At 57.7% G+C, this 115343-nt stretch carries 101 protein-coding genes, 7 tRNA genes, 3 rRNA genes and 1 riboswitch (2 of these 112 only partly in view); of the genes, 64 read left to right on the top strand and 47 right to left on the bottom strand.

What is annotated here, in order from left to right; translation table 11 throughout:
- Together J2S62_RS10185 and J2S62_RS10180 are read right to left on the bottom strand one after the other, a co-directional pair.
- Window positions 1-4296, bottom strand: the 5' portion of a protein-coding gene (locus J2S62_RS10185) for an ATP-dependent helicase (protein ID WP_310174347.1). It extends 165 nt beyond the left edge of the window; the window shows 4296 of its 4461 coding nt (coding positions 1-4296); it begins with the start codon at window positions 4294-4296; its stop codon lies off the left edge, out of view.
- 9 nt (window positions 4297-4305) lie between these two features.
- The gene (locus tag J2S62_RS10180; protein ID WP_310174344.1) at window positions 4306-4764 is read right to left on the bottom strand and encodes a 23S rRNA (pseudouridine(1915)-N(3))-methyltransferase RlmH; all 459 of its coding nucleotides are present in this window, start codon (window positions 4762-4764) and stop codon (window positions 4306-4308) included.
- A 62-nt stretch (window positions 4765-4826) separates the two neighbouring features.
- Between J2S62_RS10180 and J2S62_RS10175 the strand changes: the two genes are divergently transcribed.
- Complete coding sequence (locus tag J2S62_RS10175; protein WP_310174342.1) at window positions 4827-6170, top strand: sodium/glutamate symporter; 1344 nt, start codon at window positions 4827-4829, stop codon at window positions 6168-6170.
- Here the strand turns inward: J2S62_RS10175 and J2S62_RS10170 are convergent.
- The gene (locus tag J2S62_RS10170) at window positions 6167-7135 is read right to left on the bottom strand and encodes an NADP-dependent oxidoreductase (protein WP_310174340.1); all 969 of its coding nucleotides are present in this window, start codon (window positions 7133-7135) and stop codon (window positions 6167-6169) included. The genes J2S62_RS10175 and J2S62_RS10170 overlap by 4 nt on opposite strands.
- 170 nt (window positions 7136-7305) lie before the next feature.
- Here J2S62_RS10170 and J2S62_RS10165 point away from each other — a divergent pair, with 170 nt between their 5' ends.
- The 5 genes from J2S62_RS10165 (at window position 7306) to J2S62_RS10145 (ending at window position 12444) form a co-directional block, all read left to right on the top strand.
- The gene (locus J2S62_RS10165; RefSeq protein WP_310174339.1) at window positions 7306-7959 is read left to right on the top strand and encodes a GntR family transcriptional regulator; all 654 of its coding nucleotides are present in this window, start codon (window positions 7306-7308) and stop codon (window positions 7957-7959) included.
- Window positions 7952-9469 (top strand): MmgE/PrpD family protein, encoded by a 1518-nt coding sequence (locus J2S62_RS10160; protein WP_310174336.1) that lies wholly within the window; start codon window positions 7952-7954, stop codon window positions 9467-9469. Before J2S62_RS10165 ends, J2S62_RS10160 begins: the two co-directional genes overlap by 8 nt.
- The gene (gene prpB / locus J2S62_RS10155) at window positions 9469-10398 is read left to right on the top strand and encodes a methylisocitrate lyase (protein ID WP_310174334.1); all 930 of its coding nucleotides are present in this window, start codon (window positions 9469-9471) and stop codon (window positions 10396-10398) included. Before J2S62_RS10160 ends, prpB begins: the two co-directional genes overlap by 1 nt.
- 20 nt (window positions 10399-10418) lie before the next feature.
- Window positions 10419-11552, top strand: coding sequence for a bifunctional 2-methylcitrate synthase/citrate synthase (locus tag J2S62_RS10150; protein WP_310175850.1), 1134 nt, complete (start codon window positions 10419-10421; stop codon window positions 11550-11552).
- Between the two features lie 295 nt (window positions 11553-11847).
- Complete coding sequence (locus J2S62_RS10145) at window positions 11848-12444, top strand: metallophosphoesterase (RefSeq protein ID WP_310174332.1); 597 nt, start codon at window positions 11848-11850, stop codon at window positions 12442-12444.
- Between the two features lie 109 nt (window positions 12445-12553).
- Here J2S62_RS10145 and J2S62_RS10140 read toward each other — a convergent pair.
- Both J2S62_RS10140 and tadA read right to left on the bottom strand, forming a co-directional pair.
- Window positions 12554-12644: transfer RNA gene (locus J2S62_RS10140), tRNA-Ser, on the bottom strand.
- A 51-nt stretch (window positions 12645-12695) separates the two neighbouring features.
- On the bottom strand, window positions 12696-13187 hold the full coding sequence (gene tadA / locus J2S62_RS10135) for a tRNA adenosine(34) deaminase TadA (RefSeq protein WP_310174330.1): 492 nt from the start codon (window positions 13185-13187) through the stop codon (window positions 12696-12698).
- A 35-nt stretch (window positions 13188-13222) separates the two neighbouring features.
- On the opposite strand from tadA, the gene upp reads away from it, so the two are divergent.
- The 7 genes from upp to J2S62_RS10100 all read left to right on the top strand — a co-directional run bounded on the left by upp (window position 13223) and on the right by J2S62_RS10100 (window position 17786).
- Window positions 13223-13858, top strand: coding sequence for a uracil phosphoribosyltransferase (upp, locus tag J2S62_RS10130; RefSeq protein ID WP_310174328.1), 636 nt, complete (start codon window positions 13223-13225; stop codon window positions 13856-13858).
- Window positions 13859-14088: 230 nt separating this feature from the next.
- Window positions 14089-14853 carry a winged helix-turn-helix domain-containing protein gene (locus tag J2S62_RS10125; RefSeq protein WP_310174325.1) on the top strand — a complete coding sequence of 255 codons (765 nt, stop codon included), beginning with the start codon at window positions 14089-14091 and terminating at the stop codon, window positions 14851-14853.
- An 86-nt stretch (window positions 14854-14939) separates the two neighbouring features.
- Window positions 14940-15443, top strand: a complete 504-nt coding sequence (locus tag J2S62_RS10120; protein WP_310174323.1) for a carboxymuconolactone decarboxylase family protein — start codon at window positions 14940-14942, stop codon at window positions 15441-15443.
- Window positions 15440-16594 (top strand): pirin family protein, encoded by a 1155-nt coding sequence (locus J2S62_RS10115; RefSeq protein WP_310174321.1) that lies wholly within the window; start codon window positions 15440-15442, stop codon window positions 16592-16594. Before J2S62_RS10120 ends, J2S62_RS10115 begins: the two co-directional genes overlap by 4 nt.
- A complete protein-coding gene (locus J2S62_RS10110; RefSeq protein ID WP_310174320.1) occupies window positions 16591-16941 on the top strand; it encodes a GNAT family N-acetyltransferase in 351 nt (116 codons plus the stop codon). The genes J2S62_RS10115 and J2S62_RS10110 overlap by 4 nt, the downstream gene beginning before the upstream one ends.
- Window position 16942: 1 nt before the next feature.
- A complete protein-coding gene (locus J2S62_RS10105; protein WP_310174318.1) occupies window positions 16943-17272 on the top strand; it encodes an N-acetyltransferase in 330 nt (109 codons plus the stop codon).
- Window positions 17262-17786: a SixA phosphatase family protein gene (locus J2S62_RS10100; RefSeq protein ID WP_310174315.1), complete on the top strand. Its 525-nt coding sequence runs from the start codon at window positions 17262-17264 to the stop codon at window positions 17784-17786. Before J2S62_RS10105 ends, J2S62_RS10100 begins: the two co-directional genes overlap by 11 nt.
- Here the strand turns inward: J2S62_RS10100 and J2S62_RS10095 are convergent.
- Entirely contained in the window at window positions 17783-18055 is a 273-nt protein-coding gene (locus J2S62_RS10095) for a hypothetical protein (protein WP_310174313.1), read from the bottom strand. The genes J2S62_RS10100 and J2S62_RS10095 overlap by 4 nt on opposite strands.
- A 47-nt stretch (window positions 18056-18102) precedes the next feature.
- Window positions 18103-18176, bottom strand: a tRNA-Arg gene (locus tag J2S62_RS10090).
- A 384-nt stretch (window positions 18177-18560) separates the two neighbouring features.
- Between J2S62_RS10090 and J2S62_RS10085 the strand changes: the two genes are divergently transcribed.
- On the top strand, window positions 18561-20405 hold the full coding sequence (locus J2S62_RS10085) for a phosphoenolpyruvate carboxykinase (GTP) (RefSeq protein ID WP_310174311.1): 1845 nt from the start codon (window positions 18561-18563) through the stop codon (window positions 20403-20405).
- A gap of 61 nt (window positions 20406-20466) precedes the next feature.
- Window positions 20467-22536, top strand: a complete 2070-nt coding sequence (locus J2S62_RS10080) for a RecQ family ATP-dependent DNA helicase (protein WP_310174309.1) — start codon at window positions 20467-20469, stop codon at window positions 22534-22536.
- Here the strand turns inward: J2S62_RS10080 and J2S62_RS10075 are convergent.
- Window positions 22533-23945, bottom strand: coding sequence for a phosphomannomutase/phosphoglucomutase (locus J2S62_RS10075; protein ID WP_407650013.1), 1413 nt, complete (start codon window positions 23943-23945; stop codon window positions 22533-22535). The two genes, J2S62_RS10080 and J2S62_RS10075, sit on opposite strands and share 4 nt — an antisense overlap.
- Window positions 23946-24039: 94 nt before the next feature.
- Between J2S62_RS10075 and J2S62_RS10070 the strand changes: the two genes are divergently transcribed.
- Both J2S62_RS10070 and J2S62_RS10065 read left to right on the top strand, forming a co-directional pair.
- Window positions 24040-25308, top strand: a complete 1269-nt coding sequence (locus J2S62_RS10070) for an MFS transporter (RefSeq protein WP_310174304.1) — start codon at window positions 24040-24042, stop codon at window positions 25306-25308.
- A 21-nt stretch (window positions 25309-25329) separates the two neighbouring features.
- The gene (locus J2S62_RS10065) at window positions 25330-26025 is read left to right on the top strand and encodes a hypothetical protein (protein WP_310174301.1); all 696 of its coding nucleotides are present in this window, start codon (window positions 25330-25332) and stop codon (window positions 26023-26025) included.
- A gap of 57 nt (window positions 26026-26082) precedes the next feature.
- Here the strand turns inward: J2S62_RS10065 and J2S62_RS10060 are convergent, their stop codons facing one another.
- On the bottom strand, window positions 26083-26397 hold the full coding sequence (locus J2S62_RS10060) for an XRE family transcriptional regulator (RefSeq protein ID WP_310174299.1): 315 nt from the start codon (window positions 26395-26397) through the stop codon (window positions 26083-26085).
- 261 nt (window positions 26398-26658) lie between these two features.
- A tRNA-Ser gene (locus J2S62_RS10055) sits at window positions 26659-26746 on the bottom strand.
- Between the two features lie 199 nt (window positions 26747-26945).
- Here J2S62_RS10055 and J2S62_RS10050 point away from each other — a divergent pair.
- Window positions 26946-28859 carry an AMP-binding protein gene (locus tag J2S62_RS10050; protein WP_310174297.1) on the top strand — a complete coding sequence of 638 codons (1914 nt, stop codon included), beginning with the start codon at window positions 26946-26948 and terminating at the stop codon, window positions 28857-28859.
- Here J2S62_RS10050 and J2S62_RS10045 read toward each other — a convergent pair.
- The 15 genes from J2S62_RS10045 to J2S62_RS09970 all read right to left on the bottom strand — a co-directional run bounded on the left by J2S62_RS10045 (window position 28856) and on the right by J2S62_RS09970 (window position 45830).
- The gene (locus J2S62_RS10045) at window positions 28856-29614 is read right to left on the bottom strand and encodes an IclR family transcriptional regulator domain-containing protein (protein WP_310174295.1); all 759 of its coding nucleotides are present in this window, start codon (window positions 29612-29614) and stop codon (window positions 28856-28858) included. The genes J2S62_RS10050 and J2S62_RS10045 overlap by 4 nt on opposite strands.
- Window positions 29598-30254 carry a 3-oxoacid CoA-transferase subunit B gene (locus J2S62_RS10040; RefSeq protein WP_310174293.1) on the bottom strand — a complete coding sequence of 219 codons (657 nt, stop codon included), beginning with the start codon at window positions 30252-30254 and terminating at the stop codon, window positions 29598-29600. The genes J2S62_RS10045 and J2S62_RS10040 overlap by 17 nt, the downstream gene beginning before the upstream one ends.
- Window positions 30254-30955: a 3-oxoacid CoA-transferase subunit A gene (locus tag J2S62_RS10035; RefSeq protein ID WP_310174291.1), complete on the bottom strand. Its 702-nt coding sequence runs from the start codon at window positions 30953-30955 to the stop codon at window positions 30254-30256. The genes J2S62_RS10040 and J2S62_RS10035 overlap by 1 nt, the downstream gene beginning before the upstream one ends.
- A 10-nt stretch (window positions 30956-30965) precedes the next feature.
- The gene (locus J2S62_RS10030; RefSeq protein ID WP_310174289.1) at window positions 30966-32159 is read right to left on the bottom strand and encodes a thiolase family protein; all 1194 of its coding nucleotides are present in this window, start codon (window positions 32157-32159) and stop codon (window positions 30966-30968) included.
- Window positions 32160-32331: 172 nt separating this feature from the next.
- Window positions 32332-33531 (bottom strand): bifunctional 3-oxoadipate enol-lactonase/4-carboxymuconolactone decarboxylase PcaDC, encoded by a 1200-nt coding sequence (gene pcaDC, locus J2S62_RS13580; RefSeq protein ID WP_407649956.1) that lies wholly within the window; start codon window positions 33529-33531, stop codon window positions 32332-32334.
- Complete coding sequence (locus J2S62_RS10015) at window positions 33528-34934, bottom strand: lyase family protein (protein ID WP_310174287.1); 1407 nt, start codon at window positions 34932-34934, stop codon at window positions 33528-33530. Before J2S62_RS10015 ends, pcaDC begins: the two co-directional genes overlap by 4 nt.
- 82 nt (window positions 34935-35016) lie before the next feature.
- Window positions 35017-35610, bottom strand: a complete 594-nt coding sequence (pcaG, locus tag J2S62_RS10010) for a protocatechuate 3,4-dioxygenase subunit alpha (protein ID WP_310174284.1) — start codon at window positions 35608-35610, stop codon at window positions 35017-35019.
- Window positions 35597-36409, bottom strand: a complete 813-nt coding sequence (pcaH, locus tag J2S62_RS10005) for a protocatechuate 3,4-dioxygenase subunit beta (protein ID WP_310174283.1) — start codon at window positions 36407-36409, stop codon at window positions 35597-35599. The genes pcaG and pcaH overlap by 14 nt, the downstream gene beginning before the upstream one ends.
- Before the next feature lie 26 nt (window positions 36410-36435).
- Window positions 36436-37626 carry a 4-hydroxybenzoate 3-monooxygenase gene (locus J2S62_RS10000; RefSeq protein WP_310174281.1) on the bottom strand — a complete coding sequence of 397 codons (1191 nt, stop codon included), beginning with the start codon at window positions 37624-37626 and terminating at the stop codon, window positions 36436-36438.
- A gap of 93 nt (window positions 37627-37719) precedes the next feature.
- A complete protein-coding gene (locus tag J2S62_RS09995) occupies window positions 37720-38493 on the bottom strand; it encodes an IclR family transcriptional regulator (RefSeq protein WP_310174279.1) in 774 nt (257 codons plus the stop codon).
- 81 nt (window positions 38494-38574) lie between these two features.
- Complete coding sequence (locus J2S62_RS09990) at window positions 38575-40236, bottom strand: SLC13 family permease (protein ID WP_310174277.1); 1662 nt, start codon at window positions 40234-40236, stop codon at window positions 38575-38577.
- A gap of 241 nt (window positions 40237-40477) precedes the next feature.
- Window positions 40478-41767 (bottom strand): MFS transporter, encoded by a 1290-nt coding sequence (locus J2S62_RS09985; protein ID WP_310174274.1) that lies wholly within the window; start codon window positions 41765-41767, stop codon window positions 40478-40480.
- 1180 nt (window positions 41768-42947) lie between these two features.
- Window positions 42948-43076, bottom strand: a complete 129-nt coding sequence (locus tag J2S62_RS09980) for a putative transporter small subunit (protein ID WP_310174271.1) — start codon at window positions 43074-43076, stop codon at window positions 42948-42950.
- A gap of 1 nt (window position 43077) precedes the next feature.
- The gene (locus tag J2S62_RS09975; protein WP_310174270.1) at window positions 43078-44796 is read right to left on the bottom strand and encodes a sodium:solute symporter family protein; all 1719 of its coding nucleotides are present in this window, start codon (window positions 44794-44796) and stop codon (window positions 43078-43080) included.
- A 943-nt stretch (window positions 44797-45739) separates the two neighbouring features.
- A tRNA-Ser gene (locus J2S62_RS09970) sits at window positions 45740-45830 on the bottom strand.
- A gap of 135 nt (window positions 45831-45965) precedes the next feature.
- On the opposite strand from J2S62_RS09970, the gene J2S62_RS09965 reads away from it, so the two are divergent.
- The 5 genes from J2S62_RS09965 (at window position 45966) to J2S62_RS09945 (ending at window position 50502) form a co-directional block, all read left to right on the top strand.
- On the top strand, window positions 45966-46982 hold the full coding sequence (locus J2S62_RS09965) for an NAD(P)H-quinone oxidoreductase (RefSeq protein ID WP_310174269.1): 1017 nt from the start codon (window positions 45966-45968) through the stop codon (window positions 46980-46982).
- A 14-nt stretch (window positions 46983-46996) separates the two neighbouring features.
- The gene (locus tag J2S62_RS09960) at window positions 46997-47443 is read left to right on the top strand and encodes a hypothetical protein (protein WP_310175845.1); all 447 of its coding nucleotides are present in this window, start codon (window positions 46997-46999) and stop codon (window positions 47441-47443) included.
- Window positions 47443-48210, top strand: a complete 768-nt coding sequence (locus J2S62_RS09955; RefSeq protein ID WP_310174268.1) for a TVP38/TMEM64 family protein — start codon at window positions 47443-47445, stop codon at window positions 48208-48210. The genes J2S62_RS09960 and J2S62_RS09955 overlap by 1 nt, the downstream gene beginning before the upstream one ends.
- Before the next feature lie 92 nt (window positions 48211-48302).
- Window positions 48303-48929 carry a TetR/AcrR family transcriptional regulator gene (locus J2S62_RS09950; RefSeq protein WP_310174267.1) on the top strand — a complete coding sequence of 209 codons (627 nt, stop codon included), beginning with the start codon at window positions 48303-48305 and terminating at the stop codon, window positions 48927-48929.
- A gap of 55 nt (window positions 48930-48984) precedes the next feature.
- Window positions 48985-50502, top strand: a complete 1518-nt coding sequence (locus tag J2S62_RS09945; protein ID WP_310174265.1) for an MDR family MFS transporter — start codon at window positions 48985-48987, stop codon at window positions 50500-50502.
- Between the two features lie 89 nt (window positions 50503-50591).
- On the opposite strand, the gene J2S62_RS09940 is transcribed toward J2S62_RS09945, so the two are convergent.
- The 4 genes from J2S62_RS09940 to tmk form a co-directional block, all read right to left on the bottom strand.
- Window positions 50592-50664: transfer RNA gene (locus tag J2S62_RS09940), tRNA-Thr, on the bottom strand.
- A 76-nt stretch (window positions 50665-50740) separates the two neighbouring features.
- Window positions 50741-52279 carry an alpha/beta hydrolase gene (locus J2S62_RS09935; RefSeq protein WP_310174263.1) on the bottom strand — a complete coding sequence of 513 codons (1539 nt, stop codon included), beginning with the start codon at window positions 52277-52279 and terminating at the stop codon, window positions 50741-50743.
- A gap of 19 nt (window positions 52280-52298) precedes the next feature.
- On the bottom strand, window positions 52299-53471 hold the full coding sequence (locus tag J2S62_RS09930; RefSeq protein WP_310174261.1) for a DNA polymerase III subunit delta': 1173 nt from the start codon (window positions 53469-53471) through the stop codon (window positions 52299-52301).
- Window positions 53471-54100, bottom strand: coding sequence for a dTMP kinase (gene tmk / locus J2S62_RS09925; RefSeq protein ID WP_310174259.1), 630 nt, complete (start codon window positions 54098-54100; stop codon window positions 53471-53473). Before tmk ends, J2S62_RS09930 begins: the two co-directional genes overlap by 1 nt.
- 66 nt (window positions 54101-54166) lie before the next feature.
- Here tmk and J2S62_RS09920 point away from each other — a divergent pair, with 66 nt between their 5' ends.
- From J2S62_RS09920 to J2S62_RS09905, 4 genes are read left to right on the top strand one after another with little or no spacing between them, the layout of a single operon-like run.
- Window positions 54167-54481: a DUF2516 family protein gene (locus J2S62_RS09920; protein WP_310174257.1), complete on the top strand. Its 315-nt coding sequence runs from the start codon at window positions 54167-54169 to the stop codon at window positions 54479-54481.
- Window positions 54482-54499: 18 nt separating this feature from the next.
- Window positions 54500-55246 carry a phosphoglyceromutase gene (locus J2S62_RS09915; protein ID WP_310174255.1) on the top strand — a complete coding sequence of 249 codons (747 nt, stop codon included), beginning with the start codon at window positions 54500-54502 and terminating at the stop codon, window positions 55244-55246.
- A gap of 24 nt (window positions 55247-55270) precedes the next feature.
- Window positions 55271-57244, top strand: coding sequence for a chorismate-binding protein (locus J2S62_RS09910; RefSeq protein ID WP_310174253.1), 1974 nt, complete (start codon window positions 55271-55273; stop codon window positions 57242-57244).
- On the top strand, window positions 57241-58053 hold the full coding sequence (locus J2S62_RS09905) for an aminotransferase class IV (protein ID WP_310174251.1): 813 nt from the start codon (window positions 57241-57243) through the stop codon (window positions 58051-58053). The genes J2S62_RS09910 and J2S62_RS09905 overlap by 4 nt, the downstream gene beginning before the upstream one ends.
- Before the next feature lie 13 nt (window positions 58054-58066).
- Here the strand turns inward: J2S62_RS09905 and phoU are convergent, their stop codons facing one another.
- Window positions 58067-58723 carry a phosphate signaling complex protein PhoU gene (phoU, locus tag J2S62_RS09900; protein WP_310174249.1) on the bottom strand — a complete coding sequence of 219 codons (657 nt, stop codon included), beginning with the start codon at window positions 58721-58723 and terminating at the stop codon, window positions 58067-58069.
- Window positions 58724-58919: 196 nt separating this feature from the next.
- Here phoU and J2S62_RS09895 point away from each other — a divergent pair, with 196 nt between their 5' ends.
- Both J2S62_RS09895 and J2S62_RS09890 read left to right on the top strand, forming a co-directional pair.
- Window positions 58920-60128, top strand: a complete 1209-nt coding sequence (locus J2S62_RS09895) for a sensor histidine kinase (RefSeq protein WP_310174247.1) — start codon at window positions 58920-58922, stop codon at window positions 60126-60128.
- Window positions 60128-60811 (top strand): response regulator transcription factor, encoded by a 684-nt coding sequence (locus J2S62_RS09890; RefSeq protein WP_310174245.1) that lies wholly within the window; start codon window positions 60128-60130, stop codon window positions 60809-60811. Before J2S62_RS09895 ends, J2S62_RS09890 begins: the two co-directional genes overlap by 1 nt.
- 64 nt (window positions 60812-60875) lie before the next feature.
- Here the strand turns inward: J2S62_RS09890 and J2S62_RS09885 are convergent, their stop codons facing one another.
- Entirely contained in the window at window positions 60876-61427 is a 552-nt protein-coding gene (locus tag J2S62_RS09885) for a hypothetical protein (RefSeq protein WP_310174243.1), read from the bottom strand.
- Window positions 61428-61669: 242 nt separating this feature from the next.
- Between J2S62_RS09885 and cysS the strand changes: the two genes are divergently transcribed.
- The 10 genes from cysS to J2S62_RS09835 all read left to right on the top strand — a co-directional run bounded on the left by cysS (window position 61670) and on the right by J2S62_RS09835 (window position 75773).
- A complete protein-coding gene (gene cysS / locus J2S62_RS09880; protein WP_310174241.1) occupies window positions 61670-63112 on the top strand; it encodes a cysteine--tRNA ligase in 1443 nt (480 codons plus the stop codon).
- A gap of 34 nt (window positions 63113-63146) precedes the next feature.
- On the top strand, window positions 63147-64079 hold the full coding sequence (gene rlmB, locus J2S62_RS09875; protein WP_310174239.1) for a 23S rRNA (guanosine(2251)-2'-O)-methyltransferase RlmB: 933 nt from the start codon (window positions 63147-63149) through the stop codon (window positions 64077-64079).
- A gap of 62 nt (window positions 64080-64141) precedes the next feature.
- Entirely contained in the window at window positions 64142-65221 is a 1080-nt protein-coding gene (locus J2S62_RS09870) for an ABC transporter substrate-binding protein (RefSeq protein WP_310174237.1), read from the top strand.
- A 106-nt stretch (window positions 65222-65327) separates the two neighbouring features.
- The gene (locus tag J2S62_RS09865) at window positions 65328-66305 is read left to right on the top strand and encodes an ABC transporter permease (protein WP_310174235.1); all 978 of its coding nucleotides are present in this window, start codon (window positions 65328-65330) and stop codon (window positions 66303-66305) included.
- Window positions 66292-67083 carry an ABC transporter ATP-binding protein gene (locus tag J2S62_RS09860; protein ID WP_310174232.1) on the top strand — a complete coding sequence of 264 codons (792 nt, stop codon included), beginning with the start codon at window positions 66292-66294 and terminating at the stop codon, window positions 67081-67083. The genes J2S62_RS09865 and J2S62_RS09860 overlap by 14 nt, the downstream gene beginning before the upstream one ends.
- 915 nt (window positions 67084-67998) lie before the next feature.
- Window positions 67999-69533: ribosomal RNA gene (locus J2S62_RS09855) — 16S ribosomal RNA — on the top strand.
- A 609-nt stretch (window positions 69534-70142) separates the two neighbouring features.
- Window positions 70143-73239: ribosomal RNA gene (locus tag J2S62_RS09850) — 23S ribosomal RNA — on the top strand.
- A 288-nt stretch (window positions 73240-73527) separates the two neighbouring features.
- Window positions 73528-73644: ribosomal RNA gene (gene rrf, locus J2S62_RS09845) — 5S ribosomal RNA — on the top strand.
- The 16S, 23S and 5S rRNA genes sit together here, the layout of an rRNA operon.
- 145 nt (window positions 73645-73789) lie before the next feature.
- Window positions 73790-74395, top strand: coding sequence for a GNAT family N-acetyltransferase (locus J2S62_RS09840; RefSeq protein ID WP_310174229.1), 606 nt, complete (start codon window positions 73790-73792; stop codon window positions 74393-74395).
- A 244-nt stretch (window positions 74396-74639) separates the two neighbouring features.
- Window positions 74640-75773, top strand: coding sequence for a tyramine oxidase subunit B (locus tag J2S62_RS09835; RefSeq protein WP_310174227.1), 1134 nt, complete (start codon window positions 74640-74642; stop codon window positions 75771-75773).
- 67 nt (window positions 75774-75840) lie between these two features.
- On the opposite strand, the gene J2S62_RS09830 is transcribed toward J2S62_RS09835, so the two are convergent.
- The gene (locus J2S62_RS09830; protein ID WP_310174224.1) at window positions 75841-76470 is read right to left on the bottom strand and encodes an NADPH-dependent F420 reductase; all 630 of its coding nucleotides are present in this window, start codon (window positions 76468-76470) and stop codon (window positions 75841-75843) included.
- A complete protein-coding gene (locus J2S62_RS09825; RefSeq protein ID WP_310174222.1) occupies window positions 76457-77365 on the bottom strand; it encodes a fumarylacetoacetate hydrolase family protein in 909 nt (302 codons plus the stop codon). Before J2S62_RS09825 ends, J2S62_RS09830 begins: the two co-directional genes overlap by 14 nt.
- A 131-nt stretch (window positions 77366-77496) precedes the next feature.
- Here J2S62_RS09825 and J2S62_RS09820 point away from each other — a divergent pair, with 131 nt between their 5' ends.
- From J2S62_RS09820 to J2S62_RS09790, 7 genes are all read left to right on the top strand, one after another.
- Window positions 77497-77976: a hypothetical protein gene (locus J2S62_RS09820; protein ID WP_310174219.1), complete on the top strand. Its 480-nt coding sequence runs from the start codon at window positions 77497-77499 to the stop codon at window positions 77974-77976.
- 81 nt (window positions 77977-78057) lie between these two features.
- Window positions 78058-78894 (top strand): DsbA family protein, encoded by an 837-nt coding sequence (locus J2S62_RS09815; RefSeq protein WP_310174217.1) that lies wholly within the window; start codon window positions 78058-78060, stop codon window positions 78892-78894.
- Window positions 78895-78983: 89 nt separating this feature from the next.
- A tRNA-Thr gene (locus tag J2S62_RS09810) sits at window positions 78984-79060 on the top strand.
- 218 nt (window positions 79061-79278) lie between these two features.
- On the top strand, window positions 79279-80079 hold the full coding sequence (locus J2S62_RS09805) for an IclR family transcriptional regulator (RefSeq protein WP_310174215.1): 801 nt from the start codon (window positions 79279-79281) through the stop codon (window positions 80077-80079).
- A 147-nt stretch (window positions 80080-80226) separates the two neighbouring features.
- Window positions 80227-81531 (top strand): glycine cleavage T C-terminal barrel domain-containing protein, encoded by a 1305-nt coding sequence (locus J2S62_RS09800; protein WP_310174213.1) that lies wholly within the window; start codon window positions 80227-80229, stop codon window positions 81529-81531.
- Window positions 81532-81599: 68 nt separating this feature from the next.
- A riboswitch (TPP riboswitch) is annotated at window positions 81600-81701 on the top strand.
- Window positions 81691-82998 (top strand): NtaA/DmoA family FMN-dependent monooxygenase, encoded by a 1308-nt coding sequence (locus tag J2S62_RS09795; RefSeq protein WP_310174210.1) that lies wholly within the window; start codon window positions 81691-81693, stop codon window positions 82996-82998. It overlaps the preceding riboswitch by 11 nt.
- Before the next feature lie 3 nt (window positions 82999-83001).
- A complete protein-coding gene (locus J2S62_RS09790) occupies window positions 83002-83493 on the top strand; it encodes a hypothetical protein (protein WP_310174208.1) in 492 nt (163 codons plus the stop codon).
- Here J2S62_RS09790 and J2S62_RS09785 read toward each other — a convergent pair.
- Window positions 83490-85112: an AlbA family DNA-binding domain-containing protein gene (locus J2S62_RS09785; protein ID WP_310174206.1), complete on the bottom strand. Its 1623-nt coding sequence runs from the start codon at window positions 85110-85112 to the stop codon at window positions 83490-83492. The genes J2S62_RS09790 and J2S62_RS09785 overlap by 4 nt on opposite strands.
- A 615-nt stretch (window positions 85113-85727) precedes the next feature.
- Between J2S62_RS09785 and J2S62_RS09780 the strand changes: the two genes are divergently transcribed.
- The gene (locus J2S62_RS09780; protein ID WP_310174203.1) at window positions 85728-87539 is read left to right on the top strand and encodes a threonine/serine exporter family protein; all 1812 of its coding nucleotides are present in this window, start codon (window positions 85728-85730) and stop codon (window positions 87537-87539) included.
- On the opposite strand, the gene J2S62_RS09775 is transcribed toward J2S62_RS09780, so the two are convergent.
- A complete protein-coding gene (locus J2S62_RS09775; RefSeq protein ID WP_310174201.1) occupies window positions 87536-88252 on the bottom strand; it encodes a uracil-DNA glycosylase in 717 nt (238 codons plus the stop codon). The genes J2S62_RS09780 and J2S62_RS09775 overlap by 4 nt on opposite strands.
- 74 nt (window positions 88253-88326) lie before the next feature.
- Between J2S62_RS09775 and J2S62_RS09770 the strand changes: the two genes are divergently transcribed.
- From J2S62_RS09770 to J2S62_RS09755, 4 genes are all read left to right on the top strand, one after another.
- Window positions 88327-88566 carry a DUF3263 domain-containing protein gene (locus J2S62_RS09770; protein WP_310174199.1) on the top strand — a complete coding sequence of 80 codons (240 nt, stop codon included), beginning with the start codon at window positions 88327-88329 and terminating at the stop codon, window positions 88564-88566.
- On the top strand, window positions 88563-89231 hold the full coding sequence (locus J2S62_RS09765) for a LytR C-terminal domain-containing protein (RefSeq protein WP_310174197.1): 669 nt from the start codon (window positions 88563-88565) through the stop codon (window positions 89229-89231). The genes J2S62_RS09770 and J2S62_RS09765 overlap by 4 nt, the downstream gene beginning before the upstream one ends.
- Window positions 89232-89438: 207 nt before the next feature.
- Entirely contained in the window at window positions 89439-91076 is a 1638-nt protein-coding gene (gene groL, locus J2S62_RS09760; protein ID WP_310174195.1) for a chaperonin GroEL, read from the top strand.
- Window positions 91077-91216: 140 nt separating this feature from the next.
- On the top strand, window positions 91217-92128 hold the full coding sequence (locus J2S62_RS09755; protein WP_310174193.1) for an SDR family oxidoreductase: 912 nt from the start codon (window positions 91217-91219) through the stop codon (window positions 92126-92128).
- Here the strand turns inward: J2S62_RS09755 and J2S62_RS09750 are convergent.
- The 5 genes from J2S62_RS09750 to J2S62_RS09730 form a co-directional block, all read right to left on the bottom strand.
- Window positions 92125-93057 carry a DUF4031 domain-containing protein gene (locus J2S62_RS09750; RefSeq protein WP_310174191.1) on the bottom strand — a complete coding sequence of 311 codons (933 nt, stop codon included), beginning with the start codon at window positions 93055-93057 and terminating at the stop codon, window positions 92125-92127. The genes J2S62_RS09755 and J2S62_RS09750 overlap by 4 nt on opposite strands.
- 73 nt (window positions 93058-93130) lie before the next feature.
- Entirely contained in the window at window positions 93131-93421 is a 291-nt protein-coding gene (locus J2S62_RS09745) for a WXG100 family type VII secretion target (RefSeq protein WP_310174189.1), read from the bottom strand.
- Between the two features lie 103 nt (window positions 93422-93524).
- Window positions 93525-95072: a sensor histidine kinase gene (locus J2S62_RS09740; protein ID WP_310174187.1), complete on the bottom strand. Its 1548-nt coding sequence runs from the start codon at window positions 95070-95072 to the stop codon at window positions 93525-93527.
- Window positions 95072-95779 (bottom strand): response regulator transcription factor, encoded by a 708-nt coding sequence (locus tag J2S62_RS09735; RefSeq protein ID WP_310174185.1) that lies wholly within the window; start codon window positions 95777-95779, stop codon window positions 95072-95074. Before J2S62_RS09735 ends, J2S62_RS09740 begins: the two co-directional genes overlap by 1 nt.
- 57 nt (window positions 95780-95836) lie before the next feature.
- Complete coding sequence (locus tag J2S62_RS09730; RefSeq protein WP_310174183.1) at window positions 95837-96088, bottom strand: cytochrome c-type biogenesis protein; 252 nt, start codon at window positions 96086-96088, stop codon at window positions 95837-95839.
- Window positions 96089-96258: 170 nt separating this feature from the next.
- Between J2S62_RS09730 and J2S62_RS09725 the strand changes: the two genes are divergently transcribed.
- On the top strand, window positions 96259-96642 hold the full coding sequence (locus J2S62_RS09725) for a cold-shock protein (RefSeq protein WP_310174181.1): 384 nt from the start codon (window positions 96259-96261) through the stop codon (window positions 96640-96642).
- Window positions 96635-97246: a DUF3027 domain-containing protein gene (locus J2S62_RS09720; protein ID WP_310174179.1), complete on the top strand. Its 612-nt coding sequence runs from the start codon at window positions 96635-96637 to the stop codon at window positions 97244-97246. Before J2S62_RS09725 ends, J2S62_RS09720 begins: the two co-directional genes overlap by 8 nt.
- A 67-nt stretch (window positions 97247-97313) precedes the next feature.
- Here J2S62_RS09720 and serC read toward each other — a convergent pair whose 3' ends face one another.
- Window positions 97314-98438: a phosphoserine transaminase gene (gene serC, locus J2S62_RS09715; protein WP_310174176.1), complete on the bottom strand. Its 1125-nt coding sequence runs from the start codon at window positions 98436-98438 to the stop codon at window positions 97314-97316.
- Window positions 98439-98668: 230 nt separating this feature from the next.
- On the opposite strand from serC, the gene J2S62_RS09710 reads away from it, so the two are divergent.
- From J2S62_RS09710 to J2S62_RS09690, 5 genes are all read left to right on the top strand, one after another.
- Window positions 98669-99400 (top strand): metal-dependent transcriptional regulator, encoded by a 732-nt coding sequence (locus tag J2S62_RS09710; RefSeq protein WP_310174174.1) that lies wholly within the window; start codon window positions 98669-98671, stop codon window positions 99398-99400.
- 344 nt (window positions 99401-99744) lie between these two features.
- Window positions 99745-100581 carry a C40 family peptidase gene (locus tag J2S62_RS09705; RefSeq protein ID WP_310174172.1) on the top strand — a complete coding sequence of 279 codons (837 nt, stop codon included), beginning with the start codon at window positions 99745-99747 and terminating at the stop codon, window positions 100579-100581.
- A gap of 80 nt (window positions 100582-100661) precedes the next feature.
- Window positions 100662-100913, top strand: a complete 252-nt coding sequence (locus J2S62_RS09700) for a molybdopterin-guanine dinucleotide biosynthesis protein (protein ID WP_310174168.1) — start codon at window positions 100662-100664, stop codon at window positions 100911-100913.
- 53 nt (window positions 100914-100966) lie between these two features.
- Window positions 100967-102823, top strand: coding sequence for an ABC transporter ATP-binding protein (locus tag J2S62_RS09695; RefSeq protein ID WP_407649953.1), 1857 nt, complete (start codon window positions 100967-100969; stop codon window positions 102821-102823).
- Window positions 102824-102844: 21 nt separating this feature from the next.
- Complete coding sequence (locus J2S62_RS09690) at window positions 102845-103522, top strand: class I SAM-dependent methyltransferase (RefSeq protein ID WP_310174166.1); 678 nt, start codon at window positions 102845-102847, stop codon at window positions 103520-103522.
- Between the two features lie 72 nt (window positions 103523-103594).
- Here the strand turns inward: J2S62_RS09690 and J2S62_RS09685 are convergent, their stop codons facing one another.
- Window positions 103595-104233, bottom strand: coding sequence for an HD domain-containing protein (locus J2S62_RS09685; RefSeq protein ID WP_310174163.1), 639 nt, complete (start codon window positions 104231-104233; stop codon window positions 103595-103597).
- Between the two features lie 96 nt (window positions 104234-104329).
- Between J2S62_RS09685 and J2S62_RS09680 the strand changes: the two genes are divergently transcribed.
- On the top strand, window positions 104330-105316 hold the full coding sequence (locus J2S62_RS09680) for a GlxA family transcriptional regulator (RefSeq protein WP_310174159.1): 987 nt from the start codon (window positions 104330-104332) through the stop codon (window positions 105314-105316).
- A gap of 62 nt (window positions 105317-105378) precedes the next feature.
- Here the strand turns inward: J2S62_RS09680 and J2S62_RS09675 are convergent, their stop codons facing one another.
- From J2S62_RS09675 to J2S62_RS09660, 4 genes are all read right to left on the bottom strand, one after another.
- On the bottom strand, window positions 105379-105897 hold the full coding sequence (locus J2S62_RS09675; RefSeq protein WP_310174156.1) for a Dps family protein: 519 nt from the start codon (window positions 105895-105897) through the stop codon (window positions 105379-105381).
- A 184-nt stretch (window positions 105898-106081) separates the two neighbouring features.
- Entirely contained in the window at window positions 106082-107029 is a 948-nt protein-coding gene (locus tag J2S62_RS09670; RefSeq protein ID WP_310174153.1) for a protein kinase domain-containing protein, read from the bottom strand.
- A 244-nt stretch (window positions 107030-107273) separates the two neighbouring features.
- Window positions 107274-107347: transfer RNA gene (locus J2S62_RS09665), tRNA-Arg, on the bottom strand.
- Between the two features lie 91 nt (window positions 107348-107438).
- A complete protein-coding gene (locus tag J2S62_RS09660) occupies window positions 107439-108107 on the bottom strand; it encodes a hypothetical protein (protein WP_310174151.1) in 669 nt (222 codons plus the stop codon).
- A gap of 168 nt (window positions 108108-108275) precedes the next feature.
- On the opposite strand from J2S62_RS09660, the gene pcrA reads away from it, so the two are divergent.
- From pcrA to J2S62_RS09640, 4 genes are all read left to right on the top strand, one after another.
- Window positions 108276-110762 (top strand): DNA helicase PcrA, encoded by a 2487-nt coding sequence (pcrA, locus tag J2S62_RS09655; protein WP_310174148.1) that lies wholly within the window; start codon window positions 108276-108278, stop codon window positions 110760-110762.
- A 163-nt stretch (window positions 110763-110925) separates the two neighbouring features.
- A complete protein-coding gene (gene sucC, locus J2S62_RS09650; RefSeq protein ID WP_310174146.1) occupies window positions 110926-112089 on the top strand; it encodes an ADP-forming succinate--CoA ligase subunit beta in 1164 nt (387 codons plus the stop codon).
- A gap of 18 nt (window positions 112090-112107) precedes the next feature.
- Window positions 112108-113025 carry a succinate--CoA ligase subunit alpha gene (gene sucD, locus J2S62_RS09645; protein WP_310174144.1) on the top strand — a complete coding sequence of 306 codons (918 nt, stop codon included), beginning with the start codon at window positions 112108-112110 and terminating at the stop codon, window positions 113023-113025.
- A 126-nt stretch (window positions 113026-113151) separates the two neighbouring features.
- On the top strand, window positions 113152-114066 hold the full coding sequence (locus tag J2S62_RS09640) for a LysR family transcriptional regulator (RefSeq protein WP_310174142.1): 915 nt from the start codon (window positions 113152-113154) through the stop codon (window positions 114064-114066).
- A gap of 34 nt (window positions 114067-114100) precedes the next feature.
- On the opposite strand, the gene J2S62_RS09635 is transcribed toward J2S62_RS09640, so the two are convergent.
- On the bottom strand, window positions 114101-115231 hold the full coding sequence (locus tag J2S62_RS09635) for a VIT1/CCC1 transporter family protein (RefSeq protein ID WP_310174141.1): 1131 nt from the start codon (window positions 115229-115231) through the stop codon (window positions 114101-114103).
- A gap of 85 nt (window positions 115232-115316) precedes the next feature.
- Here J2S62_RS09635 and J2S62_RS09630 point away from each other — a divergent pair, with 85 nt between their 5' ends.
- A protein-coding gene (locus tag J2S62_RS09630) for a YidH family protein (protein ID WP_310174140.1) crosses the window boundary here: on the top strand, window positions 115317-115343 show its 5' portion. It continues 375 nt past the right edge of the window; 27 of the gene's 402 nt are visible here — the first part of the coding sequence; its start codon is at window positions 115317-115319; its stop codon lies off the right edge, out of view.

Below are 115343 nucleotides of genomic sequence, written 5' to 3'. Positions count from 1 at the left end.
CAGGTGGTCGTCGCTAAATTGCAGGAGCGTTTTGCCGCCGCGCTCAAGATAGAGCACCAGGGCACCATTGACCAGCACCACGTAGGCGCCGGCTTTGCGACCTGGCCGGTGTCCTTCGGTGTCGGGCCAGTCCAAGGTTGCGCCGTAGGGGTTCGCGGGATCGGTAGCGGCCAGGCCCACGGCTTGCGGGTGGGTGGGGTCTTGGTCGAAGGCACGCAGCGCGTCGACGGTTGCCGCGGTGGAAAATTGTGCGGCACCTAGACCGTCGATGAAATACCCGCGCCGGATGTGCCCGGATTCTTCCATTTTCGACAGTAACCGGTAGTAGGCCGAGAATCCGCCGGGCAGGGCCTCGGCGTTGACTGCGCCGCGGGTGATGACCCCGTAGCGGTCCAGTAAGTACTCGGCCTGGGCGTGCAGCGCGGTCGTGTTGTCGTCGGTGCGTTGGGGCAGCAGCGACCAGCGGCCCACTGCAGTTGGCGGGTCGACCTGGCGCGCCATATTGGTTGACGGCGCCAACCGATTCAGCCGGCGCAGGCGCGCGGCACGCCGGGGCGCGGAGCGTTGGGGTTGGCCGCGACGGGCAGCGGATTTTGAGTAGGTCGCGCGCACCGCGGTGAACGTGTCGTTGGTGACCACCCCGGCCCAGAACAGATCCCACAGCGCGGCCAGAATATCGGGGCCGCTATGGTCCAGCTGGGCATTGAGCGCCGAGTAGAACCAGCCGCCCGTGCCGGTGAGGGCTTCGACGATGTCGTCGTGGACCTCGGTCCGGTCGTCGGTGGTGCGAATGGGCAGGGTGAGGTCGACGGTGTCGACGTGGTGGAAGGCCACCGACTGGTCGGCCGCACCGGCCATCACAAACTGCCCCGTGGCTAGGAGTTCGTCGAGCATCGCCGGTTGGTAATCCACTACGCGCGCCGGCAGGATGGCTGACTCCCAGACCTGGGCGGGGGCGGCGAATCCGGTGAGCTGATCCAACACGATGGCTACCCCGTCGACGCCGCGTTCTTGCGGTGCGGGGGCCACCTGGTGTTGCTGCAGCAGGTAGCGGGCGTAGGCGGCGTGTTCGACGGGTTCGACTTCGGCGCGCAGCTGGGCCAGGGAACGGCGCCGGATGCGGGCCAGGACATCGACGTCGCACCACTCATCGGTGGCCACCGGGCCGTCGCCGGGTGGCGGGGTCGACATGTAGGCGCCAAAGGTCACGCGCTGTTGGGAGGCTAAGCGCTGGAGCACCTGGTGGGTAATGACGGGTCCGATGCCAAGCCGTTGCGCGACCTGGGGTGCGGTAAATGGGCCGTGGGTTCGAGCATAGCGCGACACCAGGTCGCCCAGTGGGTCATCCACCGACTGGGCAAATGCCGCCGGCACCCCGATGGGCAGCGGAATACCCAGTCCATCGCGCAACCGGGGGGCGTCTTCAATGGCGGACCAGTAGTGGGTCGAACCCATGCGCACCCGGATGGCACGTTTCTCGTCGACGAGCTCTTGGACCCAGGCGTGGGCGGTGTTTTCGTCGACGGGCTCATCGTTGTCGTGTAACCGCTCGGTGAGTTCGGTCGTGGTCAACGGGCCCAGGAGGCGCAATAAGTCAGCGATCCCTTCGACCCCGGTGAACCGTCGGGAGGCAGAGGTGTGCTGCAGGTCAGCCTGGACCTGGGCGATGACCTCGTCGTCGAGCAATTCGCGCAGCATGTCCTGGCCCAGCAGTTGCGATAACAGTCCGGGGTCCAGCGATAGGGCCGCGGCCCGGCGTTCGGCCAGGGGCGCGTCGGTTTCGTACATAAACTGCGCGGTATACCCGAACAATAGCGTCTGAGCAAAGGGCGAGGCCTGCGGGGTTTGGACCTCGACGACGCGCAGCACCCGAGTGCGCACCTGATCCAGGATTTCTAACAGTCCGTCGACGTCGTAGACGTCTTGGAGGACCTCGCGCACGGTTTCCAAAATGATCGGAAATTGTGGGTATTTCGAGGCGACTGCCAACAGTTGGGCCGCGCGTTGGCGTTGTTGCCAGAGCGGGGTGCGTTTGGTCGGATCGCGCCGGGGGAGCAGCAGCGCGCGGGCGGCGTTTTCGCGGAAATGCGCGGCAAACAGGGCCGAGCCGCCAACGTGTTGGCGCAGCTGATCGCGCAGGTCTTCGGGTTCGAACCAGAAGATGTCGGCGGTGGGTGGTTCCCCGTCGGTGGCCGGGATGCGCACGATGATGCCGTCGTCGCCGGCCATCGCGTTGGCGTCGAATCCGTAGGTGGCTTTGACGCGTTCCGAGATGGCCAGCGCCCAGGGTGCGTGGATGCCCTTGCCAAACGGGGAGTGGAGGATGACGCGCCAGTCGCCGAGTTCGTCTCGGAAGCGTTCGACCACAATCGTCGTGTCGGTGGGTAGATGCCCGGTCGCTTCGCGTTGCTCGTTCAGGTAGTTCAGCAGGTTGGCCCGAGCGTTGTCATCCAGTCCGGCGGCCGACAGGCGTTCGTCAATCTTGGGGTCCGCGAGCGCTTCGCGACGAAACGCCCCGGTGGCCCGACCCAGCTCTAATGGGCGGCCGGGTTGGTCACCACGCCAAAATGGCAACCGGCCGGGTTGGCCGAAGGCCGGGGTGACAAGCACGCGGTCGTGAGTGATGTCTTGGATCTGCCAGGTGGTCGCCCCCAGGATGATGGTTTCGCCCACGCGGGATTCATAGACCATCTCTTCGTCGAGTTCGCCGACCCGTTTGGCCGCGTCGGTGTCGGTGGCCAGATAGACCCCGAACAGGCCGCGGTCAGCAATCGTGCCGCCCGAGGTGACGGCCAAGCGCTGGGCCCCGGGCCGGGCCGTGATGGTCCCGGCTTCGCGATCCCACACCACCCGGGGTTTGAGCTGCGAGAATTCATCCGAAACGTATTTACCGGCCAGCAAGTCCAGCACTGAGGCGTAGACGTCCAGCGACAGGGTGGTAAACGGTGCCGCACGGCGGATCAGGTCCAACCACTGTTGGTCCACCAGCTCATCCATCGCAGCGGCTGCGATCGTGTGTTGGGCCAAAATATCCAACGGGTTAGCCGGAATCGACAGCGCCTCAATTTGGCCGGACAGCATGCGTTCGGTCACCACGGCCGCATCGACCACATCGGCCCGGTGCAGTGGGAAAAACCAGCCGACGGACACTTCGCCGACCTGGTGGCCGGCGCGGCCTACACGCTGCAGTCCGGCGGCAACCGTGGGCGCTGATTGCAGGTGCACGACCGCATCAACCACACCCATGTCGATGCCCAGTTCCAACGAGGAGGTCGCCACGACCAACCGCAGTGTGCCCGATTTCAGGCCTTCTTCGACCTCGGAGCGCGCGGTGGCCGACATCGACCCGTGGTGGGTGCGCGCAAAATCCTCGTCGGGCAACTCGTCGTCTTCTTGGCGCTGTTCCCACAGCTCGTTGAGCGCTTCGGTGAGTCGTTCGGCCGAGCGCCGCGAATTCACGAATACGATCATGGACCGGTAATCCTGAGCAAGGTCCATGATCTTGGCTTGGACGTGCGGCCACATCGAGACGTTTTCTTCCGGGGAGGCGCCGGTATCCGGTTGGGTCATATCGGTCACCGGGACCGCCACGGCAATGTCCCAGCGCTTTTGCTCGGCCCCGTCGACCGCGGTGACCGGTTGGACCCCGCCCAGGAAGCGGGCGACTTCTTCGGCTGGTCGTACGGTTGCCGACAACCCGATGCGTTGGGCAGGCTCATCCAGCAGCGCATCTAAGCGTTCCAGGGAGACCGCCAGGTGCGCGCCGCGTTTATTCCCGGCCAGTGCGTGTACCTCATCGACGATGACGGTCTCGACTCCAGAGAGGGTCTCGCGTGCCTTGGAGGTCAGCATCAGATACAGCGACTCGGGGGTCGTGATCAAAATTTCAGGCGGGTCGGTAATGAGTCGACGACGATCCCGCGCGGAGGTGTCACCCGAACGCACGCCCGTGCGAATCTCGGGCACTTCCTGGCCCTGGGCCTGGGCGGTTTGGGTGATCCCGACCAGCGGGGCCGTCAGGTTGCGTTCAACGTCGACCCCGAGTGCTTTCAGCGGCGAAATGTAGAGCACTTTGGTGCGTCGCTTCGGATCCGCCGGTTGGGTGATGAGCTTATCGATGGCCGATAAAAACGCGGCCAGCGTCTTGCCCGAACCCGTCGGCGCGATGACCAGGGCGTGTTGGCCCGAGGCGATGGTTTCCCATGCGCCAATCTGAGCTTTGGTCGGCGCATCAAACGACGTTTCGAACCACGATTTCGTGGCCGCAGAGAACGTATCCAGCACAGCGTTGGTCATGAGCTAAGACTACTGGTGATGATACGGTCGGCCCGCAGAAATCTCCTGCGCGCGATAAATCTGCTCGGTGACCATCAACCGGACCAACTGATGCGGAAATACCAGCTTCGATAACGACCACACGGTGTCGGCTCGCGCTCGCAGCCGGTCATTGACGCCGTACGCGCCCCCGATGATCAGCACCGGGTGACGCGAAGTGTCGAATAATTGCTGCAGATGCCCGGCAAGTTGGGGAGAGGTGAACTGTTTGCCGCGCTCGTCCAACAACATCACGTGATCGGCCGGACGCAGGTGCTTTTCAATCGCCGCGGACTCTTCTTCTCGGGAGCGCTGCTCCCCGGCGGTGGTGTGCGGCACGAGTTTAAACTCCACGTCGTAGGGTTTTTTCAGGCGCTTGCTGAACCGCTCGATGCCCTCGGCCACCCACGGTTCGTGGCGCTTTCCCACCGTGACAATTCGCAACGTCAAGCCACTCCTCCCGCACGTCTCCCAAGTTGTTTTCAAGCTCAACCTATTGTAGCTTGACGGCCATGGACTTTACCCCGTGGACCATTTTGGTTGATGCCGGTCTGATCGGCTTGCTCCTCATCATCGGCGCGGGATTACGCGCCGTGATTCGGCCTCTTCAACAGCTGATGATTCCGGCATCGGTGCTTGCCGGCGTCCTCGGGCTCATCCTGGGGCCACAGGTCCTCGGGTGGCTCCCATTTTCCGAACACTTATCCACGTATTCCTCGGTTCTGATTGCGGTCGTCTTCGCAGCGGTGGCCATGACGGATGACTTCGATGTTCGCAAGCTCAATCGCAACGTGGGGGGATTCGCTGCCCACGGTGTGCTGATGTACTCGCTGCAGGTCGCCATAGGGATGGCGGTCGTGCTGCTGGTGCTCCAGCCCTTATTTGATGCGCCCGATGCGCTGGGCGTCATCCTGTTTGCCGGCTGGGTCGGCGGATATGGTACCGCGGCTGCGATGGGGGATGCCTTTGCCGACACTGACCCCGAGATCGCGTCGTTGGCATTTACCTCAGCGACGGTCGGGCTGATCATCGGCATCGTCGGAGGGATTATTCAGGCGCGCATTGCTGCCAGCCGAGGTCATGTGAAGGCTTTCAGTTCGATTAGCATGCTGCCCGAAGCCGAACGCACGGGTGTCATCCGAGAAGTGAATAAGCGGCCATCGATCGGTCAGCACACCCACACGGGCTCTTCTATCGAATCCCTGGGCTTTCAGGTGTCCCTGGTCGTCATGATCGCAGCGGTGGCCTACGGGCTATCGCTGGTGATCGGGCATTTCTGGCCGACTCTGTCGGTGCCGGTATTCGTGTTGGCGTTTTTGACCGGGCTCGTCGTGCGATCCGCGATGGCCAAGGGGCGGGTGGCAAAATACGTCGATAAGCCCACCCTGCAGTCCATTTCGGGGACCGCGACGGATGTCTTAATTGTTGCCGGGATCGCCTCGATTCAGCCGCAGGTCGTGGCTGACTTCGGGATCGAATTGATTCTGCTGTTCGTCTTCGGACTGGTCATGATGCTCTTCTTGGGGCTGTGGGTCGCGCCACGGCTGATGCACGACGGTTGGTTCGAACGCTCCATTTTCACGTGGGGTTGGTCAACCGGTGCGGTAGCGACCGGTATCGCGATGCTGCGGGTGGTGGATCCCAAACTGAAATCCAATACCCTCGAGGACTTTGGACTGGCCTATATTCCCGTCACACCCGTAGAAATCACGGCCGTGACGTTTGTTCCGCCGCTCGTGGTCGCCGGAGCTGCCTGGGCTGTTGTAGGCATCTGGGGTGTCATCGCGGTGGCCGCAGTGATCGTCGGGTTGTTTATTGCCCGAGCCAATAAGCGCGAAGCCGCAGCGGTGGGCTAAGACTGCTCAATCGCCTCGGTTACCAGCACCATCTTGCCCATGGTGCGGCCCGTTTCACCGGCTTGATGTGCTTCGGCCGCTGCTTGCAACGGGTAGGTGCGGGCAATTTCGGCGCGCAGCTTGCCCTCTTCAACGAGTTTGGCCAGCGCGGCCATGCCGGCATAATCGGCCTCCACGAGGAGGAGTTCGGCGCGCACTTTGAATCGTTTGGCTTCGTCCCACAAGCCATCTGCTGCTCGAGGGATGATCGACACTAATGTCCCACCGGGACGCAGCGTCTGCAGCGAACGCAGCTGGTAGTCTCCACCAATCGGATCGAAAACCACGTCGACGTCGCGCACTACCTCGGCAAAATCTACCTGCCGATAATCGATGGCTTCATCGACGCCAAGCTCATACAGGAAATCGTGTTTAGCTTCGCTGGCAGTACCGATCACGGTCGCGCCGCGGGCTTTGGCAATTTGCACAGCCAGATGGCCGACGCCGCCAGCGGCCGCATGGATTAACACCCGGTCGCCTGATCTCAGGCGTGCGGTATCGACCAGACCCTGCCAGGCCGTCAGCCCCGCCAACGGTAACGCCCCGGCCTGCACGTGATCAGTCATCGACGGTTTCGGTACGAACGCTCGAGTCGGGCCCACCGCGTATTCAGCATGCGCGCCGACACCATGCGGGTAGGGCAGCATGCCAAAGACCTCATCGCCGGGCTTATATAGGGTCACGCCAGTGCCGACCGCTTCGACCACGCCGGACACATCCCAGCCCAACACCAGCGGCAGGGTGCGAACAAAGGCCTTTCCTGCTCGGTTCTTCCAGTCGGTCGGGTTGATCCCCGAGGCATACACGCGGACGAGGATTTCGCTGATCCCCGGTTTTGGGTTTGGCAATCGCACCGGGTGTAACACGTCGAGATCGCCGAATTGTTCTTGTTGGATGGCCAGCATGGTGGCGTCAGAAGCTGTCATAGCAGCCATCTTGGCACTGCTGTCGGCGCTCTCACAAGATCCAACGACGGGGCATCTCGCGCGTGAAACGAGCCACACCGCAACCCCGAAGTGTATACAGCGCTGGCCTGTTTTCTGATTGTTTGCCGTCACGTTAGCCAGAACTCCTAAACGATGTATACACTGAGGGTATGCGTGCCAGTGAACGAGCTTATGAAGCACTGCGCCGGGACATCCTGAATTGGGACCTGCCACCCGGCTCAGTTCTTGCCGAGGTGGAACTCTCCGAGCGTCTCGGTGTTTCCCGCACCCCGGTGCGGGAAGCGGTGGCCAAACTGGTGGCCGATGGTCTAGCGGATGCACAACGGGGCCGCGGCACCGTGGTCTCTGATGTTTCCCTTGACGACCTGGCTGACATGTTCGTGCTGCGCCGGGTGCTCGAAACCGAGTCAGCACAGTTGGCAGCCGCCAGTGACCAGACTGAAAAGTTTGTCCCACTGGCCCAGAAATTTCGGGCATACGCCGACGACTCACAAATTTTAGAGGACCCCGGACCGTACTATCAGCTCATCAACGTCATGGATGAACTCATCGATGACGCAGCTGGCAACAGCTATCTGTCCGGAGCGCTTTCAAATTTGCGAGTCCATCTGGCACGCGTTCGCCGCATGGCCAAAGACGATCCCGCTCGTCTGGCTGCCTCAGCGGTGGAACATTCCAAGATTGCCGAGGCAATCGCGAGAAAAGATCAGCTGCTGGCTCGTGCCGCGACCATCATGCACCTGCAAGCATCGCTGGACCACATATTGACCCACGCCGAAACTCCGAAGGGACCTCATGAATAACCACGAAGTACGCGTCTACCCATCGGCAGCAAACCTGCCACGCGAAGAACAACTGGCCTACAAGATTGCCAAAGTTGCTGCCGACGACGTCGAAGTGACCGACGAAGTCAAAGAAATGATTATCAACCGCATCATCGATAACGCTTCTGTTGCGGTTGCTTCCCTGAACCGCAAGCCGATCGTCTCGGCTCGGGCACAGGCCACCACGCACGCCCCAACCACCAATGGTTCCGGCGCGTCGGTGTTTGGTATCGACGAAAAGGTCTCCCCGGAATGGGCCGCCTGGGCCAACGGAGTGGCAGTTCGCGAACTCGACTACCACGACACCTTCTTGGCCGCTGACTACTCGCACCCGGGTGACAACATTCCAGCCATCATGGCTGCCGCCGAGCACGCTGGCAAATCCGGCCACGACCTGATCCGCGGTATCGCCACCGGTTACGAAATCCAGGTCAATCTGGTCAAAGCGATCTGCTTGCACGAACACAAAATCGACCATGTTGCCCACTTGGGCCCGTCGGCCGCTGCCGGTTTGGGTACGCTGTTGGGTGCCGACGTCGAAACCATCTTCCAGGCGGTCGGACAGGCGCTACACACCACGACTGCTACCCGCCAGTCACGCAAAGGCGAGATTTCCACCTGGAAGGCTCACGCACCAGCATTTGCTGCCAAGATGGCCGTTGAAGCAATCGACCGCGCCCTGCGCGGCCAGACTTCACCGGTGCCAATCTACGAAGGTGAAGACGGTTTCATCGCCTGGATGCTCGACGGCCCTGACGCCAAGTACACGGTGCCGCTGCCAGAAGAAGGCGAAGCCAAACGCGCCATCATGGACACCTACACCAAGGAACACTCGGCCGAATACCAGGCTCAAGCCTGGATCGACCTGGCGCGCAAGCTCAATAAGGAACACCCTGAAGCAACCGATCCGGCCAACGTCGAATCGATTCTGATCAAGACGTCACACCACACGCACTACGTGATTGGTACCGGGGCCAACGACCCTGAGAAGATGGATCCCAACGCCTCGCGTGAAACCTTGGACCACTCCATCATGTACATCTTCGCTGTGGCTCTGCAGGACGGCGCATGGCACCACGTGGACTCTTATGCGCCAGAACGTGCGCAGCGCCCAGATACCGTCGAACTGTGGCATAAGGTGTCGACCGTTGAAGATCCAGAATGGACCCGCCGCTACCACTCGTTGGATCTGAACGAAAAGGCCTTCGGCGGCTCCGTGGAGATCACGATGAAAGACGGCACGATCATCAAGGACGAAATCGCTGTGGCTGACGCACACCCACTGGGTGCCCGTCCGTTCGGTCGCGACGAGTACATCAACAAATTCCGTATCCTGGCAGAAGGTATCGTAGAAGAGGCAGAGATCACACGCTTCCTCGAGACCGTCGCACGACTGGACGAACTCAAGGCTGGTGAACTCGACCAGCTCAACGTCCTCGCCAAGCCGGGCTTCATTAACCCAGCTGATGCACCGAAGGGACTCTTCTAATGTTGTATTCCAAAGTCAGCCCAGCTGATAAACGTGTCGCACTGCGCGACATGCTCACACCCGGTGCTGCCCGGCAGTTCCCGGGAGCCTTCAACCCGTTATCGGCACGACTCATCGAAGAAAAAAACTTCGATGGCGTGTACATCTCCGGGGCGGTCTTGGCCAATGATCTGGGACTGCCAGACATCGGCCTGACCACCCTGCCTGAGGTGGCCAACCGTGCCGGCCAGATTGCCCGCATGACCGACCTGCCATCCCTAGTGGATGCCGATACTGGTTTTGGTGAGCCCATGAATCTGGCGCGCACCATCCAGGAGCTGGAGCACGCCGGTCTGGCTGGCATGCACATTGAAGACCAGATCCTACCGAAACGCTGCGGGCACCTCGACGGTAAAACCGTCGTCGATACCGCCACGATGACCCAGCGCATCGCCGCGGCAGCCGATGCGCGCATTGATGAGAACTTCCTGATCATGGCGCGCACCGATATCCGCGGCATCGACGGGTTGGACGCAGCCGTGGATCGCGTCAAGGCCATGGTGGATGCCGGGGCCGACGCGATTTTCCCGGAGGCCATGAAGGATCTGTCCGAATTCGAAGCGATCACCAACGCAGTCGATGTACCGGTGTTGGCCAATATGACGGAGTTTGGCAAATCTGAGCTGTTTACCCGCCAACAACTGGCAGACGTCGGCGTCGCCATGGTCATCTACCCGGTCACGCTGCTGCGCAGTGCGATGGGTGCGGCAGAACGTGTCTTGGACACGATCGCCGCCGATGGGACACAAAGCGCCTATGTCGATCAGATGCTGACTCGTGCAAGACTGTATGAACTGGTGGCCTACGAGGACTACAACGCATTTGACTCTGGAATCTTCAATTTCGAAGTGCCCGGTGTAGATGTCCAAGCCAACGCCGAAAACCTCTAAACCCGAGGAGAATCATGACTATGACAGAAGAGATTAGAAAAGGCCTAGTCGGCGTTGTCGCCGACTCCACCGCCATTTCAAAAGTTAACCCAGATACCAACTCGCTGCTGTATCGCGGCTACCCGGTACAAGACCTGGCCTCCCAGAAGTCTTTTGAAGAGGTTGCCTTGCTGCTGTGGAACGGCGAGTTGCCGTCCCAAGCCGAGCTGGATGACTTCATCAAACTGGAACGCGCCAACCGCGCACTGGCACCAGAGGTCAAGGCCGCGATCGATCTGCTGCCGAAAGACGCCCACCCGATGGACGTCTCCCGCACGGCCGTATCGGTCATTGGCGCCCGCCACGACGACGCCGAGAACTCCGATCCTTCGGTTGAACTGCGCAAAGCCAAAGAACTGTTTGCAGCGTTCCCCGCCGTGGTGGCTTATGACCAGCGCCGCCGTCGTGGGCTTGACGTCGTAGAGCCACGCGACGACCTGGATTATTCACAGAACTTCCTGTGGATGACCTTCGGCGAAGAGTATCCACCAGAAGTGGTCGACGCCTTCCGGGTTTCCATGGTGCTCTATGCTGAGCACTCCTTCAACGCCTCGACCTTCACCGCGCGGATCATCACCTCGACTGAATCAGATCTGCACTCAGCGGTCACCGGAGCCATTGGCGCACTGAAGGGTTCACTGCATGGCGGTGCAAACGAAGCCGTGATGCACACCTTCAACGAGATCGGTATCGATAAAAACGAATCTCGTCAGGAGGCAGCTGACCGTGCGAAAGCGTGGATGGAAGCCGCTCTGGCCGAGAAGAAGAAGGTCATGGGCTTTGGTCACCGCGTCTACAAGTCTGGTGACTCCCGTGTGCCATCGATGAAGGCCGCACTGGATAAGATGATCGACTACTACGATCGTCACGAACTCATTGGCCTCTACGACGGGTTGGAAAAGGCTATGGCAGAAGCTAAGAACATTCTGCCTAACCTGGACTACCCGGCCGGTCCGACCTATCACCTGATGGGCTTCGACACCGATATGTTCACCCCGCTGTTCATCGCCTCCCGCATTACGGGGTGGACGGCTCACATCATTGAACAGCGCGCCGACAACGCTCTGATTCGCCCGCTGTCTGCCTACCACGGTCCGGATCAGCGCGAACTCTAACCACCGCTGACGAGGGAAAGCCGCGATCACACAGGTGGTCGCGGCTTTTCTGATGCCGGAGGAAATTAAAAAACTAGCGGCCACCTGTGAACGAAATACTTTCCGTTCGGTGACCGCTGGCCTTGTCCCGAATGTCTCACGATTTCTCTTGAGCTATCGGTAGGGAACTATCTCACCTCCGGTGTCTAATTCCCTAGCTCTCATTTTACGCCTTGGGGTAGGGTCTTGTCTACGAAAATGCGAGGAGTTATCTAGCGGAATCAGCCCGTTTCGCTGCTTCGGATGGAGGTGCCGCATGAGTCGCATCTACTTCACCGCCGACCTACACCTCGGGCACGAGTTGGTCGCTCACCATCGCGGATTCACTACCGTAGACGACCACGATGACTGGGTTATGCAGACCTTGATCGAGACGCTGCCAGAACACTCGACGTTGTGGATCCTGGGCGATGTGATGGGCCGGGGGTCCCACCGGGATTACGCCCTCTCCCTGCTGCGCGAGGTCAAAGTGCAGACCGAAGTCACCATGCACCTGATACCGGGCAATCATGACACTTGCCACCCGCTACACCGCAATGCACAGAAAGAGCAACCAAAGTACTTGCACGTGTTTGATTCAGTGCAACCCTTTGCCAAGATCCGGCACAACCGGCGTGACATCCTGCTGTCCCACTTTCCATACCAGGGAGACCACACCGTCGAAGAGCGGTTCAACCAGTGGCGGCTCCGAAACTACGGACAGCCACTCATTCATGGGCACACTCACCAGACCTTACCCACGGACCCGACCCGAGCGCATCAGGTGTGCGTCTCCTGGGATGCCTGGGGACGGCCAGCGAAACTCCACGAAGTAGTGGCCAGACTAGAGCAGGGTGACGAACAGCGTGCGTAGCCAGCCCGGCTGCGCTTGCAGCGGCTGCTCACGACGGGGGAGCGATGTCATGTGGGGAAAGAAAAACTCCTACCTCGCGGTTTTATTCGCGAAGTAGGAGTTTTCAATCTGGCGGTAGCGGAGGGATTTGAACCCTCGGTACGGGGTTACCGTACAAAGCATTTCGAGTGCTTCACCTTCGGCCGCTCGGACACGCTACCGTGTGTTTACACCCGCTCAACTATACCTGATACATAGCCGAAACCTCAAAATCAGCGTTTATCTGCAAAGAACTCTTGCAGTAGTTGACTGCATTCCTCCTCAAGAACCCCACCGATGACTTCGGCCTGATGGTTTAACCGCGGTTCGCGCAGCACGTCCAGTACTGAACCGGCCGCACCTGTTTTGGGCTCCCACGCACCGAAGATCACACGTGGTATACGTGCGAGCACGATCGCACCGGCACACATCGAGCACGGTTCCACGGTGACCACCAGCGTGCAGTCAGCTAGCTCCCAGGTGGATGTGGTTAATGCTTCAACTCCGGAGGTGATCGCCAGCATTTCCGCGTGTCTGGTGGGATCCTGAGAGCGCCGAGTCGCGTTGACCCCGGTGGCCACGAGCTGTCCGTCGGGCGTGAAGAGGGCGGCTCCAATGGGTACGTCATCGGTAACCGCTGCAGCGCGGGCAGCTGAGAGCGCACGCTGCATCCACGAGGCGAGTTGGGCGTCATCGGGCAGCGGTGTAGCAGTCTGGTTGGGCACACGATTAGCCTAGGCGATCAGGCTAAACTGACACCATGCATGTTCATCACGTTGACCATCCGCTGCTCGCACACAAGCTGACCGTCCTGCGGAAACGCCAGACCCCGTCCATGATTTTCCGACAGGTTACTGAAGAGCTGGTCATGCTGCTGGCTTACGAAGCCACGCGAGACCTCGCGGTCGTCGACGTGGATATCGAAACTCCCGTCACCACGACGACCGGCAAAGAGATCGCTGATCCACGGCCGTTGGTGGTGCCGATACTGCGTGCCGGGTTGGGCATGCTCGATGGTATGGTGCGCATGGCTCCCACGGCGGAGGTGGGCTTCCTGGGAATGGTCCGGGACGAAGAAACGTTGAACATTGTTACCTACGCCGAACGTCTGCCAAAGGACCTCAGCGGTCGGCAGGTATTCTTACTGGATCCGATGCTCGCCACCGGCGGGACGCTGGCCGAGGCGTGCCGCTTTTTATATGAGCGCAACGCTCGACAGGTCTCTGCGATATGTCTGTTGGCCGCGCCCGAGGGCATCCAGTATTTGCAAGAAAACCTGGCCGATATTGATATGAATCTTTATGTTGCGGCCATTGATGAGCGGCTAGACGACAACGCGTATATCGTGCCGGGGCTGGGAGATGCGGGGGACCGTCTTTACGGTGTTGCGGGCTAATCCCTATACAGCTGTATGAAGTTCTTTACAGTCAAGAATTCGAATATTACGAGTGAGTTTCATCACAAAACTAGGCCGAAAGTCCACATAGTGAGATGAATGTAGGTCTCTGGTTTGCGTTACGCGATGGTTACGCGCCAATGTTGGGGTATCAGATACCGGCTTGAGTCAGGTTAGGCTCAAGCGTCATCGGTGGTCACCGCCGTTTAGTTTGTTGAAGGAATAACTCTATGACAAGCGCGCCCCAGCAAGGTTACGTCCACATCTCAGTTCGTAACGCACAACGTCGAGCCGAACGAGTTCAAGCGTATCGGGAGGCGGATCAGAAGAGGCTCAAAGCCGTTCCTTCAGAGCAGCCGACCCCTATTGAAAACGGTGTGACCCAGCCGGTCCATATGGAAACTGAAGCCCGTGGATTCGTGCTGTATGTCGGTATGGATGAGCAGGCCGCCCTGGCCGCTGGCACGTCCCTGACCCGCCTGGCGAACGAACTCCGCCACTACGTTGAAACATTGGTACCGGGTGCTGATTCTTACGCAGCTGTGGCCATGGCTCCAGCCAATGTGTCCGGAGACGACCTCGACGTCGTCCGCCAGGTCACCGCTGACCCCACCATTCAACAGGCCATCTCGCCGGAATTAGCCGCAGCACCCACGCCGGTTTCAACCCGCCAGCCTGGTGTCCTGATCGATCTGGCGCGTCGGGAAGTCCTGCTCGACGGCGAACCGTTGAACCTGACGTATAAAGAATTTGAACTGCTGAATTACCTGGTGGAGAACGGTGGTCGTACCGTCAACCGCGAGGAATTGCTCGAAACTCTGTGGGACGAGACTGAAGAAGTGCCCAATGAGCGCACCATTGACGTCCATATTCGTCGCCTGCGCGCCAAACTCGGCCGCCTCTCGGGCACCGTTCGCACCGTTCGTGGCCAAGGCTACCGGTTCTATGAACATCCAGAAGTCGTGGTCTGGGCTGCTCCAGAGTACTCCATCTAACACCAGCGCTGCCTGCGGCTAAACGGCTCCCTTCTGACTGCCGACCAAGCTAGACTTGGGGTAAGTTTTTGGAAGGAGCCGTCCGCATGGCAAGTCGCGACCCCCTACATTTCTATTTAGACAAATCGAATCCGGACGCTTGGAAAGCCGTAGCTCGATTATCCAAGGCGGTAGGGGAAGACGCGCGTGCCGCTGGCCTGACGGAACAGCTCATTGAGCTCGTCAATCTGCGGGTTTCTCAACTCAACGGGTGTGCATTCTGTTTAGACTTGCACACCCGTCTTGCCGTTAAAGTCGGTTTATCAGCACAGCGTCTCGGGGCGCTATCGGCCTGGTGGGAAGCCGAGAGCCTTTACACCCAGCAAGAGCGTGCAGCATTACAGCTGGCCGAAGCTACAACCCGGATCCGTGACATTGACAGTGTGATCGCCGCGCAGTTGCTGGCTTCCAATGCCCTCGACGACGCCCAGTATGCGGCCGTGCAGTGGCTGGCAATGACGATGAATCTGACCAACCGCATCTCGATCATGTCGCACCACCCCGTCCGACCCAACGCTGACTCACGTCCTGCACTGGAGGAAGAACTGTGACGAATCTTGATCCAAATCCAGCCCTGATCGATTACAACTCCCCGGAGAATCACAACGGGCTGGCCGCAGGGTTCACCGAGAAACACGGCACCGACTACATCGTCGAAGTGCTCGACCCCCGCGCGGTCCCGCTGGGTGGGCCCCGAGCAATGTCAGTGCAGCGCACCCTGCCCCAACGTGCCCGATCCCTGATCGGTGCCTGGTGTTTCCTGGATTACTTCGGACCGGACGACGTCGCGAAGTCCGGTGGCATGCAAGTCGCCCGGCACCCACACACCGGTTTAGCCACGGTTTCGTGGCTGTTTGAAGGCCGCGTGGACCATATCGATTCGGCAGGAAACTGGGCGGTAGTCCGGCCCGGGGAAGTCAATCTGATGAGTGCCGGCTACGGCATCACCCATTCAGAACACTCAACCGCCGATACGACACTGTTACACGGTGTGCAGCTGTGGTACGCATTCCCCAAGAAGTATCGCTTTGTAGCTCCGCACCTGGATCAACATCGGCCGGAGACGATTCACGGCCCGGGCTGGAGTGCCAAAGTCGCGATCGGGTCGCTGCTGGGCTCGACGTCGCCAATTGAAACGTATAGCCCGCTTTCTGCCGCCGAAATTTCCCTGGATCCCAACACGACACTTGAAATCGACGTCCCGCCCGAACACGAACATGGGCTCTTGGCGGTTGAATGTACCGCGCATTTCAACGGGGCAGTTATCGAACAGAACCACCTGGGCTATCTTGGCACCGGTGTGACCACATTGCAGATCCATTCCGGTGACACTCCCATCCGGGTCATGCTTATCGGTGGTGAACCACTTGAAGAAGACATCGTCATGTGGTGGAACTTTGTGGGTCGCTCCCACGAGGAAATCGCTCTGTGGCGTCAGCGGTACCAGGCCGAGATGGGCTTCGAGCCTGCCGGGGAGCATTCACCGCTGCACGATCAACGTCTCGACGGACCGATTTCAGGTCCATTACTTGATGAGCTGGTGCCAAACAGGTACCCGGACCGCACCGTTTTCCCGCAATACGGCGAATTTCCGCCGAACCAGCCTGCACCGCTGCCAGCCCCAGAACTTCCCAACGTGGCGATGAAACCGCGCCAAAACCCACCGACGGTTGCACGCCGTAAGGATCAGGAGGACGCATGACCAGCCCAACTATCGACAGCCCCCAATTCGTCGAAGAAGACGGTTTTACCGGCATGATCGTCGACGACACCGGAACGATTGCCGCCCGAGAGTATCACACCGACCATGTCACCGCAGACGGCACCAAACAACGCGCATTAACCTCCACCGTCACCGAGGAGGCCTACCGCGGCCAGGGGCTGGCCGGCAAGATCGTGCAATACACCCTAGATAAAGCGCTCGATGAGGGATACCGCATCGTGGCAGTCTGCTCGTATGTGCAATCCTGGCTCGAGAAACAAGACGACCCACGCTACGAGCAAGCCCGAGATACTGCACGGCCGGAACATTTCCCGAAGGAGGGTTAGTATGACTGCACCACGCTGGTTTCGAGACGAGAAGTCATTTGGTGTTCGTAACGACTCGGGAGAGGTTATTGCCAGCAATTTCTACCGTGACGTGGAAACCTCAGACGGCACGAAGCAGCGTGTCTTCCCGCGGATTTTTGTCGAGCCAAAACACCGGGGCGCGGGACTAGCAGGGGAGCTGACAAAACACTCTCTGGACGCATCCATTGCAGAGGGCTTTCGTATCGTGCCCGTGTGCCCGTATATCGATCAATGGATCCGCGAATACGATGGCGGAGCGTATCTGAATCACCGCGATGAACCAGGGGCGCAACACTTTTATGCTGACTGACGTATCCGATCACAAACGACTCATCGTGCTACGACACGGCAAAGCGGCATACCCGCCGGTGCCGGACCATGAGCGGCCGCTGGCCCAGCGGGGCAATACCGAAGCTCCCGCGGCAGGACGATGGTTAGTTGAACAGGGCTATTATCCTGATCTCATCATCACCTCGGATGCGGTCCGTACCCGCCAAACCACCACCTGGGTGCTGAACGAATTGGGTGACAAAGCCCCGACCCCGTACCTGGACTCGCGACTCTACATGGCGCCGGTGACCCGAGTCTTGTCGGTCATCAACGAGGTGGAAGAACAGGTGAGGACCCTGATGCTCGTCGGTCACATGCCGTGGGTCCAAGAGCTTGGGATGCGATTAGCTTCTACGGAGTCCAATGAAGACGCAGTACTCAATATGGCCGAACGATATCCAACGCTGGGCATGATGGTATTTGATGTACCGGGTGAATGGGCCAGCTTGGATGGCCGAGACGCCAACATGACGCATTTCGTGGTGCCGCGCTAACGGTTTTCCTGTAGCAGGCCCACGACCACGACGATGGCTGACACCAGGGCGAGAATAATCAGGGCGACTGCAGCCCACAGGGGCAACGGGACAAACATGGTCACCGACATGGCGATGATAGCCACAGCCAAGACGATCCGTTGCCAATACATATATGCCTCCCGGATCTCCACCATACCGTCAGGAGCATGAACCGAAAACTGACCGGTTGTAGGTCCGCGGCGATGAAACACTTCGGGAAACGAAAAACCCTTGAGATCTATCTGCAAGAGACCTCAAGGGTTCAGGATCCGCATGTCTATGCGAAATCTGTGAGCGCGCCCTAAGGGATTCGAACCCCTGACCTTCTGTTCCGTAGACAGACGCTCTATCCAGCTGAGCTAAGGGCGCTGAGCAACGAGATATAACTATACTCGCCAAATTCGAAAATGCAAAATCGAGTATCACCCCAAATGCCCGAGCTGGTGAATTGAGGGTAAAAAGTAACCTTCCGTCTGGACGATTTTCGGTTCGTTTACTTGAAAACACCCCCTAAAATCGCCAAAAAACCGCAAATATCTGCGAAATCCGGTGTCATTCGTCACTTTTGCGTAGTCAGGTGGCCGGAATGTTGTCTGTGGGCGAAGTTTTGGTGAATCATCTTGCCCAAGGCCAACAGGCAGGCTGCTAAAGTATGCGGCATAGACTCTCGTTCCGACCGGAACGGTTCGCAGCGCGACAGCGTGCTGGTCTTGTCGTCCTGCGGTTGGTAAGTCGATACGAAAAAGGATCCACATGGTTGAAAACGCCGCCTCGAATCTGGCTGCACAGATTGAGGACACCGCACCCACCAAGTACAAAGCATTATTGGACTGGGTCAGAGAAACAGCGGAGCTGACCCAACCGGACTCGGTCTATTGGGTAAACGGTTCGCAAGAAGAATATGATCGCATCGCACAAGAGATGGTCGATGCCGGTTCACTGGTTCGTCTCACGGACCCGCAGTTTCCGAATTCTTATGCGGCGTTCTCTGATCCCGCTGATGTTGCCCGCGTAGAGTCGCGGACGTTTATCTGCTCTGAAAAAGAAGAAGACGCTGGTTTTACCAATAACTGGAAAGACCCAGCAGAAATGAAAAGCATCCTCAACGACGCCTTCGACGGCGCGATGCGCGGCCGGACGATGTATGTCGTCCCATTCGTCATGGGCCCGCTGGATGCCAAAGACCCCAAATACGGGGTAGAGATCACCGACAGCCCTTATGTTGTGCTGTCTATGCGCATCATGGCTCGTGTCGGCACCGATGTGCTGGACAAGATGTCCGAAACCGAAGCGTTCTTCGTGCCAGCTCTGCACTCTGTTGGAGCGCCCCTCGAAGCTGGTCAAGAAGACGTGACGTGGCCATCCAATGACACCAAGTGGATTGTGCACTTCCCAGAAGAGCGCGCCATCGTGTCCTATGGCTCCGGTTACGGAGGTAACGCCCTGCTTGGCAAGAAGGCTTACTCGCTGCGCATTGCTTCCGCAATGGCTCGCGATGAGGGCTGGATGGCCGAGCACATGCTCATCCTGAAACTGACCAGCCCCGAAGGGAAGTCCTACACCATCACCGGTGCCTTCCCATCGGCCACCGGTAAAACTAACCTCGCGTTGATCGACCCAACGCTCGAAGGTTGGAAAGCCGAAACTCTTGGTGACGACATCGCCTGGATCACCCCGGACGACAACAACCAGCTGCGCGTCGTGAACCCAGAATACGGCTTCTTTGGCGTGGCACCCGGGACCGGTTGGCACACCAACCCCAACGCCATGCGCGCGATCGCTAAGGGCAACACCATTTTCACCAACGTTGCGCTCACTCCCGAAGGTGGCGTCTGGTGGGAAGGCCTAACTAAGGAAAAACCAGCACAACTCACCGACTGGTTGGGCAACGACTGGACCCCGGACTCCGAAACGCCAGCAGCCCACCCGAACTCCCGGTTCTGCACGCCTATCGACCAGACAGACATGCTGGCCGATGAGTACTACGACCCGGAAGGCATCAAACTCGATGCCATCCTGTTCGGCGGTCGACGTGACAACGCCATCCCGTTGGTTACCGAGGCACGTTCCTGGCAAGACGGTGTGTTCAAAGGCGCCACCTTGTCTTCAGCACAAACCGCTGCCGCCGAAGGCACCGTCGGTGTGGTCCGTCGTGACCCCATGGCCATGCTGCCGTTTATTGGGTATGCCGCCGGGGACTACATCCAGAACTGGTTGGACATGGAAGACAAGATCGGCACCGAGAATATGCCACAGATCTTTTTGGTCAACTGGTTCCGTCGCAATGACCAGGGCAAGTTCTCCTGGCCCGGCTTCGGCGAAAACTCTCGCGTGTTGAAGTGGGTCGTGGAACGGCTCGAAGGCAAGGGTGACGGCGTAGAAACCCCGATCGGCGTTGTGCCGACCGAAGACGCGCTCGATCTGACCGGTCTGGATATCTCTCAAGACAATCTGCTGAACTCGATCTCATTTCATGCCGAGGAATGGCACGACGAGATCCCGATGATCGAAGAGTGGTTCGAAAAATTCGGTGACAAGCTCCCAGCAGCTATGTCCGAAGAACTTCAAGGACTCAAAAACCGCCTGGGTCTGAAGTAGTATTTCCCCATCAAGTCAACCGGGTCTGCATTTGCGGGCCCGGTTGACTAGGTTAACAACCATGGCATTACGCGACGAAGCAACCCAGGTCCTGTCCGAACTCGTTGGCCGACCAGCTGAGTTTCACGACGGACAATACGAAGCAATCGAAGCGATCGTCGCCAATCGGCAACGCGGACTGGTGGTGCAACGGACCGGCTGGGGTAAATCAGCAGTCTACTTCGTGGCAACCGCACTGTTGCGTCGCCAAGGCCACGGTCCCACACTGATCATTTCCCCGCTGCTGGCACTGATGGCAGACCAAGTTGCGGCAGCCGAACGTGCTGGGATCCGAGCCGAGTCGATCAACTCGGCCAACGCCGCTGCGTGGGACGACATCACCCAGCGGTTAGCGGCCAATGAAATCGACGTGTTACTGATTTCGCCGGAACGCCTCAACAACCCAGCGTTTCGCCAAACCCAACTGCCCGACTTGCTCGAGCGGTTGGGGTTATTGGTTATTGATGAAGCACACTGTATCTCCGACTGGGGCCACGACTTCCGTCCCGACTATCGGCGCATCGGTGGGATCATCGAAGAGCTGACCACACCAATTCTGGCAACTACGGCCACCGCGAATCAGCGGGTGGTGGATGATGTGCTGGAACAACTCGGCGACGATGTGTTCCTCACACGCGGTCCGCTGGCGCGGTCATCCCTGCGGTTATCGGTGCTGCCCATGGCCGACTCACCGACGCGCATCGGGTGGCTGATTGACCATATAGCTGGGTTTGAGTCCTCCGGCATTATTTATACGCTGACGGTAGCCGCAGCTGAAGACATCGCAGCCGCGCTGCAGGCTGCTGGCCATAACGTCGCGGCATATACCGGCGCGACCGCCCCGGAAGAACGCACCGAGCTAGAACAAGCACTCAAAGACAACCGGGTCAAAGCCCTGGTGGCGACCTCGGCTTTGGGGATGGGGTTCGATAAACCCGACCTGGGATTTGTGGTGCACTTTGGCGCACCATCGTCCCCGGTGTCCTATTACCAGCACATCGGCCGCGCCGGTCGTGGCACCGATAATGCCGAGGCCATCTTGTTACCGGGTGCCGAAGATGAACGTATCTGGGAGTTCTTTGCTACCGCTTCGATGCCTGACGAAGCTACGGCCCACGCGGTCCTGGAAGCCGCGACCCAAGCCCTGTCGGTGCCGGCACTGGCTGCGCGTGTGGATCTGACGCCCACCAGGCTGGAACTGCTCTTGAAAATCTTGGCCGTCGACGGTGCGATGCAGCGGGTTCAGGGCGGGTGGCAGGCCACCGGGGAGCCCTGGCACTATGATGCCGAACGATACGAGCACGTGGCAGCCCAGCGCGTTGTCGAACAGCAACTCATGCTCGACTATCAGGCCACCCAGACATGTCGTATGCGGTTTCTGTCCGAGACGCTGGATGATCCGTATGCCCGGGACTGCGGTCGGTGCGATAACTGTGCGGGCCCGTGGCTGACCACGGAAATTTCCGATGCCGCGCGCAGCCAGGCACAGCGGGTGCTCGCACAGCCTGGTGTAGAGCTTGCCCCGCGACGCATGTGGCCCACCGGGTTACCCAACTTGGGTATCGAGCTCAAAGGCAAGATCAAACTCCAGGCGGAACCAGGACGCGCCTTAGCACGTCTGACAGACTTGGGGTGGGGGCCTACGCTGCGGGAACTGCAAGATCCGCAGAGACCGGACGCAGCCGTGCCAGACCGCCTGGTAAGAGCCGTAGTGGAGGTGTTGGCAGACTGGGACTGGGCACAACGCCCCGTCGCCGTCGTGGCCATGCCGTCGCCGAATCGACCCCAACTGGTCACGAGTCTGGCCCACGCCATCGCGAAGATCGGACAGATGCCCTACCTGGGTGCACTGGATTGGCGCGGCCCGGTCCCAACCCCTGCGGCCAACAGCGCCTTTCGGCTGGCCCAGGTCTGGCAACGCTACAGTGTGCCAGACCAGCTGCGACACGACATTGCCAGCGCGCCGGAGACCGGACCGGTGTTGTTAGTCGATGACTTCGCCGCGACAAAGTGGTCGCTGACCGTGGCCACCGTGAAGCTGCGCGAGGCCGGCGCCCACGGGGTTCTGCCACTGACGCTTGGCACTGTCTAAGACCGAATGATTGCCAGCACGGTATCGCGTAACCACTCCATGGTGGCGACATCGGGGGCTTCGGCGTTGAACCGCAAGAGTGGTTCAGTATTCGATGGCCGAATATTGAACCACCAGGAGCCATCTGCGGCTTCAATGGTGGTCCCGTCCATGGTTTTGAGGATGGTCTCCACCCCGGCATCGAATTCGGCCACGACTTTGGCGATGGTTGCGGCCTGGTCGTCGACGCGTGAGTTAATCTCTCCCGACGCCACATAGGGGCTGTATTCGGCGGCCAGCTCGGAGGCCGGGGCCTGCGTTGCGCCCAGCATGGCTAAAACATGCATGGCAGCCAGCATCCCGGTATCAGCGTTGAAGAAGTCACGGAAATAATAATGGGCTGAGTGTTCGCCACCGAAAATCGCGGCGTGTTCGGCCATATAGGCCTTAATGAACGAGTGGCCCACCCGAGTCTCGATCGCACGGCCACCGGCGGCCTGCACCACTTCGGGGACGACTTTGGACGTGATGAGGTTATAAATAACTACCGGGGTGGTTTCCCCGGCGTCCTGGGCTCGGGCAATTTCACGCACCGCAACCATTGCGGTAATAGCTGACGGGGAGATCGGTTCGCCGCGCTCATCAACGACGAAACACCGGTCAGCATCACCGTCAAAGGCCAGGCCTATGTCAGCGTCGTGCTCACGAACCGCGGCCTGTAAATCCACCAGGTTTGCCGGTTCGATCGGGTTGGCCGGGTGATTGGGAAACGTGCCGTCCAATTCAAAATACAGCGGAATAATATCGATGGGGAGGGCTTCGAGCACCTGATCGCCCAGCACCGCAGGGGTCGTATACCCGGCCATGCCGTTACCAGCATCGACAACGACTTTCAGCGGCCGAATGGTCGAAAGATCCACGAGCGAGCGCAAGTACTCGGCATAAGCAGCCAGGGTATCTTGCTGCTGCACTGTTCCCGGTGTCTGAACCCCGCTGATGCATCCGGCGTCCAAGTATCCCTGGGCCAGACGTTGAATATCGGCCAGACCAGTATCCGAAGAGATCGGCACCGCCCCGGCACGCGTCATCTTGATACCGTTATACCCGGCGGGGTTATGTGAGGCAGTAAACACCACACCGGGCGCATCGAAGACTCCGGAGGCGTGGTACAACATATCGGTGGAGATCAACCCCAACTGCACCACATCGGCACCGGCAGCTATGGCCCCACGGGTAAACGCGGTCACGTATTCATCCGACGAGGGACGCATGTCACCCCCGACCAACACCGTGGTCGCCTCGGTCACCTCAACAAAGGCAAACCCGATGGCCAGTGCGGCATCCGAATTTAACGTGTGGTCTTCAATACCGCGAACGTCATAAGCTTTGAAACTGTCGGACAAATTGACGGCTGGTTGATCAAAGGCAATTCTCACAATTGCTGAGTCTATCCCCAAACCGTTACCCGAACATAAACTACGCGTACCTCGCAGCGGGGCAGCGTACAGAACAGAAAGGCAGCCCATGCACCCGCCGTTTCCGGGCCCACACACCGGCCAACTGTGGCTGGGACACGCCCCCAAAACCGCCGGGTTTCGCCGCCTGATGGCCGGGCTATTCTTTGCCGGGGTCGCCACGTTTGCTCAGCTGTACTCGCCCCAGGGGCTACTCCCGTTGATCGCAGCCGATCTGGAGGTCACCCCGGATCAAGCTGCTCTGCTCATCTCAGCTTCAACCATCGGGCTGGCTTTCGCGGTCATTCCGTGGTCCTTTGTCGGCGACCGCTTGGGTAGAAAATCGGCGATGACAATTTCGATTATCGCGGCCTGCCTGTTCGGCATCGGCGCCACCCTGGCACCTACCTTCGGGAGCATCTTGGTCTTCCGAGTTTTAGAAGGAGTCGCACTAGGTGGGGTGCCGGCATTAGCCATGGCCTATCTCAACGAGGAGGTCCACCCCGCCTCGGCCGGCCAATCGGCTGGCACTTTCATCGCCGGCACAGTCATCGGTGGGCTCGTCGGCCGTGTTGTAGCCGCACCACTGGGGGAGTGGTACCACTGGCGTATCGGCATGGGGGTGGTCTTGGCGCTCGCGGTGGCCTCAGCTATTTGTTTTCTCGTCCTGACGCCTACCGCCCGGAAATTCCAACCCACTTCCACGACGGTGCGCCAAGCCATCACGTCGATCACCACGAATCTGCGCTCACCGGTATTGGTCGTGATGTACCTGCAGGGAATGCTGTTGATGGGTGGGTTCGTCGCCGTATATAACTTCCTGGGGTTCTACTTGCTGGACGACCCTTTCAATCTGCCGGTCGCGGTGGTGTCGCTGATCTTTGTGGTGTATCTCATTGGTACGGTCACCTCGCCGTGGGCGGGTCATTTGGCGTCGAAATACGGTCCCTCAAGAGTGCTCATGGCGCTGAGTGCCACGATTGTCGTCTCAGTGTTGCTAACGCTGGTGCCAAATATTTGGGTTTTGCTCATAGGCGCTGTGATCTTCACCGGAGCGTTCTTTGGGGCACATTCGGTGGCATCGGGGTGGGCCGGAGCAGCAGCGGAAGTCGGCCGAGCCCAATCCACTTCGTTATACAACCTGTTCTATTACACCGGATCTTCCGTGTTCGGTTGGCTCGGCGGCATCTTCTTAGCGCACTACGGTTGGGCAGGAACTGCCCTGATGACCGCCGGTTTGGCAGGGTTGGCCTTAGTCGCAACGGCTTTGTTGTACGCTTTTGTTGTCCAACCGCGAATTAAAGCGGCCCGAGGGCAGAACGCGTCACATGAGGTCTAACTTGACAGTACAATGGGCGGCATGGAATTTATTATCCCACTGCTGCTCCTTGTGGTTTCGGCGCTGTTGGTATGGGGCCTTGTTGCCTTTTTAGGTCGTTCATCCAAGGCCCAAAGCTCCACCGCAAGCCCTCGTGGCAAATCACCGGCCCTGTTTGACCGGATGTCCGAAGCAGGCGCGGCCGCTGCGGCTCAGCGCTTGGATGAAGACACCCATAACAAGGTCTACCGCTACTTGGCCGTGGGCCAGATGGCCCAAGCAGCAGAGATCTACCATCGGGCAACCGGTGTCGGCCGTATTGAGGCTTTTGTAGACGTTCAGGCGCTGTACCAGTTCCCGCAGGAACATGGGGCGCAAGAGCCGCCCCTAGAGGAGGTCGCCGGTACGGATCCCTTCATTCCTGAGACCGATGATCAGGACACCCAGTTGACCGATCTAACGATTCCCGATGAGTGGCTCGAACAAGTCGCCGAAACTCCGAAACCGCAGCGTTTTGAGATTCAAATTCATCGGCAGGATGAGACCGTCACCATGTCGTCTGAAGACTTGCCGCCCTGGATCCGTGACCAGATCGAAGCCATGGTCCGCGATGAGCGACTGGATGACGCAGCAGAAGCTCTCACGGAACACACTGCGCTAGAAGCCGCAGAGGCAGAAGATCTTATTAAGATCATTGCGCGGCAAATTCATGCAACGGATGATGAAGGTAAAGATTAGTTTGTGACAACAAAAAAACTCCCTGATTTTTTCAGGGAGTTTTTTATGTTGTGGCTCCTAGACGTCGTCTTCGGCGACGGGGCCGCCTTCAGCTTCCCACCGATCTATCTGTCGAGTTTTTGAGCTCGAATATTTCAAGCGGACGCCGTATCCTCCGGCGTTCGAGTCTGGCAAAAACAGGGCGCCATGTTGAATAAGTACATCTTTGATGGCCTCGCGCTGTTTCTCCGGAAGGGAGATGATCCCGCGTTCGAATTTACGAATCTTAGTTCGTTCGATACCGGTTTCATCTGCGATGTACCAGGTTGAAATGCCCACCAGCGCGCGAGCGGCTCGGGCAAGGTTTGAGTTGAAGACATGTTTCTCTTGCATCTACGTCCTCCTATAAATAACGATCGAAGTCGCCATGTGTTGCCCTCAGTTTCGCCCGCGATAGGCGGCGAACACAAGGGCCGGTCCCTTTGATCTCTCTTCCATCATAGCCCTCCGCCGTACCGCGAATCTTTGGTTGACCACGTCAGATACGGTAGCACCGGCCCAGGAAGCAAAGATGTATACAGCAAGGTGATTCATGAGGGCAACAGTAAAGAATGAAGCCCTGCAATCTCACAAGAGTTTGCAGGGCCAACACGGCGGAGGCGGGGGGATTCGAACCCCCGGTCCGCGTTACACGGACCCTTCATTAGCAGTGAAGTCCAATCGGCCTCTCTGGCACGCCTCCATGTTATTCGGCACAAGATGCACGCAAATAACCATTCCACCATACCGAACACAATCCGTTTCGGCAAAACGAGCCGTTCATCGTGTCGTAGGCACCGCGCAGTTTTGTAATGCCCATCACCACTGACTACAGTGTGAGCCACCACATGTATACACCGCCCTAGGGATTCCGCCCAGACCGTGGGAGCAGAAGGAGCATCATGGCCACAGCAAACCAACCGGGAACGACGTATCGGGCAACCTTTGAGCGTGCCTCAGACGATCCTGCTGCGTTCTGGCTCGAGCAAGCCCAAACACTGGATTGGCATACCGCACCAACGCGTGGCCTGGACTATGACGGTGCCGCATCATGGAAATGGTTCCCTGATGGCCAGTTGAACATTACCTACCAGGCATTAGACCGGTGGGTTCAGGCAGGTCGCGGTGACCAGCCAGCCCTTGTGTGGGACTCGGCAATGACGGATCAACAAGTCACCTACACCTATGCTGAGTTGCTCGACAAGGTCGCACGGTTTGCTGGGGCACTCCGCGCGAACGGTGTCACCCGCGGCGACCGGGTGTTGATCTACATGCCCATGATCCCCGAAGCGCTTATCGCGATGTTGGCGGTTGCCCGGATAGGCGCGATCCATGTGGTGACCTTCGGCGGTTTTGCACCACGCGAAGTCGCAACCCGGTTGGATGATGCCCAAGCTAAAGCGGTCATCGCGGCCAACGGCGGTATCGAACCCAGCCGGACTATCCGCTACCTACCCAATGTTGCAGAAGCCATTGAACTGGCCGAGCATAAGCCCGAGGTCGTCTTGGTGAAACAGCGGCCCGAAATTGACGACACGATCGCAGATTTTGATACCACCTGGCTCGACTTCGACGAGCAGTTAGCGGACAACGGACCGGTAGAGGCGCTCCCGGTGGCTGCCACGGACCCGCTGTACCTGCTGCACACTTCTGGCACGACTTCCAAACCAAAGGCCGTCATTCGCGATCATGGCGGCTACGCGGTAGCTGCAGCCTGGTCGGTGCCGAATATTTATAACGTGCATCCCGGTGAGGTGATGTTCGTTGCCTCCGATGTTGGGTGGGTAGTTGGCCACACCTATATCGTTTACGCGCCCCTGGTATCCGGTGCGACCACCGTGGTCTATGAAGGCAAACCGGTTGGCACACCCGATGCGGGAGCGTTTTGGCGGGTGGCCTCTGAACACGGCGCGAAAATGATCTTTTCGGCACCGACTGCCTACCGTGCGATCCGAGCCGCCGACCCTACCGGCGAGCATTGGCAGCGGTATGACATGTCGGCACTAGAAACCGTATTCTCCGCGGGGGAGCGGCTCGATGAGGATACCTACCACTGGTTAGAAAAGGTCACCGGCAAACCGGTCGTGGACCACTGGTGGCAGACTGAAACCGGTTGGCCCATCGTCGCGAACCTGCGCGGACTGGACCCCATGCCGCTGAAACCTGGCTCGCCCTCGGTTCCGGTACCGGGTTATCGAGTCTCGGTGGTCAATCCATTGGGCGAACCGGTTGCCACCGGTAGCGAAGGCAACATCGTCGTGGAGTTGCCCCTGCCACCGGGTGCGATGGTGGGGCTCTACGGTGAACCGGAACGCTTCCATTCGTCCTATATGGCGGCTTTCCCCGGATATTATGAAACCGGCGATACCGGCTACATTGACGAAGACGGTTACGTGTTTGTGCTGGGCCGTTCTGATGACGTGATCAACGTGGCCGGCCACCGGTTGTCGACGGGAACCTTAGAAGCGGTCATCGCTGAGCACCCGGCGGTGGCAGAAACCGCCGTAATTGGGGTGGCTGATGAACTCAAAGGCCAAAAACCGGTCGCGTATGTGGTGCTGACCGCCGATGCTGACCTCTCCGCCGAACAGCTGGCCAAGGAACTCGTAGCCAAAGTACGTCATGACTTTGGGCCGGTCGCGGCCTTCCAGAATGTCGATGTGGTCTCGGCGCTGCCAAAGACCCGCTCCGGGAAGATTCTGCGCCGCACCATGCGCTCGATCGTTGAAGGTGATGAGGTGGCCACTCCGGCGACAATTGACGATCCTGGGGTCTTAGATTCTTTTGCGCAACAGGCCACCCGGTGGGATAGCTAAAGTGCGTTCGAGACCTCATCGGCTGCTGCGAACAACGGTGGTAACAGATCGGTGAGGTCCTCGGGAGAGTGGCGGGTTACCGCAACCGAGGTGTTCATCGCAGCGACCGTGGTTCCGGTGCGATTACAGATCGGAACGGCCACCGAGGCCAACCCGACCTCAAGCTCTTCTTCAACCACGGCATAGCCCTGGTCGCGAACTGTAGCGAGCTCGGCTCGTAGTGCCGCCTCATCGGTGATCGTGTAATCGGTGACTTCGGTCAGATCTGCGTTCGCGAAATACTCTTCCAGTTGGCTCTCATTGAGGCCAGCCAGCAGCACACGCCCCATCGATGTCGCATAAGCGGGGAACCGGGTGCCCACGGTGATGTTGATGCGCATGATCGAGGTGGTTTCCTGCCGGGCGATATAGACCACGTCGGTCCCGTCTAACACCGAGACGGAAGTGGATTGCCCCAACTCTTTGGACAGGTTGGATAACACCGGTTCAACGAGTTCCACCAGTGGCTGGGAGGCCAAATAGGCAAACCCCAGGTTCATGATCTTTGGGGTCAGCGCGAAGTGCTTCTCGGTGGCTCGGACGTATCCGAGATTCACCAAGGTGTAGACGAACCGGCGAACCGTTGCCCGGGACAACCCGGTGGCTTCGGCCAGATCGGTTAGGGTCATCGTCGGCGTCTGCCCGAAGGCCTCGATCACTTCGAGGCCTCGGGCAAACGACTGAACGAACAGCCCGGATTTAGTTTCCGGTGGCATCGACGAATTCGATTTCGGACTTGGACTGCAGCTCATCAAAGGTCAGGCCGAACAGTCCTCTGACCGTGACCGTGCCGGAATCCGACAGCTCAAAGATCCCGTGGTCGGTGTAGACCCGGGACACGCAGCCGACACCGGTCAGCGGATAGGTCGCTTCTGGAAGCAGTTTGATCTCGCCCTCGCGGGTGAACAGGTTCATCATGACGTAAACCTGCTTGGCACCGATGGCCAGGTCCATGGCGCCACCAACGGCTGGGATGGCATCGGGTTCACCGGTGTGCCAGTTGGCCAAATCGCCGGTTGCTGAGACCTGCATGGCGCCCAAGACGCAGACGTCCAAGTGGCCACCGCGCATCAGAGCAAAGGAATCAGCCTGGTGGAAATAGGCCGCACCTGGGGTTTCGGTGACCGGGATTTTCCCGGCGTTGATCAGGTCTCCATCAATTTCATCTTCTTCAGCCGCGCGCCCCATCCCCAGCATCCCGTTTTCGGTGTGCAGGGTGACGTTGTGTTCAGCGGTCAGGTAGTTCGAGACCAGGGTGGGCTGGCCGATGCCGAGGTTGACGAATGACCCGGACTCAATGTCGCCGGCAACAATCTCGGCTAAGGTTTCGCGGTCAACTCTTTCGCTACGTAGCATTACTTCGCTCCTTGTTCACGTGCAGCCAGTTGGGTGGATTCGGTTTCAATGGCCACCATGACATCGGTATAGATCGATGGGGTCACAATGTTTTCTGGATTCAACTCACCGGTGGGCAGGATCTCTTCGACCTGCACGATGGTCTGTTTGGCTGCGGTGGCCATCATCGGACCGAAGTTGCGGGCGGTCTTGCGGTAGACCAGGTTGCCTTTTTCGTCGGCTTTGAACGCCTTAATGAGGGCGACGTCGCCGTGGATCGGGTATTCCAGCACGTAGTTGCGGCCGTTGATCTCACGGGTTTCTTTCCCCTCGGCCAGCATCGTGCCGTACCCGGTTGGGGTGAAGAACCCTCCGATGCCAGCGCCAGCAGCGCGGAGTCGTTCGGCGAGGTTGCCCTGCGGGACGAGCTCGAGTTCGATTTCTCCGGCGCGGTAGGCCTCATCGAAGTGCCAGGAGTCGGACTGGCGTGGGAACGAGCAGATGATTTTGTCCACTCGGCGTTCTTTGATCAGCAGCGCGAGGCCCTCGTCAGCCTGGCCGGCGTTGTTGTTGACGATGGTCAGGTTCTTAGCCCCGCCCTCGAGCAGGGCCCCGATGAGTTCCATCGGCTGACCGGCGTTACCGAATCCCCCGATCAGCACGGTGGAGCCGTCGTCGATATTTGCGACGGCTTCGGCAGCGGATTCTACAATGTTGGTCATATCGTTTCCTTTACTCTGTGGCGTCTTCGTTTTCAACGACCATGGCAACACCCTGACCGACACCGACACACAGTGCGGCCACGCCCCAACGGCGGTTTTCGGCTTTCAGGCGGCGGGCCAGGGTTCCTAGGACACGCGAGCCGGAGGCGCCCAGTGGGTGACCCAGAGCGATCGCACCGCCCCAGGCGTTGACGCGTTCGTCATCCAGGGCAACGCCCCAGGAGTCCAGGTTCACCAGCACCTGGGCGGCGAAGGCTTCATTGAGCTCAATCGCGCCCACCTGCTCCCAGGTGATACCGGCGCGCTCTAGGGCCAAGTTTGCGGCTGGTACTGGGGCCTCACCGAAGTACTGCGGCTCATTGGAGGCCACCCCGCGAGAGGCGATCCGAACCAGTGGGTCGGTGCCCAGCGTGCTGGAGGCCTGTTCGGAACCCAGCAGGACCGCGGCAGCACCATCGTTCATTGGCGAAGCGTTGCCTGCGGTGACGGTGCCGTTTTCTTTCCGGAACACGGTGCGCAACCCGGACAGGGTTTCCACGGTGGTTTCGGGACGGATGGTCTCGTCGCGCTGGGCATCGCCAACGGGCACGACCAGGTTGTCGAAACGGCCGGCTTCCCAGGCCGCGTGTGCGCGCTGGTGGGAAAGCACGGCGTATTCGTCTTGGCGTTCACGAGACACCTGGTATTTGTCGACCAGTTGCTCGGTTGCTTCGCCTAACGAAACGGTCCATTCCTCGGGCATCTTGGGGTTGACTAAACGCCAGCCCAGGGTGGTCGAGACCATCTGGGAGTTGCCGGCGGGGTAGGCGCGTTCGGGTTTCGGCACCACGTAGGGGGCGCGCGACATGGATTCTGTGCCACCGGTGAGCACCAGGTTGTTGTCACCGGAGCCGATCGAGTAGCTGGCATGAATTGCCGCATCCAACGAGGAGGCGCACAGGCGGTTGACGGTCAGGCCTGGGACCGTGGTGGGGAGCCCGGCCAGCAAGGAGGCCATGCGGGCGACGTTGCGGTTTTCTTCACCGGCGCCGTTGGCGTTGCCGAACACGACCTCATCGATGTTGGCTGTGTCGAGATTTGGGTAGCGCTCGACCATCGCTTTGATGACGTGGGCGGCGAGATCGTCGGGACGAACGCCGGCCAAACCGCCGCCGAGTTTGGCAAACGGCGTGCGTACTGCGTCATATACATATACCTGCTGCATGATTCCTTCCGGGTCAGCAATAAAGTTGTTCGCTGTGCGAACCTTAGTTCGCTCTGCGATACTTCAACTATAGCCTGCCGGTCGGTGCCGTGGAAGAGATTCGCGTCATAGATCGCCAACGACAAAAGTCCGGCCCACATTGCGTGGACCGGACTTTTATTCACAAGTGACTTTAGGCTTCTTCGGCGTCGTATTCGGCAAGCGCTTCTTTGGCTACCGAAAATGCCACGTTTGCGGCAGGGACCGAACAATAGATGGCAGTTTGGAGCAAGATCTCTTTGATCTCCTCAACGGTGAGTCCGTTGCGCCGGGCAGCTTTGACGTGCATGGCAAGCTCGTCCCAATACTTTCCGGCAACCATAGCGGTAATGGTGACTGCTGAGCGCATCCGACGATCCAACCCCGGGCGAGTCCAAATGGTGCCCCAGGCGTACCGGGTGATCATCTCCTGGAAGTCTTCGGTGAAGGCATCAGCGTTGTCGGTGGCCCGGTCAACGTGGGCGTCCGAGAGCACTTCGCGACGGACGACCATCCCGGCGTCGTAAACATCGGATACCGTCTGTTCGTCCGTTGGTTGTTCGACCTGTTGACCTGAGAAGAACGCGTGCAGAATGCGTGCGGTGCCCTGCGGGTCTTCGGTCGGGGCCTGGTGGGCGACATTGTCCAGCACGGCGGACTGCCCGTTTTGGACCGCAGACGCCACGGTGCGGGCGTGTTCAGGTGGGGATACCGGGTCGACAGCCCCGGCAAGTGCCAGCATAGGAACGCTGATATGAGCCAGTTCATTCGACATGTCGAATTCCGATAGGGCAAGGGATGCGTGCGCGTAACTAAACCGATCGGCGTCTTGTAACGAATGCAGCAGTGCTGTGGCCTCGGTGGGCTGCTTGTCGATGAAACCTTCCGCAAACCAGGTTTTGGCCGAGCGCTCGACCATGGCGGGCGTCCCAGCCTGAGAGACGAATTCGGCTCGTTCTTGCCAGGCCTGTTGGGTCCCGAATTTCGGCGAAGCACAGACCATGGCAATGCGAGTAAAGACGTCACTGTGTAAGACCGCCAAGCGTTGCGCTATGGCACCCGAGAGCGAGACGCCGGCAAAGTACACGGGCCGGTCTGTGTCACCCTTGGCTTGTGTGGCCAAAGCGGCTACCGAGTTGGCCAGGTCATCCAGTGCCCACTGCTGAGTCGATGGTTCAGAGCGGCCATGGCCGGGCAGATCGTAGCCGATGATTTCGTAGTCGTTGGCCAGCAGCTGGGCAGTTTTGCCCCACAGGGGCTCTACCGCGGTGCCGAGTCCGGGGCCTAATACCACAAGGGGTTTGGAGGCATCCGGTTCGGTGAATTGGATGCCGGCGATCTGTAATTGGCTCATGTACTCCACTTTCTGTAACGCGAGTTGACTTCCGCCACGATTGTGGCAGCTCCTCCCATGTAGCCGGAAGGATCTAACATCTTCTCAATAGCTTTGACGCTGACGAGGCCATCGGGCAGTCGGTCGCCCAACGTTTGGGCGAGGTCGTCCCCGGAAGCGATGGCCTCCTGACAGATGGACTCGACCAGCTGTTTGCCTTTTCCTTTTTCGACGACATCGTGGGCTTCGACCAGTGGAGCGAGCCACTGGCTGATTCGCCCCAACAGTAGGTAATTGCCGTGAATGTCCAAATTTCGGCGCATCGCTTGCGGAAACACCTCGAGCCCCGCGGTCAGTTCGCTCAAAATCTCTGCCACCGCACCGGTGACGCGCAACAGCCCACGCAGGGCGGCCCATTCGCTGTGCCAACCGCCATCGGCGCGTTCGGCAGTATTGCTAATCACCCCGGTGTGTAAGGCAGTCAGCTGCCCGGTGGCCTCTTGGGCCGCATTTTTGAGACGAATGGATAACACCGGGTTGTTTTTGTGCGGCATCGCAGAAGATCCACCACGGCCAGGCTTGTTGGGTTCAGCCAATTCGGCATGTTCGGCCTGCACTGCGGTCAGAACATCATTGGCCAGTTTGGCCGCGGCTGCCACAACCTCAAATGCTGCGTGGGCCAGTTGGGTCACGGGCATCCGGTTGGCATGCCAGACCGATGCTGAGACCAGGCCGAGTTCTTCGGCGAACATGTCGCGCTGGGCGGTGACCAGTTGCATCGGATCGTGTTCGGGCTGTTCGGCTTTGAAGTAATCGACCCACCAGGTGGAAGTCCCCACGGCACCGCCCCATTGCACCGGCAGATTGGTCAGTGTGGTTTCAAATTGCTGCCCTGCGGTAGCGATGGCCTCAAGCCACTGCGATACGCGGTAACCAAAGCTGATGGGTTGAGCGTGTTGATCCAGCGATCGACCGATCATCACGGTCTCGGCGTGCTGGTCCGCCAGCGCGCCCAGTTGTCCGACAGTGGTCTTGAGATCTGTGACGATATGTTCCCCGGTGCGAGCGGCAACCAGCATCAGCGCGGTATCGATAATGTCTTGCGACGTCGCCCCGCGATGGATGTAACCGGCAGCTTCTGGATGCTGTGCTGCGACTTTGTTGCGCAGCTCAGCCAATAAGGGGATTAGCGCATTGGCCCCGTCAGGGGTTTTGGCCGCCAGCTCGGTAAGATCATAGCTGGTAATATCGCAGGCCGTCTCGACGGCCTGGCCGATGGACTCCGGTGCGGTACCGAAACGAATCTGTGCCCGACACCAGGCGGCCTCAACATCCAGCATTGCCTGAGCGAAGGCGACATCAGAGGTCTGTTCTGCAGCGCGGGTGCCAGCCCAGACTGGGTTGAGTAATCCATAGTCATACACAGGTGGGAATCCTTTTCGCATCAGGGGTCTAAACACAACGATACCCGCCCGAGTTCACGGGCGGGTATCGCGTGGCTGAAACCTAAGCTTTCGGGTAGGTCATACCCGGAAATTGGAAGAAGACGGTTTCTTGGTCACCTTGCAGGTGAATATCGAAGAGCAACCGTTTGCCGTCGCGTTTGGCGATCAGCGTCTGGGCGCGATCTCCCAGGGCCACCAGAGTTTCGTCATGGTCGATTCCCTCGGTGTCCGGCAGGTAAACACGGGTGTGCAGTTTATTGAGCAACCCGCGGGCGAAGACGACGACGTGGATGAAGGGGGCCTTGCCGGTGTCGGTCGCACCGGGCTCTACCGTGGTGAAACGGTAGGTTCCGACGTTATCGGTGGTTGCGCGTCCCCAGCCGGTGAAAGCAAATGGGTCACGAATCAGCGAACCGTCCTGGGTGGGGATGTTGCCGTGTTCATCCGCCTGCCAGATTTCGATCATCGCATCCGGGATGGGGGTGCCTTGACCATCGTAAACGGTGCCAGTCAGCTGCACGGCCCGAGCATCACCCGGGGGCACCAGGTTGTCTCCATTTTCAAAGGGTAAATGGACGCTTTCGGCGGCGTTGAAATACCCGAAGAACGGGCCAATGGTCTGGCCGGGTGTTGGGGTGAGATCATTCGTGGTCATGGTCTTCGTCCTCCATCAAAGTGCGCTGGGAACCGGTGAGTACAATGTCCCAGTAGTACCCGGTATTCCATTCGTGGCTGGTCACCGAGTGGTCGTATGTCGCCACGAGGCGATCGCGGGCTTTTTGATCTGTAATGGACTGGTAAATCGGATCCAGCGCAAATAACGGGTCACCTGGAAAATACATTTGGGTGATCATGCGTTGGGTGAAGTCGGTACCGAACAACGAAAAGTGGATGTGTGCCGGCCGCCAGGCGTTGTGGTGATTCTTCCACGGATACGGTGCCGGTTTGATCGTGGTGAACTCATAAGAGCCGTCATCACCGGTGATGGCACGTCCCACTCCGGAGAAGTTTGGATCAATGGGGGCTGGGTGCTGATCACGCTTGTGGATGTACCGGCCAGCAGCGTTCGCCTGCCAAATTTCGATGAGTTGTCCACGCACTGGACGACCATTACCATCAAGCACGCGGCCACGGACTTTGATACGTTCCCCGATGGGCTCGCCGTTGTGCTGAACGGTCAGATCGGATTCTAGGATGTGGACGTCACGGTGCCCGAAGGCCGGCGAGGCCAGTTCGATGGTTTCAGGGTCGGTGTGGTGCAGATCCTTGGTAGGGTGACGCAGCAGCGAAGAACGGTAGGGCGCAAAGTTCAGCCTCGGTTGGGTTTCTTCTTGGGAGCTGTCGGCTTCGACCCCGGCGCGGTAGGTCGCGTGGAGGTCTTCGATTTCAGCGGTGATTGAGTCCTGAGAGTCGGCTGTGGCCAGCGGATCTAGGCGTTGGTTTTGCTCAGACACTTCACAATCCTTTCATTATTCGTAGCTTATTCATGCGGCCAGCCGCAGTACGACTCGGCAAGATATTGACGGCCATATTTTGAGCCCACCACGGTGTGGAGTTCCCCAATGGCACGTCGGGTTTCAAATGAGGAAGCGTCTTTTCGGGTGTGCAGCATGCTGGTCATCCAGTAGGAGAAGTTCTGCGCTTTCCATACCCGCCGCAACGCAGTCTCGGAGTAGTCATCAATGCCGGTGGTCTGACCGGTGGTGAAGAACTGTTCGAGCGCGGAAAAGAGCACTTTGACATCGGCAAAAGCCAGGTTGAGACCTTTGGCGCCGGTTGGTGGGACCGTGTGGCCAGCGTCGCCGGCCAAAAACAGATTGCCCCAACGCATCGGTTCTGCCACGAAAGAGCGGAATTTTAGTACCGTCTTTTCAAAAATCGGTCCGCGTTTGAGCTGGAATCCGTCGGGACCGTCCACTCGGGCTTGGAGTTCGTCCCAAATCTGATCTTCCGTCCATTCATCCGGGTTTTCGTCGGGGTCACACTGAAAATAGTGACGCTGGACCGTCTCGTTGCGCTGCGAAATCAGTGCGAAACCGCGAGGCGAGTTGGCATAAATGAGTTCCTCGGCACTTGGTGGGGCTTCGGTGAGAATGCCGAACCACGCAAAGGGGTACTCGATCTTGTGTTCTTGGCGCGTCTCCGATGGGATCGCGCGCCGGCAGAAGGATCGCGAACCATCAGTGCCGACCACAATGCGAGCTTCGATGACCCCTGGGTTGCCCTCAGCATCGGTGTAATGAATTTTCGGTGCGTCAGTTTCGACATCTGCCAATCCGGTCACGGTGTGTTCGTACCGAACATCGCCACCGTCGCGAGCGCGAGCAGCGGCCAAGTCCACGAAGACTTCGTTTTGGGGGTAGAGCCAGACCGATGCGTCAATGAGTTCTTTGAAATTGATGCGGTGGGATTGCCCGTCGAACCGGAGATCGATGCCGTGGTGTTCGTAACCGATCTCGCGAATGCGTGAGTCGACGCCGTATTCGGTCAGCATTTCCACGGCACCGGTTTCCAGGATGCCGGCGCGGTGAGTGTTCTTGATGGTTTCGTGGTCGCGGGTTTCGAGCACGATGTTGTCAATGCCCGCCCGGGAGAGCAGGTGCGACAGCATTAATCCTGCTGGACCGCCTCCAACGATTCCCACCTGTGTGGTTTCTACTTGCTTAGCCAATCGAGCTCCTGTTGGTCGCACAACGTGTAACGCTTCCTTCAAGTGTCTGCCACAAGCGGTGTCCTACGCCACCGTATTCTCATTCAGTGAGAATCACCGTGGGTCGGCGACCGGGTGCAGGGCGCGGGTGAGGCCCCGAGATGCGGCCATCAGCACAGGAATCACAGCAGAGCGCGGTTCAAAGTCGTCCGGAATCACCACTGAGATCGCAGCAATAGCGATGCGGTTGCGACCAGTGGGCTTATCAAAGACCGGAACGGCGGCACCGGTTGTGCCATCATCGAGCATGCCATCGAGCATTGCGTAACCGTCCTGTCGAATCTTCGCCAGGGTGTTAGTCATGCTGCCGGTTGCCGGATAGGAAATCTGTTTGGCTTCTGGATAGTGTTCGAAGTACTCATCAATGACGTGTTGGGGCTGGAACGCTAATTGCACCAGCCCCATAGACACGGTATGCACCGGCATGCGGGTCGCAACGGTTGCTTGGTTGACCACAGATCGGCGCGATGACAAGCGCTCCACGACCAGTAGTTCGTGGGCATCGAGGACGGACAACTGGGTGTGTTGTCGAAAAATTGACTGCACGTCATCTAAGAACGGCATGGCCGCGGTCCGCAGACTCACAGCAGGGGAGGAGCGTGCCGCTAATTCCCATAAGCGCATGCCTAACCCGATGGAACCATCGGGGTAGCGGGTCAGGATATCTTCCTCGGCGAGCTGGCCGACTAACCGATACGTGGTCGCCAGGGGAATGTCTGTCAGTCGGGATAGTTCTGCCACAGTGACCTGTCGACGCTGGGCATCAAAGGCTGCCAGGATGCGCAGCACCCGATCTAGTACGGTCTCACCGGAAGAAGAATTCGTCATGAGATGGTTAAGTTTAGCTGCTTCCTGAACTTCAAGGATGGCCACAGTGTCTGGAGCTGACCGCAGGCTCCGGTCTGGTCACTAATACGTGATGCCAAATACCCACACCAGCAGCGTCATGGCGGTGATGGTAATGAGAATAACGCCCAGCAGGTTGATCAGCGCCCCGCCTTTGACCATTTGGCCGATGGTGACATACCCGGAGGCGAAGGCGATCGCATTGGGTGGGGTAGCGACCGGCAACATGAACGCGCACGTACCGGCCAGCGCGACCGCTGCGGTGAGCATCAGAGGTTCAATACCGGTACCCATCGCGATGCCCGAGGCGACCGGCAGGAAGGTTGCTGCGGTCGCCGTATTTGAGGTCATTTCGGTCAGTAATAAAATCCCTGCGGTGGCCAAGGCAACCATGACCCACACCGGGACGCCAGCAAGAGTTTCGGCTTGAGTCCCTAGCCACTCTGACAATCCAGAATCGGAGAACTGCGATGACAGCGCCAGCCCACCGCCGAATAAGAGAAGCACACCCCAGGGCAAGCGCAGGGCGGTGTCCCAATTCAACAACCGGACCCCTCGATTCGCTCCGCCGGGCAGGATGAACAACGTGACTCCCACGATCATCGCGATGCCAGCATCTGATACCACGGGTTCTTCCAGCCCGAACACATACTCCGAGATCAGCGGCACTGAAATCCAGGATATCGCAGCTATTAGAAAGACGATCAGCACGGACCGTTCTCCGGTGGCCATTGGACCTAGCTTTTGCCACTCGTTGCGAATGAGGTCCGCGCCTCCGGGGATCTCTTTGGTTTCGGGCTTGAAGACAACTTTTGTGAGGATGAACCATGCCCCGATCATCAAAACAATGGACAGCGGGACGCCGACCATCATCCACCGACCAAAACCAAGCTCCAGATCGTGAGTAGCTGACATGTGAGCAGCAAGCAACGCGTTGGGAGGGGTCCCAATAATGGTGCCTAACGAACCGATGGAGGCTGAGTAAGCAATCGCGAGCATGAGTCCGGTGCCAAAGTTGGTTTTGGAGACCTCGGCGATCTCTTCTTCGGACGCTTCGGTTTCGGCACTGCTTTCGATTGCCTCAGCGGTATCTGCACCGTCGGTGATCTTTTTGACCAAGATCAGGACCGAAAGTCCAATAGGTATCATCATGACTGCGGTAGCGGTGTTGGAGACCCACATGGATAAAAACCCGGTGGCGATCATGAACCCGGCGATGAGCGCATTGGTGCGGGAGCCCATACTGCGCAGGACCAGCAGGGCGATGCGTCGGTGTAAGTTCCACCGTTGCATCCCTAATGCCAGCAGGAACCCGCCCATGAACAGAAAAATGATCTCGTTGCCGTAGTTCGCTCCGACCTCAGAAACGGTCACGCCACCGTCGGATTCTTCGGCGGGCACCAGGAGCGGGAAGATAATCAGCGGTAACAGGGCGGTGGCGGGGATGGGAATGGCCTCGGTCATCCACCAGATCGCCATCAGCACAGCGGTTGCCGCGGTCAATTTAGGCCACACGGCCAGATCGGCCGGCAAGACCAGATACAGCAAGACCGCAGCGACGACGCCGCCGGCCAGCCCCAGCATCTTTCGCAGCCATTCGTTGTGTTTGACCCCCGGTGCTTTCATCCCCTCGGAGAGCTCTTGTTCAGCTGAGGCGCGTTGCACGGGGTCAACGCGTTGTGGATGACTTCCGGTGGCTTTGCGTGACGAATCCTCCTGGACCATGTCATCCCTCCAGCGTTTGATGCTGCCTCAGGCTCGCATTCCGGTACATGCTGTCTCGGTAAGTTGTTGTTCGTCAGCCTATGTGAGGTGGTGCATTAGCTCAATGGCTATGGCGATATAAAAGAGCAGACTGCGTAGGAACGCTCTATGACCTACCTTCGAGTGGGGGACCGCAGGGTTTAAATACATCGAGGGCATGCCCCACAATGTGGGAGCGATGCCCTCGAATGATGAGCAGGAGTTAGGCTGTGACTTGGTTGGTCACAGCTTGTTCGTTGAGTAATTGCTCGGGACTTTTGGAAGGTGTTGGCACCCGGGATTCTTTGGCCATGCGGATACCTAAAATGCTCAGTGCGGACAACCCGGCGATGAGCCACCAACCCAGGGCGGAACTGCCCATCTCCGTGCCCAGCGTGTAGACGTACGGGAAGATAACGGCACCCATATTGCCAAGCGTCAATACCAGACCCAAAGCAGTGGCAAAGTCCTGGCTCGGTACCTCTTCAGGGTATTCGCTGGGTGACACGCTTGCTGGTGACAAGTACATCATGCCGAAGATGCCAATCAGGCTCATGATGACCCACAGCATGATGCTATTGACGAATGGGATCAGTACCAACAAGACAACGATGACCGCTGCAGGAATCCACAGCGTGGACAGGAAACGCTTGGCACGGTCTGCGAAGATACCGCCAAGGATCGAACCGGGGATACCGATCAACAGCATGACGAGTCCCAGAAGGCTCGCATTTGTCGCGCTGAAGCCGTGCTCGCTTTCTGCAAAGCCCGGGGCAAGCTGCGAAGCGGTAAAGAAGGCACCGTATGCAGCAACACTGACAATACCGATGCCCCACATGGTCTTCGACTTCAACACTTGCATCGTGCCGGACCAACTGAACTCATCACCTTCGAGTTCGTCCATGTGTTCTGGAATCTGAATGAGCGCGGCAGCGGCGAGAGCAATCACCAGACCGATGGCCGTAGCCACCCAGAGACTGGCGCGCCAGTCCATGGCTTGCATCAGATAGGTCCATACATAGAGGCCGATCGCAGAACCTGCGGTGAGGCCGAGACCGTTAAGAATACCGGCGACAAGTTTGCCATTTTCGGGTTTGGACCAGTAGTTACCGAGCGGGAAAATTGCTGCGACGACCAAAGACATTCCGACACCACCGATAAACCGAGAGGTCAGCATTAGCGCGTAGGAACCAGACATGGCGATCAGACCGCTGGAGATAGCGGTAATGAGGCCACCCCAGACTGCAACGCGCTTCAAGCCCCACGCAGCAGCCGCGAAACCCGCAGGAACGTGAGCGAGTGCGTAACCCAAGAACCAGAGAGAAACCATCAGACCAATTTGAGAGTAACTCAAGCCGAACTCAGCGGTCATGGTCGGGTATGCAGGCACAACTACGTACATCTGCAACCCGTATGAGAATGCTAGAAGCGTCGAAATCGTGATGACGATGCCTCCGGTCCGCCGGTTCTTCGGCGGATTGCCTGTCATGTTCGCTGTCGTATCAGTCTTCAAGAAATTTCCTCCATTGCTTTGGGAACGGTGTGAATGCTATGTAACGCCTAACTTGTGGCCTGTACCTCCATCGCTGGCTCGACACCGCAAAAGCTCATAACTCGTAACCGCATCAAGTTTGCGAGCTTGATGCGGTGTGAAGTCTCGGGTTGAAACTTACAAAGCGGCTTCTTCCCCCGCTGTGATGCGGGTCATCCCAGCCTTGCTCTCCGCCGCCCTCGCTCCGCTTTCTTCGGATCGCGAGGACCGCTGACCTATTTCACCATAGCTTCACAGCAAATTTTTTCGTAATTCTGCCGCCAAAAAGTGAAGATTGCTGCGTTTTCTGTAGCAAAGTGACGGGTAGGTTATTGCTCGGGGTGGCTGTATGAAAGTGCCGCTGCAATGCGCCACAAAAGCGACTCGAGGATTCCGTTCATGCCCTTGTGAATGTTGAGTAATACTGCAACCCATATTTCTAGGTTGCCACCTCGAATACGGGCCGGAATACAGCAGAAACGATGAGGTCAATCTACGCAAAGATTTCATCAATTCCTTTGGTAGCGAACCTTGTCCGTCGTACTGTCCGCAGCTCTTGCTTCGTGTCGGACCCAGGAAGATGTTTTGGGCACCACCTGGACAATGGGCGATGCTAAAAATGATGGCGCGTCTTTTGAGTGACATTTTTCCTGAAGATTTGGGGGAGATTCCCTGACCAAGACGTAGTGATAGCTTGTCTGCACGGGTACAAGCTGTCTAGTAGCTCATTAAGGGAAACAGATGTGTGCGGCTGGTCCCTCACCACTTACCCTGTTTCAGGGCACTCAGCGTAGGTCGGTCACTAGCAAGGTAACTGCATATGCTCGCGACATAGAAAACGAAGCCAAAGATCGTACCGCTAGGGCTCGCCTACACATGGAGAAGAAGGAGTGAACAGGGTAGCTCTATGGCCCTGTTAAGGTGCGTGCGGCAAAGTGAGGCTGTCAACCTGGGGGATGGGGGTGGCCAGAACCTAGTTAAACCTAGTTAAAGTGTCATGGCTGGCTGAGATCGGACCGAACCCAGCTGGCCAGCCGCGGCGGGCTTGGCCGCCCAGCGCCAATAGAATCCGAACATATACAGAGAGATTAGCCTGGTGGTCCAGTCAAAACTTCGGCGGTACTGTCGAGTTTGTGTGGACCACCAGGCTGGTGCGTGTGGGCTAGATAATCATTCGTCCTTCACGACGGGCTCGAGCCCATTCTTTGTAAAATCCGCGCCCGATGACAAACATGATGCTCGCTACTGCAAGTGGCCACATCATGAAATAAATGGTGAGTCCAGTGGTCATATTATTCTCCTTGTTTATCAGCGGCTGCATTTACCATTCGGCTGTGGTCGTTCCGGTCCTCTTCGGGGCTTTCTTCGTCGAAGTCCCCGGTGATCTTCTTGATGACCGAATAGTCGAAGCTTTCCTTGGATCGGAATGACATGAAGTAGCACACCAGGAAGCTGACTGCATAGGCCACCAGTGAACCCGTTAGAACAGAGTAGTCACGCAGAGCGTCGAAACTAAACGGTAAGACAGCGAGCATGCCGATCGTCGCGATGATCAGTGCTGGCTTCATACCAAAGAAGCCGAAGCCCATAATTCCGAGGATGACACCAACACCAACGATGGACAACAGCTCAACCACGTAACCCCAGGTACCGTCGACGGGTATCCACTCGAAGCGTACCGGCAGGAAGATGGTAAGCGCGGTGATGACTGACGTTGTAAAGGCAGCGTTCGTGATCTTTTCCCAGTAGAACGATGCAATGACCGGGAAGACTAGACAGCCCCACATAGCGCCAACAAACACCAGCAAATCCAGAATGCTAAATCGCGCGGTAGCGAAATAGAGTGCTGCCGCGGTAGCGATGATCATAGTGATCCGCCCAATGAAAAGCATGGTGCGTGGGTTGGCTTTGTTTCGGCCCTTGCTCTGACCATAAATGTCTGCCATTGCGATCGACGAGAGTGCTGAGAGGTCGGAATCAGCGGTCGAAGATAAGGATCCAATGATCATGATGAAAGCAAAGCACAGCAAAATTGGGCCGAGATAGGTTCCGGCCATCTGTGGAATGAGGCTGTTGAGGTCGCCATCAAGTGGTTCAAGACCAAGATAGAGCGCGATAACACCGAAGGTGCCAATTCCGATAATGGTAGCCCCATAACCTACGGTTGCAGTGATAAACGTGGGTTTGATGAGGTCTTGACGGACAGCAAAGAGACGCTGGGCGATGGTTTGGTTACCAATGGCGTAAGCCAGTACCGCAGCAATGTAGGGTGCGCCTTGATTCATGAAGGCATCAGATGAAAAGAAGCTCTGTTGCTGGGGTGTGACATTTCCGGCAGCTACACCAGCTTCGAATAACCCTGGGCCGCCAGCAGCGAAGAAGACTACTGGAATGAGGATGGCAGCTGCGCCGAGCATTGCCATAACCTGCATGAAGTCTGTCAAGACAGAGGCCCGGAAACCTGACCACAAGGTGTATAACAGCACGCCTGCCGCAACGACTACAATCCCGGTACCAAAATTCAATGGTGTCAAAATGGCAAAGAGCGCCCCACCGGCGATGAAGTTCGACGTCAACGAGATGGTGGACCCCAGAACATTGGATCCGGCCAGCATAAGCTGGGACGAACGGCCGTGACGTGCATACATGACCTCGGCAAGTGTGTGCGCTTTGGGCGCCACCTGCCGGATGCGTTTACCAAACGGATAGATGAAAAGAATCATCAACGCACCCCATAAGCCGTAGTGGATAGGCCCAGAGATACCGTAGTTATACCCTGCCTCTGCCGACGCATACATGGATGACGCCCAGATCCAGGTGGCTGTCATAGAGGCCGCCGAGATGCCGAAACCGATCTTGTTCCCGGCAGTCATGTAATCATCAGCGTTTTCCTTTTTTCGACCGATGAGATAAGACACGAACAGGGTTCCTCCGTAGAAGAGGACGATCAAGAAAATCACTATAGGGATCGATAATTGAAATACTTCTTGCCCTTCACTAACTGGCGGCACAGTTTTCCTTTCTATTAACGTCCAATAGCACGCACCTTGCGCCTATCCCCGGGGTCGGTCGTTAGTTCGACACGAACTGTGATGAATATTCACCACAGCTGAGGGCCAATTTCCAGACCACACCGGAGCTCACGCAGGGTTCAGACTGGCTGCACAGACCCGGATTAACATCGGCGCGCGCTCTAGTCCAACCCACTTTTCGTGAGCTACAACTCTAAGTTGAACAAGTTTTATCTTTACACAATTGGGTTGGGATCGCGAATTGGATGCGTTGAAGACGCCCTCAAAGATGGGATCGTTACTGTGTCGATGGCTACGCAATCAGTGTTCACGCTCCGTTTCTCGGGTGGGGTTTTAGGGATGTGAATCGCCGGTGAAGCGTGGCATTTGATGAGGTCTTATATATGGCTTTGCCTGAGACAAACCCGGAGATTTCAGCAGGAGGACCGCGCCTGCTTGGATAGGTGACCCCTATGTGCGCGGCTGTCTTGCGGGTAGCCGGGTCTCGGTGCCTATCTCACCCGCTGGTCTCTGGCGCTGCTCGGGCAGGGTGCTCGGTTTTGAGACCCCTCGATACCCTGCACGGGAATGAGGGGCTATCTCCAGCTCACAAAGATCCCTATTATGGCTCGCTCATCCGACAAAGAAGTCTCACGGCCTTAGAAGCTGCTGAGGAATTGAGTTGTGACGTCGCACGACGCGCCAACGGGTGCAACGCTGCCGGATCGGTGGGCTCAACGTGATTAAACCTGAGGCCCGGGCCCCGAAAGCTCGGCCCTGCATCACCACGGCGCCACCAAACTCACCAGGCGCCCACCTGGCACAAGCCCACCGACCCGTGCCCTGACGATTTACAGAGACGACAAAGCCTCAGAAAATGAATTCTGAGGCTTTGTCGTCCAAATCGCGACTCATCTGTCCACGATGTCGCGACTCAGGACAATGGCGGATGGTGGGGGATTTGAACCCCCGGGACGGGGTTGCCGCCCTCTGGTTTTCAAGACCAGTTCCTTCGGCCGCTCGGACAACCATCCAGACGAGGATTCATTGTACCTAATGCATCCCTTGAGAACATAATCGAAGGGTTTAAGGACGGACTGCAGTGTGCCTTTCCTGCTCCAAGCCGCCACAGGTTGACCCAGGAAAATTGAGTAGCCAAGATAAGAGACATGTCATTACCTGCGCGCATGCAAGCCATCCGTTTCATTCCCCAAGACGGGACCACCAAGGCCAGTAAAGAACATCCCGCTGAGATCCGTCTCACCGAGCAGGATGTGCCCAAAGTCGGCCCGGGCGAGGTGCTCATCAAAGTACATGCCGCAGGGATTAACAACGCGGATCTGCTGCAGCGTAGTGGTGGCTATAACGTGCCAGAGGGTGCCAGCGACGTCCCTGGCCTAGAGGTGGCCGGGACCATCGCGAGTATCGGCGACGGGGTACAACAGTGGCAGGTCAATGACCGTGTCGGTGCGTTGCTCGCCGGTGGGGGATACGCCGAGTACGTGGTGGTAGACGCCCGACAAGTCGTGTCGATTCCAGAGCAGCTGGACTATATTGAGGCCGCGGGCATCATCGAAACTGCGGCCACGGTGTGGTTCAACGTGTTTATGACCGGCAAGTTCCAGCCCGGTGACTGGGTACTGGTCCATGGCGGAGCGGGTGGTATTGGCACCATGGCGATCCAGATGGTCAAAGCGATGGGCGGACAGCCGATCGCGACCGCCGGATCCGCTGCCAAAGTCGAATACAGCCAGTTCCTGGGCGCTCATGGCATCAACTACCGCACAGAAGATTTCGTCGAGCGAGTACAAGACATTACCGACGGTCACGGCGTCGATATCATCTTGGATATCATCGCCGGTCAATACTCCGAAGATAATATGCGGGCGCTAGCCCACGGCGGACGCTGGGTGGTCATTGGATCACAAGGCGGCATCAAAGGCCCGATCAACTTCTTGCGACTCATGGCTAAACAGGCCGTTTTGACCGGCAACCTGCTGCGGCCCCGCACCGCCGAAGAAAAGGGTGAGATCCTGACCGGCCTGGTCGAGAACATTTGGCCTCATTTCGTCGACGGGACCATCGATCCGCTGATCGCACAGACCTTCACGCTTGAAGAGACCCAAGCGGCGTACGAGCGCTTTGCCGAACCTGACCGGGTCGGCAAAATTGTGCTCACGATGTGAGACACTAAAGGGTGATGAGACCCCGACCATTTGCGCGCCGTCGTGCCGCAAAGAAGTTAGATCAACAGCTCGGCCATCTGCTGTGGCGCCAAGCTCATGATCGTTTCGCACGCTCGCTCGACCGTTACTGGCAGATCGTTGAGCCGCAAGCATCCAGCACCATCCCACAGGAGCAACTTAACGGTCTGATCAACGCGGGCAATTTTCTCACCGATGCACTGGTGACCGTCCAGAAAATCTGTACGGTGTGTCGCGCGCGGTTTGGTGAACACGATTTGGACGTTCCAAACGGGGCCAATGACATCCACCGCTATTTGTCCCGTGCGGCCAACGACCTCGCAGCCACGGCGCAAGCAGCCGCGATGTTCAAGCGAGGCCAGGCCAGTCTAGAATCTGTTGGACGCCGAGCTGAGAAAGTTCTTGAATCAGTCCACGCCGCAGAACAGCTGTTGGATGCCTAATGTCCCATACTCCCCACGAGGGTGCGCAGCAGCGGCCCGAAGACGACACGAAACCCCTCAACGCCGGATTCGATAAGCCAGTAGAAGCCAACGGTTCCTACGCGGCGCTCGAGGACCATTTCGATTGGGCAGGTCTTATCAGAAACACCGCCCTGGTGATCGTGTTGTTGCTTATGCTGTGGTTGGCCTTCAACGTTCGCTTGCCGTCCATCGACGATCTCCACGATATTATCGCCTCCTGGGGCTGGGCCGCAGCGTTGGTATTTATCGGAGCCTACGCAGTTGTCGCGCTCACCCCCATTCCGGTCACCGTCATGGCAGTCACCGGAGGACTGTTATTTGGTTTTGTCGAAGGCACGGTCTTATCAGTGATCGGGGTGTTCCTCGGATGCTGGGGTGCCTACTGGATTGCGCGCGGTCTCGGGCGAGAATCCATCGCCAAGATGCTGGGCTCGCGCTTTCGTACCGTTGAGCGGCATCTGGATGAGGCCGGGTTCCAGGCCGTGGCGGTGCTGCGACTTCTGCCCGGTTTTCCCTACTGGCCGGTCAATTACGGTAGTGGCGCCTTCGGCGTGAGTCAGCGTGATTATGTCTTCGCCAGCATGCTGTCGGTTATACCCGGCCAGATTTCCTTGGTTGCTATCGGGAGCTTCATCTCGGACCCCACCGTGGTCAACGGCGTGATCGTCGGGATCGCATGGATCGCCGTGCTCATTTTGACTATCTGGGCGTACCGCCAGTGGAAGGCCGCCAAAGAAGACGCCTAGCCGCCAAGCCAAGCTGCGCTGTCATGCCGCCGTGAGTAGAACCGACAGCAAATACTTGCACACTGTGCAAGTTTTTCTTATGGTTGGTTTTTATGACACGCGATGATGAGGCAGTTGTAGGACGGCGAGAACAAAAGAAGCGAGAAACTCGCCGAGCGATTCGCGATGCCGCCTTAGATTTGGCGTTGCAGAACGGCGCGGAGAAACTCACCGTCGAAGCGATCGCCCAGACTGCTGGCATCTCACCACGAACGTTTTTCAATTATTTTGCTTCGAAAGAAGACGCGCTGGTGACGCAGGCAGCAGAGACCGCCGACCAGGTCACCGCCCTCTTGTTGGAGCGTCCGGCCGACGAATCACCGATGCGAGCGTTCCACAAGGCAATTCTTGCTAGTGACTATTTTGGGACCGACCCTATCGACCGAGAACGGGTGCTAGCCCGGCAGCGGTTGATCCAAGACACTCCATCGCTGATGTCACACCACCTGGGCAAAATTGCCATGGTGGAACGTAGTTTTGCCCACGCACTCGCACAGCGCATGGAGACCGATCCGGCTAACGACATGTATCCAGAGCTGTTAGCTGCCATTGCGGTCAGCGCCCTGCGTATCGCAGTGCGGCGTTGGGTCGCACAAGGAAATCAGTCGCTCTATGAGCTTTTGGACGAGGTCTTTGAGCGGTTAGAACACATGGACGCTGACGCGGTCCCCGTGGACTGACACCTCCAGCTCATTCCTCGAGACAGAAGCTCCCCGCAACGAAAGATGGCACCTATTGGCAAGTGAAATCACCGGTTCGATACCTACCGTCGAGGCACGGTACAACACGGCGCAGCACGAACAGACGAAGTACAAACAAGACCACAACGCGCGCAAAAAACCGGTGAACCGTAACGTCGTCCTGGCAGTGCTCGTGTCGGGTGCGTTTGTCGTCATCTTGAATCAGACCTTGATGAATACCGCACTGCCGGCACTCATGGATGACTTTGGTATCACCGCCAACTCCGCACAGTGGGTCACCACAATTTTCATGCTGGTCAACGGGATCATGATTCCGGTAACCGCGTTTCTGATTCAACGGTTCACCACGCGAAGTCTCTTCTTCGCTGCGATGGGCCTGTTTAGTCTCGGCACTTTACTGGCCATACTATCGCCCACGTACCCAGTATTACTTGCCGGACGGTTTATCCAAGCGGCTGGTGGCGGTATCATCATGCCGCTGATGCAGACCATTCTGTTCGCCATCTTCCCGCGGGATAAGCGCGGACAAGCGATGGGCACCTTCGGGCTGGTGATCTCCTTTGCACCCGCCATTGGTCCGAGCATGTCCGGGTGGGTCGTCGAACATTTCCCATGGCAGACCCTGTTTATGATCATGCTGCCCATTGCCATCATCGACATGATCATCGCCTACTTTATTCTCAACAACGTCACTGAACCGACGTATCCAAAACTGGATATCCTCTCCATCGTCTTGTCGACGCTGGCGTTTGGTGGCATGCTCTTTGGGTTTGGCAATGCCGGCAACGCCGGATGGGGCAGTTATACAGTCATTGTGCCACTGGTGGTGGGCTTCATCAGCCTTGGTTTTTTCATCTGGCGACAGCTCACACTCGAGGAACCGATGCTTGAGCTGCGGATCCTCAAAAACCCTATGTTTACGCTCAATACCGTGTTGGGGATGGCAGTTTTCATCACCATGATCGGTGGGATGATCATCCTTCCGCTCTACATGCAGAACATGGTGGACTTTACCGCTACGCAGTCCGGTCTGATGCTGTTGCCCGGCGCGATTCTCATGGGACTTATGTCGCCGGTGACCGGCCGCGTCTTTGACCGCTTTGGCGCCAAATGGTTGGCCGTTATGGGCTTTGCCCTGTTGACCGGGACCTCGGTGCTGTTCGCGATGCTCACCACCGAGACCTCTTTTGCTTACCTGGCCACCGTCAACGCGGTGCGCATGTTGGGTATTGCCATGGTTATCATGCCCGTAACGACGGCAGCGTTGAACCAGCTGCCGCAGCGGATGATCCCGCACGGCGCCGCGCTCAACAACACGATGCGCCAAGTGGCGGCCTCCGTTGGCACCGCAGTGCTGGTCACCGTCATGACCGGCACTGCGTTAGATCCCGAGACGCACGGTGCGGAGGGGCTCATCCATGGCGTCAATGTGGCATTCATGGTGTCGACCGTCATCGCTTTCGTTGCCCTGATTGGGGCGTTTTTCATCCGGCATTCGCGTCCGGAACCTTCCGATGAGGCGACAGACGAGAAGCAAGCAACTCAAGAATGACAGCCGCCGTTGGACGGGGACCAAGAAAAATACCCCGGAACCCGCATTATACTGCGGATTCCGGGGTGGTTACCTCTTCAAGGGGACAGAGCCGACTACCGGATTTGAACCGGTGACCTATTCTTTACGAGGGAATTGCTCTACCAGCTGAGCTAAGTCGGCACTCGGGATGATATCTAGATCATCCGATAAGCGATCATAGTCAGTTTAGGCAGCGAAGGTCAAAACGGGCGCCACGTTACTGACAGACCAACCCGTCCTCGGGCAGTTCGTCGTTCAGAATGTAACCGTCGATGGCGTCAACGATGCATTCATTTTCGGGCGAGTATGCGCCGTGGCCCTCGCCCTCAACGGTGATGTGAATGCTGTTATCCAGTTGCTCTGCCAGCTCGTGGGAGAAATGCAGCGGGGTCGCCGGGTCCGATGTCAGACTCGTCACGATGATTGGGTCGGAACCTTCGGCAGTAATCTCTCCGACGGGCTCAGCGGGTTCAAACGGCCAGCCGTTACAGCCGGAAGAATACGACATATGGGGGCCGAAGATCGGGGCGTGCTCAGCTAGCTCCTCGGCTTCGGCAGCGGCTTGTTCAAAAGTTTTCTCAGTCCCGGAGTAGTCCAGACAATTGATGGCCTGGAAGGCATCTGTGTTGTTGGTGTATTCTCCCGAAGCGTCCCGACCGTGGTAGGCGTCAGCGAAAACCAAAAACAGCGGCTGATAGTCTGAGGTTTCAAAATTGCCATCAATGCCCTGTTCGAAGGCCGTCGCCAACAGATCCCAGCTATCACGCGAGTAGAGCGGCATGACGATACCAAAAAACAGGTCCGAGACCGGTTGGCTTCGGCCGTTGGGGTAGGTCAACGGTTCGTCTTCAACTTGGGCGATAAAGTCCGTGACTGCTGTCAATACCGAGTCGGGATCACCGGGTTGGCCGACATTGCATTCGGAAGAGTCCGCGCACCACGCGGCCCACTCGTGCAGCGATTGCTCAAAACCAGCAGATTGAGCTTTGGTCACTTCAAATGTTTCTGCACTTGGGGCTAAGACCGAATCGAGCACAAATTTGCCGACATTATCCGGGAACAGCTCCGCGTAGGTAGCGCCGAGTTTCGTACCGTAGGAAAGCCCAAAATAATCCAGTTTCGGCTCATCAAGGGCGGCCCGAATGACATCCATGTCCTTGGCAGCCGAGGCCGTATCAACAAACTCTACGATCTCGCCGGACCGTTCTATACACTGTTGGCCCAGCTCTTGGGTTTCCTCAATGGATGCTTGCCACCCTTCGGGGGTGGTGGAGTCAAGACTTTCTTCACGAGATTCATCGAATTCTTCCCCGGTTACGCAGCGCACCGGCTCGGATACGCCCACGCCGCGCGGATCGAACCCGATGGCCGAGATATTTGCTGCCAGGTCTGCTGACAGCATGTGGCTCAGGGATTCTTGTACGAAATCGATGCCTGACGAGCCAGGCCCGCCCGGGTTGAAGAGCATCGGTTGTTCATCGGCCGTTCCCTGTGCCCGCGTGAGATGAATATCGATGCTGGCATCAGCTGGATTGGCATAGTCCATGGGGACCTCGACACTAGCGCACTGATAGTCGACTTGGTCCTCGCACGGTTGCCACTCAATCTGCTGATCATAGTAGCTGGCTAACTCTTCAGGCACAGCCTCGCCTTGACGTTGAATATCGGTCTCGGCGTCATTGCTACCAGTGCAAGCGGTGAGCGCCAACGCGGCGATCGCGCCCAAGGCGGCAAGCGATCGGAGAGTCTGTGCCATAAGAGTTCCTTCGTGGGGGTTAAAGCGGAGCGTGTCGTCTCGTTCGAGGAATAAATGCTAGCAGCATCGCTTCGAGCGCGAGCAGGGGCGGCACATTACCTGCCAGCCGCTTGCGGGCTAGAGTGATCGCTTCCAGCGCGTTCAAACAGTGCTCAGCGCTGATGGTTGCAGCATATTCGGTCAACTTGGTCCGCATGTGCTCGTTGATGAGTTCAGTTTCGGCCGTCACATGCAGGAGCAAGAGGTCCCGGAAGATCCCAGACAAATCAATCATGGCTCGGTCCAATGCGTCATGAATGGCGCGCCGGTTGCGAGCCGTCTGGTTGTCCTCCATCCGACGCACATGCCCCCGCAATTTCGGTGGGATCGGCTCATCCTCGGTCAAACCCAGCGAGCGCAACAAGCCGGCACGTTCCGCCGCATTCCGGTCGGCGGCCGAAGCTTCAGCCTCGTCTTGGACGAGTTTATGCAAGTCATTGGCCGCTTCCATGGCCGCTGACGCGCTCCGAATCGATAGTGGTAGATGCACGATCATGTCACGGCGCTCGCGTGCTTCTGAAGAGCGGGCCAGCCACCGTGCCACCCCGACGTGCGACTGGGAAGCCCGAGCGCAGGTTTGGGCTAATTGGGGCTCGATGCCATCGCGGTCCGTGAGCAGCTGTGCCACATCGGCGACAGCGGGAATCACGAGCTGCACGTGCCGTGTACGTGATCTGATGGTCACCAGCACATCGGCCGGAGACGGGGCCGACAACATCCAGATGGTGCGTTCCGGCGGCTCCTCGATGGCCTTCAATAAGACATTGGTGGCGCGTTCGGTCATGCGATCGGCATCTTCAATGATGATGATCCGCCAGCGCGCCGTTGAGGGCCGGTCGTGTGCATTAGCCACCAGCTCACGCACGTCCTCGATCGCATAGGTGACTTTTTCCGTCGTAACAATATTGACGTCGGCATGGGTGCCAGCGCCGATGGTCGCACAGGCTTGGCAAGCGCCACATCCACGAGCTGTCGGATCGGATTGTTCACATTGCAGGGTCTGGGCAAAAGCCCTGGCGGCAAGGGACCGTCCCGATCCCGGGGGTCCTGTGAATAACCAGGCGTGTGTGGGTGCGGTGATGGTTTGGGTGCCGGTGAGCTGATCGATGACGGCTTGCTGACCGGCTAAGGACTGCCAAACGGGATTGGCCATTACAACTGCACTCCGTGATGGGTTCGAAGGTGTTCCAGGATCTGCTGGGTAATAGTCTTGGCAGGTTGGGTGGCATCAAGAACTAAGTGCCGTTCCGGGGCCGCCTCGGCTTGTGCCAAAAAGGACGCTCGAACCGCTTGCTGGAAACCGTCTGGCGCGGCCTCCATCCGATCCACGAGCGCCCCGCGACCCTGGCGGCGTGGAGCGGCCACGGACTCATCGAGATCCAAAACCACGGTGACATCAGGTGTCACATCGCCCGTGGCGTAGCGATTGATTTCCGTTACGGTGTGCTGACTGATGCCACGACCGGCTGCCTGGTAGGCGATCGACGAGCCCACAAAACGGTCTGAAATGACGATCTTGGCCGCTCCCAAGGCTGGCCGAATCGTTTTGTGCAGATGATCGGCGCGAGCTGCGGCGAACATCAGGGTTTCGGTCATGGGATCAATATCGTGAGCGGGATCTAAGATGATGTCGCGCAGGATCTCGGCGATCGCAGAGCCACCGGGCTCACGAGTGACGACCACTTCGTGGCCGGCGGCGCATAACGCCTCGGAAACGGCTGCCACCTGGGTGGATTTGCCCGTCCCATCGGCGCCTTCAAACACCACAAATAACCCCGTCACGACACAACCTTTCAAAGTCTGCTCCCACTAGCCTAATACGCCCGCCCGAGTCGTTAGACTAGATCCATGGATTTCTTGCAGATGGTGTTACTAATCGAATATGGCCTATATGCCGCGCTGGCGCTCGTAGGTGCCGGTATGGTGATCTGGGCGATGGCTGATGCGGTACGCCGTCCGGCCTCGACCTTTGAAAACCACAGTAGACAAACGAAATCCACCTGGCTGTTGATTTTGGGCGCGGCCCTGATCTTCGGACTGGGTTCAGCCGCCTTGACCGTATTATACGGCGGGCGTATCGGGCTGTTCGGCCTGGCCGCGATCGTGGCTGCCGGAGTCTACCTGGCCGGTCCGAAACGTGAATTCCAAACGTGGTCCTACTGAACGGGTAAAGTTATCGCCATGGCTACAACATCGAAACTGGTTCTCCTGCGCCACGGACAGTCGACGTGGAATGAACTCAACCAATTCACCGGTTGGGTCGACGTTCCACTCACCGATCAAGGACGCAAAGAAGCCGCCCGTGCCGGAGAACTGCTGAAACAAGAAAATCTTCTGCCCGACGTGGTGTACACCTCGCTGTTGCGTCGCGCCATCACGACCGCAAACCTCGCGTTGGAAGCTGCTGATCGCCAGTGGATCCCAGCCCAGCGCAGCTGGCGGTTAAATGAGCGGCACTACGGGGCGCTGCAAGGCAAAAACAAAGCTCAGATCCGTGAAGAACACGGTGATGAAAAATTCATGATCTGGCGTCGGTCCTATGACACCCCGCCACCCATGCTGCCCGATGATCACGAGTATTCCCAATATCGCGACGAACGCTACGCGCTGCTGGGTGAAGATCTGCCGCGCACCGAATGCCTCAAAGACGTCGTAACCCGTCTGGTGCCCTACTGGTACGACAATATTGTGCCGGACCTTGCCCAAGGCAAGACCGTCTTAGTGGTTGCCCACGGGAACTCACTGCGTGCGCTCGTGAAACACCTCGAGGGCATTTCCGACGAGGACATCGCCGAGCTCAACCTGCCCACCGGTGTGCCATTCGTGTACGAGATCCAAGACAATATGCGTCCCACCGGCACCGCTCGCTTCCTTGACCCCGACGCAGCCGCCGCAGGTGCCGCTGCCGTCGCCGCCCAAGGTAAATAGCCCGGCCCCCGTGATAGCCATGTCATGATACTGCTCATTGACCTTCACGGGTTTACTACACATATCCTGACCCATCAGCTCGGGGCGGTGCATCGCGTCACCGCCACCGAGCTGCCTGCGTTAAACCTTGAGACGTATACGCACATTGTCATCGCCCACGGCACGGACACCGTTGATCTGACGCAACTGCTCAGCCTCCCTCAGGTACCCGTGTTGGCCCTAGGAGCCGGTTATCAACACCTCGCCGCTGCCTACGGGCACACCGCGGTCGGCCCGTCGCAGCCGGTATATGGCCAGCCCGTCGCCCACCATCACACCGCTACAGGCCTTTTCACCGGGGTAGCGCCGCAAGCGCCGTTGGTGAGCTACCACCCGCTGCGGCTTACAGCACTCGACACCCAAACGTTCACGGTCCACGCGCTCGACGATGCCAATGCTGTGCTGGCTTATCGCGTTAAAGACACGAATCATTGGGGGCTCCACGCCGACCCCGCTGCCTTGCAGTCGTCCCAAGGCAGCAGCATCATAGAAAACTTCCTCGCTTTGGCGCCAACGAGTTCCACACGTGCCGAGACATCGGTCTCAGGACCGTCAACGGGTCGCCACGTGGAGGTCTTCACACGCACCGTGGCAGGTCTGTTGAATACACCCGCGACGTTTCGGCGGCTACAAGAGCAGGCTTCAGCGTCCTTCTGGCTGGATTCAGCTGCGGCGCATCGCGGCCAAGGCGACACCACCATCATGGGCACCAACGACGGTCCGCTAGCCGAAACCATCCGATGGGATGTCGAAACCAACGAACTAGAAATCCACCAGGCCACCACAACGCACCGGGCAACCGGCGACGTGCTCGAATATCTGGAAACCCACACCTGGCAACCCATCCAGCCCGTGGACATGCCAGGATTTACCGGTGGTTGGGTAGGGTATCTCGGTTACGAAGCGAAACAGGCCACCGTGGATGAGCACACCAACCGCTGGCAGGCTCCCACCCCGGATGCGTACTGGATTCGTCCGCAAGCCTTTCTGCGCTATGACCACCACCAAGAGCTAACGACGTTGTTTGCGGTCGAAGACCGTCAGTTACTCGATGCCCTCGAGGCAGCCCTGGTTTTTGGCACGTCTTCTGACCCGGACATCCCAGACCAGCACCCACCGGCGGGGCAATGGCGGCTGAGTGCCACAGCATATGCGGACCGCGTCGCCCAGATCCAGACTCTGTTGCACGCCGGACAAGCCGCGGGCATTTGCCTGACCGACACCTTCGAAACCGGTGGGTATCGGGGTGAGGGCCTAGCGCTCTATGAGCGCTTACGCGTCCACAACCCGGCACCGTATGCGGGCTATCTTCGATTCAATACTTTTGGCGATGCCCTTGAGGTCTTATCTGCCTCACCGGAAAAGTTTCTCGGCGTCGATGCCACCGGTGCAGTCGAATCAAAACCGATCAAAGGTACCGTGGCCCGCAGCAGCGATCCCACGATGGATGCGCAAGTCGCCAACCGGATGGCAACCGATCCGAAATTCCAGTCCGAGAATCTCATGATCACCGATCTATTACGTGATGATCTGGCCAAGGTCACCGTCCCCGGATCAGTCCAGGTGCCAAAACTTATGGCGATAGAAACCTTCGCCACCGTGCATCAACTCGTCACCACGGTCACGGGCCAGCTGCGGCCTGAGATCTCTGCGGCGGCTGCGCTGCGCGCGGTCTTTCCCGGTGGCTCTATGACCGGCGCCCCGAAACTAGCCAGCCTCGATGCCCTTGAGTCTATAGAAGCCGGGCCTCGGGGGATTTACTCGGGCGCCATGGGGTGGCTGGGCGACAACAATACCGCCGAGTTCAACGTGATTATTCGCAGTATGATCCTCGCCGATGGAGTCCTGACGATCGGGGCCGGGGGAGCGGTCGTGGTGGCTTCACAACCGGTCGAAGAAGAACAGGAAAAGCGGTTAAAGGCCCAAGCGCTGCTCGACATCCTTGCGGAGGGATCATGAACGAAACATTGCCGCTGGCATTTGCATGGCACCATCCGGAGTTCACCCCCATCCAACCTGGCACCGCTGCAACGCTCTTGGTTGCTGACTCCTGGCGGGTCTGCAACGGGACGACATGGGGTCTGGAAGAGCACCTGGCGCGATTTATGGTCGGCATGGCCACCCAACATCGGAGCATCGGGACGCTTCCCAACCTTGACGTGACCGCATTCGAACAGGCCCTTGCAGGGCAACTTCAAGACCTCGCAAGGCGGTACCCTGGCACAGATTTCTTCCCCCGGATAAGCGTCGAGGCCCATCAAGGCGGCTATCGGGTGGTCTTACTGGTGCGGCGCGCACCCGAGATCCGAACCAGCACAACGCTGAATGTCCCGGATTACACCGACCCGCGCATCAGGCCTACGGTCAAAGGACCAGATATTGACCTGATGCGCGGGCTGGTGGCCGAAGCCTCCACCGACGATATCGTGTTACATGACGGCACCAACGTCATCGAAACAACCACCGGTGCACTGCTGATTTGGCGCACACCCCAAGACTTGGTGCTGTGCCAGGCGACTCAACAGTTAGCTTCGATTTCAGCGCATCGTATCGCTCACCACGCAAAGTCACTGGGTCTTTCGGTGACTACCCGGCCGGTGACCATCCACGAGATGCTCTCCGGAGAGTACCCGGTGTGGTGTACCAATACGCTGCACGGCATTTCTCCCGTCACCACTATCAGTGGTGCCAGCGGAGAAACACATCTTGTCTCCCATCCCGACACTGCCGCATGGCAAACGGCCTGGTGGAAACGCTTTGTCTCATAACCGCGAGGGCTCACTAGGGCATGGCGGGAGGCTCCCATTCACCCGTCACCAGATAGGCAATCTTGCGGCTGATGGAGACCCCATGATCGCCGAAACGTTCTAACCGCATGACCAAGAGCGTTAAATCTTGGGCTTGTGGACCAGAAAGGTTCCAGGAGCCCTCGGTGACGTTTTGCATAATCTGCGAGTGCAATATATCAATGTCGTTGTTCAGCTTGACGATCTCGCGTCCTTCAACCAGGTCATAGCTGGTCATCAGGCGCTGCAGATGCTCACCAACCGAAACCGTCAGCTCCGCCATTTCTTCGACTTCTGCGCGACTCTCATCCGGAATGACGGAATTTGGGTAGCGCAGCCGCACCAGTGCTGCCACGTGGCGAGCTAAATCACCCATGCGCTCCATAGAGGACGAGACGCGCAACGCAGCAATCAACAGGCGAAGGTCGGTGGCTACCGGGTTTTGCAACAACAGCAATTCAATGGTGCGTTCATCGAGGGTGTTTTGGAGGTAGTCGATGCGAGCGTCCTGAAGGATGACGGTCTCAGCCAGTCCGGTGTCCCGGCTCTCCAGTGCGACCCGTGCTTGCTTCATAGCCCGATTCACTAAGGTGGCCATCTCGACGAGATCGTCGCCGACGGCCTCCATCTCGGCCATAAAGAGTTTGCGCATGTGATGTGTCCTCGTAGATACGGTGATTGGTTGCAGGCCAATATACTCGGCCAACGCTGTCTACTGTTTCGGAGCAAAGTAAACGAGGAGTGAATTCTGCCAGACAAATCAGTGTATTGGGACCCAAATGATGAAAATCGGCCAACGCGTTGGCCAAAGTATGGGTACTGTTACAACTGTGGAGAGTCTAGTTTCAGTGGCAGTCTTGTTTGGACTAGCCGGTGTGATCGTCACGGTCGGCGCAATGGTTGCCTTCCGTATTTCGTCGCGCTCAAGGATCGAACGCCTGGCAGATCATGAGCAGTCCATCCCGGAAGGCGCCTTGGATGTGCTCGCGGTGGTTGGCCAAGCCTATGTGATTGTTGATGTCGCAGACACCGTGGTGCGAGCTAATCCTTCGGCATATGCATTCGGTCTGGTCCGGGGGAATCAGCTGGGGCATAAACAGTTAGCGGAACTGACCTCCCGGGTTCGAACCGCCGGCCAGCTGTATGACTACCGTTTCGAGATTCCGGCCGTATCGCCCACCCAGGGCCAATGGATAGTCCACTTGCGTGCCACCTCGATTGGCGATCAGTACATCGTCATTATGGCCGAAGACCGGTCACAACAACACCGTACCGAAGCCATCCGCCATGACTTCGTCGCAAACGTCTCGCACGAGCTCAAAACCCCGGTGGGGGCAATGAGCCTGCTTGCTGAAGCCATTGAAGACGCCGCCGACGACCCCGCGGCTGTACGCCACTTCGCCAATCGGCTGTCCATTGAATCGGTCCGACTCAGTGCGCTGGTCCAAGACGTCATTTCACTTTCACGGCTGCAAGGTCGTGACATTGTTGAAACGGCCAGGCCACTCGATATCACCAAGCTCGTGTCGGAGGCCATTGACCGGGTTCGGACCGAAGCTGCGGCCCGCGACGTGACTATTCACAGCCGTACCCCCGAGCCGCTGTCCGTTTATGGTGACTACGATCAGCTCATGGCGGCTATCCGCAACCTCATTGACAATGCTGTGACGTACTCTCCCGACGGTTCCACCGTGTGGGTAGAAGTCACCAAACACGACGATGTCGTCCATATTGCAGTCAGTGACCAGGGTGCCGGTATCGCTGAAGAAGACCGGGAACGGATTTTTGAAAGATTTTATCGCGTCGATTCGGCCCGCTCCCGTGCCACCGGTGGCACCGGGCTCGGGCTGAGCATCGTCAAACATACCGTCTCCAATCACGGCGGGGAAGTCATGGTGGAATCGGTCGTTGACGAGGGGTCAACCTTCCTCATTCGACTGCCAGCTCTAGACCCCGAAGCACACGAAGCCGCCACTGAAGGAACGGAACTGGATATGAAAACCGTGGGCCACACCTCACATTCACACAACCCTGGTGAAGGGAAAGGAAAACACTGATGACTCGGATTCTCGTCGTTGAAGACGAACCTTCGATCTCCGACCCGCTGTCGTACTTGCTACAACGGGAAGGGTATGAGGTCACCGTCGTTGAAGACGGCCTTGAAGCCGTAGAAGAATTCGACCGCAACGGCGCTGATCTAGTGCTGTTGGATCTGATGCTCCCCGGCCAGCCCGGGACCGATGTGATCCGGCAGATTCGGCAAGAGTCGCAAGTTCCGGTCATCATGCTGACCGCTAAGGACGGAGAGGTCGATAAAGTTGTCGGCTTAGAACTTGGGGCCGATGACTATGTCACGAAGCCGTATTCTGCCCGCGAGCTCATCGCCCGTATACGGGCGGTCATGCGCCGTAATGCTGAATCAGAGGAACTGATTCCTGACACTGTGGCGGCCGGTCCGGTCCGGATGGATGTGGAACGACATGTGGTCTCTGTAGAAGGCAGAGAAGTCACGATGCCGCTCAAAGAATTCGACTTGCTCGAGATGTTGTTGCGCAACGCTGGGCGAGTCATGACCCGCGGTCAGCTCATCGACCGAGTATGGGGTCCAGGCTATGTGGGCGATACGAAGACCTTGGACGTTCATATTAAACGGCTGCGTTCCAAGATCGAACCTGACCCATCGTCACCGCGTTATTTGATGACAGTGCGTGGGCTGGGCTATAAATTCGAAAACTCGTAAAACGGGTTAAAGCACTGAGGGCCGGTCCAAATGGACCGGCCCTCAGTGCTTTAAAACCTAGCGTTTACTCATCGCGGTGGTACTGACCCTGGAAGTCGTAGAGATGTTCCCGCTGCTCTTCTACGTCAACATCGCCGGGGTAGAACTCACGGTACTGCTCCAAGCGCGGTGGCAGAACCGCCGCGGTGAACTCTACGGAGTTCCCGAAAGCGCTGGCGGTGGCAGGGGCCAATCCGCCCGGCTCGGTACCGACCGTATCCAGGACGAGGTCTTCTTCTTCGAGCATCAGTGCTTCGCCGGCATCCAGGCTGAACTCGAGCGTATTGTTGTTAATCTCCAGTTCCACATCTTCGCTGCTGTCCGACTTGTTGTGGATGGTGCCAAATACGCGACCGGGCTCATTTGCGTCTGGAGTGACGACACCGATATTTACGAATTCGACAAAACCGCCGAGGTAAGTTTCCTCGTCCGCATACACGGTGGTTTGCGTTCCGTCGGAGGGTGCATACTCGAACGTCGTTGCCTGTGGGTTGATATAAGAGCAACCGGTGGTGCCCAAGATGGCAGCCAATGCCAAGCCGGCAAATGCGTTCCGGCGAGTTGTGTTGACCTTCACGATGGTTCTCCTCGTAAAAATAAGGTGCGCTAGAGGTGATGTATACCTTGCAGCGGGCGCATACGCACGGTCGATGCAAGAAGCTTCAATCACGAGGTTATCGTATTTGAAGAAATAGCGACTACTTTACGACAACATATCTCGCATTCGAACTGGGTCTCGACCGGGAGTAGGACTGACCACGCCCGTTCGGGTGGGACAGATTACCTCGAAGTCAGCCCACTGGGCTAAAATCAGGCAGCGTGGGACAACGATTTTATGATACTGCCGCCGGGGCCATCCGGGACTTTCAGCCAATCAACGACGGCGAGGTCGCCATTTATTACTGTGGCGCAACGGTACAAGGTAGGCCGCACGTGGGTCATATCCGTTCGGCCGTGGTCTTCGATATCCTCGTTCGCTGGTTAGGATACGCCGGGCACAAAGTGACACTGGTGCGTAATGTGACCGACGTCGACGATAAAATCTTGTCTCGCTCTGCCGAGTCGTTCGCGCCGGACTTTACTGCTACCGAGGACTACCCGGCTCGAGAGCAGTGGTGGGCGCTTGCCTACCGCTTCGAAAATGCATTTGCACAGGCTTACGCTGCACTCGGGGTGCGTCGTCCCACATACGAACCCCGTGCTACCGGGCATATCCCTGAAATGATCGAGCTCATTCAGCGATTGCTCGACACCGGCCACGCATATCAAGCACTTGATGGGTCTGCAGATGTCTATTTTGATGTGACCTCCTGGCCGGACTATGGCGCATTGACCCATCAATCAGCAGACAATATGCAAGATGCTGAAGATGCTCCAGTGCGCGGCAAGAAAGATCCGCGAGATTTTGCCCTGTGGAAAGCCAAACAACCGACCGATCCTGCCGGAGCGTCCTGGACAGCGCCGTGGGGCGAGGGCCGGCCAGGCTGGCACATAGAGTGTTCCGCTATGGCAACCAAATACCTGGGACGTCATTTTGATATTCATGGCGGGGGACTCGATCTACGATTCCCGCACCATGAAAATGAATTGGCTCAATCCGCTGCGGCCGGAGATAAATTCGCAAACTTTTGGATGCATAACGGACTGGTGACATCCGAAGGCGAAAAAATGTCGAAATCGGTTGGCAACACGGTCTCTCCAGAGCAAATGTTGACCATGGCCCGGCCCGGTGCGGTGCGGTATTTCCTGGGCCAAGCGCACTACCGGTCCCAACTTGATTATCATCCGGCAGCGCTCAAAGAAGCCCAAAGTGCCCTGGAGCGCATTGAAGCGTTCCAAGCTCGGGCCGCCAAGCTCGTTGCCGAACCGGACGATAGAGCAGAGGCACCAGAGGCTTTTGTCACCGCGATGGAAGATGATCTGAACGTGCCCGAAGCTCTCGCCGTGCTCCATGCCACGGTGCGCGCTGGGAACTCGGCGCTGGATGCACAAGATACTGAAAATGTCCGGCAATACCTGAGCCAAGTCAACACCATGGTCGAGATCCTGGGGCTCAACTCGGCAGACGAATCCCTCAGCAGCACAGACACCGCAACGTATCGGGCGCTGGAAGAGCTTGTCGAAGCCCAAATAGCGGCGCGTGCTCAAGCACGTAAGGATCGCGATTGGGCAACAGCCGATGCCATTCGTGACCAGCTGGCTGCGGCAGGCATCATCGTTGAAGATGGTCCCGACGGCGCGACCTGGTCGATCACCGAGTAAAACTACTAGATTTCACTATAGAAAGGACGAGCATATGAGTACTCGTCACGGCGGCTCTTCACGAAAGAAGGGCCCATCGAAAGGTTCTGGCGGTCAAGGCCGTCGAAAACTCTCAGGCAAGGGGCCAACCCCTAAGGCTTCCGAGCGGACCTGGCACAAGAACTATCGCCCCCCGGCGCAAAAACAGCGCAAATCAGACCGGACTGCCGATGCGGTCGCTGGCCGGAACCCGGTGGTAGAAGCACTTGAGGCAGAAGTCCCGGCCACCACGCTCTACGTCGCTGCCGGGGTCGAAATGGACGATCGGATCCGTAACTCGGTTCGGATGGCAGCCGACCGCGGCATTCCGGTCATTGAAGCGTCCGAAGTTCAGTTGGCGCGTTTGACTGATAATGCCCGGCACCAGGGGATCGCCCTGCAGGTGCCCCCGTACGAATACGAAAACGGCATCGACCTCGTCACCGAGTTAATGGCTGATTGGGAAAAAGGCTACCGGAAATATCCGCCCTTGGTGGTGGCTCTGGATTCCATCACGGACCCACATAATTTAGGTGCAATCCTCCGTTCGGCAGCCGCCTTCAGTGCTGATGCGGTAGTTATCCCAACGCGACGTGCCGTCGGAGTAAACGCCACCGTCTGGAAAACCTCCGCGGGTGCAGCCGCTCGAGTCCCGGTCGGACAAGTCACCAACCTCAACAACGCGCTGACCGAATATAAAAAAGCCGGAATCTTCACGATCGGTTTGGACGGTGACGGTGACCAATCACTGCCCGGTTTGCCGCTGGCGACCGAGCCGCTGTGTGTCGTCGTCGGCGCTGAGGGGGCCGGACTATCGCGCCTGATCAGCGAGACAGTAGACCAAATCGTATCGATTCCGATCTCTTCGCAGCTGGAATCTTTGAACGCATCCCTGGCCGCTGGAATTACCCTCTACGAAATTGCGCGACTTCGGCATAAGATTGACTAAGCTCACGTTTGTAACGTGGGACACAATCTATCGCTCACATCAGTCAAGAGTTGGAGTAACACATGAAGCGAACTACCCTGCTAAAAACAGTCGCGACCTCGGCGACCCTGGGCCTGCTGCTCACCGCCTGTGGCGGAGATGACGGTGGCAACGGCGGAGGCGGCGGTGAAGCAGAAGGCGAAAGCTACAAAGTTGGCATCGCCCAATATGTTTCGCACCCATCATTGGATGCCACCGCCCAAGGCATCAAAGATGTCCTCGAAGAATCTGACCACGACATAGAGGTCGAAGAGCAAAACGCTCAGGCGGACCAAGCCACCATGAACAACGTAGTCGGTGGATTTGCTGGCGACGGTGACCTGGACGCCGTGGTACCGATCGCTACCCCCGTTGCCATTGCGGCTGCTACCACCATCGAAGACACCCCGGTCGTGTTCTCCGCGGTTACTGACCCGGTCGATGCTGGCCTCGTGCCAGACTGGGACACACCCGGAGACAACATCACCGGCGTTTCGGATATGAACCCCGTCGACGAACAACTGCAGTTGATCCTTGATGTCGTCGGAGACGTCGAAGTCATCGGTATTCCATACTCGTCGGCTGAATCGAACTCGGTGGTCCAAGTTGAGGCAGCCCAAGACGCGGCCGAGGAGCTCGGGTTTGAAATCCAAGAGGTCGCGGTGACGAACACTTCCGAGGTTGCCCAGGGTGTGGAGTCCTTCAGTAACGTTGACGCGATCTACGTGCCCACGGACAACACTGTGGTCTCTGGTTTGGAAACCGTTATTTCATACGGCATCGATAACCAGATTCCAGTATTTGCTGCTGAATCCGACTCCGTAGAACGCGGCACCATCGGCACGTATGGTCTGAACTACTACGAACACGGTCGTCAAGCTGGTGAGATGGTGTTGTCTTTGATCACCGGTGAGGCTGAATTGGCGGATACGCCACCAAGCCTGGCTGATCCAGACGCACTGGAGTACACCTTCAACCTGGACGCTGCTGAACAGATGGGCGTCGAAATCCCACAGGATATGGTTGACGAAGCCAATATCGTCGGTGAAGAGGGCGACGACGCCGCTACCGAAGAAGAAACCGCCACTGAAGATGACGCCGAGACAGGCGATGATACCGAGTAGATCGCCACTGATCTCACACGGGTAACAACTTACCAAACGGGCCTGGGTCAGCGATCGTCTGCCCGGGCCCGTTCTCACTCATCACGAAAGGTGAATCCGTCCCGCTATGACCGTGACACTAGAACTCGGTCTCATATACGCCATTATGGCCCTCGGCGTGTATCTGACTTTCCGCATTTTGAATTTTCCAGACCTAACGGTTGATCAGTCTTTCACCACTGGTGCGGCAACGGCGGCGATTCTGATCGTGAATTACGATCTTGATCCTGTGCTTGCATTAGGGGCTGCATTTCTTGCCGGAGCGCTAGCCGGCGTTGTCACCGGCTTATTACACGCTAAAGGCGGCATCAATCCCTTGCTCGCCGGGATCCTGACGATGCTTGCGCTGTATTCCATCAACCTGCGGATCATGGGCAACCGCGCGAACGTCCCACTTCTTGGCAACGACACGCTGTACACCTGGTTTAGCGGCACTGGCATCACGGGATGGACCCTGATCCTCGTGCTGGCCATTATCGTGTTGGTCGTCAAACTCGTACTGGACTGGTTCCTTGGTACCGACATGGGTCTCGGCCTGCAAGCAACCGGGGACAATGAAGAGATGGTGCGCTCCTTGGGCGTTTCCACAGACACGATGAAGATCGTGGGGCTGGCCGTGTCCAACGGTTTGGTTGGCATGGCCGGTGCATTTATCGCCCAGAAACAGGGTTCAGCTGATATTTCGATGGGTATCGGTCTGATTCTGGTGGGCCTGGCTTCGGTGATTCTGGGTCAAGCGCTCTTCAACAACCGTTTCGTACATGGTTTTGCTAACACGGCTGTCGGTAAGTTCTTCTTTGGCACCCGGAACCGGGAAGTCTTGATCGCAACCACCGCGGTAATCATCGGGTCCATCATCTACCGTGCTGCAGTGCAAGGAGCGTTAGCCGTTGGGTTCAACCCGAACGATATGCGCCTCATCTCGGCAATTATTGTGGTCATTGCGCTCCTGATCCCCAAGTGGCGAATCCGAAAGCGGCCGAAGACTACAGGCGCTACCACTGCGGACCCAGCGTTTAAGGAGGCCACCAATGTTAAGGCTTAACAACGTCAATAAAACCTTTTTCCCGAATTCGATCAACGAACGAATCGCCCTAGCCGATGTGAACCTCGAGTTAGACAACGGTGACTTCGTCACGGTCATCGGTTCCAACGGTGCCGGAAAATCAACGGTGCTCAACACCATTGCTGGGAAGATTAACCCTGATACAGGAACTGTTGAGATTGCGGGTCGAAACGTGACTCGGATGAAAGACTTCAAGCGTGCCAAATACGTCGGACGCGTTTTTCAGGATCCAATGGCGGGCACTGCACCGGATCTAACTATCGAACAAAACATGGCTTTAGCAGAACGCCGGGGGATGCGTCGCGGATTGGCTTTTGGAATTACCAAGGCCAAGCGAAGAAGATTCGCTGAAGAACTCGAAGTTCTCGAACTTGGTCTCGAGCGTCGCCTGAGTGCAAAAGTCGGCTTGCTATCTGGTGGACAACGCCAGGCGCTATCGCTGTTGATGGCTACATTTTCCAAGCCAAAGATCTTGCTGCTCGACGAGCATACTGCCGCACTCGATCCCGAACGTGCCCGATTGGTTACTCACCTGACCAAGAAAGTGGTCGAAGAGCAAGAACTCACGACGTTGATGGTCACCCACAACATGGGCCAAGCACTAGAAGTCGGAAACCGCCTGATCATGATGCACGAGGGACGAATCATTCTTGATGTGTCCGGCGCCGAGAAGGAAGCGATGGGCGTTGAGGATCTCTTAGCTCAATTTTCAAGGATCAAAGACGCTGCAGTATCGGACCGAACACTGTTGCAATAACAAGACCAAAAAACCACGCGGGTGCGAGCTGATTCCAATGCGCACCCGCGTTGGTGTTTAATCCGGTCGGTTGGCACTTGCCCCGCAATTTGCACCAAATCGAGAGACCTCCCTCACACGCCCGAGGTGAACTCCAGGTATATTTACTGATAACCGACAAAAAGAATGAAACACATAACAAAACATGCCATGTTCAAAGGCTTGCAGCCGGTTTTGCGTTCCGAATTAAGGTGTGTATAGTTATCTCTCGTGCCCAGGGCAGACCGGAGACGGGAAGCGCTGAGACACCGAAGTTCTTTTAGAAAAATTTATACAGCGATTCCACGATTCAAGTCGATTTGACAAGCGCGAATGCACTTGTGATACGATAAAGTTTCGACTTGATGCCAAGTAAGAAATCACTTCGATTTCATCTTGTAGTTACTAAGTGGGTACGGTGGGCAGTGACAATCTGTTCATGTGCTTTGTGACGGTCTCGTAGCGTTTTTCGCTACTGTGATCGACACGACTTAGAGCGGAGTTGACATTCTACTCAGCTTGTCTGATAGAGTGGTTCTTTGTTGCCCAGCGCAGTTCATCTGCCGGTAACGTTGAATTTAGACTCCAGCTAGACGGATTTGACTTCGTCTTCTACGTTGTTTAGTGTTGTGTTTTGCGCCGGTTTTGGTGTGGTTCATGACGGTTTGGTTGTGGGTCGTTGGTTTGCTGCTTGGTGGCTGCTCTGCGTGTTGTGGGGTGGTTGGTGGGTGGTGGTGGTTGTTTGAGAACTCAATAGTGTGCCAAGTTTGTTTGATGCCATTTATTTTTGAATGGTTATGCCATGGCTGATCGTACCTCCGTGTGGTTGGTTGTGGTAGTGCCAGGGATTGGGCTGTTTCCGGCCTGGTCTGTTTGATTGAATGTTTTCATATGTTTTGTATGGAGAGTTTGATCCTGGCTCAGGATGAACGCTGGCGGCGTGCTTAACACATGCAAGTCGAACGCTGAAGCTCCCAGCTTGCTGGGGGTGGATGAGTGGCGAACGGGTGAGTATCACGTGAGGAACCTGCCCTGAACTCTGGGATAAGCCCGGGAAACTGGGTCTAATACCGGATAGGACTAGCCATCGCATGGTGGTTGGTGGAAAGCTTTTGCGGTTTGGGATGGTCTCGCGGCCTATCAGCTTGTTGGTGGGGTAATGGCCTACCAAGGCGTTGACGGGTAGCCGGCCTGAGAGGGTGACCGGCCACACTGGGACTGAGACACGGCCCAGACTCCTACGGGAGGCAGCAGTGGGGGATATTGCACAATGGGCGCAAGCCTGATGCAGCGACGCCGCGTGAGGGATGACGGCCTTCGGGTTGTAAACCTCTTTCAGTTGGGAAGAAGCCCCCTTTGGGGGTGACGGTACCTTCAGAAGAAGCACCGGCTAACTACGTGCCAGCAGCCGCGGTAATACGTAGGGTGCGAGCGTTATCCGGAATTATTGGGCGTAAAGAGCTCGTAGGCGGTTTGTCACGTCTGCTGTGAAAGCCCAGGGCTTAACCCTGGGTTTGCAGTGGGTACGGGCAGGCTGGAGTGCAGTAGGGGAGACTGGAATTCCTGGTGTAGCGGTGAAATGCGCAGATATCAGGAGGAACACCGATGGCGAAGGCAGGTCTCTGGGCTGTTACTGACGCTGAGGAGCGAAAGCATGGGGAGCGAACAGGATTAGATACCCTGGTAGTCCATGCCGTAAACGTTGGGCACTAGGTGTGGGGATCATTTCCACGATTTCCGCGCCGTAGCTAACGCATTAAGTGCCCCGCCTGGGGAGTACGGCCGCAAGGCTAAAACTCAAAGGAATTGACGGGGGCCCGCACAAGCGGCGGAGCATGCGGATTAATTCGATGCAACGCGAAGAACCTTACCAAGGCTTGACATACACTAGACCGCCTCAGAGATGGGGTTTCCCTTCGGGGCTGGTGTACAGGTGGTGCATGGTTGTCGTCAGCTCGTGTCGTGAGATGTTGGGTTAAGTCCCGCAACGAGCGGAACCCCTATTCTATGTTGCCAGCAATTCGGTTGGGGACTCATGGGAGACTGCCGGGGTCAACTCGGAGGAAGGTGGGGACGACGTCAAATCATCATGCCCCTTATGTCTTGGGCTTCACGCATGCTACAATGGCCGGCACAATGGGTTGCGAGATCGTGAGGTTGAGCTAATCCCATAAAACCGGTCTCAGTTCGGATTGGGGTCTGCAACTCGACCCCATGAAGTCGGAGTCGCTAGTAATCGCAGATCAGCAACGCTGCGGTGAATACGTTCCCGGGCCTTGTACACACCGCCCGTCAAGTCACGAAAGTTGGTAACACCCGAAGCCGGTGGCCCAACCACATTGTGGGGGGAGCCGTCGAAGGTGGGACCGGTGATTGGGACTAAGTCGTAACAAGGTAGCCGTACCGGAAGGTGCGGCTGGATCACCTCCTTTCTAAGGAGATAGTTGATATCTCAAGATATTAGAGAGCACAACTGTCATTGGTCTGATCGTCCCATCCTGGGATGGTCGGGATGGTTGTGCGTGGGTGGAACATCAAACAAATCATCACTGGCCCGACGTTGTCGGGGTGGTGGTGGTCCGTGCGTGGCTGGTATCAGTGAGCACAAGTACTGAGCAATCCTACCCTGTATTGGGTGGGGTTGGTCGTGGAACGTGGTCCTGGTGGTGGGCGCGTGGCGTGATTTTGGCATACTGTTGGGTTTTGGAACAACCACTAAACCCCCTGTTGAATGCATTCGTCTGTCCCTGTGTGGGGTGGATGGTGTGTGGGGGTGGTTGTTGGTCCTGCTGCTAGTGGTGCCGCACACAGGGTGTGTGGTGGCTGGTAGTGGTGGGGTGTTGTTGATTGTAACTGTATAGTGGACGCGAGCATCTTTGAGTTCAATGAGTGTCGCACACGCACCCTTTGTGGGTGGGTGTGTGGTATGTGATTGTTCTGTGTGATTGCATCATTCGTTCAGCCGTTGGCTGGGTGATGGTGTGATATTTGCGTTGTGTTGTGATTTGCGCAGCCGCGGCCCCCTTGTTGGGGTGGTGGTTGGGTAAGTTAGCAAGAGCGCACGGTGGATGCCTTGGTACTAGGAGCCGATGAAGGACGTGGGAATCTGCGATAAGCCTGGTGGAGTTGATAACCAAACGGTGAGACCAGGATGTCCGAATGGGGAAACCCCGCATGTGCGTCTTCGGGCGTGTGTGTGACCGCTGGCTGAATGTATAGGCCAGTTGGAGGGAACGCGGGGAAGTGAAACATCTCAGTACCTGCAGGAAGAGAAAACAATAGTGATTCTGTTAGTAGTGGCGAGCGAACGCGGATGAGGCTAAACCGGTCACGTGGAATACCCGGCAGGGGTTGCGTGATCGGGGTTGTTGGGCGTAGTTGGTGGTGTACTGCCGTGCACCGCAGTGGCTACATGGTGTAGTCGAAGAGGTTTGGATGCCTCACCGTAGAGGGTGATAGTCCCGTAGACGAAACAGTATGTGGTGCTGTCAAGTATGTCCCGAGTAGCACGACGTTCGTGGAGCGTCGTGTGAATCTGCCAGGACCACCTGGTAAGCCTAAATACTTCCTAGTGACCGATAGTGAATCAGTACCGTGAGGGAATGGTGAAAAGTACCCCGGGAGGGGAGTGAAATAGTACCTGAAACCGTGTGCTTACAATCCGTCCGAGCATCCTGTGGGGTGTGAGGGCGTGCCTTTTGCAAAATGAGCCTGCGAGTCAGTGATGCGTGGCGAGGTTAACCCGTGTGGGGTAGTCGTAGCGAAAGCGAGTCTGAAGAGGGCGAGTCAGTCGCGTGTTCTGGACCCGAAACGAAGTGATCTACCCATGACCAGGTTGAAGCGCGTGTAAGAGCGCGTGGAGGACCGAACCCACTTAGGTTGAAAACTGAGGGGATGAGTTGTGGGTAGGGGTGAAAGGCTAATCAAACTTCGTGATAGCTGGTTCTCCCCGAAATGCATTTAGGTGCAGCGTTACGTGTGCTTGCTGGTGGTAGAGCTACTGGTTGACTGATGGGCCCTACAAGGTTACTGACGTCTGCCAAACTCCGAATGCTGGCAAGTTGAGCGTAGCAGTGAGACGGTGGGGGATAAGCTTCATCGTCGAAAGGGAAACAGCCCAGATCATCGGTTAAGGCCCCTAAGCGTGTGCTAAGTGGGAAAGGATGTGGAGTTGCTGAGACAACCAGGAGGTTGGCTTAGAAGCAGCCACCCTTGAAAGAGTGCGTAACAGCCCACTGGTCAAGTGATTCTGCGCCGACAATGTAGCGGGGCTCAAGCACACCGCCGAAACCATGACTGCAACACCTGCTGGTGTTGCGGGGTAGGGGAGCGTCGTGTAGGAGGTGAAGCCGCAGTGTGAACTTGTGGTGGATTCTGCGCGAGTGAGAATGCAGGCATGAGTAGCGAATGACGGGTGAGAAACCCGTCCGCCGGATGACTAAGGGTTCCAGGGTCAAGCTAATCTTCCCTGGGTTAGTCGGGACCTAAGGCGAGGCCGACAGGCGTAGTCGATGGACAACGGGTTGATATTCCCGTACCGATACTATACCGCCCATGACACGCTGGTGAGACTAACCTCTCAAGCCAACGGTGTGCACCTTCGGGTGTGCACTGGTGGTGCGATTGGGACCTGATCCAGTAGGTCAAGCGCATTAACAGGTGTGACGCAGGAAGGTAGCCGGGCCAGGCAGTGGAATTGTCCTGGTCTAAGCGTGTAGGGCGTCTGGTAGGGAAATCCGCCAGACACATGCCTGAGACGTGATGGGCCCCCACGTGGTGGGGGATCCGGTGATCCTATGCTGCCTAGAAAAGCATCGGCGCCAGGTGTAGTGTTGCCCGTACCCATAACCGACACAGGTAGTCAGGTAGAGAATACTAAGGCGATCGAGACAATCATAGTTAAGGAACTCGGCAAAATGCCCCCGTAACTTCGGAAGAAGGGGGGCCCGGACCCTGAGACCCACATGCTGGGTTGAGGGGGTAAGGGCCGCAGAGACTAGGGGGAGGCGACTGTTTATCAAAAACACAGGTGCATGCGAAGTCGTAAGACGATGTATATGCACTGACTCCTGCCCGGTGCTGGAAGGTTAAGCGGATCTGTTAGCCCACCTTGTGTGGGCGAAGCGGAAAAGTTAAGCCCCAGTAAACGGCGGTGGTAACTATAACCATCCTAAGGTAGCGAAATTCCTTGTCGGGTAAGTTCCGACCTGCACGAATGGAGCAACGACCTCTCCGCTGTCTCTACTATGAACTCGGCGAAATTGCACTACGAGTAAAGATGCTCGTTACGCGCAGAAGGACGGAAAGACCCCGGAACCTTTACTATAGTTTGGTATTGGTATTGACTGTCACTTGTGTAGTATAGGTGGGAGACTGTGAAGCCATCACGCTAGTGATGGTGGAGTCGATCGGTGAAATACCACTCTGGTGATAGTGAATATCTAACTTCGGGCCATGATCTGGTCCAGGGACAGTGCCTGATGGGTAGTTTAACTGGGGCGGTTGCCTCCTAAATGGTAACGGAGGCGCCCAAAGGTTCCCTCAGCCTGGTCGGTCATCAGGTGTTGAGTGTAAGTGCACAAGGGAGCTTGACTGTGAGACAGGCATGTCGAGCAGGAACGAAAGTTGGGACTAGTGATCCGGCGACTCGTTGTGGAACGGTCGTCGCTCAACGGATAAAAGGTACTCCGGGGATAACAGGCTGATCTTGCCCAAGAGTTCATATCGACGGCATGGTTTGGCACCTCGATGTCGGCTCGTCGCATCCTGGGGCTGGAGTAGGTCCCAAGGGTTGGGCTGTTCGCCCATTAAAGCGGTACGCGAGCTGGGTTCAGAACGTCGTGAGACAGTTCGGTCCCTATCCTCTGCGCGCGTTGGAGAATTGCGAAGGTCTGTCCTTAGTACGAGAGGACCGGGACGGACGAACCTCTGGTATGTCAGTTGTACCGCCAGGTGCATGGCTGATTCGCTACGTTCGGGATGGATAACCGCTGAAAGCATCTAAGCGGGAAGCCGGCTTCAAGATGAATTCTCCTTATAAGGTGCCCAGTAGACTACTGGGTTGATAGGCCGGAAGTGGAAGCACAGACTACAGATGTGTGCAGCTGACCGGTACTAATACACCAAAGACTTACCCACACCCCACACCACACCGTGGAGGGGGGTGTGTATTGTCAGGCAGCAAAAGGTCTGACACGAGTCACCACACAATAACGTGCACACAGAACACGTGCATGCGTCCACGAGACCACTCAACAGGATTTGTTGATGCGCGTCCACTATACGGTTACAGCAACACCACCCCGTGACCACCCCCGAACCCCCCGCAACCAGGGGTGGGTAGGGTCACCCAGAATTGCATAAGATGTCGTCACCACACCGGTGACCCACAGGATTGCCACCCCACCACGGGGTGAGCTCAAGGGTTACGGTGGTTATAGCGTGGGGGAAACGCCCGGTCCCATTCCGAACCCGGAAGCTAAGACCCACAGCGCCGATGGTACTGCACCCGGGAGGGTGTGGGAGAGTAGGACACCGCCGGACAACCATTCACAGGCGCCCCGGGAGGGCCCCGACCACACGGTCGGCCCCCTCCCGGGGCCCCTGCATTTAACAACCTAATTTGGGATGAACACGCTGTTAGATGCTGAGGTATCACAGCAGGACAACAGTGCTTTAGAATGTCTCCATGGTCGAAATTCAAAATGCTCACTGGACCCAGATGCGGCATGAAACCGCATACAATATTGCCCGTTTGCGCAATCGCGTCTACGTCATGGAACAGGGCATTACTACAGTAGAAGAACTCGATGGTCGCGACCTCGAACCTACCACCCAGATCTGGTGGATTCAGATCGAAGGCGTCCCAGTCTCTACGCTTCGGGTGCTGAAAGAGAATCCCCACACGCTTTCGATCGGCCGCGTCGCCACCGACAAGCCTTTCCGAGGCCATGGCCTGGCGAGCGCGCTCATACGGGCTGTGATGGCCTATTATCCAGACCAACAGCTGACTATGCACGCTCAAACGCACCTCCAGGACTGGTACGAGACCTTCGGCCTGGAAGCGGTCGGCGAGCCTTTCTATGAGGCTGGCCGGGAGCACCTCATGATGGTCCGGGAACCGCTTCTACGGTCCGACAACGAACTTCGTGATGACATCGACCCGGAAGAATGGCCTTCAGTTAACGAGGACACGCCCTCGGAAGTAGATCACGGAACCCCTGAGCCTGGAACTCCGCAGTACTTTGACGATCTGCAACGACGGTATCGGATGCGACGCAGCAGAAGACCCTAGTGCGCTTCACCTAAGGTAGTCGGACGACAGCGGGCAGCGTCGAGCTCACCTTCATCATGCCGAGATTGGTCTTCACATATGGCGCTTCTCACATTGTTTTCGATGCCAGATCTATCTTTTTGGATGTTAGAAAGGTTACCCTGTTTCAGGCGAGTCACATACTGATTCGCCCCCTTCCGTATGCCATACTTCACAGAGGAATCAAGCTCTCACAGGATGAAGTATCTAAGGAAGGAATCCTGCATTGGATAAGCGTATTGACTTTCTGTATCTCAACGAGCCGGAGATGATCGAAGCAGGTGCCACCGATCTATCGAGTTGTATCGATGTGATGGAAGAGGCCCTGGTACTACTGGCCGATGGTGACTACATGATGGCTGGCGATCGGGGAGACTCTCACGGTGCGATGATCTCGTTCCCTAAGGAACCAAAACATGAGGGCATGCCGAAGGACGATATCGATCGCCGTTTCATGGCGATGCCAGCGTATCTCGGCGGTCGCTTTCGTGCGACCGGTGTGAAATGGTATGGCTCCAATATTGAGAACCGGAAGCACGACATGCCTCGGTCCATCCATTTGTTCGTACTCAACGACACCGACACTGCCGCTCCGAAGGCTGTCATGTCGGCGAACCTGCTCTCGGCCTACCGGACCGCGTCTGTACCCAACGTGGGTACGAAGCACCTAGCGGTCGATAACGTTGAGACCGTCGGGATGATCGGTCCTGGCGTGATGTCGCAGACAACGCTTCGAGGTGTTCTGACCCAGCGCGAAGGTGTCAAACATGTGAAGATCAAAGGTCGCTCGGCAGACTCCACCCAACGTGCCGCGGAGCAAATCAAGCAGGACAATCCACAGCTTGAATCGGTGACTGTTGTAGACACCGAAAAAGAAGCCGTCGAAAACGTCGAGATTCTCATTACCGGAGCAAATGCCTCTCCGAATGGCTCTCAGGACTTCCCACAGGTTAAGGGCGAATGGCTCTCTCCTGGTACCCTCGTGATCGCTCCAGGTGCCACCCACTTCGACGATGACTTCCTGATCAACACCCGCAAGGTCGTCGACTACATGGGCCTCTACGATGAATGGCACCATGAATACACCACCCAGGTAGCATACGACCAGATTGGTATCATCGGGTCGCGCATGCTGAAACTCCAGCACGATGGCCACTTCCCTCGTGAAGACCTACAGCAAATGGGCGACATTGCTGCTGGACGAATCGAAGGCCGCAAGTCCGACGACGAGATCATCGTCTATTCGGTCGGTGGTATGCCTGTTGAAGACGTCGCCTGGGCGCACGATATCTACAACTACGCCGTTGAGAACAATATCGGCACCAGCCTGAACCTGTGGGACGCCCCCGCAGCGTATTAAGACCAGCACCAAGCGAATCCGGGGAGCCACACAGTGGCACCCCGGATTCGCTTTTTTTATGACGTGATTAAGCCAAGAAGTGCCTGGCGAGCTGTTCTGACGTCGCGGCGACATTGAAATACGGTGTCCCCGGTTCAGTATGGCGCCCTGCGGCCAGACTCGAGGCAACGACAGGTGCAAAGCCCAGTGCCGAGACCAAGTCGGCAACGACCTTTGCGGCACTGGGACTATCTGAGGCCACCGCTGCAGCACGTTCCTCGTCAGCCGCCGGGGTGTCCATCGCCCAGTGGGAAATATGGTTCAGAGCCTTTACCACCGTGGCCGTATCGAATCGCTGCGCTATGACTTCCGAAGAGCTCAGCCCTGATGCGAGTCCTTTCTCGAACCACTCGGGCAACGGTTCATCGTGCCAGCGGTTGGTGGCATCGACCAGGATCCGATCAGTAAACCACGCCGGAGCCACATCGTCCAGGTCTTCTTGCGGCACCGCAAGAATGACGAGATCCACGCCGTCTGCTACCTCTTCGGCTAACACCGCACGAGCTTGGGGTGCGTACTGCATCAAGTGGTAGCGCATTTGAGTCGGCGTACGCGTTGAAGCGATCTGCACGTCGATGCCGCTGCGTGCTGCTGCCCGAGCAAAAGCGGTTCCAGCCCGACCTGCGCCCAGCACGCCGATACGATCAAACGATGGCATTGCGCTGTGCACCGAGGCCTTCAATGCGGGTCTCTACAACGTCTCCTGGCTTAAGCCACGGACGGCGGCCGTGCTCATCACGCATTGCAAGTGCCACGCCGCCGGGGGTGCCGGTCATGATGATATCCCCGGGCAGTAAGGTGATCAGCTGAGATAGGTATTCAAGTAAGTCGCCCACCCCGAAGACTAGGTCATCAACGGAATCGCGTTGGCGCACTTCGCCGTTGACTAACGTGGTGAGTTCGGCCTTGGACTGGAATTCGTCGGCGGTTGTCAGCCAAGGGCCAACCGGAGTAGAAGCCTCCAGGATTTTGCCCTGAGTCCATTCATCGGTGCGACCTTGTAAGCCGCGCAACGAGATGTCGTTGCTGATGGCATATCCGGCGATGTAATCGGCAGCGTTGGCCGCAGAGATATTTTTACCTGGGGCGCCGATGATCACGGCTAACTCGCCCTCGTAGTCCAGCCGATGATCAATCTCCGGCACAGCGATCTCACTATAGGCGCTCGTGAGCGTCTGACCGTATTTCGCAAAAATTGTGGGATATTTGGGAAGGTCGAGCCCGGTCTCTTCGATATGGTTCCGGTAGTTGAGACCTATACAGAAGATTTTTGACGGGTAGGGGATGAGGGTTTCATAGCTCAGCGTCGTGGCGTCGATGATGTAGTTGGCGTCCTGCTGAGCGGCATCAAGTGCTTCTTGCACAATGGCCTGACGCTCCGGCGGCGCCAGGGTGAGCAGGGCCCCGACATCAGTGATATCGGGCAGTCGCACAGCCTGGGTCGCGTATTCGGCCCCGGAGTCATCGGTCTCGGTTTTGATGATGAGCGCGGCAAATGTGGCTCCGGGTGCATCGGGGCGTTCTTGTGGCAAGCGAAATGTAGCGAGTTTCATAGCTCTAAGTTCATCACACTCCAGCCCAGTCTGGAACGATGACGCGACGCTAAGCCGCGATCTGACTACGCGCTAAGTCAAAACCAAGTGAAATAACTTCTCGCTCGGTGCTCATCGTAGACAATGGAAGTATGTTTGAACCTCTGGACTTGCAAACGCCGCAACTAGCTATCGGGATCGGCTTTGTTTTTGCCATTGCCGGAGCAGCCATTCTGGCACATGCGACCTGGCGTGCCCGTCGCCTGAAAGCCTGGGAGTCGGGTGAGACGCGCCGGTTCGAAGGTACCGATAGCCGAGGCGAACGAGCCGATGCTCCGCGCGATGTTCGCATTGAGACTCTCGCCGGGTTGGTCGCCATGCTTTTGGGTGTCGCATCGGGGGTCTATGGTGTGGTCAGCCAGAACCATCAGCAGGACGTGCTGGAATCTAATGTGATTGCTAAATATCCTGAAGTGCAGGAAGTGGAAGCGGACCTGTGGCGTGGCAACTTGCTGGAGGCTGAGGTGACCACCGTGGATGGAGAACAGCTGGACTTACGGATTGTTTTCGACCCCGACACCGGGGAGCCCACCATCCAGGGCGAGCACCCGCAGCTGGAACCGCAGCAGTAAAAAGTCCAGTCAATGTTCAGAAACCAGCCGTATACTCTGACTGGTTCAAAATTTAACAACTCACTACCTTAGGTAAGGATAATGGCCAAAAATAAGTCAGCTGGCAGCTCACGTGACACTGTACGGCAGGCGCAAGCTAACCAACTCGCGGCGGAGAAACGGCGTTCCCGCATCATCACATGGACAATCGTCGGTGTCGTTGCCGCTGTGGTCGCCATCATTGTGGTCGTGACTTTGATGAACTCTTCGCGTTCGATCCCTGATGCCGGTCCGACGCCAACCGCTGCAACAGAAACCGGTGGGTTGCTCTTGGAAGACGGTGCCCCGGCTGAGGGCAATGCGCCCGAGGAAGTCGATGCCACGCAGGTCGATGAGCCAAACCCAGACACTGCAGGTCAGATGCCCACCGACGTGCCCGGCTCAGACGTAGCTGACATCATTATTTATGCTGATGCCAACTGTGTGTACTGTGCGCAGTTTGAAAGCGAGAACGCTGGCGCACTTGATGAGCTGGCTGCAGATGGCCACACCATCGAATACCGGTTGGTCAATTACCTAGATAATCCTGGGACCGAAAACTACTCATCTCGTGCAGCAAATGCGATGGCTTGTGTGGCAGAAGAGTCGCCTGAACATACCAGCGAGTACATTCACGCGGTCTTCACCAGCTACGATACGCACCAAGGTGCCGGCCTGTCCAACGACGAACTGGTCGCTTTGGCCGGAGAAATCGGAGCTGACATCGAAGGGTGCGTCTCCGACAACACCTTCCGTCCATTTGTGAATTACACGACCGCTCATGCAGTCAAAGACGGGATCGCTGGTACCCCGTCCATTTGGGTCAATGGTGAGCACTACGAAAACACATCCGGTGGCGAATCGTTCCAATCCTGGGCTGAGTCACAACTCGACGACTAATGCCAGGGGAAATGGCGCCGCTAGGTTTTTGTTTCCTCATGGTTTGGGCTAGACTAGCGTAGGTCATAAATTGACGGCTAGACAGCCACGCCTCCTTAGCTCAGCTGGCCAGAGCACCTGTCTTGTAAACAGGGGGTCATCGGTTCGAATCCGATAGGGGGCTCCAACACCCCGGAACTTTCGTAGTAGAGTTCCGGGGTTTTGTCGTCCCAGAGGTCGTCTGGGGCGCCGACCGACAGGCGTGCAACCGCAGCGGTGATGCAGTTTATTATCGACTAACACCATGTCGAACAGCTGGGCAGCATCGGATGTTAGTCAGACTGTGCACACCCTTGGGTAGCCTAGAGAAGCACAGCCGACATTGTTTGACGAGTGAGGAACCCAATGACAAGTTCAGAACAGCGCCCAGAAGTAGCAGCGCCCATTCAGTCGGTTGATCGTGCATTGCAAATTCTGGAGTTTCTCACCGAAGAAACTGAACTGACCAGCTCCGAGATCGCGCGCCGGTTGGGTGTGCATCGGTCTACTGCCTCGCGTCTGCTGGCCACGTTAGAACATCGGAATGTCGTCGAACAGCTTGCTGATCGAGGAGCGTACCGACTGGGCATCGGGTTGCTGCGCATGGCATACCCGGTCTCTACGCGTTTCGATTTAGCACGCGATAGTCAAACGATCTGTGATGCGCTTGCCGAAGCGACCCAGGAAACTACCAATGTCGCGATCCTCGATGAAGGCTATGCCGTAACGATCACTCAAAGCGCTGGCCAACGTATGGTTGGCGTAGCGGGGCAGTATGTCGGACAGCGCGTGCCATTGCATGCCACGTCGACAGGCAAGCTCTTGCTGGCTTACGCTCCCGAAGAGGTATGGGCACAGGTCAGTGCCCAACCTCTTGTGAAATTTACCGAAGCCACCCAACTCGAGGCCAAGCATCTCGCCGAAGAGTTGGGAGTTATTCGCCAACGCGGTTGGGCGTCAGCCGTCGGAGAGTGGGAAGAGGGCATCAATGCGCTCGCAGTACCGGTCTGGGATGCAACCGGGCAACTCGTCGCCGCGGTGTCGGTAACCGCACCAGACTTTAGAATGCCGGAAGCCCAGTTCGAACCATTCCTTGCGCAAGCGCGCCAGGCTGCGCGCGATCTGGAAAGTCGGTTGGGCTTTTCTCGGGTCGACCCCACAGCTTAATAAACCTCTTTACCTGTGATGCGAGTCACGATTAGACTGTGAGTACGTGCTGCATAGTGCGAGCGTTGTAGCACATTATGCAACATCGAGGGTTGATTTTCGGCAGGCCAGAGCCGATGCCCTCCGTGCCCCACAGGGAGGAACCCCATGAACGCGAACCAACCATCAGTCGATCAATCCAACCGTGTTGTACCGATTAATCTTCGACAGTCCGGGCCCACCCCGGTCGAGATGCTCATCGATACTCGAGTCCGAAAGTCACCTTACTGGCACCTCTCGATGGAAGCCGGTTGCTGGCGAGCGTCGATATACAACCGGATGTATCATCCGCGCGGTTACGTCCGCCCCGAAGATGGCGGGGCCATGGTCGAATACGATGCGCTCGTCAACCACGTGACGCTCTGGAACGTGGCGGTAGAACGACAAATCCAGGTCAAAGGCCCCGATGCCGAAGCCTACGTGAACTTCGTAATCACCCGGGATGCCACCAAGATCCCAGTCATGCGGGCACGCTATGTCATCTTGTGCAATGAGGCGGGCGGAATCCTAAACGATCCTGTCCTGTTGCGCGTTGCCGATGATGAGTTCTGGTTCTCCATTTCTGACTCCGATCTGGAATTTTGGTTACAAGGTGTCAACGTCGGGCGCAGATTCGATGTGGACATCAAAGAAATTGATGTTGCTCCTGTGCAGATCCAAGGCCCGAAGTCGGTGGACCTGATGGTGGATCTCTTCGGTGACGTGGTCGCCCAGTTGCCTCCATACGGCTTGATGACAGGTCAGGTAGCAGGCCATGATGTGGTGGTCTCCCAGACTGGCTTCTCGGGTGAAAAGGGGTATGAAATCTACCTCTATGACGCGTCCTTGCACGCCGAGGACATGTGGAACGCCATCCTAGCGGCGGGTGAAAAACATCAGCTGTCCGTCATAGCGCCGGCGCACCACCGGCGCATTGCCGCCGGGATCCTTTCGTGGGGTCAGGACATGGATCAGGAGACCTTACCTTTCCAAGTGAACTTGGCCTACCAAGTCCCGCGCCAAAAAACTGCCGACTACATCGGCAAAGCCGCACTTGAAGCAGTTCGGGAACAGCTTGAGGTCGGGCAGCAGCCGTATACGCATCAGTTGGTCGGGATGATTATGGGTGGCGCACCGATCAACGACTACGCGCCCGACTTCTGGCTGATTTCGACTACCTCAGACGGTGAAGCCAGCGGGTATGTCACGTCCCCGTGGTATTCACCAGAGATTGGTCAGAACATCGCCATGGGATACGTACCCGTAGAACACTCGGCAATCGGCACTGAACTGTGGGTACATTTACCTGAACAGTATGCCGATATGCCGGGTAGTCCCGTTGCAGCTGAAGTGGTTGAAATGCCCTTCCGCGAATCGGTCAATCCTAACCAGCGCGAAATCCTCCGCACCAAAGGCATGGATGCTGCGATCTAGGCGATTGCCGCTGCGTGTTGCCAGGACGCAACACGCAGCGGTGCCACCAGCAGGTGGTCTACGGTAGACACCGTACCCCGGGGAGCCGTTACGGCTGAGAGTGCGCACCGCGCAGACCCGAACAACCTGATCCGGATCATGCCGGCGGAGGAAGGGCCTATGACCACACCTGCACATGACACCCAGCTGAAAGCCAAGCCTTTTACCTCGGCCATCCCGTGCGCGGCGATGATCGATCTGCCAGCCTTCCAAGCCGCCGGCGCCTGGCGTGATCCCGGGAACCGAACCGACTGGTTGCGTGCCGGTTTTTGGACGGACATCGGTCAACAGCTCGAAGCTGACGGTTACGATATGGTGTTCATCGCCGATGCGCTCGCGATGGCTGGCGGCCACGATGGCACCACGGATGCGGTGATCTCCCGAGGCGCCAAAGGCGGCATCTATCTAGACCCGGTAACCGTCATGTCGACGGTTGCGAGTGTGACCTCACAGCTGCGGTTGGGATGCACGATCTCGACCTCCTTTGTCCCGCCATATGACATCGCACGACGTCTAGCAACCTTGCATCAGCTCTCAGGTGGGCGAGCCGCCTGGAACATCGTAACCTCGGCCTACGATGCTGAAGCCCAGAATATGCAGCAGCCGGGGTTGGCGCCCAAAGAACAGCGCTACCGCACGGCCCACAAGGTGACACAAGACGTCCTCGACATCTGGCGAACCTTCCCGGACAGCAGTTTGTCCATGGACACCACAACCGGGGAGTTCGCTGACTCCTCGAGTATCCGGCCCACTCCTGACGGGGTGGGTCCGTTGACGCTACCTGGAGACGTAGACGGATACCGACCGATGCTGTTGCAGGCCGGAGCGTCACCAACAGGCCTGGATTTCGCGGCGCGCTGGGCCGATGCAACCTTCATGGTGGCCGCTACTGCTCAGCAGGCCCAGCAGATCCGCGCTGACCTGCGTACCAGAGCTGAACAGGTCGGACGCAACCCTGACGCCATTACGACGTTGATGGCTGTGCAACCAGTTGTGGCTGCGACCCAGGCCGCAGCCGAAGAGAAATTGCAGACGATCAAAGATCGCATCGACCCGCACAGTGCGTGGCAAGACCTGGCGGCAGTCTTCCGCGCCGATCCAGGGGAGTGGAACCTCCACGACGACGCTGCTGAGTTTTTACGAGCACAGCGCGGAGCCACTGGCGCCGAAGGATTCGAAAACATCGTGGCACAGGTCGTAGCTGAAGGCGCCCGCACCATCGGTGAGCTCGCGATTGCCGGTGGGGTTGCCCAGTTTAAGCCGGTGCTGGTGGGCGATCCGGCAGGTGTGGCCCAGCAGATGCTCGACCTTGTGCGGCAGGGGGCCACCGATGGGTTTATGGTGACTAGCACCATGGCACCAGCATCATTTCAGGATTTCGCACCGGTCATCCAGCTCCTCCAAGATGCCGGCGATCAGACGAGGTGAAGCATGCAGCTCGACAATGAACCCATTGAAGTCGCACCGGGCGATTTTGTGTCGTATCCGTCTGATGGGGGCCGTCCTTATGACCTGCTTGAGGTCTATCACAACACCGATGGCACCCAGGATGCGGCGTTGATCTGCTGGGTGACGTTCGATAGTTACTTACCACGCAAGCTGCGGTGGCGTAAACGTCGCAAATTCATCGAAGCTAAAGGGGCAGCCACGCTAGAACACACCGTGCGGCAGCATTTCCCCACCGGCCGTTATGTCGACACCGATGAGGGAGCACTGGTCGAATTTTTGCTCCCGCTCCCCGAAGGTGTGGAGCCCATACCAGTCCGGATAGAAGAACGACTCCTGACCGAAACGCCTGCCGCTGATTTCTACCACCAAGTGCATGCCCCGGACAGCCCGCTCAGTCGCGAACTGCGGCACCGTTTCTATTTGGCCAGTGTCGGGACCGAGTGGCAGAAGTACTTTCCTCACCGGTCCGTCTAATTCGCCCGCACCTCATTGAGGGATACAACGTTGGTCTGCGGTACTGAGCGTCCAGATGGCTGATGTGCGCCGTTACCACCTGCGACAATGTGCTCGACAAATTCCGAAATCCACGGTGGAAGTGGCTGCCAACCGGTGAAATACCGTTCTCGGTTGGAGACCTTTTCTGCGTGACTATATGTACTGCGAAGCGCCTGGGCGATTTCTTTTTCTCGAGCAGCCGGGAATAACTTCGCGCGCATTTCCCCATTACTAATAGCACGCTCAATGATCGGCAGAGTCCGCCAGTGTTTGAACGCAGAGGAGGCGGCATACGCGCCACCCCCGCCGTGCTCCCGGGCCGAGGCGTTGACGAGCCACGCGTAGAGAAAATCAAACTGACATAGAGAATTCAACAACGTGTCGGTCTTGCGCGATGTGTTGTGGAGACCAAAATCGTGCAGCACATCTGGACGCACCAACGGATACGTCCGGGCCCAAGACAACCCTTCTGAAATCATGGTGCCGTTATCATCAGCATCATCCGTGTTGGCGTCGAGTGGCACGGAAGAAAACGGGTACTGATTATGTGCTGAAGCCTCGATCTGGCCGTACCGAATCCAAGAACTGTATCGCGGATGGGCAGGGGTGCGCTGAAACGGGCGCAGCACGAGTTCCGGAATCAATTCCCAGCAACCCAACCGCACAGCCGCTGCTCCAAATAAATATGCGGCCACAATTGTGGCCGCGACTGCGCTGGGGGACTTCGCAATGGAAGTAAACGCGTCATACATCGTCCCGATGGTTTTGATGGCTAAATCATAGTCATCGGCCAGCATTGCTTCGCACCCAACCCCGACTAATCGAACCAGCGGCTTGATCTTCTCCTCGGCCACCACTATTTCTTCTCGGGTGTTCTGGAGGAAGATTTTTAGCTCGGCGCGGTTCCCCTGACGAATGTTGGCGCGAATCGCCGCCGAGACCGTGTCATCAGTCATAAACGGTTCTAGCGGCACATTGACTTTGCCGCCGCCACCGAGTGCCTCAGCAAGTTTGGACATCAGCGAGTTGACATCACTGGTCGCGGCTTCTTTGAGCTGGTGATCGTACTTGGCTAATACCGAGGGCCAGTCACGGTAGCGGATGGGCACGTTGCCGGCCCCGTCCCGGATGAAAATCTCTCCTGGCCGGAAGACGGTTTTCGTTTTCATCCGACCCTTGCCGTTCGGACTGGTGTATTGGCCAACGCGCATCATCGGCACCGGAAGACCCGAGCGAGTAGAAAAGATCGCGATGACCACCACATCGCTGCCGTTGATGCGGTGAATTTGAGAGACCACTTCGATATCGGCCTCGATATATTTGCCGATCTTGTCGCGCAGGGTGGCCCCATCGAACATCTGCGGGTTCTTAATTCGCCACGGGGTGACCGGTAAGTGCCCCTCGTCGGTGATGCCAACTAAAATGTACCCCCCGGGAGGACGATTGGCCATGGCGACCGCATCCTTGACGAAATCCAGTTCGTGGCGCCGATCGCGCAAGTCGAGTTCGACTTTGAAATCTAATTGCGTCTGTTCGCCAAGGCGTAAAAGTTCTTGAAGTTTTTCCTCGTCAGTTCTGCCGTCCCATACCACTGCCATAGGTGATCCCATTCGTGTGAACTTCTGTAGGTACACCGAGCGATCCACCGGTTGGACGCAATGAGCTCGGTAGAACCTTTCCTCCCTAACGTTAGCGCAGCAGCATGCGGAAATAACACACTTCTGTCCGGATATTTTGGTCGCTGCGCTCGCCGTCAAGGTGCTCGTTAGGTTGCGTTTACGTGCTCGAAGTTTTCACTGGGTGATTTAGTCCCAGGGTTGCTTGCATTTCACCTTCGAGCCCCCGGACGAAATATGACACGCGTCAGCCGGTGTGTTTGTCCGCCAATCTGTCGTGCTCCCCGACGGGGATGGTACCGTAAGAAGGAGCTGAGCAGGCATGATACGCCAGACTGGTTGCACCATCGGTGCCGACCAATCAGCTCCCAAACCCCGTGGACTTCTCGGGTCCAACCGACGCTAGATGCCAGCATTACGACGAGTGAAAATGTCCGGGCTTGACCCGAATCGGTGCAGTTTTGTGCGTTCGAAAAAGTGTGGGATTCTAATACTGTATTTGCGGTGGTTGACCCCACGAGACGAGCCAGCGCGTCGTGGGGTGAGGTGTATCCCGGGGAGCCGCACCCGGGATTTTTAGTGGAAGGGAGGGCAACGGTGGCCAACGAAGAACGTGATGATCTCACAACGGCACAAGACCTCGAAGCTCCTGACGATCAGGTCGCCCCAGAGGTGGTTGAGCCTCCTGCAGAAGTTGGGATCATCCCGGTGATTCGCCCTGCCGTGACGTTGCCGAACCCAAATGCTGAAGCCCCGCAGATGGCACCGCATGTCACCGAACCGGATGCCGCCCCGCAAGACCCGGTGCCCACGTCCGTGTTAGCCACTGACGATGAGACCCAACCGGTAGAACCGCTTCGTGAGCCGCCCAAGCTGGATGAAGAAGTCGCCTACGTCCAAGAGGATCCCGGCCCGTCCACGCGTAGATTCCCGGCCCTGACCACGTGGCGTCAAGCATTTCAGAGTCTGGGAGAAAAACAGCGCGACACCAATGTTGCCGCCGACGGCGCCCGGGCCAGTTATACCGAAGAGTATCCACCGGTTACCGAACCCTTGCCCACCCAGGCGATCCGACTAGCCAATAGGCTGCAGGATTCGCCGTACCAACTCACCGGCGCACGGTATAAAGCGGTAGCCGAGGCCAAAGACGCCCACAACACGATGCTCCTGGCGCTGAAACTGGGCGAAACCATGTTCCGGTTCGGAGCTGGGGCACTTGAGGTCGAAACCTCGATCATTGTCGTGACCCAGGCCTACGGTGTTTTCGACGCCGAAGTCGATATCACCAACCAGTCGATCTCCTTGAACTTCGCACCACCCGGGGAACCCCCGGCCACCTACCAGCGCGTGGTGCGCAGCTGGGAATCTGACTTTGCTGGGTTAGCAGACTTACACGAACTGGTCACTGAGATTGCCTCTGGTGAAGTAGAACGCGATGATGCCCACGCGCGTCTGGCGGCGATTCGACATCGGAAGAAAACCTTTCCCAACTGGGTGGCGTTTTTGGCTAACGGTGTCTGGGCCTCGGCCTTCGTAATTTTCATTGGCGGATCGTGGTTCTCGGCGCTGTTGACGCTGGGTGCCTCGGCGCTGAGCATGGCCACGGTCTATGTGATGGGCCGGTGGAGGGCCCCAGATGTTTTTGCGACCATGGCCGGTGGGTTTATGGCAGTCGTGTTGGCCTATGGCCTGTATTGGTTGGAGATCTTTCGAGACCCAGCCCTCATGATCGCCGCGTCCCTCATCCTTTTGGTGCCATCGTTACGCATCGTCTCAGCCGTTCAAGACGGTATTAATGGCTTCCCGGTGACCTCGGCCGGCCGTATCGTGTCGTCGCTGTTGGTGTACGTGGGCCTGGTAGCAGGGATCGCGTTGGGCATCGTGGCCGTTTCGATGGTGGGCGCCCCGGCCATCGATATCACCACGATGAATACCATTAGTTATGACCACTGGGTGCTTGCGATCGTGGTGGCCGTGGCAGCCATGGGCATGTCCATTGCCAGTCAAACCCGGTTGCGGCTGATCATCCCGACGGGGGCGGTCTCGACGGTGGGCTACCTGTTCTACGCAGGGGCGATCGATCTGGGCTTAGGTCCCAGCATTGCACCAGCGGGCGCTGCCGTGGCGGTAGGGTTTTTTGCTCGCATCGTCGCGCTAAGCCTCAGGGCACCCCAGCTGGTTGTTGCGGTCCCGGCCGTGTTGTTCCTGCTACCGGGGCTCATGATCTTCCGCGCGATGTATGAAATTGGTTCCAATGTCGACATGATGTCCGGGGGAGTTCTCGAACTGCTGCAAGCCACCGTAATCATTTTGGCCACCGCCACCGGTCTGGTGCTAGGGGATGCCTTGGCACGGCCGCTCACCTCGGGTCTAAAATCCAATGAACGACGTCGGGCCGAGCAACGCTAGAACAATCCCTGTTGATCAGCTTGCTGGGATGTCGGCTGTGTCCGCCAGTCAATCGGGGCCACATCATGCTGGCTTAAGAACTCGTTGGTTTGAGAAAACGGGCGAGAACCAAAAAAGCCCCGGCGAGCCGACAGTGGCGATGGGTGGGCTGCTTCCAACACCAGCGTGGAGGGGGCGGTAAACCAGGGGGCCAAATTACGAGCCTGACGACCCCACAAGATCGCCACCAAAGGCTGCTCGCGCTGAGCTAACGCTGCAATGACGGTCTCGGTGATTTTCTCCCACCCAATATTGCGGTGGGAACCAGCCTCGTGGGCTGTCACGGTCAGCACTCGGTTCAACAACATCACACCCTGGGCTTCCCATGCTGACAGATCACCAGACTCCGCCGGTTCGATGCCGAGATCATCGTGTAATTCCTGAAAGATATTGACCAGCGATCGCGCAATCGGCCGCACATGTGGATGCAGGGCAAAGCTCAGCCCCACCGCATGACCGGGAGTCGGGTAGGGGTCTTGCCCGACGATGAGCACCTTGACGGCGTCCAAGGGCATCCGAAAGGCCCGCAAGACGTTTTCCGGTTGCGGTTCAATGTGCTCACCGGCCTCTCGGCGAGAACGGATATGTTCGGTGAGTGCAGTCAGCTCTTCGACCACAGGGGCCAACACTGGGTGCCAAGAGGGATGAATATTTGGCCAAGCAGAAAAGGTCATGGGATTAGCCTAACGAAGTCTGAAGGATGCGGTAGTTTAGACTGGTGGCGACGAATCGATCAGAAGGGGGAAGCATGGCAGCGCTGAGCGCGATAGACCAGCAAATGCTGGAATTCGAAAAACGCTCCTGGCATTACGCCGGTGCTAAAGACCGAGATATCACCGATACCTTCGGCATGACCCCAACCCGGTACTATCACAAGCTTGCCCGGCTGATCACCACCGAACGCGCCTATGCATACGATCCGATGCTCGTAGAACGGTTATTAAACGCACGCTCGACAGTCCAGCGTGTAGAAGGTATGACTCCGTGACCCAGCAATCGACACAAGATCAATACCCCCGGGATCGCTTCGACGACGTCGAACGCTACACGACCCAACAGGGTGCACACCGCAAAGAGTTTCCCGTACCCAAAGGTGCCGGACAACTCAACGCCATTATTCTCGCCGGCGGAGCAGCGCTCGCCGTTGGTATCGGCTCCTATTTATGGTTGTATCCGTCTGACCCGCTAAATCAGGCCGGTCCAGAGTCCGAAGAGACGGTCATCGCTCCGGTTGACGATGAACCCCAAGATGTCGACGACGAGGTAGAAGAGCTCGACGAGCCCGAACCCGTCGAAGAGGTCGAAGCCCCCGAGACCGTTGAGGTTGAAGAAGTCGACGAGACACCGGAACCAGAAGAGCCCTCCCCGGAAGAAACCGAGGCTCCTGATGAAGCCGTCGACTATGAGTTGCCGGTAGGTGTGTATAACGCCTCCACCATTCAGGGCTATGCCGCACAGGTCGCTCAAGAGCTCGGTTCGGCCGGGTTTAATGTGCCGGTCGCGGACAACTGGAGCGGTCAGGTCCCGGCTCAAACGACGGTGTTTTACTCCGATAACGAGGCGACCGCGCGCGCCGTGGCAGACGAAGTCGGTGCGGTCGCGGTGTATGAGGCCTCTGTTGACGGTGTGCTCGTCGTGCTCACCGCTGATTAACAGAACTTTAGCTACTTGCACTCAGGGGTCCCGAGTGCTAAAACTAGTGTTAGCACTCTGCGGGTGTGACTGCCAAAGTTGCCCGCAGATAAACCTCACCATCAGCTGAAACTTCTGTACCGCCACCCGGTCAGGGCAGGAGTTTGCCGTCGCGGGCACTGTGGTGCAGGTGTGGAACCAACTCGTCCCGAAAGGACCGTGCAATACATGGCTAAGACCATTGCATTTGACGAAGAAGCACGCCGCGGCCTAGAAGCGGGTCTCAACGCTCTGGCTGAGGCGGTCAAGGTAACCCTGGGCCCACGTGGCCGCAACGTCGTACTGGAAAAACAGTGGGGCGCACCGACCATCACCAACGATGGTGTTTCGATCGCAAAAGAGATCGAACTAGAAGACCCATACGAAAAGATTGGCGCCGAGCTGGTCAAAGAAGTCGCCAAGCGCACCGATGATGTCGCTGGTGACGGTACGACTACCGCAACCGTTCTGGCCCAGGCGCTGGTCTCCGAAGGCCTGCGCAACGTTGCAGCCGGAGCCGACCCAATCGCCCTGCGTCGCGGCATCGACAAAGCCGTTACAGCTGTCACCGACGCATTGCAGCAGCAGGCTCGTGAAGTCGAAACCACTGAACAAATTGCTAACACCGCTGCGATCTCAGCCGGTGACTTCGAAATCGGTCGCCTGATTGCTGAAGCCTTGGATAAGGTCGGCAAAGAAGGCGTTGTGACCGTTGAAGAGTCCAACACGTTCGGCCTGGATCTGGAACTGACCGAAGGTATGCGCTTCGACAAGGGCTACATCTCCGGCTACTTCGCCACCGACGGCGAACGCCAGGAAGCAGTTCTGGAAGACCCTTACATCCTGATCGTCAACTCCAAGATCTCCAACGCCCGAGATATGGTTGGCATCCTCGAAAAGGTCATGCAGTCGAACAAACCACTGCTGATCATCGCCGAAGATATTGAAGGCGAAGCCCTGGCAACCCTGGTGGTCAACAAGATCCGTGGCACCTTCAAGTCAGTCGCCGTCAAAGCCCCAGGCTTCGGCGACCGTCGTAAGGCTATGCTCAACGACATCGCGATCCTCACCGGCGGCCAGGTCATCTCCGAAGAAGTTGGCCTGACCCTGGAAAACGCCAACCTTGACATGCTGGGCACCGCCCGCAAGGTGGTTGTCACCAAGGACGAAACCACCATCGTTGAAGGTTCCGGCGACTCCGAGCAGATCGCCGGTCGGGTCTCGCAGATCCGTACCGAGATCGAAAACACCGATTCGGACTACGACCGCGAAAAACTGCAAGAGCGCCTGGCCAAACTGGCCGGCGGTGTTGCCGTCATCCGCGCCGGTGCAGCAACCGAGGTCGAGCTCAAAGAACGCAAGGCTCGCATCGAAGACGCCATCCGCAACGCGAAAGCTGCCGTTGAAGAAGGCATCGTCGCCGGTGGTGGCGTAGCACTCATCGAAGCTGCACAGACCGCATTTGCCGATCTGAAGCTAGAAGGCGATGAAGCCACCGGTGCCAACATTGTGAAAATCGGCATCGAAGCACCACTGAAACAAATCGCCCAAAACGCTGGCTTCGAGCCAGGTGTGGTCGTCGACAAGGTCAAGAACCTTGAAGCAGAGCACGGCTTGAACGCAGCAACCGGCGAGTACATCAACCTGCTGGAAGCTGGCATCAACGATCCAGTGAAGGTCACCCGTTCCGCACTGGAAAACGCCGCATCGATCGCAGGCCTGTTCCTGACGACCGAAGCTGTTATTGCTGAGAAGCCAGAACCTGTTGATCCAGCTGCCGCTGCCGGTGGCATGGACCCAATGGGTGGTATGGGCGGCATGATGTAAGCTCGCTGTCTTCGTACAGCTCACATGTCTGACGCGTTGCCCCGGTGTTTCACCGGGGCAACTGCCGTTAATACCCTCAGGTGTACTCACAGCTTCTGAAGCCTCGGTAGAATGACTCGAGAGGTCAGAAAGGAATCGTCGTGAGCAAACTGCTACGTGCCGCTCGGAACATTACCTTCAGCGCGGGTGCCCTGGGCGCCGCAGGGGTCTGGTACCGCAAACGAGCCGAACGACAAATGTCGTTGCGCGGCCAAACCGTCTTGGTGACCGGCGCCGGGTCTGGACTAGGGCGTCTTTTGGCTCTGGGGGCAGCACAGCGTTCTGCATCGCACGTCGTGGTCTGGGATATCGACCCCGATGCTGCAGCGGCGACCGTTGAACACATCCAGTCGCTGGGCATAGATGCTTCCTATGACGTGGTGGATCTGGCTTCAGATGAGTCAGTCGATGCCGCGGGCCATGCCGTGCGCCAGCGCATCGGCGGGATCGATTTTCTGATCAATAATGCCGGGGTCGTGACCGGCAAGCTCTTTCTGGACCAAAATCACGAGGACGTAGAGTATACCTTTCAGGTCAACGCGTTGGCGCTGTATCGTGTCACCCGCCAGTTTCTGCCGAATATGCTGACGAATAATTTCGGGTCAGTCACCGTCATTGCCTCGGCTGCTTCGCTCACCGGAGTCGCCCGGCAAACCGACTATGCGGCCTCGAAGTGGGCAGCACACGGATTCACTGAGTCCCTACGGGCCGAGCTACGCCATCATGGGCGCCGGATTCACACCCTATCGGTCCACCCCTTCTACGTGTCCACCGGGATGTTTGCTGGCGCCAGTTCCCCCAATCCGCTGTTACCCATCTTGGAACCTTCCGACGTAGCCCAGCGAATTTTCCGGGCGCTTGAGGCCGGAAAGCGTCAGTTGGTGCTGCCACCTGCTGCTGCGTTAGCCAACTGGCTGAAGATCTTGCCGATATCTCTGGCAGATCAGCTGCGTGATGTTATGGGGATCAACTCCACGATGGATCACTTCACGGGCCGAGCAACCCCACGCTAGGTCTCGCGCTTGCCACCGCGAGGGTAGAGCTCGGCCATGAGATTGCGACGCGCCTGACGTTCCCAACGACGACGGCCCGTGCCGGTATTGAAGATGGGGTTCCGAGCCAGCATACGTCGCAGGAATTTCTCCCGGCCGGTAGCAAAGTCCTCATCGCTGACTTTGCTGAAATCTTTCCGGATGCCGTCGCGGTAACGCTGGTAGGCTCCGGTGTTGCGGGCCAAGACTTCTAAGTCTGCATCACAAAGGACCTTGCCAGCAAAATCGTCATCGTGCGGATCGTGCGTGAAGGTTAACCGGATAAGTCGCGTCGCTTCGAGGATTTCTGGGCCGGGCACGCCCAGTTCCGGCAGGACACGTTCCGCCAGCCGAGCTGAGTCCTCTTCGTCTTGGCCTGGGGGTAGGATCGGATCTGCCCGATAGACAGCGTCATGAAACCATGCAGCCAGCTTCACAGCCCGGGGGAACGGCCCTAAAGGTTCGCCCTGGTTTTCAAGATAATCGATGTTTTTCAACACCGACATCAGATGGCTGAGGTCGTGATAGTGCCGGTGGTCTTCGGACCAGCGTTCCAACAATGCATCACAGATCGGGTCCCGGTCCAAGACCGAGGTATGGGGAAACAGGCGGTCGAAACGCTGATGGAGGATCTTCTCTAACTTCGAGGAGCGCTCCGCGGCGGTAATGCGTAAACCAGATTTCACCAGGCGCTTGACCAGCTCTGATCCAGTCACTTCTTGTGCCCCTGCGGCCACGAGATCCTCATACATGCTCACGGGGACGTCATAGTGGTCCCCGTCGAATGCGCTCGGCGAAATCCCGGTTGCGCGCGCGAAAGCGTGCAACTCCTCCAAGGACTCATCTGAAACCAGATGAGAGAACACGGTGCCATGAGCCGGCCACCGTGCGGGATCGATCAAAATGGCCATGTCCCTAGCCTACCCACCAAACCTTTCACCCGGTGGCATTTAGGAACCCGGGTGAAAGGTCGGTAGGCGGGGACTAGCCGCGGAACATCGCTGCGTTGGCCTGTTCGGTCGATTCGTACTGTTGCCCAGCGTGCTGCATGGCCTCCCGGATGGAGCGCAGGGATTCTTCGACGCGTTGCTGGGTTGCCCGCCATTCCGTGACCACGGCTTGGAAGTTTGATGATGCCGTACCGACCCAGGACTCTTGTAGCTGGCGCAGTGCGGCGTCCATGGTGTTGACTTCGCCTTGAATTCGGTCGGCGGTTGATTGCACGCCGCTGGCCTTGGCGAAGAGTTCCTGTACATCAATCTGAATACGAGCCATAACGTTCTCCTGTCATTGGTTCTATCGCTGCCTGTGCGATGGGGCTAGCTTAGGAACCTTGACCGAGATTCAGGCTTGTGTCATCGTCGGGTGTGGACAACGGTCAGTTATCGGAATCGGCTGTGGAGAAGTCTTCGACTTCTTCGTCGTCCCAGTCATCTTCGTCCTCGGGATCGAGAGGATGATAGGGCAGGCGCACGACCATGGTGGCACCGCCGCCGGGGGTTTCCTCATGCCGGACAGTACCGTTGTGCTGGCCGACGATACCGGCCACAATGGCCAACCCCAGACCGCTGCCCCCGGTGTCGCGGTCTCGCGATGTATCAGCCCTATAGAACCGCTGGAAAACTTTTTCGGCATCCTCAGCCGAGATACCGGGGCCGTGATCGCGAATTTGGATGACCGAATGGGCAATTTCACCGCTCTCATCGGGTTCGGTCCCGACGCCGATCTCGACCGACGTATCGTCCGGGGTGTAGCGCAACACGTTGGTCATCAGATTCGAAATGACCTGGTGGAGGCGGTGCGGATCCCCCAGCGTGGGGGCAGATTCCGGGGCGTGATCGGGGGACAACCCGGTCAAGGTAATGTGCCGCTGCGGGGCGGTCGCGCGAGTATCAACCAACAGATCCGACGCTAGACCCATCAGGTCAATGGGTTCGGGCTCCATCGACCGCTGTTCATCGAGCCGGGCCAAGGTGAGTAAGTCTTCTACCAGCTGGGTCATGCGGGTCGCTTCGGACTCGATGCGATTCATCGCGGTGGATACGTCTTCTTCGCTGGCCAGGGCACCGTGACGGTAAAGCTCGGAGAAGCCTCGGATGGTCACCAGCGGGGTGCGCAGTTCATGTGATGCGTCCTGGACGAAGCGTCGCATCCGTTCTTCGGATTCTTCATTGGCGCGGAAAGCGATTTCGATGTGGGCCAGCATAGCGTTCAAAGAACGAGACAGCCGTCCGACTTCAGTGTCGGGTGCACCGGGTGGGACACGTTTGGAGAGGTCTCCGGCGGCGATACCGGCTGCGGTGCGTTCCACTCGATTCAGCGGTCGGAACGCGGTGGTCACGAGGCCGTAAGCAATCATGGTCACCACTAAGGTCGCCAGGAAGCCAATGGTGATGACCAGCGTGGTCACACGTTCCACCGAGCTCTCAACCGGTTCCAGGGGCAACGCGATGGCCACGGTCCCGCTGTCGGACTCCAGACGATAGATCTGAACCCGCCACTGATTCTGGGGGATCGCAAGGCCCGGGGCAACAAAGGCACCCGAACCGTGTTCGGCGGCCTCTCTGGCGTTGAGCCGCTCGAGGTCGGGCACATCGGAGCCTTCGGAATAGATCCGCGAGACGAGGTTGCCATCGTTGTCCCAGGACTCACCGTAGAACCGCACGATGGTCTGTTGGAAGCTGCCGGTGTCGTAGGGACCGGCAGAACCCATGGAGGTCAGAAACATTGACACGTTGTGGCGGTTGGTGAAAATATCTTCGTCGATCTGACGGATGAGCTCCTGCCGGTACAACGAAGCTGTCAGGATCGCTGTGGTGGCAACGGTCAGCGCCATCAACACCCCGGTGATGAAGGTCAACTGGGTGCGCAATGAGGTAGCCTGCCAGCGGCGGGCTATCCATTGCAGCGGTTTGGGGCGAGCCATTACCGTTTGTCTTGGGTCCTTAGCAGATATCCGACGCCGCGTTTGGTATGAATCATCTTGGGCCGGTCATCGACGTCGATTTTACGGCGCAGATATGAAATATAGGACTCCACGATGGACGCGTCGCCGTTGAAATCGTATTCCCACACATGATCCAGGATCTGAGCTTTGGAGAGCACCCGGTTGGGGTTCATCATCAAATAGCGCAGCAGTTTGAACTCGGTGGGGGACAGGTCCACAACTTCACCACCACGGCGGACCTCATGTGCATCGTCGTCGAGTTCGAGATCGTCGACAACTAAGATCGCATCGTCGTCTTCGGCCGGAGCGGTGCGACGCAGGACTGCACGAATCCGGGCCACGACTTCATCGAGACTAAAGGGCTTGGTGACATAATCGTCGCCACCCACCGTCAGGCCGGTGACCTTGTCTTCAGTGTCATCACGGGCTGTGAGAAATACCACCGGAAAATAGCGTCCGGTGGCGCGTAGCTTCCGTGTGACGGTGAATCCGTCCATGTCAGGCAGCATGACGTCAAGTACCGCCAGGTCCGGGTTATGGGTCTCTGCAGCTTCGAGTGCTTCGCGACCGTTGGCAGCGGCGACCACTTCGAATCCAGCGAACCGCAACGAGGTGGAAAGCAGTTCGCGAATGTTGGGTTCGTCGTCGACGACTAGGAGTTTTGCTTCATAATTTTGCGACGTCATACGCTCATTCTAAAAACTTTTACCTGAAAGGTAGCTGGACGCTTCCTGAGTGCCAAGTTAGGCGCGTTGCCGTTTGCGTCGGACCAGGATGTTGCCAACGAGCGCGATCAGCAAGAAAATGAAGCCGGTGGGGAATGCCAGCAGAGCCAACCAGAATAACCACGTCGCGGGAGTGACCCCGACAAAGTAATAGATCAGCACTCCGATCAGTGCTAGAAAAGAGATCACCACGATGGCTGCGCCAAGCCACACCAGGGTGGAGATCCAGGCGGGGGTCGCATCAAGGTTTCGAGAATGTTGTGCAGTCATGGGCGTCATTCTACGCTTGCAGCACAGGTGGCGGTCCATTGCGAAAGGCGCGACCGATTGGCGTTATACTAGCCTCCGATAGGCTTTTGGGGTTCCTGTAGCCGCACTCATGTCGGTGCGTGACGGGAACCCTTTGTGAATCAAGTATGTGACGAAGGATACGAACATCTATGCCAACCGGCAGAGTTAAATTTTACGATCATAATAAAGGCTTCGGGTTCATCACCACCGACGACGGTGATGATATTCACCTGCCGTCGTCGGCCTTGCCCGATGGTGTCACGCAGTTGCGCCCGGGTACTCGTGTCGAATTCGGGGTCGTCGATTCGCGCCGTGGGCCGCAAGCCCTTTCCGTTGAGGTGCTTGATAAACTCCCGTCGGTCGTACGCGCCACGCGTCCTAAGGCGCAAGACATGGCCGGGATCGTAGACGATCTGATCCGCATGTTGGATACCGCCTCTAACGGGCTACGCGCTGGCCGGTATCCGGCATCCAAACAGGCCGAACAAATGGCCACCATTATGCGAAGGGTGGCTGATGCATTTGATGCCTGAGACCACAGAAACCTCATCGATCCTCAACCCGGTGCACCCAACGTTGGGTTCGCCACGCCTTCCGGCGCGGAAGCCCCGCATGGATGACGCCCTGGCGGAAGCCGTTGACATTGCCAGAGCAGCGATTGAGGACTTCGCCGACGATTCGGAGATCGGAGACCACCTCGGTGCGGTCGCTGACGACGAACGAGTCGTCACCCACCGGTTCGAGGCCGAAGTCCCTGGCTATCGCGGCTGGACGTTCTATGCGACCCTGGCACGTGCCCCACGCTCCAAGGTCATCACGGTGTCAGAGACCGGCATGTTACCCGGGGACAACGCCCTGTTAGCACCCGAGTGGGTGCCCTGGATGGAGCGTGCCTCCGAAGAAGAGCGCATTCGCTTGGATGCGATCGCGGCCGGTGAAGATCCAGCCAAGGCACTCGAGGCCGCTGGCTACGGCCCAGAAAAAGAGCCGCAGGAACAGGTCAAGCAGCTATCCGAGGCAGAGCAAGAAGAACACAAGAAACAGGCACGTCGCGAAGCGAAGCGCCGTCGGGCCAAAGCCGCGCGTCAGAAGAAACAGAAGTCTGGCCGTAAGGCTAAGGCGGATAAAAAGGACTAGAGCATTTCTGAAACAATTACAGCGCCGAGAAAACTCGGCGCTGTAATTGTTTAACTGCCAGCGGGTGTTAGAGCTGCTCGACCACGTAGTCGATGCACGCGATCAACGCTGAGACATCTTCGGGATCGATGGCCGCAAAGGTCGCGATCCGAAGCTGATTGCGTCCCAGTTTGCGGTACGGTTCGGTATCCACGATGCCGTTGGCGCGTAGAACGGCAGCGACCGTGGCCGCGTCAACCTGCGAGGCTAGATCAATAGTGACGATGACCTGGGAACGATCCTCGATGCGCGTGACAAAGGGGCTGGCGTACTCGGATGCTTCTGCCCAGGTATAGAGCCGGTCTGACGAGTCTTTAGTCCGTGCGGTGGCGAAGTCCAGACCGCCGTTGGAGTTCATCCATTTGAGCTGTTCATCCAACATGATCAGTGTCGCCAGGGCCGGAGTGTTATAGGTCTGGTTCTTGGCCGAGTTATCAATGGCCGTTTTGAGGTTGAGAAAATCTGGCACCCAACGGTCTGTCGCAGCGATTTCATCGGCACGCTCGAGTGCAGCCGGGGAGAACAGGCCTAGCCATAGACCCCCGTCGGACGCGAAGTTTTTCTGCGGCGAGAAGTAATACACATCCGACTGCGACACATCGACCGGCAGTCCACCCGCACCGGAGGTGGCGTCGATCAGAACTAAGGCATCCTCATCCCCGCCTTCGACTCGATGAACCGGTGCAGCCACACCCGTGGAGGTTTCATTATGTGGCCATGCGTATACGTCAATGCCGGCTTCGGCCCGAGGTGCCGGGCGGGTGCCAGGATCGGCGTGCAAGATCACCGAGTCATCTAAAAATGGGGCATTATTGGTGGCCTTGGCAAATTTCGAGCCGAACTCACCGAACGATAGATGTTGGGCTTTGCGACGTATGAGGCCGAAGCTTGCAATATCCCAGAACGCGGTGGCCCCGCCGACTCCCAACACAACCCGGTAGTCCTCTGGGGCGTTGAATAATTGCGTCACACCTTCCTGCACGGATGCCACAAGGTTCCGCACCGGTGCTTGGCGGTGCGAGGTGCCCAACAGATCGGCACCTGCCGCTGCTACAGCCTGCGATAGATTGGTGCGCACTTTGGATGGTCCAGCGCCAAAGCGACCATCTGCGGGTTTGAGATGCTCTGGGATGTCGATGGCCGGTGTCGTCATGGGCTACTCCTTCAACAAGGTGGCAGGTTACATATTCCATTGTGGACCCCAAACCGGGCCGAGCATCTTCCTGGGCTTCGTGTGACACCGACACGAGGGCATACGTGGTGAAGATGACAGCCGGATGTGAAGGGCTGTGGATATCTTCTGGCTGATTGTTCGAACCGAACGTATGATAAATATGAACCAATCGGAATAACGATGCATAGCGCAACTGAAGGAACGTGGCAGTGGCCGATCTCATTGATACAACGGAAATGTACCTACGCACCATCTATGAATTGATGGAAGAAGGCATTGCACCGTTGCGAGCTCGCATTGCTGAGCGTCTTGAACATTCTGGGCCTACCGTCTCCCAAACCGTGGCGCGGATGGAACGGGACGGCTTATTGCACGTGGCTCCGGATCGCCGGTTAGAACTCACTGAAGAGGGCCTTAACGCTGCCGCCACGGTGATGCGTAAACACCGACTGGCCGAACGGCTCTTAGCTGATGTCATTGGTTTGGACTGGGCGTACGTGCACGAAGAAGCCTGCCGGTGGGAACATGTGATGAGTGATCAGGTTGAACAACGGTTGATGGTCTTACTGGATTCGCCATCGAACTCCCCGTTCGGCAACCAAATACCGCTGCTGGAGGAACTTGGTGGCCCCTCGACGGGCCTGCATCCGATGCCCTATGAAGGACAACCGCTGACAGTAGCACTGCAAGAGGCCGGGACCTTTGAGGTCAAGGTACTGACAGAAGCCATCCAGACCGATCCGGACCTGCTGGCTCAGTTCGCTGCGGCTGGCATTCAACCGGGTGCGATCCTGGTTGCCGAGCCAGCTGAGGGCTATGTGGCCGTGCGAACCCTCGAGCGCGGTACAGCTCTGCCGGGTGAGCTGACGGATATCTCGGAGTTGGGTCTAGAAATTTCGGAAGACACAGCCGCCCATGTGCGAGTTGTCAGGGTTCGGTAACCAAATCGTGATCTTAGGGCGCTCGGTGGGGTCGTTCAGGGAGCCAAACATAACGCTTTTGCAAAGGTGTGTCACGGAAAGTTATTCGCCTACTTCGGCGCCATTATGCGGAAGTAAAGAATTCAACAGTGTCGAGACTCAACTAAACGTTATCTGAATGTGACAATCTGTTGTAGTTCTATTAGGCTAGCTCTCGGTGCTGATAACAAAACGTGATTTCAGCACCGGCCACCAGTTTGCTCCTGCACTCCGCGGCTGGCTGGCAAAACATTGCAGTTGTTCACACAATGTTCATGGCGGAGTGGAGTCGAACAGGCACCGAGCACATGAGAGAGGTAATTTACGTGTCGAAGCGCATTTCCACTGCACGTCACCGTGCCACTCCTGAGAAGGGTGCAACGCTAGAAGCGATGACCCAGGTTATTGGCCGCTCAGGTCGTCAGGCCGCTGTCATCGCAGCCGCTTCCGGTATGGTGCTGACCGCAGCACCTGCAGCCAACGCTGCTCCTGTGCAGACCGATCGTGAAACATCGACGCTGCCAGCTACAAACTTCAAACTCGAACGCACCTCGGGTAACACCGACGTCATCACTGCCACCAATAGCGTTCGTCTCGACCTGGGTCGCGCTGATCTGACGACGACTCCGGCGCCTGAACCAGAGCCAGAACCAGCACCGGTCGAAGAAACTGTCGAGGAAGAAGTCAACCTCGAACCAGTTACTGCAGAGACCGCAGAGTCCACCGAAACCTCGGCTCCTGAACCAACCTCGGCCAGCACCACCGAGACCGCCTCGACTGAAGAACCAGAGGCTCAGCCAGCACCGACCGCTTCGGGCTCCCTGGGTGGCGTCGTCTCGGCAGCATACTCGGGCGTTGGCAAACCATACGTCTGGGGCGGCAAGACTCCAGCCGGTTGGGACTGCTCCGGCTTCACCGCGTGGGCTTACGCACAAGCTGGCATTAACATTCCATCGAGCACCTCAGCTATCTTGGGCTCAGGCAAGTTCGTTCGCACTTCCAGCCCACAGCCTGGTGACCTCGTCTTCCAAAACGGCGGCTCACACGTGGGCATCTACGTTGGCAACGGCCAGATGATCGGGGCTCAGAACCCATCGGTTGGCACCATCCTGCACAGCGTAGACCGCAACCCGCTGATGGGCTACTACACCTACGTCGGCTAGGTCTTCTCTCATACAACTGCACAACAAGGTCTCTCCTCAACAGGAGAGACCTTGTTGCATTTAACGACAGGGTTATACTCATGACACAACCTCTCCCAACGTGGGCCACAGAACTTCTCACAGCACTTGAGATCGATCCCGTAGACGTTGATCTCGGTGCGCTTCAAGGCCTTAGCCACCAGCTCGAGGAAGAGCCCCGCGAGGCCGGTGTCCTTGTGGGATTTATTGCCGGTTATGCAGCAGGACTGGCCCAGGGCAGCCACATGGCATCATTCGAACGCGCCCACCGGGCCTCGATACAGTTCATGCGCCAGCACCTGACGAGGGAATAGTTCCGCACAAGATGTGTTGGCATGTTGGGGATAAAAAAGAAGGACTGACATAGGTGAGCATGAATCATGCGGGCTGGGCAGCCCTGGGCGGAATACGCCGAAGCAAAGAACAAGAGTCTCTCAAACCCGGGACCATCCGACGTGCCTGGACATTTATTGCCCGCTATCGAGCCCGACTGGTGCTCTATCTGGTCGTTTCCGCGCTCGGCGCTGTGCTGACGGTCGTCTCACCGATCTTAGCCGGTGATGTGGTCAATGCGATCGTCGACGGGTCTGAAGTACAAGTGGTCATCAACTTGGCGCTACTGATCGCTGGCGTCGCGATCCTTGAAGCCGTGCTCAATGTTATCTCGCGATGGCAGTCCGCATCGCTTGGCGAGCGCACCATTTACGATTTGCGCACCAACGTATTTGATCACGTCCAAAAAATGCCCATCGCGTTTTTCACGCGAGCACGAACCGGTGCGCTCGTGTCACGCCTCAACAACGATGTGATCGGGGCCCAAACGGCGATCGCCCGGACCCTGCCGACCGTGGTGATGAATGTCGTGACCCTCGGCGTGACCCTGGTGGTCATGTTCACCACTTCATGGCAGATCACGCTGGTGTCGCTGCTGCTCTTACCGGTCTTCTTGTTGCCGGCTCGCACCATCGGCCACCGCATCGCTGACCAGACCCGGGAACGAGCCAAACGCAATGCCGCCATGGGGGACCAGATGACCGAACGGTTCTCGGCCCCCGGCGCGACGCTGGTCAAACTGTTCGGCGAACAAGGTCACGAATCCCGCGTCTTTTCGCAGCGTGCCGACAGCGTGCGAGACTCTGGAGTCCGAATCAGCGTGTGGACGTCAGTGTTTATGACCATCTTGACCTTGGTCTCGTCCTTAGCGCTGGCAGCTGTCTATGGGATCGGCGGATACCAGGCGTTGGCGGGGACGCTCAATGCTGGGGAAGTGGTCACCATGGCACTCCTGCTCACCCGGCTGTATGCACCCTTGACGGGGCTTGCGACGGCTCGCGTGGAACTCATGAGTGCGCTGGTGTCATTCGAACGCATCTTTGAAGTCCTGGACTTGCGCCCGATGATTGCGGACCCACCCCAGCCGAAGCCGATTCCTGCCGGGGGAGTGCGCATCGAGTTCAATCACGTCGATTTCCAGTATCCGGCCGCCTCCGAGGTCTCTTTAGCGAGCTTAGAAGAAGTCGCCGTGTTGGACTCCAGAGAATCCGAGCAAGTGCTACACGATGTGAGCTTCACGGTCGAACCGGGCCAGACTGTCGCGCTGGTGGGATCCTCCGGTGCAGGGAAATCCACGATCGCTAACTTAGTTTCTCGATTGTATGACGTCACCGGCGGATCCATTACCCTCAATGGCATCGATCTGCGCGATGCGGCCGCCGAAGACATTCACCGTCGGATCGGAATGGTGACCCAAGATTCTCATCTGTTTCACACCTCGATTCGTGACAACCTGACCTTGGGGCACCGAGATGTCCCCGACGAACGACTCTGGGAGATCTTGCATCATGCGCGCCTCGCCGAAGTCGTGGCGCAGATGCCGGCCGGGTTGGACACCGTCGTGGGCGAGCGGGGGTACCGTCTCTCTGGTGGCGAGCGGCAGCGGATGGCCATCGCCCGGTTGTTGGTGGCAGCGCCTGAAGCAGTCGTGTTGGATGAGGCGACCGCTTCCTTGGACTCCACCAATGAAGCTGCCGTCCAGCAGGCACTCGATGAGGCGCTGCATGCACGAACAGCTATCGTGATTGCTCACCGGCTCTCTACGGTGGTCAAGGCCGATGAAATCTTAGTTTTGGAATCCGGGCGGATCATTGAGCGCGGTACCCATACCGAACTGTTGGCCGCCAACGGCCGTTATGCTGAGCTATACACAACTCAATTTCAACAGTAGCTTGAGCCCAGGAGGTGCAGCGTGGAAGACGCATCGCAACAATCGGCCCACGAGTGGGACCAGCGGTATCAAACCACGGATCGACTGTGGTCTGGTGCGGTCAATGCCGCGGTAGCAACCATGGTGGAGCCGCTGCACCCGGGGACCGCACTCGATTTGGGCTGTGGGGAAGGTGCCGACGTCATCTGGCTGGCAGAGCATGGCTGGCAGGCAACCGGAGTGGATATCTCTCATGTTGCGATCCAACGGGCCACCGAAGCAGCCCACGAACGTGGCCTCGACCAGAACCAGGCCAGCTTCGTTGTGGCAGATGTGACCACCTGGGAATCAGCGCAGCGCTTCGACCTGGTAACAGCGGCCTTCTTGCAGTCCCAGGGGACTTTTGACCGGGGTGCAGCACTGCACACGGCCACAGCACACGTGGCACTCGGCGGTTTCTTGCTGGTGGTTTCGCATGCGACTTTCCCACCGTGGGCCACCTCCCAGCCAGCAGATGATGACCACGCCCAGCATAAACATGAACCCACCACACCCGAGACCGAACTTGAGCTTCTGGCCCTGGACCCCACTGAGTGGAGGGTCGAAGTCGCGACAACCCAGTCGCGCCAGGCCACCGGCCCCGAGGGGCAACAGGTGACCCTAGACGACACCGTGGTCTTGGCGCGGCGCACAGGAGCGCACCAAGCCACCGGCAGCTAGGTCAGTCACCACGCCAGTGGCCGCCGCCCTGTGAGGACGACGGCCACTGCGTGAGCAAGAAAGCGAAAGCTGTTATTCGGACCAAGCATTCTTGCGGATGACTTCGACAAAGTCACCGCGCTCAAAGCCGGGTAAGAAATGTTCTAATACATCTGCCTTGACGTTGCCGAAGGTCGTCTCGGGACGATCTTTCAACCCATCAGTAAAGGCCGCCAGGATTCTATTCTTAAAGTCCGGGCGTGGATGAGCCGAGACCACTTCTGCTCGCTGCTCGTCATTGATCGCGTCATAGCCGATACCTAAAACATCGAGCTCGACCCCGCGGGTCACCAGAGCTACTTCGGGATCCATATGCAGTGGAATCTCTGGTGTAGTGTGCAGCGCGATCGCGTTCCACACTTTGTCCCCGGCCTCGCCGGTGACGTCATATTCTCTGAGAAAATCGCGTGCCACGTTGGCGGCGTCGATTTCGAAACGCTGGTCGGTGGTCCGGTACTTATCGGTGAGCCCGAGATCGTGGAACATCGCCCCGATATAGACCAGTTCGGGATCATAGTTGAGTTGCTGTTCTTGGCCCCGCAGTGAGGCAAACAGGAACACCCGGCGAGAGTGGTGATAGATCAGCTCATCGGCAACGTCACGGACCAGGTCGGTGGCATCCTGGGCCATCTTGCTATCTGGAATGGTGACACCTGCAATAACTTCAGCCATATATTTCCTTTCCTAGTGGGTTCTCTTGTCATGCTGCCAGGCACGCTACACTAAAGCCATGTCTTTTCAGTCCATCAACCAAAGGAATCGGACATCATGCGGCGCGTAGGAATCCTTGTCTTCGACGGGGTAACACTTTTGGATGTCAGTGGTCCCGTGGATGTGTTGCATCATGCCGATCCCGGCGGGCAGCACTATGTTGTCGACCTGGTTTCACGCAGCGGGGGAACCGTGCGCACTGCTTCGGGTGTGACGCTGGCAGATACTCACGCGGCCGACGGTACGACCGCCTACGACACGGTGATCATCGCCGGTGGGCCGCAGCTGGTGCAACAGAACTTGGATTCGGTCTTGTTAGCTACCGCCCGGCAGCTCAGCGATGGGGCCCAGCGGGTCGCGTCGGTGTGTACCGGTGCATTTGTATTAGCTGGTTTAGGGTATCTTGACGGTCGTAGAGCGACCACGCATTGGCGCCACACCCATCTGCTGGCCCGCTGGTATCCGCGCATCAGGGTCGAGCCCGACATCTTGCACATTCAGGATGGGCGGTACTTTACCTCTGCCGGGATTACTGCGGGGATTGATCTGGCTCTGGCGCTTGTGGAACACGACCTGGGTGCTGATATTGCCCGTGAGGTGGCCCGCGAGTTGGTGATGTTTATGCAGCGACCGGGTGGGCAAAGCCAGTTTTCGTCGGCGTTGACCGGCCCGGTGGACTCGCCACAGTCATTGCGGCGCCTGATGGATACGGTCGTGGCGAATCCGGCAGCACCCCACACGGTCTCTTCGATGGCCGCAGCGATCGGGGTGAGCACCCGGCACCTCAGCCGGTTGTTTCAGGCTGCAGTGGGCGTGAGCCCCTCTCAGTGGGTAGAAAAGGTACGCGTAGATGCGGCACGCAACCTCATTCTCGAAGGGCATCCGATCACCGAGGTGGCATTGCGGTGCGGGTTTGGCACCGATGAAACACTGCGGCACGCCTTTGCGCGGCAATTAGGCACCACACCAACAGCGTTTCGGCAGCGCTTCGGCACCACGTTGAATTCATCGCAACAGCGCAGCGGACAAGAAGAAGCTCCCTGAACATTGCCATGGTTGCGGCAATCTTCAGGGAGCAAGAGCACCTGCGCGGTGCTATGTTCTTGTTATTCGGAGACGGGGTCTAATGAGCCATCCGACTTGGTGATAAAGGAGCGCAGGAACCACTGGAACAGTTCCAAGCCGCGCGTTACCTCGATCAGGACATCTTCAGAGATCGGGTCGACTTTCCCGGTCTCAGCAATCGCTGTGCGGAAGTCCTTAATGACATCGGTGTACACCTGGTTCAGGGCAGTAATGTGCGCTAGGCTTGAGGCACGGTTTAGCGGGTAGTCGTCCCAAGTGCGTCCGGTAACGATAGATCCGGGTGTGCCTTTGGGAGAAACGCCCATGGTTGCGATACGTTCGGCGACAGTATCGGCCCAGTTGCGGACTTCGGTCACCTGCGGATCGAGCATTTCATGGACCGAAATAAATTCTGGTCCCACAACATTCCAGTGGGCGTGCTTCAGGGTGAGGTGAAGATCATTGAGCGCATGAAGACGGGTCTGAAGGATCTCGGTTACCCGATGGCCGTCTTCCATGTCGATGCCTGGTGCGGTGTAGTCTGCGTAATTTTCAGTCATGAGTCACCTTTCTGATGCGTACAACGGAGGTGTCGCGTTGCAGGGCTCGGGCAGGGGTATGCCCGAGTTCTCTATATCTACTCAATAGGTTTTCTGTTATCGCCGCAAGACCTCTTGAACGAGTCCGGTCGAATCCACGGCCAGCCACAAGGTCCCCTGACAGGCTTTCAGGGAGCTATATGTGCTATCGGGCATAACGCGTGGCGCACAGCTCGTTGAGAAAATCTTGGGCGCTTTGGTGGCGTGCTTCGGGGGACTTCGCTAGTGAACGCAAGACGACGGCGTCAAGTTCGGGGTCAATCTGCTGACAATACGTGGACGGGGGTTCGGGTTGTTGATGCACATGCTGGTGCGCCAAGTCGACCGGTGACGGTCCAGCAAAGGGGGTGCGTCCGGTGAGCAGCTCATAGAGCAGGCATCCAGCAGAATACAGATCTGCTCGTGCATCAAACAGTTCTCCCTGCGCGCGCTCTGGCGGGACGTAGCGCAGAGTAGCATCGTGAGCCAGCGGCATCGTAGCGCCCTTTTCGGTCACCACCTGAGCGCTACTACCAAAGTCGATTAACTTCACAAGCCCGGTGGTCGTGAGCATAACGTTCGTGGCTGTCACGTCTCCGTGCACGACGCCTTGGCCGTGCCCGTAAGCCAACGATGCCAAAACCTGGGACATAATGCGTAAGGCCTCATCGACGCTGAGCCCTGCCGGAGCGCTGGTCTGCTCGTTGAGCCGTGCTTGCAAGGTGGCCCCGTCCAAGTACTCCATCACGATGTAGGGACGCCCCGCGAGGTCACTTTGCGGGTCGGTGACGAAATTGTCACCGCCGGCCAGTACAGACACGATGCCGGGGTGGTCGAGACCCGCAATCGTCTCGGCTTCTTGCTGAAACCTCTCAACCATGCCGGGCTCGTTGAGTCTTTCAGCGCGTAAGACCTTGACGGCGACCTGGCGATCCAGGACCGTATCGTCGGCGAGATAGACCTCTGCCAATCCACCATGTCCGAGCAGCTTGCCCACGCGGTATCGGCCACGGGGGAGTCGGCGGCCACCGTCGCGGGTGTCTCCAGAACGTGTCTGAGGTGGCTGAGCACGAGACATGACTGCACCGTCAGTCCCTAAGATTCGATCAGTCACAGTAGCCTCGTTCCTGTGGGATCGCACCGGTTCGTTGCCTGTGGGATGCCTCCGGCTTGTTATACCAACGCTTTCGAGGCCAGTGTAGCTTCAGGTCGATCGATTCCGGAACCGATCGTCATCTGGTAGGAACGATTAATGCATGGTCCCGGGCGCGAGCGCTGCGTCTCTCATCGGCGCATATACGCTGAGATCTCAGCCACGTCTCGGCAGAACTGTGATTCGTCGGCGAATGCGGAAGTTGTGCCCCCGGCCGGAATCGAACCGACGACCTTCCCTTTAGGAGAGGGATGCTCTATCCTACTGAGCTACGGAGGCATCGTTGCTATTGCAACGAAGTTAGCCTAGCAGGCTGTGACCGACGTGGCCAAAAAGTGACCACCGTTCTTCCAGCCTGCCATCAGCGATATTAGGGGATCTCGCGGTCAGGGTCGAGGGAAGTCTCCAGACCGGGACTGTTTCTGCCGATGAACTTCAGAATCAGCATCACCACAATGCCAATTACTAAAAACGTCAGGATCAACCACTGAGCGATGGTCAGCGAGGACGCTAGGGCGACATTAGCTTCGGTGGTGTCGAGTAGAGCTGTCTCGCGGGTGATGGCAGCCCAGATCTCCAAGGCAGCGTATCCAACGCCAACGATCGCGGCTATCCATTTAGCAAGCTTGGAACGCAAGGTCCACACCGCAACCACGATGACACTGAGTGCCATCATGATCGGGAAAATTCGCCCGGCGGTAATATGCACGAAGTTATATTGGCCCATCGCAGCCTCATCCATTCGTCCCGACAGTTGTTCCACGTCTGCGACATCAAAACCGCCAAGGCGATGGTCCAACATTGAGACCCCACCGGTGAGCTGTTCCATGCCCTGAAGCGCCAAAATGTGGTAGTAAAACGCGATGAACGCTGTCACGGCCAACACCGCAAACACCAAGATGCCGGGACTACCTTCTTGGCGGTTGGCCCGGTGGATATCTTCTTTGATTTGGGCTTTCGTCAGCCGTGGACGCTCGGGTTTCTGTTTACGGTTATCGGGCTGCTGCTGTTGGTAATCTTTCGCTCTTCTTCTGGCCACGCGTCCTCCGGCAGTGTGTACATACCCGCCTTGGTCTACGGCCAAGGGCAAGGGGGCTGAAACTACCTGCCATCTTAGTGGAGTTCTGGCCCGGGCCGGTTTTGGTGTTCTCCACAGCCGGCGAACAGGCACCGGTATAACCAGCCCCAGCGGTTAGACTGATACATCATGGCCCACCAGACTTCTTTGCCCAGTTTTGCCCCCGCTTTTGGCACCCCAGCAGCGACCGACGCTTTAGCTGTGCCCCATCGTTCTTCTGCGGAGGAACTGGTTGCTGGACTCAATGATGCCCAAGCCGAAGCCGTGGTGCATCGAGGCGGACCGCTGCTGATCGTGGCAGGCGCAGGGTCCGGCAAAACTCGGGTGTTGACCCACCGTATCGGCCATCTCCTGGCGACCGGCGATGCCCGACCCCACGAATTCTTGGCCATCACGTTTACGAATAAAGCCGCAGCCGAGATGCGTGAGCGCATCGGCGAACTCGTTGGCACGACAGCTCAACGGATGTGGATCTCCACGTTCCACTCCTCCTGCGTGCGTATCTTGCGTCGCGAAGCGCCCCACATTGACCTAAAGGCGAATTTCTCGATTTACGATGCCACCGACTCGCTGCGGCTGATCACCCAAATCGCCAAAGACGCCGACATGGACCCCAAACGCTTTGCACCCCGCGCGATCCGGAACAAGATCTCATCGTTGAAAAACGAATTGGTGGACGATGAGGCTTTCGCCTCCACCGTCGGCGGGGACCCCTGGAACCAGGCGGTTGCCGAGATTTATAAGGAATATACTTCCCGGCTGCGTACCGCGAATGCGATGGACTTTGATGACCTCATCGCCAATGTGGTGCACATGTTCGATGCTTTCCCGGCGATCTTGGATAACTACCGGCGCAGATTCAGGTTTGTGCTGGTCGACGAATACCAGGATACGAACCACGCCCAGTACCGGCTGGTTCGTCAACTCACCGGCGCCCCCGGAGAACCACCGGGCGTCGAAACTGAGGGTGGACAATTGACGGTCGTCGGCGACTCAGATCAGTCGATCTATGCCTTCCGCGGGGCTGACATTCGCAATATCGTCGACTTTGAACACGACTACCCAGATGCCACGGTCATCCGACTGGAACAAAACTACCGCTCCACCCAGAACATTTTGGATGCAGCCAACGCAGTCATCGCCCAAAATCCATCGCGAGAGGTCAAACGGCTGTGGACGGCTGTTGGCAGTGGCGAAAAAATCATCGGCTACGCAGCGGAAACTGAATCGCGTGAAGCCCAATGGATCACCGAAAAAATCGACGATCTGATAGATAATCACAACTATCGTCCAGCCGACATGGCGATTTTCTACCGCACCAACGCCCAGTCGAGGTCCATTGAAGAACGCCTGATCGCTTCGGGTATCCCATACCGCGTGGTGGGTGGCACGCGCTTCTACGATCGGAAAGAAATCAAAGACGCGCTGGCCTACTTGCGCGTCTTGGAGAACCCTGCTGACGACGTCAACTTGCGTCGGATTCTTAATGAACCCAAACGCGGGATTGGCGACCGAGCTGAAGGTGCCGTCGCAGCACATCAGACCCGCCAACAATCAACATTCATGGCAGCCTTGCGTGACGCGGAAAACGCACCCGGTGGGTTAGCCAAGCGCTCGCTGAACGCGGTCAATAAGTTCACCCAGATGCTGGACGATCTCAGCCAATTGGCTCAAACCGAGTCGGTGGCCACCGTGCTGGAAGCTGTACTGGAACAAACCGGCATGCTCGAGACTTTGCGAAACTCCAAAGATTTCCAAGACGAATCCCGCGCGGATAACCTCGGTGAGTTGGTGGGCGTGGTGCGAGAATTCGACAAAACCAATCCCGAAGGCACCCTGGGAGACTTCCTAGAACAAGTCGCACTGGTGGCCGATGCTGATCAGCTTCCTGATGCCACGGATGCCGAAGGCCAAGCCCTAGCCGACCATATGGGAGAAGTCACCCTCATGACTTTGCACACCGCCAAGGGCCTCGAATTCCCGGTGGTCTTTTTGACCGGTATGGAACACGGCGTTTTCCCGCACGCCCGATCGATGGCTGATGAAAAAGAACTGGCCGAAGAACGCCGACTCGCATACGTGGGGCTGACCCGTGCCCGAGAACGCCTCTATGTGACGCGGGCGGAATCACGCAGTATGTGGGGCCAACACCAGTTCAACCCGGCCAGCCAATTCCTAGCCGAGATTCCGGCCGAACTCATTGAGTGGGAACGCGAAGGGAAAGGCTCACCATCAACCTCACGGTTTGGCGGTGGGCTCGCTGGCTTCGGCCAAGATACCGGCGTTCGTGGCTTCCGCTACCGGGACGCGCAACGCTTCAGCGGCTCGCACTGGGGTGCCTCCACCGCGTCACAAAATTACGGTAAAGCAGGAACCGAAGGGATTACGCCGGCGCAAGAAAACGCTCGTGTGACCAAACCCGATAATCGCACCAAGGTGAACCCGAATAAAGAAGTCATTGCAGTTGCCGCCGGTGACACGGTGGAACACAAAACCTTCGGGACTGGTGTCGTCACCGGAGTCCAGGGGGCCGGAGATAAGGCCGTGGCCGTCGTCCAGTTCGCGGAGTCCGAAAAGCGCTTACTGCTGCGCTATGCGCCAATAAAAAAAGTATAAATCCCACCAACAATTGGTCATGGTTCTAGAAGACGTCTGGCCGTGCACTATGGTAAGGCGTTAGGAGTTCTCAGGCATGCTGCCGAACTCGTAGGTGCCCGGTTGAGATTCTGAAACCGGGTATCTCATTCAATCGTTGTCGAGGTAAAAGGACTGCAAACCCGTGGACCTGTATGAATACCAGGCACGCGATCTTTTCGAAGCACACGGGGTACCCGTGCTCGCTGGGATCGTTGCCGAAACCCCGGAAGAAGCAAAAGCCGCCGCCGAAAAACTCGGTGGCGTCACCGTGGTCAAAGCCCAAGTCAAAGTTGGTGGCCGCGGTAAAGCCGGCGGTGTCAAAGTCGCCAAAACTGCTGACGAAGCCTATGAATATGCCAAAGAGATCCTTGGCATGGACATCAAAGGTCACACCGTACACCAGGTGATGATCGCCGAAGGCGCCGACATCAAAGAGGAATACTACTTCTCGATCTTGCTGGATCGTGCCAACCGCACCTACCTGGCCATGGCCTCGGTAGAAGGTGGCATGGATATCGAGCAGCTGGCCGAAGAGCGTCCGGAAGATCTTGCTCGGGTTGAGGTCTCACCAACCACCGGTTTGAACCGCGAGGTTGCAGAAAAGATTGCTGCCGAAGCGAAATTCGCTTCAGATATGCAAAGCGACATCGCCGAAGTTTTGGTAAAACTCGGCGAAGTCTTCAAAGAAGAAGATGCCACGCTGGTTGAAGTCAACCCACTGGTCCTGACCGGTGAAGGCAAACTCATTGCCCTCGACGGCAAAGTCACCGTGGATGACAACGCTGACTTCCGTCAGCCAGAGCACGCCAAGCTCGTCGATGAGCGCACCGAGAACCCACTGGAAGCCAAAGCGGAAGCCAAAGGCTTGAACTACGTCAAGCTCGAAGGCAACGTCGGTGTTATCGGTAACGGTGCAGGCCTTGTTATGTCCACCCTGGACGTCGTTGCATACGCTGGTGAAAACCATGGCAACGTCAAGCCAGCCAACTTCCTAGACATCGGTGGTGGCGCAGACGCCCAAATCATGGCCGATGGTCTGGATGTCATCCTGGGCGACCCAGACGTCAACTCCGTCTTCGTCAACGTCTTCGGCGGCATCACCGCGTGCGACCAGGTCGCCAACGGTATTGTCCAAGCCCTGGACATCCTTGGGGACTCCGCAACGAAACCACTCGTTGTGCGTCTCGACGGAAACAAAGTTGAAGAAGGTCGCGCCATTCTGGCCGAAGCCAACCATCCGCTGGTCACTATCGCGGCCACCATGGACGAAGGCGCTGACAAAGCTGCCGAGCTGGCGAATAAATAAGGACGGGATACACAGAAAATGTCGATTTTCCTCAATAAAGACTCCAAGATCATCGTCCAGGGTATTACCGGTGGCGAAGGTACCAAGCACACCGCACTGATGCTCAAAGCCGGTAGCAACATCGTCGGTGGTGTCAACGCTCGTCGTGCAGGCGAAACCGTTGAGCACGTCGACGCCGACGGCAACGACGTCTCACTGAACGTGTATGGCACCGTTGAAGAAGCGATGAAAGAAACCGGCGCGAACGTCTCGGTGATGTTTGTGCCACCGAAGTTCGCGAAAGACGCTGCGATGGAAGCCATCGAAGCCGAAATCGAACTGCTGGTTGTCATCACCGAAGGTATCCCTGTTCAGGACACCGCCGAATTCTTCGCAGCCTCCCAGGCCAACGTCGATGCCAATGGGAAACCAAAGACACGCATCATCGGGCCAAACTGCCCCGGTATCATCACCCCGGGTGTTGCGCTGGCCGGTATTACCCCAGCCAACATCACCGGCACCGGACCCATCGGTCTGGTTTCGAAGTCGGGAACCCTGACTTATCAGATGATGCACGAGCTGTCCGGTATCGGTATCTCGACTGCGATCGGGATCGGTGGCGACCCCATCATCGGCACCACCCACATCGACGCGCTGGAAGCCTTCGAGAAAGATGATGAAACCAAAGCCATCATCATGATCGGTGAAATCGGTGGCGACGCCGAAGAAAAGGCCGCCGAGTACATTAAGGACCACGTCACCAAACCAGTTGTCGGCTACATCGCTGGTTTCACCGCACCAGAAGGCAAGACCATGGGTCACGCCGGTGCGATCGTGTCCGGTTCTTCCGGTACCGCAGCCGCCAAGAAAGAAGCCCTCGAAGCAGCAGGCGTTCAGGTTGGTCAGACCCCAACCGAAGCCGCTGACAAGATGCGCAAGATCATGGAAAACCTCTAAGCTTCCCTGATCGCCAAAACACCCTTACCGGAGTCTAAGCCTGAGCGCTTGGACTCCGGTGGTGGTTAACGCAACTTCTGTTCTGCGACCCCGCAGGTGTGCTGGGGGTCCAGTACACTGACAAGCATGGATTGGGAAGAACTGCACAGTAATCTACCGTCGTTGATGACATTTCTGACGGTAGCGAGACTGGGACGGTTCACCGCCGCTGCAGATTCCCTGGGCATCAACCACGCCACCGTCTCCCGCCGAATTAATGCATTAGAAAAAATCACCGGCCAACGACTGCTGCTTCGTTCTCCAGCTGGCTGGGAGATCACGACCGAAGGCCGTCAGGTCTTCGAGATCGCCGAAGAGATCGAACACTCCTTGGCCAAACTCGTATCGGAACAAACCGACGCGGCCGTGACCGGTACCGTCCGGATTGGCGCGCCAGAAGCTTTCACCGGCCACATCGCGGTCCCTGCGCTGGCACACATGCAAGACCATCATCCGGGTCTGGATCTTGAGTTGTTCACTTCGACCCAGCGTGCCCGACGGAACCGCTCGGGTCTCGACTTAGAAATCGTCGTCGGAAAACCTCAGGTACCACGCTCGTGGGAACACCCCTTGTTGCAATATCACCTCAAGCTCTATGCCACACCGGAGTATTTGAAGCACCACCGTACGCCTGCCAGGTTGGCAGACCTGAAAGACCACCGGCTGAACTACTACGTGGAAGCGATCCTGTTGGTTCAGGATCTTGATGCCGCATTAGCGAAGCTGCCCCACATGCGCACCGGGATCTCCTCAACAAATGTTTATGCCCATCTGACCGCCACCCTGGAAGGCGCCGGTATCGGGTTATTACCCGATTTCATGGCCGAGCCGCATCCCGGCCTGGTCTCGGTGCTGGAGACTGAATTTTCCTATGCCGCCACCTTTTGGGCCGTGGTGCGCCAAGAGTCTCAACGCAACCCCGCCGTGGCTACGGTGTATCAGGCGCTCCAAGATTATGCGGAGAAACTCCACTCACACCGTGAGGGGCCCACCGTGATGTAAATGCGGTGATGAGCAAACGTGTCAGTGGGTGGGATCAGACGTTGAAGAACAAGCCCACCACGTAGGTTACCCCCGCAGCTCCCAGGCCGATGCAGAGTTGGCGTAGGGCTCGTTTGAAGGGGGGAGCACCTGAGAGCAGCCCGACAATCCCGCCGGTGATTATTAGCGCGAGCGACACGAGGCCCAACGCCCATAGCAGAGCGGTCATGCCCGTGGCACCGAACAGAAATGGCAGCACCGGGATGATCGCCCCGATTGCGAAGAAAAAGAACGAGGAGAAGGCCACTTTCCAAGGGTTCCCCACGGCCTCGAACTCTTGCTGCTTCAGCTCTTCCTCGGGGCCTTTGGAACCATCGGGGCGAGCAGAAAATGTCGGGTTGCAGTCGCAGCTGAGATATCCCAGGCGTTCTAGGGCCCGGTGACTGGCGTCCTCTGGGGTCATGCCGCGAGCGCGATAGACCAACTCAAGTTCGTTTTGTTCGATGTCTAAGTGTTTGGCAGCCCGCAGGGTCACGTGGGTAGGGTGCGAAGCTTCCAGGAGTTCCCGTTGCGAGCGCACCGAGACGTATTCACCGGCACCCATACTCAGAGCCCCCGCTAGCAGACCGGCAATCCCGGTGAATAGCACGACCGATGGGGCGACACCGGTGGCACCGATCCCCATGACTAACGCCAAGTTCGAGACCAGCCCGTCGTTGGCGCCAAAGACCGCGGCACGGAAATTGCCTGCCATCGTTTCGCGACCTCTGGCTGCTAATCCGCGGACGACTTCCTCATGGATAGCCTCATCCGCGGCGATCTCGCGAGGTACTTCAGAGTCCGCGGTATAGGGGGAGTTGGACTCGGCACGTTGCATCAAAGCAAGAACAAAGACCGAGCCGAATATGCGAGCTAGAAAGCGTAACAGGGCCCGATGCAGGCTGGGCCGGCGTCGGACTTCGGCGTGTTCACCCAGTAGGTCGCGCCAGTGTTGCGCGTGGCGTTCTTCGGCGTCGGCTAGACCGATCAGGATATCTTTTTCGGGTCGTTTGCTGCGTTTGGCCAGATCCCGGTAGATCTGCCCCTCGGCGATCTCATCTGCTAAGTAGCGTTGCCAGCGACGAATTTGTGCTTTCGTCGGCTCTTGGGCCGCGGTCACGTCGTCGTGATGCTGTGCAGCTGACATTCGCACTCCTTGCGTATCGGTGGGCCAATACAGTCGTCCTCTACACTACCCGGTTGGCTTTGAGGGGTGCGTTACACTGTGGATTATGGAATCCGGTGAAGACCATTCAGCT

Origin of the sequence: Enteractinococcus fodinae, assembly GCF_031458395.1 — a bacterium.
Classification (GTDB): Bacteria; Actinomycetota; Actinomycetes; order Actinomycetales; family Micrococcaceae; genus Yaniella; species Yaniella fodinae.
Note: the sequence above shows the minus strand (reverse complement) of the source record. Positions and strands in the feature narration are given on the sequence as shown.

Coding starts and splice junctions, on each gene's coding strand:
- J2S62_RS09990 (WP_310174277.1), bottom strand. CDS start 40,236: ATGGTCCAGGAGGATTCGTCACGCAAAGCCACCGGAAGTCATCCACAA.
- J2S62_RS09995 (WP_310174279.1), bottom strand. CDS start 38,493: ATGACGAATTCTTCTTCCGGTGAGACCGTACTAGATCGGGTGCTGCGC.
- J2S62_RS09635 (WP_310174141.1), bottom strand. CDS start 115,231: ATGTCAGCTGCACAGCATCACGACGACGTGACCGCGGCCCAAGAGCCG.
- J2S62_RS09870 (WP_310174237.1), top strand. CDS start 64,142: ATGAAGCGAACTACCCTGCTAAAAACAGTCGCGACCTCGGCGACCCTG.
- J2S62_RS09775 (WP_310174201.1), bottom strand. CDS start 88,252: ATGACCTTTTCTGCTTGGCCAAATATTCATCCCTCTTGGCACCCAGTG.
- J2S62_RS10065 (WP_310174301.1), top strand. CDS start 25,330: ATGGAATTTATTATCCCACTGCTGCTCCTTGTGGTTTCGGCGCTGTTG.
- pcrA (WP_310174148.1), top strand. CDS start 108,276: ATGGCCCACCAGACTTCTTTGCCCAGTTTTGCCCCCGCTTTTGGCACC.
- J2S62_RS09770 (WP_310174199.1), top strand. CDS start 88,327: ATGGCAGCGCTGAGCGCGATAGACCAGCAAATGCTGGAATTCGAAAAA.
- J2S62_RS09640 (WP_310174142.1), top strand. CDS start 113,152: ATGGATTGGGAAGAACTGCACAGTAATCTACCGTCGTTGATGACATTT.
- J2S62_RS10105 (WP_310174318.1), top strand. CDS start 16,943: ATGACTGCACCACGCTGGTTTCGAGACGAGAAGTCATTTGGTGTTCGT.
- J2S62_RS09905 (WP_310174251.1), top strand. CDS start 57,241: ATGAACGAAACATTGCCGCTGGCATTTGCATGGCACCATCCGGAGTTC.
- groL (WP_310174195.1), top strand. CDS start 89,439: ATGGCTAAGACCATTGCATTTGACGAAGAAGCACGCCGCGGCCTAGAA.
- J2S62_RS09910 (WP_310174253.1), top strand. CDS start 55,271: ATGATACTGCTCATTGACCTTCACGGGTTTACTACACATATCCTGACC.
- J2S62_RS09840 (WP_310174229.1), top strand. CDS start 73,790: ATGGTCGAAATTCAAAATGCTCACTGGACCCAGATGCGGCATGAAACC.
- J2S62_RS09720 (WP_310174179.1), top strand. CDS start 96,635: ATGCCTGAGACCACAGAAACCTCATCGATCCTCAACCCGGTGCACCCA.
- sucD (WP_310174144.1), top strand. CDS start 112,108: ATGTCGATTTTCCTCAATAAAGACTCCAAGATCATCGTCCAGGGTATT.
- J2S62_RS10120 (WP_310174323.1), top strand. CDS start 14,940: ATGGCAAGTCGCGACCCCCTACATTTCTATTTAGACAAATCGAATCCG.
- J2S62_RS10160 (WP_310174336.1), top strand. CDS start 7,952: ATGAATAACCACGAAGTACGCGTCTACCCATCGGCAGCAAACCTGCCA.
- J2S62_RS09920 (WP_310174257.1), top strand. CDS start 54,167: ATGGATTTCTTGCAGATGGTGTTACTAATCGAATATGGCCTATATGCC.
- phoU (WP_310174249.1), bottom strand. CDS start 58,723: ATGCGCAAACTCTTTATGGCCGAGATGGAGGCCGTCGGCGACGATCTC.
- J2S62_RS10050 (WP_310174297.1), top strand. CDS start 26,946: ATGGCCACAGCAAACCAACCGGGAACGACGTATCGGGCAACCTTTGAG.
- J2S62_RS10060 (WP_310174299.1), bottom strand. CDS start 26,397: ATGCAAGAGAAACATGTCTTCAACTCAAACCTTGCCCGAGCCGCTCGC.
- J2S62_RS10170 (WP_310174340.1), bottom strand. CDS start 7,135: ATGACAGCTTCTGACGCCACCATGCTGGCCATCCAACAAGAACAATTC.
- J2S62_RS09935 (WP_310174263.1), bottom strand. CDS start 52,279: ATGGCACAGACTCTCCGATCGCTTGCCGCCTTGGGCGCGATCGCCGCG.
- J2S62_RS10110 (WP_310174320.1), top strand. CDS start 16,591: ATGACCAGCCCAACTATCGACAGCCCCCAATTCGTCGAAGAAGACGGT.
- serC (WP_310174176.1), bottom strand. CDS start 98,438: ATGACGACACCGGCCATCGACATCCCAGAGCATCTCAAACCCGCAGAT.
- J2S62_RS10040 (WP_310174293.1), bottom strand. CDS start 30,254: ATGCTACGTAGCGAAAGAGTTGACCGCGAAACCTTAGCCGAGATTGTT.
- J2S62_RS10150 (WP_310175850.1), top strand. CDS start 10,419: ATGACAGAAGAGATTAGAAAAGGCCTAGTCGGCGTTGTCGCCGACTCC.
- J2S62_RS09825 (WP_310174222.1), bottom strand. CDS start 77,365: ATGAAACTCGCTACATTTCGCTTGCCACAAGAACGCCCCGATGCACCC.
- J2S62_RS09800 (WP_310174213.1), top strand. CDS start 80,227: ATGAACGCGAACCAACCATCAGTCGATCAATCCAACCGTGTTGTACCG.
- J2S62_RS09980 (WP_310174271.1), bottom strand. CDS start 43,076: ATGACCACTGGACTCACCATTTATTTCATGATGTGGCCACTTGCAGTA.
- J2S62_RS10175 (WP_310174342.1), top strand. CDS start 4,827: ATGGACTTTACCCCGTGGACCATTTTGGTTGATGCCGGTCTGATCGGC.
- J2S62_RS09790 (WP_310174208.1), top strand. CDS start 83,002: ATGCAGCTCGACAATGAACCCATTGAAGTCGCACCGGGCGATTTTGTG.
- J2S62_RS09725 (WP_310174181.1), top strand. CDS start 96,259: ATGCCAACCGGCAGAGTTAAATTTTACGATCATAATAAAGGCTTCGGG.
- J2S62_RS10045 (WP_310174295.1), bottom strand. CDS start 29,614: ATGCCACCGGAAACTAAATCCGGGCTGTTCGTTCAGTCGTTTGCCCGA.
- J2S62_RS09730 (WP_310174183.1), bottom strand. CDS start 96,088: ATGACTGCACAACATTCTCGAAACCTTGATGCGACCCCCGCCTGGATC.
- J2S62_RS09685 (WP_310174163.1), bottom strand. CDS start 104,233: ATGGCTGAAGTTATTGCAGGTGTCACCATTCCAGATAGCAAGATGGCC.
- J2S62_RS09805 (WP_310174215.1), top strand. CDS start 79,279: ATGACAAGTTCAGAACAGCGCCCAGAAGTAGCAGCGCCCATTCAGTCG.
- J2S62_RS09745 (WP_310174189.1), bottom strand. CDS start 93,421: ATGGCTCGTATTCAGATTGATGTACAGGAACTCTTCGCCAAGGCCAGC.
- J2S62_RS10070 (WP_310174304.1), top strand. CDS start 24,040: ATGCACCCGCCGTTTCCGGGCCCACACACCGGCCAACTGTGGCTGGGA.
- J2S62_RS09915 (WP_310174255.1), top strand. CDS start 54,500: ATGGCTACAACATCGAAACTGGTTCTCCTGCGCCACGGACAGTCGACG.
- prpB (WP_310174334.1), top strand. CDS start 9,469: ATGTTGTATTCCAAAGTCAGCCCAGCTGATAAACGTGTCGCACTGCGC.
- J2S62_RS09795 (WP_310174210.1), top strand. CDS start 81,691: ATGACCACACCTGCACATGACACCCAGCTGAAAGCCAAGCCTTTTACC.
- J2S62_RS09865 (WP_310174235.1), top strand. CDS start 65,328: ATGACCGTGACACTAGAACTCGGTCTCATATACGCCATTATGGCCCTC.
- J2S62_RS10145 (WP_310174332.1), top strand. CDS start 11,848: ATGAGTCGCATCTACTTCACCGCCGACCTACACCTCGGGCACGAGTTG.
- J2S62_RS10165 (WP_310174339.1), top strand. CDS start 7,306: ATGCGTGCCAGTGAACGAGCTTATGAAGCACTGCGCCGGGACATCCTG.
- J2S62_RS09735 (WP_310174185.1), bottom strand. CDS start 95,779: ATGACGTCGCAAAATTATGAAGCAAAACTCCTAGTCGTCGACGACGAA.
- pcaDC (WP_407649956.1), bottom strand. CDS start 33,531: ATGAGCCAATTACAGATCGCCGGCATCCAATTCACCGAACCGGATGCC.
- J2S62_RS10085 (WP_310174311.1), top strand. CDS start 18,561: ATGGTTGAAAACGCCGCCTCGAATCTGGCTGCACAGATTGAGGACACC.
- J2S62_RS09740 (WP_310174187.1), bottom strand. CDS start 95,072: ATGGCTCGCCCCAAACCGCTGCAATGGATAGCCCGCCGCTGGCAGGCT.
- J2S62_RS09675 (WP_310174156.1), bottom strand. CDS start 105,897: ATGACTGAAAATTACGCAGACTACACCGCACCAGGCATCGACATGGAA.
- J2S62_RS09955 (WP_310174268.1), top strand. CDS start 47,443: ATGTCCCATACTCCCCACGAGGGTGCGCAGCAGCGGCCCGAAGACGAC.
- J2S62_RS09860 (WP_310174232.1), top strand. CDS start 66,292: ATGTTAAGGCTTAACAACGTCAATAAAACCTTTTTCCCGAATTCGATC.
- upp (WP_310174328.1), top strand. CDS start 13,223: ATGCATGTTCATCACGTTGACCATCCGCTGCTCGCACACAAGCTGACC.
- J2S62_RS10125 (WP_310174325.1), top strand. CDS start 14,089: ATGACAAGCGCGCCCCAGCAAGGTTACGTCCACATCTCAGTTCGTAAC.
- J2S62_RS09785 (WP_310174206.1), bottom strand. CDS start 85,112: ATGGCAGTGGTATGGGACGGCAGAACTGACGAGGAAAAACTTCAAGAA.
- J2S62_RS09965 (WP_310174269.1), top strand. CDS start 45,966: ATGTCATTACCTGCGCGCATGCAAGCCATCCGTTTCATTCCCCAAGAC.
- rlmB (WP_310174239.1), top strand. CDS start 63,147: ATGAGTACTCGTCACGGCGGCTCTTCACGAAAGAAGGGCCCATCGAAA.
- J2S62_RS09960 (WP_310175845.1), top strand. CDS start 46,997: ATGAGACCCCGACCATTTGCGCGCCGTCGTGCCGCAAAGAAGTTAGAT.
- J2S62_RS09890 (WP_310174245.1), top strand. CDS start 60,128: ATGACTCGGATTCTCGTCGTTGAAGACGAACCTTCGATCTCCGACCCG.
- J2S62_RS09815 (WP_310174217.1), top strand. CDS start 78,058: ATGGCCAAAAATAAGTCAGCTGGCAGCTCACGTGACACTGTACGGCAG.
- J2S62_RS09950 (WP_310174267.1), top strand. CDS start 48,303: ATGACACGCGATGATGAGGCAGTTGTAGGACGGCGAGAACAAAAGAAG.
- J2S62_RS09750 (WP_310174191.1), bottom strand. CDS start 93,057: ATGGCCATTTTGATCGATCCCGCACGGTGGCCGGCTCATGGCACCGTG.
- J2S62_RS10100 (WP_310174315.1), top strand. CDS start 17,262: ATGCTGACTGACGTATCCGATCACAAACGACTCATCGTGCTACGACAC.
- J2S62_RS09930 (WP_310174261.1), bottom strand. CDS start 53,471: ATGGCCAATCCCGTTTGGCAGTCCTTAGCCGGTCAGCAAGCCGTCATC.
- J2S62_RS10035 (WP_310174291.1), bottom strand. CDS start 30,955: ATGACCAACATTGTAGAATCCGCTGCCGAAGCCGTCGCAAATATCGAC.
- pcaG (WP_310174284.1), bottom strand. CDS start 35,610: ATGACCACGAATGATCTCACCCCAACACCCGGCCAGACCATTGGCCCG.
- J2S62_RS09680 (WP_310174159.1), top strand. CDS start 104,330: ATGCGGCGCGTAGGAATCCTTGTCTTCGACGGGGTAACACTTTTGGAT.
- J2S62_RS10030 (WP_310174289.1), bottom strand. CDS start 32,159: ATGCAGCAGGTATATGTATATGACGCAGTACGCACGCCGTTTGCCAAA.
- J2S62_RS09820 (WP_310174219.1), top strand. CDS start 77,497: ATGTTTGAACCTCTGGACTTGCAAACGCCGCAACTAGCTATCGGGATC.
- J2S62_RS09700 (WP_310174168.1), top strand. CDS start 100,662: ATGACACAACCTCTCCCAACGTGGGCCACAGAACTTCTCACAGCACTT.
- J2S62_RS10080 (WP_310174309.1), top strand. CDS start 20,467: ATGGCATTACGCGACGAAGCAACCCAGGTCCTGTCCGAACTCGTTGGC.
- J2S62_RS09830 (WP_310174224.1), bottom strand. CDS start 76,470: ATGCCATCGTTTGATCGTATCGGCGTGCTGGGCGCAGGTCGGGCTGGA.